Annotated in this window: 114 protein-coding genes (1 of these 114 cut by a window edge); 46 read left to right on the top strand and 68 right to left on the bottom strand. The window is 61.2% G+C overall.

The window, feature by feature from the left end:
- Together FHX15_RS12340 and mgtE are read left to right on the top strand one after the other, a co-directional pair.
- On the top strand, positions 1-467 hold the 3' end of the coding sequence (locus tag FHX15_RS12340; RefSeq protein WP_184397397.1) for a zinc-binding alcohol dehydrogenase family protein. It extends 547 nt beyond the left edge of the window; the window shows 467 of its 1,014 coding nt (coding positions 548-1,014); the start codon falls outside the window, past its left edge; the stop codon is at positions 465-467.
- A gap of 315 nt (positions 468-782) precedes the next feature.
- Positions 783-2,156 carry a magnesium transporter gene (gene mgtE, locus FHX15_RS12335; RefSeq protein WP_184397395.1) on the top strand — a complete coding sequence of 458 codons (1,374 nt, stop codon included), beginning with the start codon at positions 783-785 and terminating at the stop codon, positions 2,154-2,156.
- Positions 2,157-2,267: 111 nt separating this feature from the next.
- Here mgtE and FHX15_RS12330 read toward each other — a convergent pair whose 3' ends face one another.
- Positions 2,268-2,789, bottom strand: coding sequence for an Lrp/AsnC family transcriptional regulator (locus FHX15_RS12330; RefSeq protein ID WP_409527010.1), 522 nt, complete (start codon positions 2,787-2,789; stop codon positions 2,268-2,270).
- Positions 2,790-2,886: 97 nt separating this feature from the next.
- Here FHX15_RS12330 and FHX15_RS12325 point away from each other — a divergent pair, with 97 nt between their 5' ends.
- The gene (locus FHX15_RS12325; RefSeq protein WP_184397393.1) at positions 2,887-3,792 is read left to right on the top strand and encodes a DMT family transporter; all 906 of its coding nucleotides are present in this window, start codon (positions 2,887-2,889) and stop codon (positions 3,790-3,792) included.
- A 76-nt stretch (positions 3,793-3,868) separates the two neighbouring features.
- On the opposite strand, the gene FHX15_RS31550 is transcribed toward FHX15_RS12325, so the two are convergent.
- The 3 genes from FHX15_RS31550 to FHX15_RS12315 all read right to left on the bottom strand — a co-directional run bounded on the left by FHX15_RS31550 (position 3,869) and on the right by FHX15_RS12315 (position 7,328).
- Positions 3,869-4,099 carry a DUF6719 family protein gene (locus FHX15_RS31550; protein ID WP_312861819.1) on the bottom strand — a complete coding sequence of 77 codons (231 nt, stop codon included), beginning with the start codon at positions 4,097-4,099 and terminating at the stop codon, positions 3,869-3,871.
- Positions 4,100-4,305: 206 nt separating this feature from the next.
- Positions 4,306-4,926, bottom strand: coding sequence for a L,D-transpeptidase (locus FHX15_RS12320; protein WP_184397391.1), 621 nt, complete (start codon positions 4,924-4,926; stop codon positions 4,306-4,308).
- A gap of 737 nt (positions 4,927-5,663) precedes the next feature.
- Positions 5,664-7,328, bottom strand: a complete 1,665-nt coding sequence (locus FHX15_RS12315; RefSeq protein ID WP_184397388.1) for an electron transfer flavoprotein-ubiquinone oxidoreductase — start codon at positions 7,326-7,328, stop codon at positions 5,664-5,666.
- 254 nt (positions 7,329-7,582) lie between these two features.
- On the opposite strand from FHX15_RS12315, the gene FHX15_RS12310 reads away from it, so the two are divergent.
- Entirely contained in the window at positions 7,583-8,371 is a 789-nt protein-coding gene (locus FHX15_RS12310) for an SDR family oxidoreductase (RefSeq protein WP_184397386.1), read from the top strand.
- A 6-nt stretch (positions 8,372-8,377) separates the two neighbouring features.
- On the opposite strand, the gene FHX15_RS12305 is transcribed toward FHX15_RS12310, so the two are convergent.
- A complete protein-coding gene (locus tag FHX15_RS12305) occupies positions 8,378-9,259 on the bottom strand; it encodes a phosphotransferase family protein (RefSeq protein WP_184397384.1) in 882 nt (293 codons plus the stop codon).
- 296 nt (positions 9,260-9,555) lie between these two features.
- Here FHX15_RS12305 and FHX15_RS12300 point away from each other — a divergent pair, with 296 nt between their 5' ends.
- From FHX15_RS12300 to FHX15_RS12275, 6 genes are all read left to right on the top strand, one after another.
- Positions 9,556-10,866: an efflux RND transporter periplasmic adaptor subunit gene (locus FHX15_RS12300; RefSeq protein ID WP_184397382.1), complete on the top strand. Its 1,311-nt coding sequence runs from the start codon at positions 9,556-9,558 to the stop codon at positions 10,864-10,866.
- The gene (locus FHX15_RS12295; RefSeq protein WP_184397380.1) at positions 10,863-13,979 is read left to right on the top strand and encodes an efflux RND transporter permease subunit; all 3,117 of its coding nucleotides are present in this window, start codon (positions 10,863-10,865) and stop codon (positions 13,977-13,979) included. The genes FHX15_RS12300 and FHX15_RS12295 overlap by 4 nt, the downstream gene beginning before the upstream one ends.
- 366 nt (positions 13,980-14,345) lie before the next feature.
- Positions 14,346-15,236, top strand: a complete 891-nt coding sequence (locus FHX15_RS12290; protein ID WP_184397378.1) for a LysR family transcriptional regulator — start codon at positions 14,346-14,348, stop codon at positions 15,234-15,236.
- Positions 15,237-15,381: 145 nt separating this feature from the next.
- Positions 15,382-16,677, top strand: a complete 1,296-nt coding sequence (locus FHX15_RS12285) for an Hsp70 family protein (protein WP_184397376.1) — start codon at positions 15,382-15,384, stop codon at positions 16,675-16,677.
- A 68-nt stretch (positions 16,678-16,745) separates the two neighbouring features.
- Positions 16,746-17,642 carry a uracil-DNA glycosylase family protein gene (locus tag FHX15_RS12280; RefSeq protein ID WP_184397374.1) on the top strand — a complete coding sequence of 299 codons (897 nt, stop codon included), beginning with the start codon at positions 16,746-16,748 and terminating at the stop codon, positions 17,640-17,642.
- 134 nt (positions 17,643-17,776) lie between these two features.
- On the top strand, positions 17,777-17,968 hold the full coding sequence (locus tag FHX15_RS12275; protein WP_184397373.1) for a hypothetical protein: 192 nt from the start codon (positions 17,777-17,779) through the stop codon (positions 17,966-17,968).
- A gap of 264 nt (positions 17,969-18,232) precedes the next feature.
- Here FHX15_RS12275 and FHX15_RS12270 read toward each other — a convergent pair whose 3' ends face one another.
- Positions 18,233-19,105 carry a hypothetical protein gene (locus FHX15_RS12270; protein WP_184397371.1) on the bottom strand — a complete coding sequence of 291 codons (873 nt, stop codon included), beginning with the start codon at positions 19,103-19,105 and terminating at the stop codon, positions 18,233-18,235.
- 278 nt (positions 19,106-19,383) lie between these two features.
- The gene (locus tag FHX15_RS12265; RefSeq protein WP_184397369.1) at positions 19,384-20,322 is read right to left on the bottom strand and encodes a DMT family transporter; all 939 of its coding nucleotides are present in this window, start codon (positions 20,320-20,322) and stop codon (positions 19,384-19,386) included.
- A gap of 343 nt (positions 20,323-20,665) precedes the next feature.
- On the opposite strand from FHX15_RS12265, the gene FHX15_RS31455 reads away from it, so the two are divergent.
- From FHX15_RS31455 to FHX15_RS12250, 3 genes are all read left to right on the top strand, one after another.
- Positions 20,666-21,772, top strand: coding sequence for a methyl-accepting chemotaxis protein (locus FHX15_RS31455; protein ID WP_184397367.1), 1,107 nt, complete (start codon positions 20,666-20,668; stop codon positions 21,770-21,772).
- A gap of 184 nt (positions 21,773-21,956) precedes the next feature.
- Positions 21,957-24,605, top strand: a complete 2,649-nt coding sequence (gene pepN / locus FHX15_RS12255) for an aminopeptidase N (RefSeq protein ID WP_184397366.1) — start codon at positions 21,957-21,959, stop codon at positions 24,603-24,605.
- Positions 24,606-24,808: 203 nt separating this feature from the next.
- A complete protein-coding gene (locus FHX15_RS12250; RefSeq protein WP_184397364.1) occupies positions 24,809-27,124 on the top strand; it encodes a PAS domain-containing sensor histidine kinase in 2,316 nt (771 codons plus the stop codon).
- Positions 27,125-27,160: 36 nt separating this feature from the next.
- Here FHX15_RS12250 and FHX15_RS12245 read toward each other — a convergent pair whose 3' ends face one another.
- The 5 genes from FHX15_RS12245 to FHX15_RS12225 form a co-directional block, all read right to left on the bottom strand.
- Positions 27,161-27,541 carry a hypothetical protein gene (locus FHX15_RS12245; protein ID WP_184397362.1) on the bottom strand — a complete coding sequence of 127 codons (381 nt, stop codon included), beginning with the start codon at positions 27,539-27,541 and terminating at the stop codon, positions 27,161-27,163.
- Between the two features lie 80 nt (positions 27,542-27,621).
- Positions 27,622-30,579: a bifunctional [glutamine synthetase] adenylyltransferase/[glutamine synthetase]-adenylyl-L-tyrosine phosphorylase gene (locus tag FHX15_RS12240; protein ID WP_184397360.1), complete on the bottom strand. Its 2,958-nt coding sequence runs from the start codon at positions 30,577-30,579 to the stop codon at positions 27,622-27,624.
- Positions 30,580-30,660: 81 nt separating this feature from the next.
- Positions 30,661-32,067 (bottom strand): HAMP domain-containing sensor histidine kinase, encoded by a 1,407-nt coding sequence (locus tag FHX15_RS12235; protein ID WP_184397358.1) that lies wholly within the window; start codon positions 32,065-32,067, stop codon positions 30,661-30,663.
- The gene (locus tag FHX15_RS12230) at positions 32,064-32,810 is read right to left on the bottom strand and encodes a response regulator transcription factor (RefSeq protein WP_184397356.1); all 747 of its coding nucleotides are present in this window, start codon (positions 32,808-32,810) and stop codon (positions 32,064-32,066) included. The genes FHX15_RS12235 and FHX15_RS12230 overlap by 4 nt, the downstream gene beginning before the upstream one ends.
- 127 nt (positions 32,811-32,937) lie before the next feature.
- Positions 32,938-34,491, bottom strand: a complete 1,554-nt coding sequence (locus FHX15_RS12225) for a Do family serine endopeptidase (RefSeq protein ID WP_184397354.1) — start codon at positions 34,489-34,491, stop codon at positions 32,938-32,940.
- A gap of 240 nt (positions 34,492-34,731) precedes the next feature.
- Between FHX15_RS12225 and FHX15_RS12220 the strand changes: the two genes are divergently transcribed.
- From FHX15_RS12220 to FHX15_RS12205, 4 genes are read left to right on the top strand one after another with little or no spacing between them, the layout of a single operon-like run.
- Positions 34,732-35,079: a helix-turn-helix transcriptional regulator gene (locus tag FHX15_RS12220; RefSeq protein ID WP_184397352.1), complete on the top strand. Its 348-nt coding sequence runs from the start codon at positions 34,732-34,734 to the stop codon at positions 35,077-35,079.
- 39 nt (positions 35,080-35,118) lie between these two features.
- A complete protein-coding gene (locus FHX15_RS12215; RefSeq protein WP_184397350.1) occupies positions 35,119-35,595 on the top strand; it encodes an SRPBCC domain-containing protein in 477 nt (158 codons plus the stop codon).
- Between the two features lie 5 nt (positions 35,596-35,600).
- Complete coding sequence (locus tag FHX15_RS12210; RefSeq protein WP_184397349.1) at positions 35,601-36,017, top strand: VOC family protein; 417 nt, start codon at positions 35,601-35,603, stop codon at positions 36,015-36,017.
- On the top strand, positions 36,014-36,403 hold the full coding sequence (locus tag FHX15_RS12205; protein WP_184397348.1) for a DoxX family protein: 390 nt from the start codon (positions 36,014-36,016) through the stop codon (positions 36,401-36,403). Before FHX15_RS12210 ends, FHX15_RS12205 begins: the two co-directional genes overlap by 4 nt.
- A gap of 38 nt (positions 36,404-36,441) precedes the next feature.
- Here the strand turns inward: FHX15_RS12205 and FHX15_RS12200 are convergent, their stop codons facing one another.
- From FHX15_RS12200 to FHX15_RS12165, 8 genes are all read right to left on the bottom strand, one after another.
- Positions 36,442-36,939 (bottom strand): cytochrome c-type biogenesis protein CcmH, encoded by a 498-nt coding sequence (locus FHX15_RS12200; RefSeq protein ID WP_409527011.1) that lies wholly within the window; start codon positions 36,937-36,939, stop codon positions 36,442-36,444.
- Between the two features lie 149 nt (positions 36,940-37,088).
- A complete protein-coding gene (locus FHX15_RS12195) occupies positions 37,089-39,086 on the bottom strand; it encodes a heme lyase CcmF/NrfE family subunit (protein WP_184397344.1) in 1,998 nt (665 codons plus the stop codon).
- On the bottom strand, positions 39,083-39,595 hold the full coding sequence (gene ccmE, locus FHX15_RS12190) for a cytochrome c maturation protein CcmE (protein ID WP_184397342.1): 513 nt from the start codon (positions 39,593-39,595) through the stop codon (positions 39,083-39,085). Before ccmE ends, FHX15_RS12195 begins: the two co-directional genes overlap by 4 nt.
- Positions 39,592-40,782, bottom strand: coding sequence for a c-type cytochrome biogenesis protein CcmI (ccmI, locus tag FHX15_RS12185; protein ID WP_184397340.1), 1,191 nt, complete (start codon positions 40,780-40,782; stop codon positions 39,592-39,594). The genes ccmE and ccmI overlap by 4 nt, the downstream gene beginning before the upstream one ends.
- Positions 40,783-40,881: 99 nt before the next feature.
- Positions 40,882-41,310, bottom strand: a complete 429-nt coding sequence (locus FHX15_RS12180) for a hypothetical protein (protein WP_184397338.1) — start codon at positions 41,308-41,310, stop codon at positions 40,882-40,884.
- 121 nt (positions 41,311-41,431) lie between these two features.
- Positions 41,432-42,835 (bottom strand): HAMP domain-containing sensor histidine kinase, encoded by a 1,404-nt coding sequence (locus FHX15_RS12175; RefSeq protein ID WP_184397336.1) that lies wholly within the window; start codon positions 42,833-42,835, stop codon positions 41,432-41,434.
- A complete protein-coding gene (locus tag FHX15_RS12170) occupies positions 42,825-43,496 on the bottom strand; it encodes a response regulator transcription factor (protein WP_184397334.1) in 672 nt (223 codons plus the stop codon). Before FHX15_RS12170 ends, FHX15_RS12175 begins: the two co-directional genes overlap by 11 nt.
- A 53-nt stretch (positions 43,497-43,549) precedes the next feature.
- Positions 43,550-43,798 carry a hypothetical protein gene (locus FHX15_RS12165; RefSeq protein ID WP_184397332.1) on the bottom strand — a complete coding sequence of 83 codons (249 nt, stop codon included), beginning with the start codon at positions 43,796-43,798 and terminating at the stop codon, positions 43,550-43,552.
- Positions 43,799-44,069: 271 nt separating this feature from the next.
- On the opposite strand from FHX15_RS12165, the gene FHX15_RS12160 reads away from it, so the two are divergent.
- A complete protein-coding gene (locus tag FHX15_RS12160) occupies positions 44,070-45,284 on the top strand; it encodes an MFS transporter (RefSeq protein ID WP_184397330.1) in 1,215 nt (404 codons plus the stop codon).
- Positions 45,285-45,779: 495 nt separating this feature from the next.
- On the opposite strand, the gene FHX15_RS12155 is transcribed toward FHX15_RS12160, so the two are convergent.
- A complete protein-coding gene (locus tag FHX15_RS12155; protein ID WP_184397328.1) occupies positions 45,780-46,091 on the bottom strand; it encodes a Dabb family protein in 312 nt (103 codons plus the stop codon).
- Between the two features lie 101 nt (positions 46,092-46,192).
- Positions 46,193-46,816 carry a hypothetical protein gene (locus tag FHX15_RS30950; protein WP_246778944.1) on the bottom strand — a complete coding sequence of 208 codons (624 nt, stop codon included), beginning with the start codon at positions 46,814-46,816 and terminating at the stop codon, positions 46,193-46,195.
- A 156-nt stretch (positions 46,817-46,972) separates the two neighbouring features.
- On the opposite strand from FHX15_RS30950, the gene FHX15_RS31450 reads away from it, so the two are divergent.
- Entirely contained in the window at positions 46,973-47,107 is a 135-nt protein-coding gene (locus FHX15_RS31450) for a hypothetical protein (protein WP_281413815.1), read from the top strand.
- A 35-nt stretch (positions 47,108-47,142) separates the two neighbouring features.
- On the opposite strand, the gene FHX15_RS12145 is transcribed toward FHX15_RS31450, so the two are convergent.
- The 5 genes from FHX15_RS12145 to FHX15_RS12125 all read right to left on the bottom strand — a co-directional run bounded on the left by FHX15_RS12145 (position 47,143) and on the right by FHX15_RS12125 (position 52,214).
- On the bottom strand, positions 47,143-47,763 hold the full coding sequence (locus FHX15_RS12145) for a TetR/AcrR family transcriptional regulator (RefSeq protein WP_184397326.1): 621 nt from the start codon (positions 47,761-47,763) through the stop codon (positions 47,143-47,145).
- 41 nt (positions 47,764-47,804) lie between these two features.
- On the bottom strand, positions 47,805-48,266 hold the full coding sequence (locus FHX15_RS12140; protein WP_184397324.1) for a nuclear transport factor 2 family protein: 462 nt from the start codon (positions 48,264-48,266) through the stop codon (positions 47,805-47,807).
- A 267-nt stretch (positions 48,267-48,533) separates the two neighbouring features.
- The gene (locus tag FHX15_RS12135; protein WP_112970624.1) at positions 48,534-48,902 is read right to left on the bottom strand and encodes a DUF983 domain-containing protein; all 369 of its coding nucleotides are present in this window, start codon (positions 48,900-48,902) and stop codon (positions 48,534-48,536) included.
- Between the two features lie 360 nt (positions 48,903-49,262).
- Complete coding sequence (locus tag FHX15_RS12130; RefSeq protein ID WP_184397322.1) at positions 49,263-50,666, bottom strand: PLP-dependent aminotransferase family protein; 1,404 nt, start codon at positions 50,664-50,666, stop codon at positions 49,263-49,265.
- A 117-nt stretch (positions 50,667-50,783) separates the two neighbouring features.
- A complete protein-coding gene (locus FHX15_RS12125; protein ID WP_184397320.1) occupies positions 50,784-52,214 on the bottom strand; it encodes a PLP-dependent aminotransferase family protein in 1,431 nt (476 codons plus the stop codon).
- An 87-nt stretch (positions 52,215-52,301) separates the two neighbouring features.
- Here FHX15_RS12125 and FHX15_RS12120 point away from each other — a divergent pair, with 87 nt between their 5' ends.
- The 4 genes from FHX15_RS12120 to FHX15_RS12105 all read left to right on the top strand — a co-directional run bounded on the left by FHX15_RS12120 (position 52,302) and on the right by FHX15_RS12105 (position 54,801).
- On the top strand, positions 52,302-53,165 hold the full coding sequence (locus FHX15_RS12120) for a DMT family transporter (RefSeq protein ID WP_184397318.1): 864 nt from the start codon (positions 52,302-52,304) through the stop codon (positions 53,163-53,165).
- Positions 53,166-53,290: 125 nt separating this feature from the next.
- Positions 53,291-53,980: a glutathione S-transferase family protein gene (locus FHX15_RS12115; protein ID WP_184397316.1), complete on the top strand. Its 690-nt coding sequence runs from the start codon at positions 53,291-53,293 to the stop codon at positions 53,978-53,980.
- 9 nt (positions 53,981-53,989) lie between these two features.
- Positions 53,990-54,334, top strand: a complete 345-nt coding sequence (locus tag FHX15_RS12110) for a metalloregulator ArsR/SmtB family transcription factor (protein WP_184397314.1) — start codon at positions 53,990-53,992, stop codon at positions 54,332-54,334.
- The gene (locus FHX15_RS12105) at positions 54,334-54,801 is read left to right on the top strand and encodes an SRPBCC domain-containing protein (protein WP_184397312.1); all 468 of its coding nucleotides are present in this window, start codon (positions 54,334-54,336) and stop codon (positions 54,799-54,801) included. The genes FHX15_RS12110 and FHX15_RS12105 overlap by 1 nt, the downstream gene beginning before the upstream one ends.
- Here the strand turns inward: FHX15_RS12105 and FHX15_RS12100 are convergent.
- The 4 genes from FHX15_RS12100 to FHX15_RS12085 form a co-directional block, all read right to left on the bottom strand.
- Complete coding sequence (locus tag FHX15_RS12100; protein ID WP_184397310.1) at positions 54,798-55,172, bottom strand: VOC family protein; 375 nt, start codon at positions 55,170-55,172, stop codon at positions 54,798-54,800. The two genes, FHX15_RS12105 and FHX15_RS12100, sit on opposite strands and share 4 nt — an antisense overlap.
- A gap of 6 nt (positions 55,173-55,178) precedes the next feature.
- The gene (locus FHX15_RS12095; RefSeq protein ID WP_184397308.1) at positions 55,179-55,355 is read right to left on the bottom strand and encodes a hypothetical protein; all 177 of its coding nucleotides are present in this window, start codon (positions 55,353-55,355) and stop codon (positions 55,179-55,181) included.
- A gap of 94 nt (positions 55,356-55,449) precedes the next feature.
- A complete protein-coding gene (locus tag FHX15_RS12090; protein WP_184397305.1) occupies positions 55,450-55,884 on the bottom strand; it encodes a DUF1801 domain-containing protein in 435 nt (144 codons plus the stop codon).
- 9 nt (positions 55,885-55,893) lie between these two features.
- Positions 55,894-56,325, bottom strand: coding sequence for a DUF1801 domain-containing protein (locus tag FHX15_RS12085; RefSeq protein ID WP_184397303.1), 432 nt, complete (start codon positions 56,323-56,325; stop codon positions 55,894-55,896).
- A gap of 163 nt (positions 56,326-56,488) precedes the next feature.
- Here FHX15_RS12085 and FHX15_RS12080 point away from each other — a divergent pair, with 163 nt between their 5' ends.
- Positions 56,489-58,111, top strand: a complete 1,623-nt coding sequence (locus FHX15_RS12080) for an ABC-F family ATP-binding cassette domain-containing protein (RefSeq protein ID WP_184397301.1) — start codon at positions 56,489-56,491, stop codon at positions 58,109-58,111.
- On the opposite strand, the gene FHX15_RS12075 is transcribed toward FHX15_RS12080, so the two are convergent.
- The gene (locus tag FHX15_RS12075; protein ID WP_184397299.1) at positions 58,108-59,061 is read right to left on the bottom strand and encodes an SDR family NAD(P)-dependent oxidoreductase; all 954 of its coding nucleotides are present in this window, start codon (positions 59,059-59,061) and stop codon (positions 58,108-58,110) included. The two genes, FHX15_RS12080 and FHX15_RS12075, sit on opposite strands and share 4 nt — an antisense overlap.
- A gap of 116 nt (positions 59,062-59,177) precedes the next feature.
- Between FHX15_RS12075 and FHX15_RS12070 the strand changes: the two genes are divergently transcribed.
- Positions 59,178-60,095 (top strand): AraC family transcriptional regulator, encoded by a 918-nt coding sequence (locus FHX15_RS12070; protein ID WP_184397901.1) that lies wholly within the window; start codon positions 59,178-59,180, stop codon positions 60,093-60,095.
- 181 nt (positions 60,096-60,276) lie between these two features.
- Here the strand turns inward: FHX15_RS12070 and FHX15_RS12065 are convergent, their stop codons facing one another.
- From FHX15_RS12065 to FHX15_RS12035, 7 genes are all read right to left on the bottom strand, one after another.
- A complete protein-coding gene (locus FHX15_RS12065) occupies positions 60,277-61,116 on the bottom strand; it encodes a hypothetical protein (RefSeq protein WP_184397297.1) in 840 nt (279 codons plus the stop codon).
- 75 nt (positions 61,117-61,191) lie between these two features.
- Positions 61,192-61,581 carry a hypothetical protein gene (locus FHX15_RS12060; protein WP_184397295.1) on the bottom strand — a complete coding sequence of 130 codons (390 nt, stop codon included), beginning with the start codon at positions 61,579-61,581 and terminating at the stop codon, positions 61,192-61,194.
- 240 nt (positions 61,582-61,821) lie between these two features.
- Complete coding sequence (locus tag FHX15_RS12055) at positions 61,822-62,073, bottom strand: DUF1344 domain-containing protein (RefSeq protein ID WP_184397293.1); 252 nt, start codon at positions 62,071-62,073, stop codon at positions 61,822-61,824.
- 64 nt (positions 62,074-62,137) lie between these two features.
- A complete protein-coding gene (locus FHX15_RS12050; protein ID WP_184397291.1) occupies positions 62,138-64,792 on the bottom strand; it encodes an ABC transporter permease in 2,655 nt (884 codons plus the stop codon).
- Positions 64,774-65,457, bottom strand: coding sequence for an ABC transporter ATP-binding protein (locus tag FHX15_RS12045; protein WP_184397289.1), 684 nt, complete (start codon positions 65,455-65,457; stop codon positions 64,774-64,776). Before FHX15_RS12045 ends, FHX15_RS12050 begins: the two co-directional genes overlap by 19 nt.
- Positions 65,450-66,112 (bottom strand): ABC transporter ATP-binding protein, encoded by a 663-nt coding sequence (locus FHX15_RS12040; protein WP_184397287.1) that lies wholly within the window; start codon positions 66,110-66,112, stop codon positions 65,450-65,452. Before FHX15_RS12040 ends, FHX15_RS12045 begins: the two co-directional genes overlap by 8 nt.
- A 4-nt stretch (positions 66,113-66,116) precedes the next feature.
- On the bottom strand, positions 66,117-66,689 hold the full coding sequence (locus FHX15_RS12035) for a hypothetical protein (RefSeq protein WP_184397285.1): 573 nt from the start codon (positions 66,687-66,689) through the stop codon (positions 66,117-66,119).
- 133 nt (positions 66,690-66,822) lie between these two features.
- Here FHX15_RS12035 and FHX15_RS12030 point away from each other — a divergent pair, with 133 nt between their 5' ends.
- The 3 genes from FHX15_RS12030 (at position 66,823) to FHX15_RS12020 (ending at position 69,924) form a co-directional block, all read left to right on the top strand.
- The gene (locus tag FHX15_RS12030) at positions 66,823-67,479 is read left to right on the top strand and encodes a response regulator transcription factor (protein WP_184397283.1); all 657 of its coding nucleotides are present in this window, start codon (positions 66,823-66,825) and stop codon (positions 67,477-67,479) included.
- A gap of 50 nt (positions 67,480-67,529) precedes the next feature.
- On the top strand, positions 67,530-68,807 hold the full coding sequence (locus tag FHX15_RS12025; protein WP_210290686.1) for an ATP-binding protein: 1,278 nt from the start codon (positions 67,530-67,532) through the stop codon (positions 68,805-68,807).
- A gap of 211 nt (positions 68,808-69,018) precedes the next feature.
- Entirely contained in the window at positions 69,019-69,924 is a 906-nt protein-coding gene (locus FHX15_RS12020) for a S1C family serine protease (protein ID WP_184397279.1), read from the top strand.
- 47 nt (positions 69,925-69,971) lie between these two features.
- Here the strand turns inward: FHX15_RS12020 and FHX15_RS12015 are convergent, their stop codons facing one another.
- Entirely contained in the window at positions 69,972-70,700 is a 729-nt protein-coding gene (locus tag FHX15_RS12015) for an esterase family protein (RefSeq protein ID WP_184397277.1), read from the bottom strand.
- Positions 70,697-71,662, bottom strand: a complete 966-nt coding sequence (locus FHX15_RS12010; RefSeq protein WP_184397899.1) for an acetylxylan esterase — start codon at positions 71,660-71,662, stop codon at positions 70,697-70,699. The genes FHX15_RS12015 and FHX15_RS12010 overlap by 4 nt, the downstream gene beginning before the upstream one ends.
- 188 nt (positions 71,663-71,850) lie before the next feature.
- Here FHX15_RS12010 and otnK point away from each other — a divergent pair, with 188 nt between their 5' ends.
- Both otnK and FHX15_RS12000 read left to right on the top strand, forming a co-directional pair.
- A complete protein-coding gene (otnK, locus tag FHX15_RS12005; RefSeq protein WP_184397275.1) occupies positions 71,851-73,113 on the top strand; it encodes a 3-oxo-tetronate kinase in 1,263 nt (420 codons plus the stop codon).
- Positions 73,106-73,741 carry an aldolase gene (locus tag FHX15_RS12000; RefSeq protein ID WP_184397272.1) on the top strand — a complete coding sequence of 212 codons (636 nt, stop codon included), beginning with the start codon at positions 73,106-73,108 and terminating at the stop codon, positions 73,739-73,741. Before otnK ends, FHX15_RS12000 begins: the two co-directional genes overlap by 8 nt.
- Before the next feature lie 40 nt (positions 73,742-73,781).
- On the opposite strand, the gene FHX15_RS11995 is transcribed toward FHX15_RS12000, so the two are convergent.
- Entirely contained in the window at positions 73,782-74,591 is an 810-nt protein-coding gene (locus FHX15_RS11995; protein WP_184397270.1) for an endonuclease/exonuclease/phosphatase family protein, read from the bottom strand.
- 93 nt (positions 74,592-74,684) lie between these two features.
- Between FHX15_RS11995 and FHX15_RS11990 the strand changes: the two genes are divergently transcribed.
- Both FHX15_RS11990 and FHX15_RS11985 read left to right on the top strand, forming a co-directional pair.
- Complete coding sequence (locus FHX15_RS11990) at positions 74,685-74,888, top strand: hypothetical protein (RefSeq protein WP_184397268.1); 204 nt, start codon at positions 74,685-74,687, stop codon at positions 74,886-74,888.
- Between the two features lie 8 nt (positions 74,889-74,896).
- The gene (locus FHX15_RS11985) at positions 74,897-75,073 is read left to right on the top strand and encodes a hypothetical protein (protein ID WP_184397266.1); all 177 of its coding nucleotides are present in this window, start codon (positions 74,897-74,899) and stop codon (positions 75,071-75,073) included.
- Positions 75,074-75,100: 27 nt separating this feature from the next.
- Here the strand turns inward: FHX15_RS11985 and FHX15_RS11980 are convergent, their stop codons facing one another.
- A complete protein-coding gene (locus FHX15_RS11980; RefSeq protein ID WP_184397264.1) occupies positions 75,101-76,015 on the bottom strand; it encodes an SDR family oxidoreductase in 915 nt (304 codons plus the stop codon).
- Between the two features lie 101 nt (positions 76,016-76,116).
- Here FHX15_RS11980 and FHX15_RS11975 point away from each other — a divergent pair, with 101 nt between their 5' ends.
- From FHX15_RS11975 to FHX15_RS11965, 3 genes are all read left to right on the top strand, one after another.
- Complete coding sequence (locus FHX15_RS11975) at positions 76,117-76,689, top strand: TetR family transcriptional regulator (RefSeq protein WP_184397262.1); 573 nt, start codon at positions 76,117-76,119, stop codon at positions 76,687-76,689.
- A gap of 153 nt (positions 76,690-76,842) precedes the next feature.
- On the top strand, positions 76,843-78,000 hold the full coding sequence (ampC, locus tag FHX15_RS11970) for a class C beta-lactamase (RefSeq protein ID WP_184397260.1): 1,158 nt from the start codon (positions 76,843-76,845) through the stop codon (positions 77,998-78,000).
- A 128-nt stretch (positions 78,001-78,128) separates the two neighbouring features.
- Positions 78,129-79,637: a mechanosensitive ion channel family protein gene (locus FHX15_RS11965; RefSeq protein WP_184397258.1), complete on the top strand. Its 1,509-nt coding sequence runs from the start codon at positions 78,129-78,131 to the stop codon at positions 79,635-79,637.
- 3 nt (positions 79,638-79,640) lie between these two features.
- Here the strand turns inward: FHX15_RS11965 and FHX15_RS11960 are convergent, their stop codons facing one another.
- The gene (locus FHX15_RS11960; protein ID WP_184397256.1) at positions 79,641-80,126 is read right to left on the bottom strand and encodes a YcgN family cysteine cluster protein; all 486 of its coding nucleotides are present in this window, start codon (positions 80,124-80,126) and stop codon (positions 79,641-79,643) included.
- Between the two features lie 184 nt (positions 80,127-80,310).
- Here FHX15_RS11960 and FHX15_RS11955 point away from each other — a divergent pair, with 184 nt between their 5' ends.
- From FHX15_RS11955 to FHX15_RS11945, 3 genes are all read left to right on the top strand, one after another.
- Positions 80,311-82,485, top strand: a complete 2,175-nt coding sequence (locus FHX15_RS11955) for a transglycosylase domain-containing protein (RefSeq protein ID WP_184397254.1) — start codon at positions 80,311-80,313, stop codon at positions 82,483-82,485.
- 131 nt (positions 82,486-82,616) lie between these two features.
- Positions 82,617-83,204: a DUF1214 domain-containing protein gene (locus FHX15_RS11950; protein ID WP_184397252.1), complete on the top strand. Its 588-nt coding sequence runs from the start codon at positions 82,617-82,619 to the stop codon at positions 83,202-83,204.
- Positions 83,197-83,745: a DUF1254 domain-containing protein gene (locus FHX15_RS11945; RefSeq protein WP_184397250.1), complete on the top strand. Its 549-nt coding sequence runs from the start codon at positions 83,197-83,199 to the stop codon at positions 83,743-83,745. The genes FHX15_RS11950 and FHX15_RS11945 overlap by 8 nt, the downstream gene beginning before the upstream one ends.
- A 15-nt stretch (positions 83,746-83,760) precedes the next feature.
- Here FHX15_RS11945 and FHX15_RS11940 read toward each other — a convergent pair whose 3' ends face one another.
- On the bottom strand, positions 83,761-83,934 hold the full coding sequence (locus tag FHX15_RS11940; protein ID WP_184397248.1) for a hypothetical protein: 174 nt from the start codon (positions 83,932-83,934) through the stop codon (positions 83,761-83,763).
- Positions 83,935-84,475: 541 nt separating this feature from the next.
- Between FHX15_RS11940 and FHX15_RS11935 the strand changes: the two genes are divergently transcribed.
- Positions 84,476-84,682: a hypothetical protein gene (locus tag FHX15_RS11935; RefSeq protein ID WP_184397246.1), complete on the top strand. Its 207-nt coding sequence runs from the start codon at positions 84,476-84,478 to the stop codon at positions 84,680-84,682.
- A gap of 255 nt (positions 84,683-84,937) precedes the next feature.
- On the top strand, positions 84,938-85,984 hold the full coding sequence (locus FHX15_RS11930) for a DUF2336 domain-containing protein (RefSeq protein ID WP_184397244.1): 1,047 nt from the start codon (positions 84,938-84,940) through the stop codon (positions 85,982-85,984).
- Positions 85,985-86,068: 84 nt separating this feature from the next.
- Here FHX15_RS11930 and FHX15_RS11925 read toward each other — a convergent pair whose 3' ends face one another.
- The 5 genes from FHX15_RS11925 to FHX15_RS11905 all read right to left on the bottom strand — a co-directional run bounded on the left by FHX15_RS11925 (position 86,069) and on the right by FHX15_RS11905 (position 92,305).
- Entirely contained in the window at positions 86,069-87,655 is a 1,587-nt protein-coding gene (locus FHX15_RS11925) for an ABC-F family ATP-binding cassette domain-containing protein (RefSeq protein WP_184397242.1), read from the bottom strand.
- A 124-nt stretch (positions 87,656-87,779) separates the two neighbouring features.
- Positions 87,780-88,118 carry a DUF1491 family protein gene (locus FHX15_RS11920; RefSeq protein ID WP_184397897.1) on the bottom strand — a complete coding sequence of 113 codons (339 nt, stop codon included), beginning with the start codon at positions 88,116-88,118 and terminating at the stop codon, positions 87,780-87,782.
- A 77-nt stretch (positions 88,119-88,195) separates the two neighbouring features.
- Positions 88,196-89,644, bottom strand: a complete 1,449-nt coding sequence (locus FHX15_RS11915) for a methyl-accepting chemotaxis protein (RefSeq protein WP_184397239.1) — start codon at positions 89,642-89,644, stop codon at positions 88,196-88,198.
- A 173-nt stretch (positions 89,645-89,817) separates the two neighbouring features.
- Positions 89,818-90,768 carry a peptidoglycan-binding protein gene (locus FHX15_RS11910; protein WP_184397236.1) on the bottom strand — a complete coding sequence of 317 codons (951 nt, stop codon included), beginning with the start codon at positions 90,766-90,768 and terminating at the stop codon, positions 89,818-89,820.
- A complete protein-coding gene (locus FHX15_RS11905) occupies positions 90,740-92,305 on the bottom strand; it encodes a sensor histidine kinase (RefSeq protein ID WP_184397895.1) in 1,566 nt (521 codons plus the stop codon). The genes FHX15_RS11910 and FHX15_RS11905 overlap by 29 nt, the downstream gene beginning before the upstream one ends.
- A 422-nt stretch (positions 92,306-92,727) precedes the next feature.
- Here FHX15_RS11905 and FHX15_RS11900 point away from each other — a divergent pair, with 422 nt between their 5' ends.
- The gene (locus FHX15_RS11900) at positions 92,728-93,267 is read left to right on the top strand and encodes a DUF5330 domain-containing protein (RefSeq protein WP_184397893.1); all 540 of its coding nucleotides are present in this window, start codon (positions 92,728-92,730) and stop codon (positions 93,265-93,267) included.
- A gap of 211 nt (positions 93,268-93,478) precedes the next feature.
- A complete protein-coding gene (locus FHX15_RS11895; RefSeq protein ID WP_184397234.1) occupies positions 93,479-93,904 on the top strand; it encodes a SufE family protein in 426 nt (141 codons plus the stop codon).
- Between the two features lie 65 nt (positions 93,905-93,969).
- Here FHX15_RS11895 and FHX15_RS11890 read toward each other — a convergent pair whose 3' ends face one another.
- The 11 genes from FHX15_RS11890 to FHX15_RS11840 form a co-directional block, all read right to left on the bottom strand.
- Positions 93,970-94,395, bottom strand: coding sequence for a YciI family protein (locus FHX15_RS11890; RefSeq protein ID WP_184397232.1), 426 nt, complete (start codon positions 94,393-94,395; stop codon positions 93,970-93,972).
- Complete coding sequence (locus tag FHX15_RS11885) at positions 94,364-94,570, bottom strand: hypothetical protein (protein ID WP_184397230.1); 207 nt, start codon at positions 94,568-94,570, stop codon at positions 94,364-94,366. Before FHX15_RS11885 ends, FHX15_RS11890 begins: the two co-directional genes overlap by 32 nt.
- A gap of 64 nt (positions 94,571-94,634) precedes the next feature.
- Complete coding sequence (locus FHX15_RS11880; protein WP_007821525.1) at positions 94,635-95,066, bottom strand: MucR family transcriptional regulator; 432 nt, start codon at positions 95,064-95,066, stop codon at positions 94,635-94,637.
- Positions 95,067-95,477: 411 nt separating this feature from the next.
- Positions 95,478-95,834, bottom strand: coding sequence for a monovalent cation/H(+) antiporter subunit G (gene mnhG, locus FHX15_RS11875; RefSeq protein WP_184397229.1), 357 nt, complete (start codon positions 95,832-95,834; stop codon positions 95,478-95,480).
- Positions 95,831-96,151, bottom strand: a complete 321-nt coding sequence (locus tag FHX15_RS11870) for a cation:proton antiporter (RefSeq protein ID WP_184397227.1) — start codon at positions 96,149-96,151, stop codon at positions 95,831-95,833. Before FHX15_RS11870 ends, mnhG begins: the two co-directional genes overlap by 4 nt.
- Entirely contained in the window at positions 96,148-96,627 is a 480-nt protein-coding gene (locus FHX15_RS11865) for a Na+/H+ antiporter subunit E (protein ID WP_184397226.1), read from the bottom strand. Before FHX15_RS11865 ends, FHX15_RS11870 begins: the two co-directional genes overlap by 4 nt.
- Positions 96,624-98,171, bottom strand: coding sequence for a Na+/H+ antiporter subunit D (locus FHX15_RS11860; RefSeq protein WP_184397225.1), 1,548 nt, complete (start codon positions 98,169-98,171; stop codon positions 96,624-96,626). Before FHX15_RS11860 ends, FHX15_RS11865 begins: the two co-directional genes overlap by 4 nt.
- Before the next feature lie 70 nt (positions 98,172-98,241).
- Positions 98,242-98,619, bottom strand: coding sequence for a Na+/H+ antiporter subunit C (locus tag FHX15_RS11855; protein ID WP_184397224.1), 378 nt, complete (start codon positions 98,617-98,619; stop codon positions 98,242-98,244).
- A complete protein-coding gene (locus FHX15_RS11850) occupies positions 98,619-99,038 on the bottom strand; it encodes a Na+/H+ antiporter subunit B (RefSeq protein ID WP_184397223.1) in 420 nt (139 codons plus the stop codon). The genes FHX15_RS11855 and FHX15_RS11850 overlap by 1 nt, the downstream gene beginning before the upstream one ends.
- Before the next feature lie 235 nt (positions 99,039-99,273).
- Positions 99,274-101,634 (bottom strand): putative monovalent cation/H+ antiporter subunit A, encoded by a 2,361-nt coding sequence (locus tag FHX15_RS11845; RefSeq protein ID WP_184397221.1) that lies wholly within the window; start codon positions 101,632-101,634, stop codon positions 99,274-99,276.
- Between the two features lie 127 nt (positions 101,635-101,761).
- Entirely contained in the window at positions 101,762-101,965 is a 204-nt protein-coding gene (locus FHX15_RS11840) for a hypothetical protein (RefSeq protein ID WP_184397219.1), read from the bottom strand.
- Between the two features lie 212 nt (positions 101,966-102,177).
- Here FHX15_RS11840 and msrB point away from each other — a divergent pair, with 212 nt between their 5' ends.
- The gene (gene msrB / locus FHX15_RS11835; protein ID WP_184397218.1) at positions 102,178-102,591 is read left to right on the top strand and encodes a peptide-methionine (R)-S-oxide reductase MsrB; all 414 of its coding nucleotides are present in this window, start codon (positions 102,178-102,180) and stop codon (positions 102,589-102,591) included.
- 32 nt (positions 102,592-102,623) lie between these two features.
- Here the strand turns inward: msrB and FHX15_RS11830 are convergent, their stop codons facing one another.
- The 6 genes from FHX15_RS11830 to FHX15_RS11805 form a co-directional block, all read right to left on the bottom strand.
- Positions 102,624-103,691: an NAD(P)/FAD-dependent oxidoreductase gene (locus FHX15_RS11830; RefSeq protein WP_210290683.1), complete on the bottom strand. Its 1,068-nt coding sequence runs from the start codon at positions 103,689-103,691 to the stop codon at positions 102,624-102,626.
- Positions 103,692-103,918: 227 nt separating this feature from the next.
- Positions 103,919-104,617, bottom strand: a complete 699-nt coding sequence (locus FHX15_RS11825) for a pentapeptide repeat-containing protein (protein WP_184397214.1) — start codon at positions 104,615-104,617, stop codon at positions 103,919-103,921.
- Between the two features lie 133 nt (positions 104,618-104,750).
- A complete protein-coding gene (locus FHX15_RS11820; protein ID WP_184397212.1) occupies positions 104,751-105,260 on the bottom strand; it encodes a GNAT family N-acetyltransferase in 510 nt (169 codons plus the stop codon).
- A gap of 75 nt (positions 105,261-105,335) precedes the next feature.
- On the bottom strand, positions 105,336-106,004 hold the full coding sequence (gene trhA / locus FHX15_RS11815) for a PAQR family membrane homeostasis protein TrhA (RefSeq protein ID WP_184397210.1): 669 nt from the start codon (positions 106,002-106,004) through the stop codon (positions 105,336-105,338).
- A 120-nt stretch (positions 106,005-106,124) separates the two neighbouring features.
- Positions 106,125-106,445: a TraR/DksA family transcriptional regulator gene (locus FHX15_RS11810; protein WP_184397208.1), complete on the bottom strand. Its 321-nt coding sequence runs from the start codon at positions 106,443-106,445 to the stop codon at positions 106,125-106,127.
- 11 nt (positions 106,446-106,456) lie between these two features.
- Positions 106,457-106,867, bottom strand: a complete 411-nt coding sequence (locus FHX15_RS11805; RefSeq protein ID WP_184397206.1) for a universal stress protein — start codon at positions 106,865-106,867, stop codon at positions 106,457-106,459.
- Between the two features lie 197 nt (positions 106,868-107,064).
- On the opposite strand from FHX15_RS11805, the gene FHX15_RS11800 reads away from it, so the two are divergent.
- Positions 107,065-108,033 carry a VOC family protein gene (locus FHX15_RS11800; protein ID WP_184397204.1) on the top strand — a complete coding sequence of 323 codons (969 nt, stop codon included), beginning with the start codon at positions 107,065-107,067 and terminating at the stop codon, positions 108,031-108,033.
- Between the two features lie 144 nt (positions 108,034-108,177).
- On the opposite strand, the gene FHX15_RS11795 is transcribed toward FHX15_RS11800, so the two are convergent.
- Positions 108,178-109,251 carry an aldo/keto reductase gene (locus FHX15_RS11795; protein ID WP_184397202.1) on the bottom strand — a complete coding sequence of 358 codons (1,074 nt, stop codon included), beginning with the start codon at positions 109,249-109,251 and terminating at the stop codon, positions 108,178-108,180.
- 96 nt (positions 109,252-109,347) lie between these two features.
- Here FHX15_RS11795 and FHX15_RS11790 point away from each other — a divergent pair, with 96 nt between their 5' ends.
- Positions 109,348-110,247 carry a LysR family transcriptional regulator gene (locus FHX15_RS11790; protein WP_184397200.1) on the top strand — a complete coding sequence of 300 codons (900 nt, stop codon included), beginning with the start codon at positions 109,348-109,350 and terminating at the stop codon, positions 110,245-110,247.
- Positions 110,248-110,323: 76 nt separating this feature from the next.
- A complete protein-coding gene (locus tag FHX15_RS11785) occupies positions 110,324-111,490 on the top strand; it encodes an AI-2E family transporter (protein WP_184397198.1) in 1,167 nt (388 codons plus the stop codon).
- The last annotated feature ends 225 nt before the right edge of the window (positions 111,491-111,715 follow it).

The raw sequence follows: 111,715 nt of genomic DNA, 5'->3' as shown, positions 1-111,715 counted from the left end.
CGCGCCCGGAAACGCAAGCCTGGGTGAAAGAACTCGGCGCCCATCACGTCATCGACCACTCGCAGCCGATCGCACCGCAGGTCGAAGCGCTCGGCATCGGCGCACCGGGCTTCATCTTCTCCACGACGAATACTGACAAACACGTCGCCGACATCGTCGAGGCGCTGGCCCCGCAGGGCCGTTTCGCACTGATCGACGATCCCAGGACGTTCGATATCGTGCCCTTCAAACGCAAGGCGGTTTCGGTTCACTGGGAGCTGATGTTTACCCGCCCGCTCTTCGGCACGCCTGACATGATCGAGCAGCACAAGCTCCTGAATCGGATTTCCGAACTGGTCGATGCCGGCAAAATCCGCACGACGCTGTCGGAAACTGTCGGCACGATCAATGCCGCAAACCTGAAAAAGGCGCATGCGATGGTCGAAAGCGGCAAGATGAAGGGCAAGGCGGTTCTCGCCGGTTTCTGAGGTTTTCGAGAGCGAAAACCTGCCTCTTCCGGCCTTCGAAATATTGCGTAAACGATGCTGACTTATAATGCCGCGCCGAGGGTGCGGCATTCTGGCGTTAAACATTTAATCAGCTTGACTTTTTCCGCATTCGGGACCACCTAGTGTGACACGTGCATGACATATGTCGCGCACGGATATCAATGGAGCCATCATCAAGATGCCAAGCGACAGTAGCAGTCGATTGCCTTTGCCGTACGCGGCCGTCGCGCGCTGACCTGATGCTCCAGGCTCGCCCGCTCGGACGCTACGGCGGATCGACGGAAAGGCGAGCCAATGAATATTAACCGCTTCCCTCTGCGGGCCGGCTATGCCGCTCGTGCCTTCATGAATAACAACCGTGTTGCGACCATCGCCGAGCGCGTGGAATCGCTGAACGGGCTTGCCCCGGCAGAAGCCGGCCGCATCCTTTCGCGGATGCCGCAGGACTATGCCGTCAATATTCTCGACCGCCCTGAGCTGCGCAACGCACCAGCCATTCTGGCGCTGATGGACAGCACGGATTCGGCCCGCCTGCTGCATGGCATGTCCAACGACCGTGTCGCCGACGTCCTGTTGGAACTCGATGTCGAGGATCGCGTGCGGCTGTTCTCCAGCCTGGAAGAACCGGTGCGCGTCGCCATTCAGCATCTGATGGGCTATCCGCCGCGCACGGCCGGCAGCATCATGACGACGGAATTCGTCAGCGTGCCCGACGACTGGACCGTCGCCCAGACGCTGGACCATGTGCGGCAGGTCGAACGCTCCCGCGAGACCGTCTATGCCATATATGTGCTGGACCATAATTCCGGCGCGCTGCTGCATGTGGTGACGTTGCGCCGCCTCATCACCGGCGAGCCCGATGCCTCCATCCTATCAGTCGCACAGAAGGGCACTCCGGTTTCGGCCAATGCGCTGATGAAGCAGGAAGATGTCGCACGGCTGATCCGTAAGCACGACTTACTGGCGCTGCCTGTTGTCGACGATCACGGCATGGTGCTCGGCATCGTCACCGTCGATGACGTCATCGACACGATGATTGCGGACACGACTGAGGCCGCCCAGAAATTCGGCGGCATGGAGGCGCTTGGCCGGCCTTATATGAAAATCGGCTTCGGCGGGATGATCCGCAAGCGGGCCGGCTGGCTTTGCGCCCTCTTCCTCGGCGAAATGCTGACGGCCAGCGCCATGCAGCATTTCGAAGGCGAGCTGGAAAAGGCCGTCGTTCTGACGCTCTTCATTCCGCTGATCATGAGCTCCGGCGGCAATTCCGGTTCGCAGGCGACCTCGCTCATCATCCGGGCGCTCGCCGTTGGGGAACTGAAGCTGACCGACTGGTGGCGGGTGCTGCTGCGCGAACTGCCGACGGGCATTGTGCTTGGCGCCATTCTCGGGCTTGTCGGCCTCCTGCGCGTGATCTTCTGGCAGACGGCCGGGCTCTATGACTACGGCCCGCACTGGCAGCTGGTCGGCCTGACGGTGTTTGCGGCCCTGGTCGGTATCGTCACCTTCGGCTCCATGTCGGGTTCGATGCTGCCCTTCCTGTTACAGAAGCTGCGGCTCGATCCGGCAACGGCATCGGCTCCCTTCGTCGCCACGCTGGTCGACGTTACCGGGCTAGTCATCTACTTCTCGGTGGCGCTACTCATCCTCAGCGGGACGCTGCTCTAGATTCGGCTTCAGATTTCAGGCCGCCGGCCTGAGATCATCCGCATTCAGATGCTGTTTCACGCGATTCCCAACCCAAAACCGCTACGCGCGCCCCCTTATGCAGGATGAGCGTCAATTGCGCTCGGGCAGCTTCAGCGGCCCATGTGTCTTGATACTGCGAATGGCGAAATTCGAGCGGATATCGGTGACATTCGGGAGCGTCAGCAACGTCTCCGTCAGCAGACGCTCATAGGCAGAGAGATCTTCAACCACGACTTCGGCCAGGAAGTCTGCTGTGCCTGAAATCAGGAAGCAGGAGACGATTTCGGGGATGGCGAGCAGGGCCGCCTGTTGGGCCTCGGAATTTTCCCGGCTGTGATGGGCGACCTTGAATTCGACGAAGACGGTGAGGCCAAGCCCCACCTCCTTGCGATCAATGTCGGCCGTATAACGGCGGATGACGCCGAGCTTCTCGAGATTGCGGATGCGGCGCAGGCAGGGTGACGGCGAGAGGTTCACCTTCTCGGCGATTTCGACATTGGTGGCGCGCGCATCCTCCTGCAGGCATTTCAGGATGGCAATATCGAATTTATCCAGATTTGGCATAATTGCGAAATCCATCGTCATAAATTGGCAGATCATTGCGCATATCATGTTTTTCGAGCCATAGATAGCAAGGACATGCCTCGACCTCTGGCGCTAATGTTCTTTCCAGCCGGACGACATCCGGAACAGAGGAAAGGACAGAACGATGAGCACGATCGCATTTTCCAATGAGAAGTCGCCTTCGCAGGGATTGGGTTATGCCGCCGGCACCGTGACGGTGCTGATCTGGTCGACATGGTTTCTGGCGACGCGCCACAGTGCGGCAACGCCCCTCGGCCCGATCGATATCGGTCTTATCCGCTTCGGCATCCCGGCCCTCGTTCTCTCACCTATCTGGCTGCGCACCGGGCTGGTGCCGAAGGGGCTGCCGCTGCATCTGCTGGCGATCATGGTCGCCGGCTGCGGTGCGATCTTCTTCCTGGTGACGACGCTTGCCATTCATTCCACACCGGCCGCCTCATCAGGCATACTGCTCGGCGGCTCGATGCCGCTCGCCACCGCCCTGATCGGCGTTTTGCTCTTCGGCGAACGGCCGGATGCCACGCGGATCGCCGGGCTGATGGCGATCGTCGCCGGTGTAGTGATCCTGCTGGTGCGCAGCCTTGCCGATGCTTCCCTGCCCTGGACGAGCTTCGTGATGCTGCCGGCCGGTGCCATGCTCTGGGCGAGCTATACCCACGCCTTCCGCCGCTCGGGCCTGACGGCCATTCAGGCGAGCGCGCTGATTGCCGTCTGGTCCTTCCTGATCATGGCAGTACTGGCGCTGGTCTTTGGCATCTCACTGCCGCAAGCCCCGCTTCCGGAAGTTGGCCTGCAGGTGCTGAGCCAGGGCATTCTTTCCGGCCTCGTCGCCATGGTCGCCTATGGTACGGCTGTCCGCACCCTCGGCGGAACGCAGGCTGCGGCCTTCACAGCCCTGACGCCGGTTCTCGCCACCCTCGGCGGCGGCCTCCTGCTCGGCGAGCCGACGGGTCTTGCCGAAATCAGCGCCGCCATGATCACCGGCATCGGCGTAGCGCTCTCGACCGGCATTGCCGCCAAGCGCCGCTAATCGTTTCGACTAACGGAAGCCGCCGACAGACATCAGCTGCGGCGGCTTTCGCGAGACCAGTGCATCTCCGTTTTGTTCAGTCCAAATGAACGCAGGATTTTTTGAGTTCGTTCGACTTCTGTTTATGCGCGAATTTGGCAATCTGCCCTCCAGGACAGTGACCGTCATTAAACAGCACCGCCTGCCCCGCCGGCAGTGACTGAAGCGTGGGCCTTTGTGTAACGGTCTTGATAGCCGCCAGTGCAGGTAGAGCACCGGCGAGCATAGATACTACCACGACAGACGTTATCAAGCTTATACTACGCATAGCGGTCCTCCCTACATGAATAGACCGCAACAGACTGAGCGCACTTGCGCCACCCGTCAATTCACTTCTGTCGGCGACATTTTTCTTGTTTCGTCACGGCATCTCGTTGCTTTGCTACGCAGCAACAAAAGCACACAACACTGAGGATAGAGGCGGTCCGGATAAGGTGAAGCCCCAGGTGGCTGGATCGAGTCTGGGACGAGGGTTCAAGCTGTCGCCTGGATGACCACGACCTTAGCGCCGACCTCGACACGATTATAGAGGTCGATCACGTCGTGGTTCATCATGCGGATGCAGCCGCTCGACATGGCGAGACCGATCGATTGTGGCTGGTTGGTGCCGTGGATGCGGAAATGCGTGTCGTTGCCGCCGCGATAGAGATACATGGCGCGCGCACCGAGCGGATTGTTCGGGCCGCCCGGCAAGCCGGCGGCGAGCTTGCGATAACGCTCCTCGCGGCGCTGCATGTTTTCCGTCGGCGTCCAGCTCGGCCATTCCGCCTTGCGGCCGATATAGGCGTTGCCGGCAAAGGCGAGGCCTTCGCGGCCGACGCCAACGCCGTAACGCATCGCCCTGCCCTCATCGAGGACGTAGTAAGCGCGCCGCGCCGGCGTATCGATAATGATCGTTCCCGGCGCATGGCCGCCCTCGTAGGCGACTTCGGTGCGGCGAAGCTCCGGCTTGATCTGATCGATCGGCACCTGCCTCAGCGGAAATTTCTCATCCGGAAGTGCGGCGTAATTCGTCTGGCTGTTCAGAGTGGTCGACGAGCAACCGGCAACGAAAAGGGGCAGAGCGATCAGGAAGCCCCGGCGCGAGATCGTCATGAACGTGTCCTTAGTGCGTCAAGAAGATGTCGCAAGCTAAGGAGATTATGGTTAATGAAACGCTAAACACGATAACGCGGCATTAAAGGTGCCAAGGCTTTATTGGCTGCCGCATTGAGAAGCCAATCATTTGATGCCTTCTTTGATACATCAGCAGGCCGCAATGAATCTAGCTGAAAAATCCTATAGTATCAATGGCTTGTAGCAGACTACCGCCGTCACAGAGGCGATCTTCCCGTCAAACCGCTCGCAAAAGGTCATCATCCTGCACAACGAAATTTTGAAGCGCGCCGCACAGGGCGTCTTGCCAAGCGCTCAAAGCTGACGTTCCGAAAGTAGTGCTCCAGTCAAAGGCCGTCTCGCCGCGATCTAATAGCACAGCGTGCGCAACATCCCTTCGAAATTCGGCTTGGACTTGCAGCTCTCCGCCTTCGGCCGATGCGCTTCCGGACGGGTTTGAGCCGGCACCGATTGGGATGCTGGGGGAGATTGTGTCGAACATGCCGAACAGGCAATCGCAATCACCGGCACGAGCAAGAAAAGTCTCATCTCTTATCCTCCGAGAAAAGGCCGGTAGCCCAAAGCAGAGGTACAGGTGCCACGCTTCCCCCGTCCATCCGCCATTCGAGCGGGCCTAACAATTCCGAGACTTCACGCATGGTCAAACCGAGCTTCAGCAGCCCTAACTCTCCTGTCCGAACCCTGTCCAATTTGCGATGGTGAGGGACCATCTCAGGTCACATGTTCGGATAGACCGGCCCCTCGCCACCCTGCGGCGGCACCCAGTTGATGTTCTGGTTGGGGTCCTTGATGTCGCAGGTCTTGCAGTGGACGCAGTTCTGAGCGTTGATGACGAAGGTCTGTTCGCCGTCTTTCTCCACCCATTCATAGACCCCTGCCGGACAGTAGCGCGTCGAGGGACCGGCATAAATGCCGAGTTCGGAGGATTTCTGCAGCGCCATGTCTTTGACCTGCAGATGGACCGGCTGATCTTCCTCGTGGTTGGTGTTGGACAGGAAGACGGAGGACAGGCGGTCGAAGGTCAGCACGCCGTCCGGCTTCGGATAGTCGATCTTCTTGTGCTGTGACGCCGGCTCTAGCGAGGCGGCGTCGGTCTTGCCGTGGCCAAGCGTGCCGAAAAAAGAGAAGCCGAAGAGCTGGTTGGTCCACATGTCGAGACCACCGAGTGCGACGCCGAGGGCCGTGCCGAATTTCGACCAGAGCGGCTTGACGTTGCGCACCCGCTTCAGGTCCTTGCCGATATCGCTCTTGCGCCAGTCGTTTTCGATCTCGACCACCTCGTCATTGGCGCGGCCCGATGCGATCGCCTGGGCGATACGGTCGGCGGCCATCATGCCCGAGAGCACGGCATTGTGGCTGCCCTTGATGCGCGGCACGTTGACGAAGCCCGCGGAACAGCCGATCAGGGCGCCGCCAGGGAAGGAAAGCTTCGGTACCGACTGGTATCCACCTTCAGTGATGGCGCGGGCGCCATAGGAAAGGCGCTTGCCACCCTCGAAAGTGCCACGGATTGCCGGGTGGGTTTTGAAGCGCTGGAATTCCTCGAAAGGATAGAGATAGGGATTCTTATAGTTGAGATGGACGACGAAGCCGACGGCGACGAGATTGTCTTCCAGGTGATAGAGGAAGGAGCCGCCACCGGTCGATAGGCCAAGCGGCCAGCCGAAGGAATGCTGCACCAGCCCCCGCTTGTGGTTCTCCGGCTTCACCTCCCAGAGTTCCTTGATGCCGATGCCGAACTTCTGCGGCTCGCGATCCTTTTGCAGGTCGAACTTGGCGATCAGCTGCTTGGCGAGCGAACCGCGCACGCCCTCTCCAACAAGCACATATTTGCCCATGAGAGCCATGCCGCGCGCATAGTTCGGGCCGGGCTCGCCGTTCTTCTCGATGCCCATATCGCCGGTCCCAACACCGATGACGGCGCCCTCGTCATTGTAGAGGACTTCCGTTGCGGCAAAGCCTGGATAGATCTCGACGCCGAGTTCTTCCGCCTTCGTCGCCAGCCAGCGACAGACGTTTCCGAGCGAGACGATGTAATTGCCGTGATTGTTCATCAGCGGCGGCATCATGATGTTCGGCAGGCGAATGGAGCCGGCGGGGCCGAGCAGCAGGAAGTGATCGTCCGTCACTTCGGTCTTGAAGGGATGGCCCTCCTCTTCGCGCCAACCCGGCAGCAGGCGGTCGATGCCGATGGGATCGACGACGGCGCCGGAGAGGATATGGGCGCCGACTTCGGCCCCCTTCTCCAGGACGACAACCGAAAGTTCCGGATTGATCTGTTTCAGGCGAATGGCGGCCGAGAGGCCGGCAGGACCGGCGCCGACGATCACCACGTCGAATTCCATGCTCTCGCGTTCCGGCAGCTCAGTCATTTCGGTCATCCATTCGTCTCCGCTCGGCCGTTTGAGGGCCGTTCATCCCCAATCAGGCTAACTCTCTTGTCAAAACCGGAAAACATTGTCGAGCCGGGAAGCGACAGGCGATCCTCCAATTCGCGCAATGACAGGTCTCTACACAAAAGATTATATAACGCTTACGTTAACGTCAATTATTGAAGCCAAGCAGGTTCACCTTCATCCTTTTCTTCCGCATGGCTTGCGCCCTATAGAAAGGGCAACAGAAAATGGAGGAAATCATGGATCTCGGCATCAAGGGAAAACGCGCACTCGTGCTGGCGTCCTCGCGCGGCCTCGGGCTCGGCATTGCCAAGGCCCTGGCACAGGAAGGCGCGAATGTTCTTCTCTGCGGACGCAGCGGCGAGCAGCTGGAAGCCAATTGCAAGGCGATCAACGCCGAAGGAAAAGGCAAGGCCGACTGGATCTGGGCCGATCTTTCCGATGATAATTTCGTCCAGACCGTCACGGCTGCCGTTCAGGAGAAGTTCGGCGGGCTCGATATTCTCGTCAACAATACCGGCGGCCCGACGCCGGGCACGACCGAGGACATGACGCCGGAAAAGCTCGAAACCTATTTCCTCTCGATGGTGGCGCGGGTCATCACGCTCACCAACGCGCTTCTGCCCGGCATGAAGGCACAGGGCTGGGGGCGCATCCTGACGGTCGCCTCATCGGGCGTGATCGAGCCGATCGCCAATCTGGCTCTGTCGAACACACTGCGCCCTGCGCTTGCCGGCTGGAGCAAGACGCTGGCATCGGAAGTGGCCGGCCATGGTGTGACCACCAACCTGCTGCTGCCCGGAAGCATTCTGACGGCACGTCTCGACGATCTCGACGGTGCGGCCGCCAAGCGGGCGGGCAAAAGTCTCGATGATATAAGGTCCGAGAAACAGGGGCGCATTCCGGTCGGCCGCTACGGCAGGGTCGAGGAATTCGCCGCAACGGCAGCCTTCCTCTGCAGCCAGCCGGCAAGCTATATCACCGGCTCGTTGATCCGCTGCGACGGAGGCGCGGCACGCTCCGTCTGACCGCCATCATCCAGCATAGGCGGTAGCAACGGCCCATGCCCCGAAACTGTCGATCTTTGCGCCGATAAAGGCGGGATCACCGGCAAGTTCGGCGAGTTCGGACAGGCGGTGAAAGCCCGTAAGGATAGTAATGCGCCTGCGGTCGAGCTTACGGCCGGTCAGCGTTTCATAGGCCGAGACGATACGCGCGGTCAGGTCTGGCGAGATGAAGTTCGAATAGATGAACTCCTGATGCAGCGGCCCGAAGCCTGAATCGGCGAAGTCATAGAGGCCGTTCAACTTGCCCGCGGCTTGGTCGAAAGCCATGTTCCAGCCGTGGCCGTCGAAAAATCCGAAGGTAATGCCGTAGGGATCGGGTGGCAGGGCCTGGTAGTCCCGGATGACGGTTTCGGCATAGCTTGCCAGCTCGGACGGCAGCAGCGGCAAGGCCTTATCCCTGACGGTATCGGGCGACTGCCAGGGCAAGATCGGCCCGGCGCCAAGCGCGCGCATACGGTCGTCGTCGAGATCATGCAGTTCGGCATAGAAGCGGGCGAGATCATCGCCGAGGCGCTGACGGGCATCTTCCGGCAGCGTCTCATAATCTTCCGTCAAGAGATGCTCCCCCTGCAGCTTGGCGTGGCTTGAAAACATCGGCGGGCCGTCGTGGATGCGCATGTCGGGAACCGCCATCGACACGGAGGGCCTGATGAGGCCGAGGAGCGCCGCCTCCCTCACCAGCGCCCTTTCGGCTCCGGGGGTGCGGGGAAACTTGAAGATCAGCCGGTCGTCGACATCGACAGCCAGCGAATCCCAGCCCTTCGTTGCGAGCTTGAAGACGGAGGCCGTCAGTTCGGGAAAAGTGTTTGTGATGAGAGAGCGAAATTCGCTGGCGTTCAACTCGGTCATGACTGCCTGCCTCTGCGTTTTCCGGGTACTACCCTGCGCAAGACCTGCAACGCGGACCAAATACTGTTTCGCCAATACAGCCTGCGCTGGCAGGTCTCCAAAGTGGATGACTCCGCCCACCCAGCTATATATTGGGGCCGTTTGAATATTACAGATTGTTCATTACGAAAATTTAAGCCGCTATAACTGCTTAGTGATCGTACCATGGGGTGACTATGTCTTTTTTGCGCCGCAAAATAGGCGGCTCAATCACCATTGAAATCACGCAATCTGCTCAAGACAAGACCGGCTCGCCCATGAAGAAATTTTGGATCACCGTCAGCATTGTGGCCGTCGCCGCCGTCGGCTTCTGGCAGTTCGGGGACAAGGTTCCCTATGCCTCCGATATCCCTTACCTGTCGCAGTTCATCAAGAAGCCAGACACCGCCCGCAGCGGCGGTCATCAACAGGCGCAGGGCGATCAAGCTCAAGGCAGCGGGCAACAAGGTGGCGGGCAGCAGGGCGGCGGACGCCGGCGCGGCGCAAACGGTCCCACAATGGTCAAGACCGTGGCCGCCGTAAAAGCGACGCTGCCGATGGATGTGACGGCCACCGGCTGGGCAGATGCCGACGACAATACGACGATTGCCGCCCAGGAACAGGGCCTTATCGTCAGCATCGAGGCCAAAGATGGTGCCACGGTCAAGGAGGGCGACCTGATCGCCAAACTAGATGACCGGACGGCCAAGGCTGCCGTCGACAAGGACAATGCGATGATCGTGCGTGACGCGGCAACGCTCGCGGAATCCGAGACGGCGCTGACAAGGGCGCAGGATCTCTTCAATCAGAAGGCAGGCACGCAACAGAGCCTCGATCAGGCGCGAGCCGCCCGCGATACCGCCGCCGCAACCGTCGAAGCCGACAAGGCCATGCTCGCTTCGGATCAGGTTATCCTCGAACATACCGATATTCGTGCGCCTTTCGACGGCAGGCTCGGCGATATCGCCCTTAGCAAGGGTGCCTTCGTCAATGCGGGTACGGCCATCGTCACCATCGCCAAATACGATCCGATCTATGTAAAGTTCCACCTGCAGGAACGTTACCTGCGTGACCTGAAAAAAGCGCTGGCTGTCGGTCCGGTCGAAGTCAGCACGGCGCCCAATTCCACCAAGGGAAGGGTGCGCAAAGGCGAGGTCAGCTTCTACGACAACACGGTGGACACGGCGTCGGGGACGATCCTTGCCAAGGCGAAATTCGAAAACGCCTCGGGTGCGCTGTGGCCAGGCCAGTCGATCAATATCGTCGTGCATTTCGACAACGACGAGCAGCAGGTGGTCGTGCCGACGGTTGCCGTCAGCCCCGGCCCCGACGGCTTCTTCACCTTCGTTGCCAAGGATGGCAAATCGCATCTGACGCCGGTTACCGTCGCCCGCGCCAATGGCGGCTTCACGGCCATCGCATCAGGCCTTTCGGAAGGCGATCATGTGGTCGTCGAAGGCCAGGGCCAGCTCAGCGACCAGCAGGCTATCAGCGAGCAGTTCGATGAGACGGCGCTGAATGTCGCCTCCGCCGATACGCCACACCAACAGCAGCAGGCCGAAACCATCGCTGTGGGGGCCAAGCAATGATCGCGAATTTCTGCATTCAGCGCCCGGTGGCAACGACGCTGCTTGCGATCGGCGTGATCCTGGCCGGCCTTGCAGGCTACAGGCTGGTGCCGGTCGCGGCCCTTCCGCAGGTCGACTTCCCGACCATCAACGTTTCGGCGCAGTTGAGCGGCGCTTCGCCGCAGACGATGGCAACCTCGGTCGCCACCCCGCTGATCAAGCAATTCGAGACGATCCCCGGCATCAGCGAGATCAGCGCGTCGAGTTCGCTCGGAAGCACCAGCATCGTGCTGCAGTTCGACCTGAACCGCGATATCGATGCGGCCGCCGCAGACGTACAGGCGGCCATTTCGCATGCGACGCGCCAGCTGCCCGACAACATGACGACGCCGCCGAGCTACCGCAAGACGAACCCGGCCGATGCGCCGGTCATGCTGCTTTCGGTGCAAAGCAACACCATGCCGCGCAGCAAGCTCGACGAGATCGCCGAAGACATCATCTCGCCGTCGCTGTCGACGCTTCCGGGAGTCGCACAGGTCAGCGTCTTCGGCGCGCAGACTTATGCGGTGCGCGTCGAGGTCGATCCCAACAAGCTTTTGACCCGCGGCATCGGCATCGATACCGTCAACAAGGCGCTGGCGGCTGCCAACAGCCAGCAGCCGGTCGGTACGCTGCAGAACAATTCGCAGGCCATGACCATTACCGCGAACACGCAGCGCACCAACGCCGAGCAGTTCCGGTCGCTCGTCATCGCCAACCCCAATGGTGCGCCGATCCATCTCGGCGACATTGCCGATGTGCAGGACAGCGTCCAGAACCAGTATACGGGCAGCTGGTATGACGGTCAGCGTGGCATCATCCTTGCCATCCAGCGCCAGCCGAATGCCAATACGGTCGACGTCGTCGACGCAATCAACGCCAAGCTGCCGCAGCTTCACGCCGAAATACCGCCCTCGGTCAACACGGTGGTCATGAACGATGCTGCAAAGCCGATCCGCGACGCCATCGCCGACGTGAAATTCACGCTGTTCCTGACGATCGGCCTCGTCGTTCTCGTCATCTATCTCTTCACCGGCCACGCCACGGCGACAATTATTCCCGGTCTTGCCGTGCCGCTGTCGCTGATTTCGACCTTCGGCATGATGTATGTGCTGGGCTACAGTATCGACAACATCTCGCTGCTGGGCCTGACGCTCGCGGTCGGCCTTGTGGTGGACGACGCGATCGTCATGCTGGAAAATATCCTGCGCCATGTCGAGGAAGGCATGCCGGTGCGGGAAGCAGCGATCAAGGGTGCCGGCGAAGTCAGCTACACCATCATCTCCATGTCGGTGTCGCTGATTGCGGTCTTCATCCCGATCCTTTTGATGGGCGGCGTCGTAGGCCGCGTGTTCAACGAATTCGGCATGGTGGTGGCGATCGCGATCATCTCTTCGGCGGTCGTCTCGCTGACGGTGACGCCGATGCTGGGCTCGCGCCTTTCCAACAACCACAGCCGTCCGCCACTTCTCATCCGTATGTTCGATGCGGGCTTCGAGCGGACGCTGCGCGGCTATGACAACGCGGTCGGCTGGTGCCTTCGCCATCGCCCAACAATCCTGGGGGTCTTCCTCGCTTCCGTCGCGCTGACCGTCTATTTCTTCATGACGCTGCCGACGAGCTTTTTCCCGCAAGAAGATATCGGCCGCCTGACGATCAGCACGCAGGCGCGGCAGGATATTTCCTATGCGGCGATGGAGGCCTTGCAGCAGCAGGCAGCAGCCGTCGTTAAGGCGAATCCGGCCGTCAACCACGTCATGTCGACGATCGGCGGCAACCCCAACAAGCCGCAGAACAACGGCTCGATGTTCGTCGAGCTGAAGGACAAGGATCAGCGTCCGCCGCTTGACCAGACGCTGCGCGAGCTGCGCGCGGCGATCAACAAGATCCCCGGCCTGCAGGCCTTCGTGACGCCGAACCAGAGCCTGCGCTTCGGGGGCCGCCAGACCGCCAGCCAGTATCAGCTGGTCATACAGGCGCTGAATGCCGACCAGACCAATCTGTGGGCCGGCAAGATGCAGCAGGCGATGCGTGCCGACCGGCTGTTTACCGACGTGACCTCGGACGCGCAGAACAATGCGCTACAGGCCAATATCGTCATCGACACCGAGCGGGCAGCCGCCTACGGAATCAACAACGACACGCTGCGCACGACACTGCAGGAATCCTTCAGCGGCTATACGGCGGCTGAAATCCAGTCGACCGGCGACAGCTACGACGTCATCGTCGAATACGACACGAGCAAGCCCTGGGACGACCAGAAGCTGTCGGAGATCCGCGTCGCCTCCTCCAACGGCAGCCTCGTGCCGCTGTCGAACTTTGCACATGTCGAGCGCACGGTCGGCCCCGTCACCATCAACCAGACGGGCCAGCTCGTCTCGACCACCGTTTCCTTCAACCTGCCGGAAGGCGTGTCGCTCAGCGACGCGACGGCCAGGATCGATCAGATCAAGACGGATATCGGCATGCCGGCGGATGTCTTCACCTCCTATGGCGGTACGGCGCAGATCTTCCAGCAGTCGCAGGGCAACACGCCTTATCTGATTCTGGCGGCGGTGCTGACCATCTATGTCGTGCTCGGCGTGCTCTACGAAAGCTTCATCCACCCGCTGACCATTCTCTCCGGTCTGCCGGCTGCGGCCTTCGGTGCGCTGGTGGCGCTGAAGATTATGGGCTTCGATCTCTCGATCATCGCCCTCATCGGCCTCTTGATGCTGATCGGCATCGTCAAGAAGAACGCGATCATGATGATCGACGTGGCTGTCGAAACCATGCGCACGACCGGCGAAAAGGCGCCGGCGGCGATCCACGAAGCCTGTGTGAGGCGCTTCCGCCCGATCATGATGACGACCTTCTGCGCCCTGCTCGGCGCGCTGCCGATCGCACTCGGCACGGGTGCCAGCTCCGAACTGCGCCAGCCGCTCGGCATCGCCGTCGTCGGCGGCCTCATCGTGTCGCAGCTTCTGACGCTGTTCATCACGCCCGTCATCTTCGTCGAGATGGACCGCTTCGGGAATTTCCTCCACCGAGTGCTCAGCCGCAAGAAGACGGAAGCACACGTGGCAGAGGAACCGCAGGCGATCGCCGCAGAGTGAAAAGACAGGAGAATGTCGCGGGTGGAGAGAATGATCGGCGTGTTTTGCGCAACGGTGCTTAGTCTCGCCTGCGCTACGCTAGCCTGCTTCGCTGCGTTCTCAGTCCTTGTCCGGCTGCCCGTTTCTAATTCGTTCGTGTGGTGGAGTCTCGACAGCTACACGGGACTTGCTACGGTCTTTGGCTCTCTCTTCCTGTTCACATTTTGCGCCTTGATGAGCTTACATCGACGTGCTTTGCGACGTGTAAGGTAGCCTTACCTGGACCAAAAACGGCTTTTCGCCTTCAGTTACAAGCTGCCCGCCAGCACCATTAATGGTATGCACCTGCGCGAACGGGATAAGCCATAGATCAGATCAGGCCATTGCATGGTTCGACCATATTTGCCGCTGAATTCGCTGCGCGCTTTTGAAGCCGCGGCGCGCCATCTTTCCTTCACGAGGGCGGCGATCGAGCTTTGCGTGACGCAGGCTGCCGTCAGCCATCAGGTCAAGCTCCTGGAGCAGCGGCTTGGGGTCAGCCTGTTCCGCCGCCTGCCGCGCGGGCTGATGATTACGGAGGAAGGGCTGGCGCTCTTGCCGGCGCTGCAGGATTCCTTCGACCGCATGGCTAACATGCTGGAGCGCTTCGAAGGCGGCCATGTGCGCGAAGTGCTGAAACTCGGCGCCGTCGGCACGCTTGCCGTCGGCTGGCTCCTGCCGCGGCTTGCCGATTTTCGCGAGCAGCATCCCTTCATCGATCTCAGGCTTTCGACCAATAACAACCGCGTCGATATCGCCGCCGAAGGGCTCGACTATACGATCAAATTCGGCAATGGCGCCTGGCACGACATCGAGGCCGAGGCCCTGTTCGAAGCGCCGCTTTCGGTGCTTGCTGTCCCCGCAATCGCCCGTCAGCTCTCCTCTCCAGAGGATGTCGCCCATCAGACGCTGCTTCGCTCCTATCGCGCCGACGAATGGCCCGGCTGGTTCGAAAAGGCCGGCGTCACTTCGCCGCCGATCCGCGGAATAGTGTTCGATTCCTCGGTGCTGATGATCGAGGCAGCGCTGCAGGGGGCCGGCGTGGCGCTGGCGCCGCCCCTGATGTTTTCTCGCCAGCTTGCGGCGGGTGAACTGGAACAGCCTTTCCCGATCTGGATTTCCAAGGGCAGCTACTGGCTCACACGCCTCAAATCCCGCTCGGTTACACCTGCCATGGAGATGTTCCGCAGGTGGATCGGCAGGATGGCCGAAGAGACGCGCGTGCAACTCGGAAACTGACTGGCATGGGTTGCTTTCCGCCTGCTCCTATGCGATCACCCGCCTCTCACACGATATCAGGGGCGCACACCAAGGCGCCCTTTCGCATTTCGGGGCATCCGCCCCGGCTCAGAGATTTTCGACATATTTGACAGGGAGCACGGCCATGGCACGGGCGCTCGGGCTTGACTTCGGCACGACCAATACTGTTCTGGCGCTGGCAGATGGCGGCGCCGATACTCATTCCATATCGCTGACCAGCAGCGCCGGCACGGCCGACAGCATGCGCACCGCGCTCTCCTTCATGAAGGACGCGCAGCTCGGCGCTTCGGCGCTGAAGGTGGAGGCGGGACACGCGGCGATCCGGCAGTTCATCGACAATCCCGGCGATTGCCGCTTCCTGCAGTCGATCAAGACCTTTGCGGCAAGCGCGGTCTTCCAGGGCACGATCATCTTCGGCAAGCGGCAGAGCTTCGAAGATCTGATGGAAATCTTCATCCGGCGCCTGCGCCACTATGCGGGCGGGAACTGGCCCGCGGATATCACCCGCATCATTGCCGGCCGCCCGGTGCATTTTGCCGGCGCCAATCCGGACCCGGTGCTGGCCGTGCAGCGCTACAACGAAGCGCTGGCGCGCTTCGGCTTTCCGGAAATTCACTATGTCTATGAGCCGGTTGCCGCCGCCTTCTACTTCGCGCAGAACCTGAAGGCCGATGCGACCGTGCTCGTCGCCGACTTCGGCGGCGGGACGACCGACTATTCGCTGATCCGCTTCGAGACCAAAGCCGGCAAGCTGACGGCAACGCCAATCGGCCATTCGGGTGTCGGTGTCGCCGGCGACCATTTCGACGCGCGCATGATCGACAACATCGTCGCGCCGCAGATCGGCAAAGGGAGTCATTTCAAGAGCTTCGACAAGATCCTTGAGGTTCCCTCGAATTATTATGGGAGCTTCAGCCGCTGGAACCAGCTGTCTATTTTCAAGACATCGAGGGAATTCGAGGATCTGAAGAAGCTGGTACGCACGGCGCTCGAGCCGGAGAAGCTGGAAATCTTCGTCGATCTCATCGACCATGACGAGGGCTACCCGCTTTATCAGGCGGTGTCGGCAACGAAGATGGCGCTCTCTTCGGCAGAAGAAGCGCCCTTCGATTTCGCCCCGCTCGGGCGCGGCGGCCACCGCACGATCAAACGCAGCGATTTCGAAAGCTGGATCGTCGACGACCTCGCCCGCATCGAAGGCGCCCTCGACGAGGTGCTGGAAAAGACCAATACGGATGCATCCGGCATCGACAAGGTGTTCCTGACCGGCGGCACGTCCTTCGTGCCGGCCGTGCGGCGCATCTTCACCGAGCGCTTCGACAGGGGCAAGATCGAGACCGGCGGCGAATTGCTGTCGATCGCCCACGGTCTGGCGCTGATCGGCGAACGCGATGATATCGACCAATGGACTGTGCAATAAGGGCCGAAAGGGCGCTGGCGCCTCTGCGCGCCCTTTCATTGCCGTTTTCGCTCCGCTAAAGTCTGCCCATGATCTCCGCCAGCGACCTGACACCGGCCGAACTTGCCGCACTTCTGCATTTCCATGCGGAAGCGGGCGTGGACTGGCTGCTGGAAGACGAGCCGGTCGATCGTTTCGCCGAGTTCGAGGCGATGAAGTCGGCGCGCCGTTCCGCGGCACCGGCCGCACAGCCGCAGCAGGAGAGGCAAGAGCCCTCCCGCCCTGCCCGGGCCGCGCCGGAGCAACGCGCTGCCCCCCCGGCGCCGATCGAGCGAAGCCCATCCCGCCCGCAGCCGGCAATCCCGGATGGCGAGGCAGTGCAGCAGGCGCGGTTTGCAGCCGAAAGCGCCGGTTCGCTTGCAGAACTCAAGACGGCGCTCGAAGCCTTCAACGGCTGCAATCTGAAACACAGCGTCCGCTCGACCATTTTCGCAAGCGGCGATCCGGCCAGCGGCATCATGGTGATAGGCCCGGCGCCGGGTGCCGATGACGAGCGCGAGGGTATAGCGTTCGCCGGCCGGCAAGGCCAGTTGCTGGACCGGATGCTGGCCTCGATCGGGCTCGAGCGGTCAGCCATTCTCCTGACGCAGATCATTCCCTGGCGTCCGCCCGGCAACCGCATGCCTTCGGCGGCCGAAACGGAAATCTGCCGTCCCTTCATCGAGCGCCAGATCGCGCTCGCCGAACCGCGGGCCATTCTTCTGCTCGGCAATTATACGGCGCGATTCTTCTTCGGTGAAAATGACACGATCCATGGGCTTCGCGGCCGATGGAAGGAGATCGCTGTTGCAGAACGGGTCATTCCGGCCATTGCCAGCCTGCATCCGCAAGACCTGTTAACTGCGCCCATCAACAAGCGGCTGGCATGGAGCGATCTTCTGGCCTTCCAGGCTAGACTTAGGTCGCTTTCCCTGCTTACAAATTAGCCAAGTTTAAAAATATTATGAAAATGTCCATGCGTTAAACGCATAGCTGCATCCTGCTAGGGTGCATTGAAGAATCAATGCTGCACTGCAATATAGAAGGCGTGTCTTGGGAGGAATGAACAGGAACCAAGGCCATGAGCAAGCGTTTTCGTCCTATACATTGCGGGTTTGAAACCCTGCGCAAAGCAAGCGATCAGGTTCGCAGCACCCAGGGCTACAGCCGTTTCGGCTTTGCCACGAACGAACAGATGATCGCCCGCGGTACTGGCATCAGCAACCGCACCTCGCGTCCGGCGATGATTTTCGCGGATTTCCAGGACTATTGAAGATTCCCGAATGATGATCCGGCAGGCGGTTCGCCTGCCTTTTCGCATTTCAAAAAGTAACGACCGATGTCAACAATTCTGATTTCGCTGCTGCGTCACCTCGAGTCTTTCGAGCACATCCGTGCTGCCGTCTGCGCCGCGCACGAATATCGCCGCGAGCTTTGCGACGCCTCGACCGAGTCTCCGGCTTCCGCCATCGCACTCTGAGGGCATTTCGCGCAATTCCGGACGCAAGAACCGCTGCACACTTTTGCTGGAATTGCGTTAGCCGCCTGCGCTTTCGAGCCTCGCCTTTGCCCATTCGAAGGCTTCGTCTACATAGGCGAACTTAACCGCCTGCCAGCCGACATATTGCTTCAGGAAATCCCGCGACAGCCACAGCTGCGACTTCTTAGGCTCGTCGTACCAGCCGAGACAGCCGCGCTGCGCGCCCTTGGCAAGCAGCCGCTGGAGATGGGTGCGCGACATCATGAAATCGCCGGCAAGAGTGCGGGTTTCCACTTTGCCGATCATCAGCCGCAGCGGATCGGCTCCTTCAAGATCAAGCCGGGACATGAAATGATCGACAACCATGCCGCCCGCTTCCGTCCAGAGGAACAGCGCCACCTGCTCAGGGGGTTCGCGCCAGTTGCCATCCTCGAGGCAATTATAGGCGACACGCGGCTGGATCTGGCGAAAGAGCAGTGGATTTTGCTGCAGGAACGTCGCCCGGTTTCCGCCGTCGATCAGATCAAGCGCGCCGAGGTTGGCGTGCAGCCACCCGAACATTGCCTGATGGCTGACCTCGGCCGGCTCGAAATGGCGGGGGCGACGGCGTTCGTCGCCGGGCGTGTGGGTGATGAAGCGGTAGGTGAAGAGCTCTTCTATGAAGGCGAGCACGGTGTTGCGGCTGGCGACCTTATGCGCCGTGATCTTGCCGGTCAGCCGGACGGCGGTGAAACCCGAGGTCGCGTCCTGCGGATCATATTCCAGGTGCAGTGCATAGGCCGTCTGCGTCAGCAGCCAGCGTTGATGCGAGGCCAGCAGGCGCGCCAGCCGCGGCCCCGCATCAAATAAGCCGCGCATCTGCCCGGCCAAAAAACGAATGCTCACTACAAAGGAGGGGTTCTGCGCCAGTTGCTCGGCCGTGAACGCCATAATCGCTTTTCCTCAACCCTTGCTCGCAAGCCAACGGTCGGAGCAGCGATACCGAACTCCCCGGCATCTATGGCCATCGATTATGCACAGCTTTGAATAAATGAAACTAATTCACTTTTATAACCATATTTTTGCGAAAAGCGATATCCCAAAATTTCACCACCCCGCCCCCTCTGAGGGGCTAGGAATGATTTTCAATTTCTGCGCTAGTAAAACCCGCCTGCAACGCGATATGACGGCTTGTTGGCGGATTGAACGCTTGAATCCGCCAGAAAATTTCAGGCCTGCGGCGCGCCGGCTTTTCGCGCTTCGCGGCGCTCGAGGCCAAGCTGATGCTCGCGGTAGATGATGAAGATGCCGGCGGCGATGACGATGACAGTGCCGAGCAACATGGTGCTGCTCGGAACGTCATCGAAGACATAATAGGCAACGATGCCGCCAAGCAGGATCGAGCTATATTCGAAGGGTGCGATGGTGGAAACGTCTGCGTGCCGGTAGCTTTCGGTCAGGAGGATCTGCGCGACACCGCCGCAGAAACCCGCGGCGATCAGGAAGAGAGCTGAGGACCAATCGAGCAGCAGCCAACCGAACGGCACCGTCAGCAAAGAGAAGACCGAAGCCGTGATCGAGAAATAGAGCACGATCGTCGCCGTCTTTTCTCCCTCGACGAGCCGGCGCACCTGGATCATCGCCATGCCGCCGAGCACTGCCGAGAGCAGCACGCAAAACGCGCCGACCGCCTGCTCGGCCGCCATGCCGCCTTCCCGGAACAGCGTGAGCTTCGGCCATGAGATGATGGCGACACCGATGATGCCGAAGCAGACGGCAGTCCAGCGGTAGATGCGTACCGTCTCGCCTAAGAAAACCGCTGCAAAAATAACGGCGACGAGCGGTGTGGCGTAACCGAGCGCGATCGCCTCCGGCAGCGGCAGATGCAGAAGCCCGTAAAAGCCGAGGCCCATCGAAATGATGCCGAGCGTGCCCCGTTTCAGATGGCCGATCGGATTGGCGGTGTAAAAGGCGGACTGCAACTGATGCCGGTAGCCCAGATAGGCCATGATCGGAAAGAGCGCGAAGAAGGAGCGGCAGAAGGTTACCTGCCCCGGCGGGATATTCGACCCTGCCAGCTTGATGAATGTCTGCATGGCCAGGAAGACCACGACCGACGAGACTTTCAGCGCAATGCCTCTCATCGGGTTTCTGAGAACCGATTCCATGATCCAGGCTCTTATGCGGGCATGCCGAGCGGGGAGACGCGTTCGACTCGGAACGCAAGGTGATTTTTTAATCGTAACTGAAGAAATGCGCCCGTGGGGAAAAATCTGCGCCCAGCAAGCGGCAAGTATTTACCCCGCATTTTATCTGCCGCTTTTCTGTGCAGTTCCATTTTCTGATGAAAAAACTTCGCTTTCTACGCTGACTCCCCCGAAAATGTTCACATCTGGCCTTATTGCGTTAACCGATTGCAAACCATGCAACCGCATCGTTCCCGTTAATTATCATAGAAAGACTCGCATTCGCTCCGTAGCCAGTCGCGTCAGATTTTTTCAGGATCTTCTTATGAAGCCGCTCAGCGCAGAGATCATATCCCAGTCGCAGAACGCAACGCCGCGCTCGATGCGAGTCGTGACCGACGGCATCAGCACGGATCTCGAGCGTTTCAGTACGGACAACACCAGCATCGTCAAGCAGATCAAGCTGCTTGCCATCAATGCGCTCATCGAGGCGGCGCGTGCCGGCGAAACCGGCAAGGGCTTTGCCGTCGTCGCCAACGAAGTGCAGCGTCTGGCGCAGATTGCTACGGAGATCACCGGCAAATTCGAAAGCAACGTGCTCGGGCGCATCGGCCTCAGCCGCGCCATGGCGGACTCGCTCGTCACCGAGATGGAGGGCGTGCGGCTGACCGATCTCGCGCAGACGCTGGTTCAACTCATCGTGCGCAATCTCTTTGAACGCACCGCCGACGTGCGCTGGTGGGCGACGGATACGGCGCTGTGGCAGGCATTGCAGGAGCCGGACAAGGATCGCATCGCCTTCGCTGCCGAACGGCTCGGCACCATCAACCGATTCTATACAGTTTATCTCGACCTTGTCATGACCGATCTCTCCGGCCGGGTGATCGCCTCGGCCAACCCGACATTCCAACGCAAGATTGCAGGTTCATCGCTTGCCGGCGATCCCTGGTTCCGGGCTGCAGCAGGCTGCACGTCCGGCGACGACTATATCGTCGATGAGGTAAAACCGAGCCTTCTCCACGACCAGCGGCATGCGCTCGTTTACGCCACCGGCATCCGCGAAGGCGGCAAGGTCGACGGCAAGCTCTTGGGCACGCTCGGCGTCTATTTCGACTGGCAGAACCAGGGTCAGGCAATTGTCGAGAAGGAGGCGAACCTGCCGCCGCAGCTTGCGGAAAAGACCACCGTCATGCTGCTCGATGGCGCAAGCCGGGTGATCGCCAGCACCAACCCGGCCCTGCTCTTCACCCATTTCGCGCTCGCCAACCAGACCGGCCAGCCGAAGGGCAGCTATTATGACAATAGTGGCTCGATCGTCGCTTTTGCCCGCACACTCGGCTACGAGGATTATGACGGGCTCGGCTGGTACGGCGTTGTCATCCAGCGGACGGAAAGCGACGCCGAGATCAAAATTGCGCTCAATCTCAAATAGCAGGCCTTCGCGTTTCAGCTGCATACACAGCAAATTGAGTACAATAATTTGGCTGCGAACTTGGTGCTCACGGTCTATTTGCTTTAACTTTAGTTCAGACTTTAATGTAATCATGGCGGCCAATTTCAGCAGAGTGCGCCCGCCTCTACATTCGGCCATTGTCTCATAAAGGTCTTCAGGGAACATGCGAACAGATACCGGCCAGGTCATCAATCTGGCAGATTACCGCCCAACCGATTTCGTGCTGGAACGCGTCGACCTGACTTTCGAACTGGATCCGACAGAAACAAAGGTGGAAGCACGGCTGATCTTTCACCGCCGCGAAGGGGCTGACGCTTCCGCCCCTCTCGTCCTCGACGGCGACGACCTCACTCTTACCAGCCTGCTCTTCGACCAGAACGAACTGGCGCCGGAACGCTACACGGTCACGCCCGAAAGCCTTGTTATCCGCGACCTGCCGGAAACGGCGCCTTTCGAAGTGACCGTCACCACAATCATCAATCCGGAAGCCAATACGCAGCTGATGGGCCTTTACCGCACCAGCGGCATCTATTGCACGCAATGCGAGGCCGAGGGCTTCCGCCGCATTACCTATTTCCCCGACCGGCCGGATGTGCTGGCGCCCTATACGGTCAACATCATCGCCGACAAGGATGCCAATCCGCTGCTGCTCTCCAACGGCAATTTCCTTGGCGGCGCCGGCTACGGCCCGGGCAAGCATTTCGCCGCCTGGTTCGACCCGCATCCGAAGCCGAGCTATCTCTTCGCGCTGGTCGCGGGCGATCTTGGCGTCGTCGAAGACACGTTCACCACGATGTCCGGCCGCGAGGTCGTGCTGAAGATCTATGTCGAGCATGGCAAGGAGCCGCGTGCGGCCTATGCGATGGACGCGCTGAAGCGCTCGATGAAGTGGGACGAAGAGGTGTTCGGCCGCGAATACGATCTCGATATCTTCATGATCGTCGCCGTCTCCGACTTCAACATGGGGGCCATGGAGAACAAGGGCCTCAACGTCTTCAACGACAAATACGTGCTCGCCGATCCCGAGACGGCGACCGATGCCGATTACGCCAATATCGAGGCGATCATCGCGCATGAGTATTTCCACAACTGGACCGGCAACCGCATAACCTGCCGCGACTGGTTCCAGCTCTGCCTCAAGGAAGGCCTGACGGTTTACCGCGACCACGAATTCTCGTCGGACCAGCGCTCGCGCCCGGTCAAGCGCATCGCCGAAGTGCGTCATCTGAAATCCGAGCAGTTCCCGGAAGACGGCGGCCCCCTCGCCCATCCGGTGCGCCCGACCAAATATCGCGAGATCAACAACTTCTATACGACGACGGTCTATGAGAAGGGCAGCGAAGTCACGCGCATGATCGCGACCCTGCTCGGCCGCGAGACCTTCAAGAAGGGCATGGACCTCTATTTCGACCGCCATGACGGCCAGGCCGTCACGATCGAGGATTTCGTCAAATGCTTCGAGGATGCGAGCGGCCGCGACCTCGCGCAGTTCTCACTCTGGTACCATCAAGCCGGTACGCCGCTGGTGACCGCTTCCGGCGCCTATGACGCGGCTGCCAAGACGTTCAGCCTCGCGCTGGAACAGATGATCCCCGCCACCCCCGGCCAGCCGACCAAGGAGCCGATGCATATCCCGCTGAGCCTGGCACTCTTTGCCGAAGACGGTTCGAAGATCGAGCCCGCTACCGTCGATGGCGCCGAATATGCCGGCGAGGTGCTGCACCTGACCGCCCGCACGCAGACGGCCGTCTTCCACGGCATCGGCTCGCGTCCTGTCGTTTCGATCAACCGCAGCTTCTCCGCACCGATCAACCTGCATTTCGACCAGAGCCCGGCCGATCTCGCTCTGCTCGCCCGCTACGAGACGGATCATTTCGCCCGCTGGCAGGCGCTGACGGATCTGGCGCTACCTAACCTCTTGAAGGCTGCGCGCGATGCCCGCGAGGGCGCCGCAATCGTCTGCGAACAGACCTTCGTCGATACGCTGATTGCAGCGGCCGCGGATGAAAGCCTCGAACCCGCCTTCCGCGCCCAGGCGCTGGCCTTGCCGAGCGAATCCGACATTGCCCGCGAGCTCGGCAGCAACATCGATCCCGACGCCGTGCATGCGGGCCGTCAGGCGATCATGAAACAGATCGCCGAAGCCGGCAAAGCCACCTTCGCAGCCCTTTACGACGCAATGACCACGCCGGGCCAATTCAGCCCGGATGCCAAAAGCGCCGGCCGCCGCGCACTGCGCAACGCTGCGCTAACCTATCTCTCCTATGCCGAAGGCAGCGCCGATCGCGCCAAGGCTGCCTTCGACGGGGCCAACAACATGACGGATCTCAGCCATGCGCTGACCATCCTCGCTCATCGCTTCCCCGACAGCGCAGAGGCCAAGGCGGCGCTTGAAACCTTCCGCAGCCGTTTCCAGGAAAATGCGCTCGTCGTCGACAAGTGGTTCGCGATCCAGGCCGGCATTCCCGGCCAGGCCGCGCTCGATCGCGTCAAGGCACTGATGGAAAACCCGCTCTTCAAGCGCACCAACCCGAACCGCATGCGATCGCTGGTCGGCACTTTCGCCTTCGGTAATCCGACCGGCTTCGGCTGCGCCGACGGCGAAGGCTACCGGTTCCTGGCAGCCCAGATCCTCGATATCGACCAGCGCAACCCGCAGCTTGCCGCCCGCCTCCTGACCTCGATGCGTTCCTGGCGTTCTTTGGAACCAGTCCGCGCCGATCACGCGCGTTCGGCCCTTATCGAAATCGAAAACTCCGACAGCCTTTCGACCGATGTCCGCGATATCGTCGAGCGGACTCTTAAGGGATGATTTTCGCAAGTGATTTGCGGCCTGGCTGTCTCCATCTTGAAAACAGCCAGGCGCTCGATTTGCGAATCTTCCTGGAAATCCAGCAATCACAAATGGTTAACAAATTTTTACCACCGGCTCTGGACAAGGCGAATCACGCATGATTCCATACGTGTAGTTCGAGCGAGCGGCGCGCGAATCACACGAGGGGACAAGGTTCAGAGATGGTGGACGTGCGACGGGCAACCGTGGCCGAAGGACGGCTGCGTGTCGATTTTGCCGGGGTCAAGGCCTGGCGCGACAGCCTGTCCGGGCAGGCCGCAAGCGCTCCCGAACCTCTGCTGCGCCACCTGCCGAAGGCTGAGCTTCTACTGAAGCGCACGATCCCGGTTCTGATCGTCGCCTTCCTTGCGGTCGTGGCCGCCTCGCACTTCTTCGGCATGGTCAGCGAATACAGCCGCATGGAGGCTTCCGCGCGCCATGCGACGGCGCTTTCCGCCGTGACGGCGGCCGCCATCTTTGCCGATGCGGCCGATCTGTTCGACAGCGGCGATGCGGTGGAAGCGCAGACGCGGCTTGCGAAATTCCTGCCGCAGGACCGGCTGGAAAACGGCGGCTTCGTGCTTCTCGTGCAGGCTGGCGGGAAGGTCTTTGCAGCAACGGCGGCAGGGGCCGCCTATGTCGGTGCCGATGTCTCGACCCTCTTTCCGGAGATCTCTGCTATCCGCCGGTTCGGCGACCGCACCGATGTCATCGAGACGAGCATCGGCGGCGAGCTGCACTATGCCGAAATCGCCCTGGTGGGCACCGCCGGCGGCTATATCATTTCCGCCACGTCGCTCAACGAGATCAACCGACTCTGGCGCGAGGAGCTGACGCTCAACGTCACGCTGTTTGCCGGCATCTCCTCCATCCTGCTGGTCATCCTCTACGCCTACTATATGCAGGTGAAGCGGGCGCGCGATGCCGACAATATCTTCCTGGAATCGAATATCAGGGTCGAAACCGCGCTGTCGCGCGGCCGCTGCGGCCTCTGGGATTTCGATTTCCACAACCGCGAATTCTTCTGGTCGCGCTCGATGTACGACATGCTCGGGCTTGCCGGCTCGGATAAGACGATGGGCTTTGCCGATGCGGCCCGCCTGATGCATCCCGAAGATAACGGATTGCATGAGATCGCCCGGGCCATCGCCAAGGGCAGCTCCGGCCAGGTCGATCAGATCTTCCGCATGCGCCATGCGAGCGGCCATTACGTCTGGATGCGCGCCCGAGCCCAGGTCATCCGCAGCCATTCCGGCCGCATGCACATGATCGGCATCGCCATGGACGTGACCGAGCAGCATCGGCTGGCGCAACGTTATGCCGAGGCCGACCAACGCCTGGCCGATGCCATCGAGTGCACGTCGGAAGCCTTCGTGCTGTGGGACAAGAACGACCGGCTCGTCATGTGCAACACGCATTTCCAGCAGGCCTATGGCCTTCCCGACAGCGTGCTGGTGCCGGGCACCGAGCGCACTGTCGTCCATGCCGCCGCAGCCCGTCCCGTCATCGAGCGGCGTATCGCCGATGCCGACGGATCCGGCTATTCGCGCACGACGGAGGTGCAGCTTGCCGACGAGCGCTGGCTGCAGATCAACGAGCGGCGCACCCGCGACGGGGGCCGCGTTTCCGTCGGCACCGACATCACGCTCTTGAAGCGCCACCAGGAGCGCCTGCGCGAATCCGAGCGCCGGCTGATGGCGACGATCAACGATCTCTCCGCCTCCCGCCAGACGCTGGAAACGCAGAAGGCAGAGCTTTCGACCGCCAACTCCAACTATCTGGCGGAGAAGGAGCGCGCGGAAGCGGCCAACAAGGCGAAATCGGAATTCCTCGCCAACATGTCGCATGAGCTGCGCACACCGCTCAACGCCATCCTCGGCTTCTCCGAAATCCTGCAGAACCAGATGTTCGGGCCGCTCGGCTCAGCCAAGTACAATGAATATGCCCGCGATATCCATGACAGCGGCAAGCATCTGCTCAACGTCATCAACGACATTCTCGACATGTCGAAGATCGAGGCAGGCCACATGCTGCTGTCGCGCGAGCCCACCGACCTTGCGCCGCTGATCGAGGAAAGCCTGCGCTTCACCGCCATTCCGGCAGCAGAGAAGAACATCGTCATCGAGCAGCGCATATCCTCAGGCATGACGCTGATGGCCGATCGCCGGGCGATGAAGCAGGTGCTGCTGAACCTGCTCTCCAATGCCGTGAAGTTTACGAATGAAGGCGGACGCATTGCCGTTCGCACCCGGCGCGTCACCGATGGTGTCATGGTCACCATCGCCGATACCGGCATCGGCATTCCCCGGACAGCGCTGATCAAGATCGGCCAGCCCTTCGAGCAGGTGCAGAGCCAGTATGCCAAGAGCAAGGGCGGCTCCGGTCTCGGCCTCGCCATTTCCCGCTCGCTGACCCAGCTTCATGGCGGCAGCATGAAGATCCGCTCGCGCGAAGCGGTGGGCACGGTGATCTCGCTGCGCATTCCGGATGCGGTTTAGTAGTCAAACAGGACAAAGGCCCCAGCTGGGAGCTTTTCAGGCACCTTTTCCAATGACGGCCAAATCACTTGCGCGTCGAACTGAGTGATCGTGGGACTGTTTTCGACCCTGTCTTTCCTTTATCCGTCTGATTTCGGCAAGCTGACCTTTGAGAACGGACAGGGCGTCCTGTTCGTCTTGCGAAAGGTTGTCCAACGAAACATGTTTCAGCAGCACCTCCAGCGCATCGCCGATACGGCCGATCTGCCGACCATAGCTCCCGACCTCGTCCAGAATCGCCTGTTCCGTTTCGGGCGCCGGCGTCGAGCCAAGGTCGATGTTGACGAAACCGATCTGCGATCCCTGCTGGTAAAATTTCCATGGGTTGATCGCCTGCCAGAGTTGCTGTGGCGCCAGTGCCAAGTTGAAGCTCTTCATCTTCCGTCTCCCGATAGTTGAGGCGGCAGTCTGTCAGGCAATTGCCACATCGACAATCCCGCAGATTTCCCGCGACGCTATCAGGCCTTCACGACACCAAGGAATATCTTCCTGACCGCTTTCGAAAGGCGCTTCACCTCGCCTTCGAGCGACTTGATATCGGGGCAATCGCCGGCGCGGCAGACGAGCTCGATGAGGCCGGCGGGCGCCTCCTTCGGTTCGAAGTGCGCATCGATGCAGAGCCGGATGAGCTGCGAAAGCTCGGTATAGAGCGCGAAAGCCTCAAGGCAGGTGTCGAGGTCGGCTGAGGCAATCAGCTTGTCACCAAGTACTTTCAGGGCTGCCCCCGTGGTAAGGCCATTCACGCTGATACCGACGCCCTTTGCCGGGGCGATCAGCGCCAGATATTGAGCGATGAACTCGATATCGACGACGCCGCCTGGGATGAGCTTGAGGTCCCAGGCGTTATCAGGCGCCTTCTCTTTTTCGATCAGTTCGCGCATCTCGGCGACATCATGTGCGACCTTGGCGATGTCGCGCTTCTTCGACAGGACGTCTGCGATGATGCTTTCGGCCTCGCCGATCAGGCTTTGATCGCCGCAGATCAGCCGGGCGCGGGAGAGCGCCATGTGCTCCCAGGTCCAGGCCTCTTCGCGCTGGTACTTGCCGAAGGCATTGATGCGGGTGGCGACCGGCCCCTTGTTGCCGGAGGGGCGAAGACGCATGTCGACTTCATAGAGCACGCCTTCGGCCGTCGGGGCGGAGAAAGCGGCGATCAGGCGCTGGGTGATGCGGGTGAAGTAGCGCGTCGCATCGAGCGGCTTTGCGCCGTCGGACTCGGCTGACGCATCGTCGTAATCATAGAGCAGGATGAGGTCGATATCGGAGCCTGCCGTCAGCTCGAAACTGCCGAGCTTGCCCATGCCGGCAATGGCGATCCGCCCGCCCGGATAGTCGCCGTGGGCTGCGCGTATCTCGTTCATGACCGCACCCAGCGCGGCTTCGATGATAAGGTCGGCCAGATGGGTGAAGGCGCGCGCGGCCATGTCGCCATTGATTGCCCCGGTCAGCAGACGGATGCCGATCAGGAAGCGCTGTTCCGACGCGAAGATGCGCAGCCGGTCCAGCACTTCTTCGTAATGCCGGGCCTGCACCAGCGAAGCCTTCAGGCGCTCGCCGAGGTAGTCACGCGTCGGCAGCTCGGCCATCAGGCCGGGATCGAGCATGCCGTCGAAGACATGCGGGCGGGCGGCGATGACCTCCGCCAGCTTCGGTGCCGAGGACATGATGTTGACGATGAGGGAAAGCAGTGCCGGATTGCTGCCGAGCAGCGAGAAGAGCTGGATGCCTGACGGCAGGCCGGAAATGAAGCTGTCGAAGCGTAACAGCGCCTCGTCGGCCCGCTTGCTTTCGCCGAAGACGCGCAGGAGTTCGGGCGCCAGCTCCGTCAGACGTTCGCGCGCCTCGACCGATTGCGTGGCGCGATAGCGACCGTAATGCCAGGTGCGGATGATGCGCGAAATATCCGAGGGGCGTTCGAAGCCGAGTTTCTTCAACGTCTCCAGCGTATCGGGATCGTCCCCCTGGCCGGTGAAGACGAGATTGCCTGTTCCAACGGAGAGCTTTGTTTCCTGTTCGAAGAGGTCGGCATAACGCCGCTCGACCGTTTTCAAGACCTCGACCAGCCGCTCGGAAAAACTGGGCGTATCGGTAAAGCCCATCATGAAGGCGATGCGCTTCAGTTCGCTGTCGGTTTCCGGCAGAAGGTGGGTCTGCTCGTCGCGCACCATCTGGATGCGGTGCTCGACATCCCTCAGGAACCAATAGGCCTTGGTCAGCTCGTCGCGCGTCTCCGCGTCGATCCACTTTGCCCTTGTGAGTTCGGCGAGCGTCTCCTCGGTCACGCGGGAGCGCAGCGCAGGCATGCGCCCGCCGGCAATCAATTGCTGGGTCTGAACGAAGAATTCGATTTCGCGGATGCCGCCGCGACCGAGCTTGACGTTGTGACCCTTGACCGCGATCGCGCCATGGCCCTTGTGGGCATGGATCTGCCGCTTGATGGAGTGGATGTCTGATATCGCCGCATAATCGAGATATTTGCGGAAGACGAAGGGGATGAGGCCGCGCAGGAACTGCTCGCCGGCCGCAATATCGCCGGCGACCGGGCGGGCCTTGATGAAAGCCGCCCGCTCCCAGTTCTGCCCCCTGCCTTCGTAATAGATCATGGCAGCATCGACGGGGATGGCGAGCGGTGTCGAGCCGGGGTCCGGCCGCAGCCTCAAATCGGTGCGGAAGACATAACCATCCGCCGTGCGCTCCTGCAGGATACGCACCAGGCGCCGCATCATGCGTGGGAAAATCTCGATCGCATCGTCAGGATCCGGCACGATGCCGGCTTCTTCATCGAAGAACACGACAAGGTCGATATCGGAGGAATAGTTGAGCTCGCAGGCACCGAGTTTGCCCATGCCGAGAACGATCAGGCCAGAGCCTTCGCTGGGGGCTGCGACATTGTTCAGTATTAGCTTGCCGCTTTCATGCGTCGACAACAGCAAGTGATTGATGGCGGCCTCCACAGAGGCCTCGGCCAGTTCGCTGAGCCAGCCGGTCGTCGCCCGACCGTCGACGATGCGGGCGAGATCGGCAAGGGCCACGAGGAAGGCCACCCTGCGCTTGACGATTCGCAGCTTCGTCATCACCTGACTTTCACCGGGCGTAGTTCCCCCGCCATCCGGCTTCCAGCAATCGCGCGCCTCTGAAATCAGCACCTCGATCTGCGGTTCCAGCGGATCGGTAATGGCTGAGGCGAGAATGGACGGATCGAGGTTGGCGATCTCACGCAAGTAGGGAGAAAGCGTCATGGCGGCGGCGATGAAATCGCGCAGCGCCCCCCCGGCCTCCAGCATGTTGGCGACAACAGGCTCGCTCTTGCCGATATCCTGCAGGTCAACCAGCGCCGCTTTCAGTTCCGCCTGGCTTAGTGGCCGCAGAAGTCCTTCGGCCACATCCTTCAGCCCGTGCTTCGATTTCGTCAGCATTCGCTCTCCCTGCCATGCCGCAATGCGACATTAAACTAGGGCCTCGAGACGAAAGCGCCAATATGAAAATAACAAGGAAAATCAGGCAGCCTTAGCAGGGAAAAGCATGCTGACGGTGAGGCCCGGACGCTCCGCATGGCCGGGCTCGGTGTCGGATAGTTCCAGTGTGCCGCCATGCAGCTCCATGATCGCCTCCACCAGCGAAAGGCCGAGGCCGGTGCCGGGTTTCGAGCGGCTTTCATCCAGTCGCACGAAGCGCTTCAGCACATCCTCGCGGCGGTCGGCCGGGACGCCAGGGCCGTGATCGGCGACGGAAAGGCAGATACCGTCGGGGCGGCGGGCGAGCTTCACGGAGACGGAGCCTGCCCCTTCGGCATCGGCAGAATATTTGATCGCGTTGTCGAGCAGATTGAAGATCGCCTGTCCGATCAGTTCGCGGTTGCCCTGAATCTCGATATCAGGCTCGATCTCCGAGGTCAGCGCCATGCCGGCCTCGTCGGCGACGGGCTCATAAAGTTCGGCGCTATCGGCAACGATGGCAGACAACTCGATCGGCGACATCTCGGCGGCGACGGAACCTGCCTCGACGCGGGAGATCATCAGAAGAGCGTTGAAGGTGCGGATGAGCTGGTCGGATTCGGAGATGATGCCTTCCAGCGCGCCGCGGCGCACTTCGCCGTCCTCGATGTCAAGCGCATCGGCGGCCTTGTTGCGCAGTCGCGTCAGAGGCGTCTTCAAGTCGTGGGCGATATTATCGGAGACCTGCCGAAGCCCCTCGTTCAGCTTCTCGATGCGTTCCAGCATGGTATTGAGCGAGATGGAAAGGCGGTCGAATTCGTCGCCCGAGCCACCGACCGGCAGGCGCTGCGAGAGATCGCCGGCCATGATCTTCTTGCCGGCGTCGGACATGCGGTCGATACGCTTCAAGGCATTACGGCCAATGCCGAACCAGATGATGATGGCGCCGAGGCCCATGATCGCAAGCGCGATCATCAGCGCCTGGCGCACCAGGACGCGGAAGCGTTCGGGCTCGCCCAGGTCACGGCCGATCAGCACCCGCAAGCCGTTATCGAGAACGAAGATATTGGCGATCGCCGTATGCCGGACCAAACCGTTGTCGGTATAGCGCTGATACGTGAAGGGTATCGAGGTCCAGCCCTGTTCCTCGAAAACTCCCGGCTGCACGGAGGCGACGTTGCCGGCGAGGATATCGCCCGAGGGGCCGGCGATGAGATAGAGATTGGCGCCCGGCTGGCGGGCGCGGCGCTCCATCGTGCGCAGCAGCAGGTTCATGCCGCCGGCATCATAGGCACGCTGGACCTGCGTCACTTCCTGAGCGACCGCCTCGCGGATCTGGCCGGTCAACAGCCGCTGGGACATCGCCGTCACATAGAAGACGAGCGTTGCGGCGCAGATCGAAAAGAGCAGGATATAAAGAGCCGAAAGACGGACTGCTGTGGACTTGAAGAGAACCCAGAAACGGCTCATCCCTCGTCCTTGATCATGTAACCCGCGCCGCGGATCGTCTTCAGCAGGGGCTGGCTGAAGTCTTTCTCGATCTTGGAGCGCAGGCGCGAGACATGCACGTCAATGACATTGGTCTGCGGATCGAAATGGTAATCCCAGACATTTTCGAGCAGCATGGTGCGAGTCACCACCTGGCCGGCATTCTTCATGAGATATTCCAGCAGGCGGAATTCGCGCGGCTGCAGCGGGATTTCCTTGCCGCCGCGGCGGACCTCATGCGAGAGGCGGTCGAGCTCGAGATCGCCGACACGGTAGACGACCTCCTGATCCGGCGTGCCCTTGCGGCGGCCGAGCACTTCGACACGGGCGAGCAGCTCACTGAAAGCGTAAGGCTTCGGGAGGTAATCGTCGCCGCCGGCGCGCAAACCGGTCACGCGGTCGTCGACCTGGCCCAAGGCAGAAAGAATGAGAACGGGGGTGTGGATACCCTTGCGGCGCAGTTCGCTGATGACGGAGAGACCATCGCGGCGCGGCAGCATGCGATCGATGACGATGACGTCGTAGGTATTTTCCGACCCCATGAAGAGACCGCTTTCGCCGTCGCTCGCATGGTCGGCAACAATGCCCGCCTCACGAAAGGCTTTCGTGAGATAGACCGCCGCCTCCAGATCGTCTTCGATGATGAGAATCTTCATTCGGCCGACATTACCCTCCGGCTGCTTTTCGGCAAGGCTGAAAGCGTTTTCCTGTGGTGCAGAGGTCATTGCGGGCGTCCTTCATAATTGAAGAATTTGGCAGCTGTGAAGAATTCGGCAGACTTAAATAATTTGACAGAAGCGGAAATCCGGAGCCGCGCAGCATCTGCGCGGCTCCATCGTCTGGGGCAGAAGATCAGCCCTGGCCGTTGATCGGAAGAGCGACGAAGCGGCTGCCTTCCTTCGACTGGATCTGGAACAGCGCGCGGGTGCGGCCGTCCTTCTTGGCCTGGTTGATGACGCGGACGACATCGTCAGCGCTGGAGACCTGCTGGTTGTTGACCGAGGTGATGGTCTCGCCTTCCTTGATGCCCTTGTCGGCAGCATCCGAATTCGGATCGATGCCGGTGATGGCGAGGCCCTTGCCGTCATCCGACGGGCCGACCGTCAGGCCGAGATCGGCAAGCGCCTTCTCGGAAGCCGGCGGCTGGGCCGGCTGCTGCTGGTCGCTGTTATCGTCGGCGGAAGCCTGCTGGTCAGCCGGCAGCGTGCCGAGCTCGACGGTCACGGACTGGGCCTTGCCGGAACGCCATACCGAAAGCTCGACCTTGCTGCCCGGCGTCATCGCGCCGATGCGACGGCTGAGATCACGGGCATCCTTGACCGGTTCGCCGTTGACGGCGGTGACGACGTCACCGGTCTTCATGCCGGCCTTCTGGCCCGGCGTGCCATCCTGTGCGGAAACGACCAGAGCGCCGCTCGCTTCGGAGAGGCCGAGGGAGTCGGCGATATCCTTGGTGACCGGCTGGATCTGTACGCCGAGGTAACCGCGCGAAACCGTACCGTCCTTCATCAGGTCGGCGACGACATCCTTGGCGGTGGAGGCCGGGATTGCGAAGGCGATACCGACGCTGCCGCCCGACGGCGAAAAGATCGCGGTGTTGATGCCGACGACTTGACCGTTGAGGTTGAAGGTCGGGCCACCGGAGTTACCGCGATTCACGGCTGCGTCGACCTGCAGGTAATCGTCATAGGGACCGGAGCCGATATCGCGGCCGCGGGCCGAAATGATGCCGGCCGTCACCGTGCCGCCGAGGCCGAAGGGATTACCGACGGCGACGACCCAGTCACCGACGCGGACCTTGTTGTCATCGGCCCAATTGACATAGGTGAACTTGCGACCTTTGCCGTCGACCTTCAGCACTGCGAGGTCGGTGCGGGGGTCCTTGCCGATCAGCTTGGCGTCGAGCTCGGTACCGTCATTCATGACGGCGACGAATGCCGAGCCGTCGGACACGACGTGATTGTTGGTAACGATGTAGCCATCTTCGCTGATGAAGAAGCCCGAACCCTGAGCGACCGGGCGCAGACGGCCCTCACCCTGATGGCCGAAACGGCGCTGCTGGTTCTGGCCCTTCTGCTGCTCGCCGAACTGGCGGAAGAACGGCTTCAGCGCGTCCGGCAGATCATCAAAGCCACGGCCATTGAAATCGAAGGAAAAACCGTCGCCATCATCGGAAGCCGGCTTGACGCGGCTTTCGACGCGAACGGAAACGACGGCGGGGGAGACGGCGTCAACGACATTGGCGAAGCTTGGAACCGAGGGAGACTGGACATTGACAGCCTCTGCGTAGGAACGGGAAACCTCGACCGGGATACCGGTTGCAAGCACGGCGGCTGCCAGACCTGCAACGGTGGATGCCTGAAGCACCGTTTTGAGGGACGGACGTCCGCGGAAATTTTTGAGCATGAGAGCACCTTCTCTTCTTGTTCAGATCTCGTTCCGGGCGATGCCGGATCCGTGAATGATCGAGATATAGGACGCCAGACCTTACTGCGAACTGTCCGGCCCATGAAAAATTCGTAATGTCCTGACATTCTTTGGCTGCACGCCGGGGCGAAGCCAATTCGCAGATGCGCATTTAACCGATCGGTTGACAGTAGAAGCTACAACGTGTATTTAACCATAGGGTTATATACGAGGCACATCATGCAGACCGATACTCTCAGCGCCGCTTTCGCAGCCCTTGCAGACCCCACGCGCCGGGCGATCATCGCGCGGCTGGCCGAGGGCGAGGCTTCGGTCAACGAGCTCGCAGCCCCCTTCGACATGAGCCTTCCGGCCGTCTCGAAGCATCTGAAGGTGCTGGAAAAGGCTGGCCTCATCAGCCGGGGCAAGGAGGCCCAATGGCGGCCGGCCAAGCTTGAGCCGATGGCCATGAAGAGCATTGCCGACTGGCTGGAGCAATTCCGGCGCTTCTGGGAATCGAGCTTCGACCGGTTGGACGGCTACCTGCAAAAAATCCAGAGAACGGACGACAGCGACCCTCGCAACTGACCGTCGACCCGCATTTTCAATCACGACAAGGGGAATATCATGGCCGATCAGCTATCGCGCCCCACATTGCATATGCAGCGGATATTCAATGCACCACGTGCTCTCCTATGGGCCGCCTGGACACGGCCGGAGATGGTCGTCGCCTGGCTCGGTCCCGTCGAATGGCCGGCCGTCAGCGTCGTGCAGGATCTGCGCATCGGTGGCACCTACAGGGCATGCCTGAAGAATGCGGAAGATGGCCGCCTGCTGTGGCAGAGCGGCGTCTACAGGGAGATCGAAGAGCCATCGCGCCTCTCCTTCACCTTTCAGTGGGAGAACTCGCATGAGGATGGCGAGCCGGTCGGGACACTGGTGACCGTCGTCTTCGAGGAATTGGCCGACGGCCGCACGCGGATGGATTTCACTCATGCGGACCTGAAATCCGAAGAGAGCCTTTTCGGACACAGATATGGCTGGGAAAGCACCTTCGGCAGACTGGAAAGCTGGATTGCAACGCAGGGACATCAAAGGGAGTGAGGACCATGAAACTCGTAACGAATCTCGTGTTCAAAGGCGAATGCCGTCAGGCCTTCGAATTCTACGCCAAGGTGCTGGGTGGCAAGCTGAACGGCATGTTTACCTTCGCCGAGGCGCCCGGCGACATGCCGATCGATCCGTCTTTCAAGGACAAGATCATGCATGCCTGGCTCGATGTCGGCGACCAGTCCCTGATGGGCTGTGACGCGCCTCCCGGATATCAGGAGGATATGGGAGGCTTCAGCGCCACCTATCACAGCGAGGATGCGGCAGAGACCAGGCGGGTCTTCGACGCGCTCTCGGAAGGCGGCAAGGTGACCATGCCCTTCAACGCGACGTTCTGGTCGCCGGGCTTCGGCATGTTCACCGATCGCTTTGGCACACCCTGGATGGTCAATACGATCCCGGCAGGTCAGCCATGAGCGAAAGGGCCATGATCTGGACCGGTCGCGTGCTGACCGCGCTTTTCGCGCTCTTCATGCTCGGCGCGTCGATCGCGCCCAAACTTCTGGGCCTGCCGGTCGCCGAGGAAACGATGACCCAGCTCGGATGGCCGAACGGCTATGTATTGATGATCGGCCTGATCGAGCTCACCTGTCTCGTGCTCTATCTCATCCCGCAGACGAGCGTCTTCGGGGCGATGCTGATGATGGGGCTGCTCGGTGGAGCCATGGCGACACAGATCCGCGCCGGGAGCCCGCTCTTCAGCCATATCCTGTTCAGCATCTATCTCGGCCTGTTCATGTGGGGCGGATTGTGGCTGCGCGATCCCGCCGTGCGGGCGCTGTTTCCCTATCGGAAGTCTTGAAGATCAGCAATTCCGCGGCCTCTGCGGCGGAATGGCTTTTACTTTTCCAGCAGTTCGTCGAGCTTTGCCTGTTCTTCGGCGGTCAGCTTGCTGCCGGTGGGTTTGCCGGCTCGCCTGCGGGCAAAGGCGATGAGGGAGACGCCGCCTGCGAGGATCAGCAGCACGGGAGCACCCCAGAGCAACAGCGTGCGCAGGCTGAAGCGCGGCTTCAGCAGCACGAATTCGCCGTAGCGCGAGACGATATAGTTCAGCACCTGCTCATCGCTGTCGCCATCGGTGATGCGCTCGCGCACAAGAAGGCGCAGATCCTTGGCGAGATCGGCATTGGAATCGTCGATCGACTGGTTCTGGCAGACCATGCAGCGCAGTTCCGCCGACAGGGTCCGGGCGCGGCCTTCCAGGGCCGGGTCGGAGAGCATCTCGTCCGGGTTGACGGCGAAAGCCGAGAGGGGCGTGAAGAGGACGAACAGGACGACAAGCAAGCGTGAGAGACACCGCGACATTTGCGAGATGCGCCGAGCCTCTCCTCCCCTCATTCCTGTGCTTGTCACAGGAATCCAGCCACGGCGCGTCCGCGCCGTGAATGAATCACTTCCAAAATTGAATGAGTCTCCCGTGCCCAAGGACTTGGGCACGCTGGATTCCTGCGACAAGCACAGGAATGAGGGAGGTTGGGGATGGCGCCTCATTCCGCCGGCTCCATCGCAGGTGCTGCCGGCTTGGCTGGTTTCCCCTTCCTGCTCGGCGCGCCGACACGCAGGCGCCGGTCGGTCAGCGACACGAAGCCGCCTGTCGCCATGACCAGCGCCCCGCCCCAGATGCAGAGAATGAACGGCTTCCACCAGATGCGCACGACGATGCCGCCATCCTTCGTGGCATCACCGAGCGAGACATAGAGCTGACTGAGCCCGAAGGTCAGGATGCCGGCCTCCGTCGTCGGCATCTGCCTTGCGCTATAGAGCCGCTTGGCCGACCAGACATCGGCGACCTCGGCACCGGCCCGGCGGATCGAGAAGTGGCCGCGCTCCTCGGTATAGTTCGGGCCGGTCGCCGGCTGCATGCCGTCGAAGACGATGCTGTAGCCGCCGGCCTCCGTCGACTGGCCCTGCTTCATCTCGACCACGTGCTCGGTCTCAAAGGTCGTGACCGCCACGATACCCAGCACGGTGATGCCAAGCCCGGCATGGGCCAATGCCGTGCCGAAGGCCGAGCGTGGCAGACCGGTCAAGCGTCGCCAGGCGATATCCGCCTTCACCTTGCCGATACCGGCGCGATACCAGAGATCGGCAACAGCGCCCAGGATCAGGAACAGGCCGGCAGCAAGGCCAAGCACGGCCATGACCGGCCCGCCATGTTCGATATAGAAGAAGACCAGCGCTGCGACGAAAGCGAGACCGGCGACGACGTAGAGCCGCTGAAGGGCGCCGAGCAGGTCGCCGCGCTTCCAGGAAAGCAGCGGTCCGAAGGGCACGATGACCAGAAGCGGCGCCATCAGCAGGCCGAAGGTCAGGTTGAAGAAGGGCGGGCCGACCGAAATCTTGTCGCCGGTCAGCGTCTCCAGGACCAGCGGATAGAGCGTGCCGGTCAGGACCGTGCCGCAAGCAACCGTCAGGATCAGGTTGTTGACGACGAGCGCCCCCTCGCGCGAGATCGGCGCAAACAGCCCACCGGCCGACAGGAGGGGCGCGCGGAAGGCAAAGACCGACAGCGCCCCGCCGATGAAGATCAGGAGGATGCAAAGGATGAAGACGCCGCGGCTCGGGTCGCTGGCGAAAGCATGGACGGAAGTCAGCACGCCGGAGCGCACCAGGAAGGTGCCCATCAGCGACAGCGAGAAGGTGAGGATGGCAAGAAGCACCGTCCAGATCTTCAAGGCCTCGCGCTTTTCCATGACGAGCGCCGAGTGCAGAAGTGCGGTGCCGGCAAGCCACGGCATGAAGGAGGCGTTTTCCACCGGATCCCAGAACCACCAGCCGCCCCAGCCGAGCTCGTAATAGGCCCAATAGGAGCCCATGGCGATGCCAAGCGTCAGGAAGGTCCAGGCAGCCAGCGTCCAGGGCCGCACCCAGCGCGCCCAGGCGGCATCGATGCGGCCATCAAGGAGGGCGGCGACGGCAAAGGAGAAGCAGACCGAGAAGCCGACATAACCGAGATAGAGGAGCGGCGGATGGATGGCGAGGCCCACATCCTGCAGCACCGGGTTCAGGTCCTTGCCCTCGGCCGGGGCCGGATCGAGGCGGGCGAACGGATTGGAGGTCAGCAGGATGAAGAGGATGAAGGCGACCGAGATCCAGGCCTGCACCGAGAGAACATTAGCCCTCAGCCTATCGGGCAGATTGCGGCCGAAGAGCGCCACCAGCGCACTGAACAGCGACAGGATCAGGAGCCAGAGCATCATCGATCCCTCATGATTGCCCCAGACGCCGGAATATTTATAGATCAGCGGCACCAGCGAATGCGAGTTCTCCCAGACGTTGCGGACCGAGAAGTCGGAGACGACGTGCGCATAGGTGAGCACGCCGAATGAGAAGGCGACGAGGGCAAAGAGCAGGATGGAGCCCAAGGGCGCCACATCCATCATCGCCTGATCGCCGCGCCTTGCGCCGATGACGGGCACGAGCGACAAGACGATCGCGGTAGCGAGCGCCAGAACCAGCGCATAGTGGCCGATCTCGATGATCATCGTGTCGCTTTTACCTCTTGCCCCTGGGCTTCCTGGCCTTTTGCTGCCTGACCTTGCTGTGCGGCTCCCTTGCCCTCCTGCCACAGGCCCTCGGCCTTCAACTTGTCGGCTACTTCCTTCGGCATATAGGTCTCGTCATGCTTGGCAAGGACGGTATCGGCGGTAAAGACGTTGCTGCCGGTCTCGAACGTTCCCTCAGTCACCACCCCCTGCCCCTCGCGAAACAGGTCCGGCAAGATGCCCTGGTAGCGGACATTGACGATCTCACCGCTCGGATCGGTGACGGCAAAGCGCACTACCGAACCCTCGCCGCGCATGACGCTGCCTGCTCCGACCAGCCCCCCGAGGCGGATGCGGGTGCCGGGCGCCACCGGATTGTTGGCAAGATCGCCCGGCATGTAGAAATAGGCGACCGACTGGCTGAAGGCGAACATGACGAGCAGCACGGCAGCGGCAATGAAGCTCATGCCGCCGGCAATCACCGCCAGACGTTTCTGCTTGCGCGTCATTTACTCTTTCCTTCCGTCGCTACCGATCCTTCGGTGGCGCCTGATTCTTCAGTGGCAATGCCGAGTTCTCTCGCCAGCGCCAGAAGCTGCCTGCCCTGATCGCCCGAAGCCGGGAAGGCAGCAATTCCGCGCTTCACGGCAGTTGCGGCGCGATCCTTGTCGTCTAAAACGGCGTAGGAGCGGATAAGACGCATCCAGCCCTCGAAATTGTTGGGATCGGCAGACAGTTTGGCATCCAGGCCCTCCACCATGCTACGGATCATCTGCTGGCGATCGCCGGTGCTCATAGTATCAGCCGCCGCCACATCCTGCTCCGTCGGCCCGCCCAGAGCGGGCGGCTGTGCGGCAGGTTGAGCAGGAGGCGTAACCGCCATGCCCCCGTTCCTGGCGATATGCTCGTTGACCAGCGGCAGCCACGGCGCATCGGCGGGTGACTGCTTCGCCAGCGCCTCGAAGGCCTCCCGCGCCTCATCCGGCTTGCCCGCCTGTTCCAGGCTCAAGGCAATATAGAAACGTGCACGCGGGTTGTTCGGCTCGAGCGTCAGCGACTGTTCCAGCGCCCTGCGCGCATCATCCGTCACCACACCTTCGGAGATTGCCATCAGCGTTTCGGCAAGACCGTCGAGACGGGCGGGGCTCGGCCCCAGCAGGCGAATGGCGTTGCGATAAGCGGTCTCGGCATCGGAGAGCCGCATGGTGCCGAAATAAATCGGCGCCAGCACATCCCAGCCCTTTCCGTCATCGGGGTTCTGCGCCAGATGACGCTCCGCCTTGGCGACGAGCACGGCCATGTCATTGCCGGGATTGGCAAGCCGCGCCTCTAGCGGCTGCGACGGCAGGTCGGGCCTGCCGGTATTGATATAAAGACAGAGCCCGATGACCGGCAGGAGCAGAACGATAAAGGCTTCGGTCAGGTGATGATGCCGTGCAGACCCCCGCTTTTCTGCCGGGGCAGCACCGGAAACCGCGATCAGGCGCCGGCCAATCTCGGCTCGGGCGTAATCGGCCTCGTCGGCGCTGATCAAGCCACCTGAGAGATCCCGGTCGAGCTCACGCAATTGATCGCGATAGACGGCGGCCTCTCCGGCACGCGTATCCTCGACCGCCTTTCCCCCATGCAAAAGGGGGTAAAGCAGAATGGCGGCGACGGCCGCCGTCAGAAAGGCCACGAGAATCCAGAACAGCATATCGGCCCAATTACTTGAAGCGCGCCTTCATTCCAACTGACAATGCCTCGTTGACGAAGATTTGAGGCTTTTGGCCGCAAGGATAACGGGCAAGAATGCTCAGCCGAGCGGCGACCAGGTACCGTCTTCGTTGCGGCAGGCCGCACCGCGCGCCAGCGTGTCCTTGCCATCGGCAGTCACTGTGTGAGTGTACTGGCGGCAGTTCTGCGAGCCGACCTGATACGGTGCGGCTGCCACGACGCTGCCCTTCGCATCACGGCCGGTCCAGGTGACCGGCTGTCCGACGGCAGCACCTTCGAGCGCACGATATTCGGCTTCCAGCGCCCGCTGCTTGTCGCTGTCACTAAGCTCCACGCCGGTGCGGGCGACGATACCGCCCTGCAATGCCGCGATGAACGCGGCCGAAGCCGGGGGCTTACCGCCGCCAAAAAGACCGCGCGTAGCGGCGCCCTTCGTCGTCGTGCAGCCAGAGAGCGCAACGGCGACGGCCAGCGAAGAAAGGATCATGCCTTGCCAACGTAAAGTCATTGCAATCGAACCACGATCAGGGGTGTCAAAATCAGCCGATCGAAGTGCAGAGTCCCCGTGTCAGCATTAAGGCAAAGCATGCTATACATTTGCCAGTATCTTTGTGACATCAAGCAGTTGCTCATGCAACATCCTTTGTCACACCCGGCAGAATAAGCTTGGCTTTCAACCCGCCCCACTCCCCGCGAAAGAGCTCCAGCCGGCCCTGATATTCGTTGGAAATCTCGGTGACGATGGAAAGGCCGAGACCGGTTCCGGGCTTGCTCTCATCCAGTCTTCGGCCGCGCTTTAGAGCCTCGCGGATCTGGTCAGGCTCCAGACCCGGACCGTCGTCCTCGACGGAAAGCTCCACCCAGTGCTTTCTGGCGCTGGCTTCTATTCCCTTCACGTCCTCGCCGGCTTCGACGGCCGAGAGACGCACCTTGCTCTTGGCGAAACGCGCGGCGTTTTCCAGGAGATTGCCGACAGTTTCCTCCAGATCCTGCTGCTCCATGGCGACGGCCAGATGCGGCGGCTGGACGATCAGTTCGAATTCGGTTTCGACGTTCAGGCGGCGCATGACCCGCACCAGCCGCTCCAGCGCCGGTTCGGCCTCGGTGCGCGCCAAGACGGATTCGCGCTGGGCGGCGATGCGGGCGCGGTTGAGATAGGACTGCACCTGGCCCTGCATGGCCTCGGCCTGGTTGCGCACGAGATCGCCATGCGAGCGCTCAAGCACCCGGGCTTCATTAAGCAGCACGGCGATCGGCGTCTTCAGCGAATGGGCGAGATTGCCGACCTGCATGCGCGCCCGCTCGACGATGCGGCGGTTGCTGTCGATCAGCGCATTGACCTCATTGGCAAGCGGCAGAATCTCGCGCGGGAAATCGCCCTTCAGCTGCTCGCTTTCGCCGGCGCGGATGCGCTCCAGGGCGGCCCGCGCCTTGTCCAGCGGCTTGAGGCCATAGAGAATGGCGAGCGCATTGACGATGAGACTGCCCACACCGAAGCCGGCAAGCGCCAGATAGAGGCGGTGAGAGAAATTGCGGACATCATCTTCCACGACATCGACATTGCCGGTCACGCGGAAGCGGGCCGCACGGCCGTCAGTGTCGAGCACCACTTCGGTTTCTGCCACCTGCACGCGGTTCCCGGCTGCGTCCGTTACCTGATAATAGCGCTCGTAATTCTTATCGAACGGCGCTTCGACGACCGACAGCACGGGGATGGTTGCCGAGCCCAGTGAAGGCGAGACGAGCGGCGCAGTCGTATAGGTGCCGAGGGGTTCCACCACCCAATACCAGCCGGTCTTCGGCTGGGCGAAGCGCAGGTCACCGAGCTGCGGACTGCCCGAAAGAGCGCCCTGATCGCCGATCGTCACGGAATTGATGACGTTGTAGAGCTGCGCACGCAGCAGATCCTGAAAGCCGCGCTCCGCGCTACGTCTATAGAGCGTCGAGATCAACAGGCCGATCACCACCAGCGCCACCGTCGACCAGACCGTGGTCAGAAGCAGGACGCGTGCGGTGAGTGACTTAATTCGCATTGGTCGGCGCTTGGATGCGGTAACCAAGACCGCGCACCGTTTCGATCAGATCGACGCCCATCTTCTTGCGCAGGCGTCCGACGAAAACCTCGATCGTGTTGGAATCGCGGTCGAAATCCTGATCGTACATATGCTCGACCAGTTCCGTGCGGGAGACCACCTCGCCCATGTGATGCATGAGATAGGCAAGCAGCCGGTATTCATGCGAGGTGAGCTTCAATGTCACGCCGTTGACGATCGCCTTCGAAGTCTTGGTGTCGAGCCGCACCGGGCCACAGATGATTTCCGAGGAGGCATGGCCTGCCGCACGGCGGATCAGTGCGCGGATGCGGGCAAGCACCTCCTCGACATGGAAAGGCTTGGTCACATAGTCGTCGGCGCCGGCATCGATGCCGGCGACCTTGTCGCTCCAGCGGTCACGGGCAGTCAGGATCAGGACCGGCATGGTGCGGCCGGCGCCGCGCCACTTTTCGAGCACGGTCACGCCGTCCATCTCAGGCAGGCCGATATCGAGGATGATCGCGTCATAGGGCTCGGTATCACCGAGGAAATGCCCTTCCTCGCCATCGAAAGCCTGATCGACGACATAACCCGCCTCTTTGAGCGTGTCGCTGAGCTGCCGGTTCAGATTGACGTCGTCTTCCACTACCAGAATGCGCATCGCTTCGCCTTCTTCCGCTGCAAATCACTGGAACCTTGATAAGCCGATTCCGCCTACATCGGAACCTTTACCGTCACTTTGCGCGGACGCTGGCCGTTACCCTGGACGAGAACGGTTATGATGCAACTATTGCCCACCGGCTGCACGGAAAGAAGCTGGCCGCCCGTCTCCTCCACGACCTGCTGGGCCGCGGCGCTGCAATCGCCCGACACGCGCAGGACAAGCGTGTGCGTATCGTCCGGCGAGGGCGCCGAAACCGCCAGGCCGGCGGCCAGTGCTGCGACGCTCAGAAGAGAGGCCATGTCCGTGCTTTCAATGTAATACCAACTTGTTCCGAATATGTACTCAAGCGACCTGAATGGCAAATGAATGCACGGTAACGCAGGTTTTTTAGAACAATTCTCGACTATAGCGCGAAATATGCGTGATTCCTGAATGATGGGCGCATGTCCTTCAGCCGCAACCGAAATCTCGGTGCCAGTCAAATTCGCATGACATCCGTCGATCAAACCTTTCGCCGTCTGGTTGAAACTGCTATCGCTTTACAGCCATTCTTCATTTCATTTCAGAATCATGCAAACATCATTTTCTCTCCGTACGGCGCAGACAGTTGGCGTGCTGGCAGTCACCCAGCTGATCGGCTGGGGCACGACCTTCGACATGCTCGGCGTCATGGGCCGTGTCATTGCGCCTTCACTTGGGCTTCCCAACGAAGCGATTTTTGCCGGACTGACCATCATGATGGTGATCAGCGCCTTTGCCGGCCCGTTGACCGGGCGCTGGCTCGGCCGCTACGGCGCGGCGAAAGTGCTGGCCGCCTCCTCGATCACCTTCGCGATCGGCCTGGTGCTGCTTGCCGCCACGACAAATATCGTTGCCTATGCCATCGCCTGGGTCGTGATCGGATTTGGCGGCGCGCTCGGCCTTTCCGCGCCGTGCTATACCGCGGTCGTGGAGCGCGAAGGGGTAAACGGCAAACGGGTCATCTCCATCCTCATGCTGTTTACCGGTCTGTCGGCGACCATCTTCTGGCCGATCCTGACGCTGCTCAACGAGACTTTCGGCTGGCGCATCACTTTTCTCGTCTCCGCCGGCCTGCAATTCTTCGTCTGCCTGCCGCTGCATCTCTTCGGCCTGCCGAAGCCGGTCGCCAGCCATATGCAGGGGGCAGCGGCCGAAACAGCGCCGGTGGCGCTTTCGCCGGCCGACCGCCGCAAGGCCTTTCTGCTGATTGCCGTCTGCACCACGCTCACCACCTTCATCACCTTCGGCGTTTCGCCATCGCTGCTCGAAATCTTCCGTCAGACCGGCGCATCGCCAGCCCTCGCCCTACAGCTCGGTTCGGCCCGCGGCGTGATCGGCATTTCGGCGCGCGCGCTCGACATGCTGCTCGGCAAGCGCGGCAATCCGATCCTGACATCGGTCACGGGCCTCAGCCTGATGCTCTTCAGCTTTCTGATGCTATTTCTCGTTTCGCCGTCGACGCCGCTGCTCGTTACCTTCGTGCTGCTTTACGGTTTCGGTTCCGGCGTTCTTGCGGTTGCCCGCGCGCTGCTGCCGCTCGCCCTCTTCTCGGCCAGGGAATACGGGCTGCAGGCCGCGCGCCTGTCGATGCCGCAGAACCTTGCCAACGCCATCGCACCCGTCATCTTCACCGCCATCCTCGACCGGATCGGCGCCGGCCCGACGATCGTTACCGGCGCAGTCCTTGCGGCCATCGCCCTGGTTTTCGTGCTGGTGCTGATGGCCCTGGTGCTCCGCGCCAAGCCGAGCGAGCAGCCGGCCTGACCGGCAACGGGTAAAGTGCCCCGCCGGCCGGAGGCCGAAAATCCACTCTGCCATCAGCCGCCAAAAGCCGCTCATGCTGCGTCGAGAGCGGCCGATCCGCTAGGTTTTTGAATCATTTACAGCTTTCCCCTCAAGAGGCGCTTCCGGTCCTTCACAGATCGATTCATCCGCAGCCGACATCGATTCCGGATTCCCTCTATCTATTTGAATCTGAATAAGAATTTTCAAAATGAGCCCATTAAAGCCATGTTTTTCGAGCTAAGTCGTTGATTCTGAATAAGTGATCCACTTACCCCCCAACTTACGCGTAAAGAATTTCAGAATCGGAGGCCGCGTTTGCTGAACGAAATTATTATAGAAAAGATCGATGTTTGGTGCGTCACTTATTCAGAATCAATGACTTACGCCGAAAGCACGGCAAAATGAACCGCCGCCGCAGAATACTTATTCATTTTCAATGTATTAGATAATTTCCGGGCGGCCCGACCGTTGCCGTCAATTCTGCAGGGGCCGGGTGACTGCCTTGCCGCTGTCGAAATCGGCCGCAATCCTGGTATCGCGGAGCGGCTTTACGGTGCGTGTGGAGCGATCATAGTCGGGATGCGCTTTATAGGCGGCGAGCGCTTCCTCGCTCTCGAATTCGCCGTAGACGACGAAATCGATCGCGTTGCCCCACTGGTCCGTCTTGACGTTTTCGCCGATCTCCAGCTTCAGAGCATGCGGAATGCCTGTCAGGATGGAAAGCCCCTTGCGCACCGCCTCGCGGTTTTCCTCCGGCACGGTGAAGAAGACAATATGGCGGATCACGCGCGGCACTCCTGTGGCAGTTCTCTGGGCTTGAATTCTCTGGGCCTGGGCCGGGCGATAACACGCGCCGCGTGGCCCTTCAACCGGGCCACAATGCCGCGTCAGGCCCTGGGGCGGATCGCTGCGAGGAAGGTTCGGCCATATTCGGCAAGCTTTTCCGCCCTGTCGGTGCCGTTGACGATGCGGCGCGCGTTCACCCAGTCCTCCTTCTCGTCATTGAGATGGTCGCAGAGCCGGTGGCTGGTGAAGCTGCCACGCAGCATGCCCTCGATCAGGATCGTTACGGCGGGCGCCATTTCCATGGCACGCTCGGGCTGAGCAACGAGATCGATACCGGTTATCTCGCTCATTGCCTCATAATTGCGCCTGTGGGTGAGTTGCACCAGCCCGCGGCCAAGCCAGCATTTGCCGTCCTCATCCGCACGCCAGTAAGGCGACTTCACCCAGGAGAGCCGGCCGGTCGCAAAGGCGGTCTCGAGTATCTCGACGGCGCGGGAATCGCTTGTCGCCAATGTCTCGCGCACAGGCTGCATCGTGTAGGCCGTCTCATGAAAGGCGGTGGCCAATATATAGGCCAGCCATCGCCGATCTGCGGTAGCCAAGTTCGCGTCCCAGTAGTCGATGATAGCATTCATGCCTTCGACCTGGCCCGGCGAGAGGCTGCCCTTGAACAGCGAAAGCTGCACGGTATCGAAGAAGAATTGCCGGTCGAAGGCGACGGTCATTATACGCTTCTCGCAGGCCTGTTGTGGTTAACGTCCGCTTAATCGATTGAAATTAATTTAATCGTTTCAAGTGTGACGCCGGTTTATTTACACGCAGTTTTTATTGTGCGATGCATCAATCGTAAGCACATCCTTGCTGAGGAAAAGAGGTATAAGATGCAAACCAGCACAGAAACTCCGACCAAGATCCCCCAGCACATCGTCGACCAAATGGAAAACGAGTGGCGCCAGGTGCGCACGCAGCGCGAGCATCCGCGCCCGGTCCGCCTGCCCTCTCAGAACGACGCCTAAACACAATCGTGACGGGTGAGGCCGTCTTTGATCCCTCACCCGTAGTCCGATCTGCCGTATCGTCGCTTCTGCCGAGCCAGCGGCCATTGCCTATCCCCACGTTTCATTGCAGCCAGCCTTCCGGCCAGCCGGCTGATCGTTCTGGCAAATATATCCCTGTCTTCCAGCGCCCGCGAGAGCACCAGCGCGCCTTGAATGCCGGACACTGCCTCTTCGGCGGCGGCAAGCGCGGCGTCGTCATCGCAGCCGGCGCGGATCAGCGCCCGGCGCAGCGCTTCGATCCAGCGGGCAAAATAGTCCCGGATGGCAGAGGAAAAACGCTCTCGCGTTTCGTCCAGCGCAAAGGCGCCGACGAGGCAGATGCGGCTGCCGGAACGGAAATAATCCATTACGTTCGCCCACATTGCATCGATCGCCGCGCTCGCGTCATCGCGGCGCAGAGGTTCATAGATGGCGCGTTCGAACCAGCCGTCGACATCGGCAAGAACGGCGGCCGCCATCTCCTCCTTGCCCCCGGGGAAGAAGTGATAAAGGCTGCCCTTGCCAAGGCCGGTACGCTCGGTGATGCGGCTGAGCGTCGTGCCCTCGTAACCGAGCTCGCGGAAGACCTCGGCAAGCAGCGGCACGACATCGGCACGTTCATAAACGGTCTTCACACTTCACCTTTGGATCACTTCCGGGCCACTTTGGGGCCGCCTCAAAGACCGAGGTCGGAAAGGCCCGGATGGTCATCTGGCCGCCGGCCGAGCGGCCAGTGGAACTTGCGATCCGATTCCTTGATCGGCAGGTCGTTGATGCAGGCGAAACGGCGCTGCATCAAGCCTTCCGCATCAAATTCCCAATTCTCATTGCCATAGGAGCGGAACCAATTGCCGCTGTCGTCATGCCACTCATAGGCAAAACGCACGGCGATACGGTTATCAGTGAAAGCCCAGAGCTCCTTGATCAGCCGGTAGTCCAGCTCCTTTGCCCATTTGCGGGTGAGGAAAGCGACGATCTCGGCGCGGCCGGTGGCGAATTCGGCGCGGTTCCGCCACTGGCTATCAGGCGTATAGGCGAGCGAAACGCGCTGCGGATCGCGGCTGTTCCAGCCATCCTCGGCAAGGCGAACCTTCTGGGTTGCGGTTTCCTGGGTGAAGGGGGGAAGTGGTGCGGGCATCTTGGTCTCCTTGCTCGACTGTACCTTTCGTTAATCATTGTACTGATCGGTACAAAAGCGCAAGAGGTTCCCATAGATGCCATCTGCGACATTTTGGCTAGAATTCGGGCGCATACCAAGCGCGTCTTTCGCGGATGTTTGTCAGGGCTTGCCAGCGTCGATGCGATGGTTCGCATATGCGCGGCAAAGAGGCCGATCGAGGAGCTCGAACGGCCTTTGCATTCCCAACCACGCGCTCTTTGCGCGTGACGCCTCGCATTGGGGGCGTCAGGCGAGCTTGCCCTCTTCCGCCTTATAGAAATACTGGCTTGCGACTAGCCATCCCTTCAGCGGTCTCAATGGCGGAATACAGGTGGCGAACATGAAGGGACCGGTCACCAGAAGCTGGACCCAGAGCGGCGCGGAGAAGGCGACTTCCAGCCACACGCCCAGCAGCACGCTCGGCACGCAGGCGAAGCAGATCACGAAGAAGGCGGGGCCATCAGCCGGATCGGCGAAGGAATAGTCCAGCCCGCAGACTTCGCATTCCTTCTGCAGCGTAAGGAAACCCTTGAACATATGTCCCTGTCCGCAGCGCGGGCAGCGGCCCCGGATGCCGGTCTGCATCGGAGGGAGAGGAGGATATTCGGCGTCCATGACGATCTCGCTTTCAGCGGTTCTAGGCATCGGCAAAATACATTCAATGCCTGATAATGTATGCATACAATATAATTACATTGAAAGCAAATTGCGAGTCTATTCGTCAGAATGACGCAGGGATTTTGTGGGTCGGGTTTATGAGGCGTGAGGAAGGCAAGATTTTGCGCCGGAGAAAAAGACCCCTCCCCAACCCCTCCCCACAGGGGGGAGGGACTAACCCGGCCGCACTGCCTCGCTTCATCCGAAACGTCGAAAATTTGGAAAGCGAGTGCGGCAGTTTAAGCCCCTCCCCCTTGTGGGGAGGGGTTGGGGAGGGGTCTTTTTTATTGAATCGATAACGAAAGACGGACCAGCAGCTCAGAAAAACGAAGCCGACATTTCCGGCGGTCCCTCGAGTGCATGCGCCATGAAATCCAGCGCGCCTTTCAGCCTCTCGCGGGTGATCGGGCCGCCGAGGCAGACGCGCACGGCCTCCGGGGCCGCCCCCTCCACCGTGAAGACGTCGCTTGCCACCACGCCGATGCCGGAGGAGCGCATATGGCTGCCGAAGGTGGAACGGGTCCAGCCGTTGATGAGCGGCAGCCAGATGTTGAAGCTGATCGGATCGGCTTTGTAGCTGCCTTCGGGCAGGATATTCGCCACCATCTGCTGGCGGGCACCCGCCTCCGCGCGGATGAACCGCAGGATCGTGTCTGCCGTGCCATCCTCGATCCAGCGCGTCGCGAGCGCCACCGTCATCGGCGAGGCCATGACATTGTTAGTGCGCATGGCGCTGACAAAGGGCCAGATCGCCTTGGTGTCCGGGGCGACCACATAGGCAAGGCGCAGACCGGCGCCGATGCATTTGGCGAGACCGCCAATATGCCAGGTCAGATCGGGCGCGATTGCCGCCAGCGGCGGCGGGCCGTGCAGCGGGATGAAGCCGTAGGCGTCGTCCTCGACAATGGGCACATGATATTTGCGGGCGACGGCGGCAATTTCCTCGCGGCGCTTTTCGGGAACGGTCAGCGTCAGCGGGTTCTGCAGGGTTGGGTTGAGGTAGAGAGCCTTGGGCTGCAAGCGCTCGCAGGCTTCCGCGAAGGCATCGGGCAAGATGCCCTCCTTATCCATCGACAGGCCGCAAAGACCGAGCCGTAACTGGGCGGCGATCGAGCGTATGCCGGGATAGGTGATCGCTTCCGAAAGCACGGTCTCGCCGGGCTTTGCGAGCAGGCTAAAGATCGCCAGCAGCGCCGGATGGGCACCGGGTGTCACGAAGATGCGCTCCTGCGAGGGCACGAGCCCGCGGCGGCTGAGCCAAAGGGCCGCTGCCTCCTTGTCCATGTCTGAGCCGCCGAATGCCTGATAGCGCAGCAGCGGAATGAGATTGGCCGACACTACCGCCATGCCCTCGCGCATACGGGCGAGCAACTCGGGATCGTCAGGTTCCGGCGGCAGGTTCATCGAAAAATCGACCACCGATGTCCGGCGCGGATCGGGCGCGGCTTCGGCAATCAGATCGCGCCGTTCCCTGCCCTTCCCGCCGGTCACGAAAGTACCCCGGCCGACATGGGAATCCACCAGCCCGCGTTTCTGCGCTTCTACATAACCGCGCGCCACTGTGGTGAAATCGATGTTCAGGCGTTTGGCGAGCTCCCGCTGCGGCGGCAATCGGTCGCCGACCGACAGTGCGCCACTGCGCAGATCCATCTCGATGAGATCGGCAATTGCCATGTAGCGGGGGCTCGAGGAGCGGCTGAGATCGGGATGCCAGTCTTTCATGTCGTGATCCGCAAGGTGTGGTCGGGGCAAGATCGGTTCGGCGGGAACCTGTTAGAATTGACTGTATATTGTTGCGTATCGATCCTGTCATCCGAAATATCGGTCTGCGACAGCGTATCACCCGGCCGACCGTTCCGCCTGCGTGAGTGCATCCCGAAGCACCTCGAAGACCCTGCTGTCCAGCGTCTGGGAAACATTGAAGCGCATGAAGCCGGTGGCCGATTGCGATAGGCTGAAGGCGTTGCCGGGTGCCAGCACGACATTCCGGGCAAGTGCTGCACGCGCGACCGCCGCAGCATCCAGACCATCCGGCAGGTGACACCAGAGGAACATGCCGGCCTGCGGCTGCAGCCAGGGGCGGATGCCCAAGCTCTTCAGCCGAGTCGTGACATCGAACATCGCCTTGGAAAGGCGGCTGCGCAGGCTCTCAGTGTGCTTGCGATAGCTGCCGTCGCTGAGCACGCCGAGCACCAGTTCGGCATTCAGCCGGGCACCGCCGAAAGAGGTGGCGATCTTGAGGTCGATCAGGCCTTCGATCCATTCCGGCCGAGCCGCGATGAAGCCGCAACGGGCAGCAGCCGAGAGCGTTTTCGAAAAGCTGCCGATATGGATGACGCGATCCAGCCCATCGAAGGCGGCAAGGCGCGGTGCCGGCGTCAATTCGAAATCGGCGAAAATATCGTCCTCGATGATGGTGAGGCCGTGTTGTTCGGCAAGCTTCAGGAGCCGGTGCGCCGTAACCGGTGAGAGCGTGGCGCCGGTCGGATTGTGGATTGCGGAATTGGTGATGTAGAGGCGCGGCCGATGCTCAGTCAGCGCTTCGGCGAAGAGCTCGATATCAGGGCCGGAGGGCGTATAGGGAACGCTGACGACCTTGGCGCGGTGGGCGCGGAGCAGCGCATGGAAATTGAAATAACAGGGATCGTCCACCAGCACGGTATCGCCGGGCTCGATCAGGAAACGGCAGAGGAAATCGATCGCCTGCGTGCCGGATTCGGTGAGCATGACTTGGTCCGGCGATGCCTCGATACCACGTTCGGCCATGCGGCGTGCAATCAGCTGGCGCAGCGGCTTGAGGCCGAGGGGGGAGCCATAATCGGAAAGGCTTGCCGCATCGGCGCGCGACAGGGATCGAAGGGTTCGACGAATGGCCTCCTCCGGAAGCCATGCGGGCGGCAGCCAGCCGCAGCCGGGCTTGAGGTCGCTTTCCTGCGCCTCCAGCGATTGCCGCGATACCCAGAAGGGATCGACGGCGCGGTCGAGCTTCGGGCCGATATCGGCGAGCGAGAGTGGCGCCGTTTGGCTCGCGACATAGAAGCCGGAACCGGGACGCGAGAGGATCGCGCCTTCGGCGACCAGCCGCTCATAGGCATCGACCACGGTCGAGGCGGAGACTTTCAAGCTTCCCGAGAGGCTGCGGATCGAGGGCAGCTTGGCGCCGGGCGTGAGGCTGCGGCCGGCAATGCGCTGGCGGATCGTCGCCATGACCATGCCGACCCGGCTGCCTGCCTGTATCTGCTCGTCCATCCGTACTGCTTCCTTCACCATAACAGTTTGAGCAAACTGTATCGAACTGTAGCTGGCAGCGCCAGTGCCGAAGGCGGATAAGCATGGGGCAAACAGAGGAGTGCCACCATGGATCGCACAGCGACCGGATGGATCAACGGTTTTATCGGCGTGCTCATCTTTAGCGGGTCGCTGCCGGCCACACGTGTCGCCGTTATGCAGCTCGATCCGGTGTTTCTCACGGTGGCGCGAGCGGCGATTGCCGGCATCCTGGCGCTCTGCCTGCTGATAGCCTTCCGGGAAAAGCGGCCCTCGCGGCAGGATCTCATCTCGCTCGTCGTCATCGCGCTCGGCGTGGTCGTCGGCTTTCCCTTACTGACGGCGCTGGCGCTGCAGCACGTGACCTCTGCGCATTCCATCGTCTTCATCGGCCTGTTGCCGCTCGCGACCGCAATCTTCGGCGTCATCAGGGGCGGTGAGCGGCCGAAGCCGGCTTTCTGGCTGTTCTCGCTGCTCGGCAGCGCGCTGGTCGCGGGCTTTGCGCTGACGCAGGGATTGACCGCCTCGCCTATCGGCGATGCGCTGATGCTCGGCGCCGTCATCGTCTGCGGGCTCGGTTATGCCGAGGGGGCAAGACTGTCGCGCCGGCTTGGCGGCTGGCAGGTGATCTCCTGGGCGCTCGTCGTATCCTTGCCGGTCATGCTGGTGGCTGCCATCGCCTACCGGCCGCCCTCGTTCACCGTTATCCAGACGCCGGCCATGCTGGGTCTCGCCTACGTCTCGCTCTTCAGCATGCTGATCGGCTTCATCTTCTGGTATCGCGGCCTTGCGCAGGGCGGCATCGCTGCCGTCGGTCAGCTGCAGCTGCTGCAGCCGTTCTTCGGCCTGGCGCTTGCCGCAACGCTGCTGCGCGAAACCGTCAGCTGGTCGATGCTTGCCGTGACGGTTGCCGTCATTCTCTGCGTGGCAGGAGCACGCAAGTTCGCGAAATAGGATCGAGCCTTGGAAAATTGATATCTTCGGACGGCTGCGCGTAAAACTTTCCGCAATTGGAAAGTGTCTTGCCGAATGGCACTAGCGACGCTATAGTTTCCAAATCCGGAAACTATAGGTGTTTCATGACGCTCACGCTTTACCTTCATCCCCTCGCCTCCTTCTGCCACAAGGTGCTGATTGCGCTTTATGAAAACGGGATCGCGTTCGACAGCGAGATCGTCGACTTCGGCAACCCAAACTCGGCGGCAGCGCTGCTCGACAAGTGGCCGGTCGGCAAGATCCCGGTGCTGCATGATCAGGCGGCCGGCCGGACGATACCGGAGACGAGCATCATCATAGAGTATCTGCAGACTCACTATCCGGGGCCGGCGCGGCTGCTGCCCGACGATCCGGGACAACTGCTCCAGGTGCGGCTCTGGGACCGTTTCTACGATCTCTACGTGAGCGTGCCTGTGCAGAAGATCGTCACGGACCGAATCCGCCCGGCGGATGCCCACGATCCCCACGGCGTTGCACAGGCGCGTGCGACGCTCGATCAGGCCTATACGATGATCGAAGCTCATATGCGGGACAAGCTCTGGGCGACGGCGGACGATTTTACCATGGCCGATTGCGCGGCGGCGCCGGGCCTGTTCTTCGCCTCCATCGTCCATCCATTCACCGGGGAGCAGCAGGCGCTTTCCTCCTATCTGGAGCGTCTCTTACAACGTCCTTCCGTCAAACGCGTGCTCTCGGAAGCACAACCCTATTTTTCGATGTTCCCCTATCGGGAGGCGATGCCAGCGCGTTATCTTGAAGCCTTGGTATCTTGAGGCAATGTCATGGCAGAACTGGCGCCAGCCGAATTCGACCGGATGTTTCAGGCGCTCGCCGATCCCTATCGGCGCGGCTTCGTGGAGCAGCTTTCGAAGGGGCCGGCCTCCGTCACGGAACTCGCGGAGCCCGCCGATGTCGGCCTGCCGGCCGTGCTGAAACACCTGCGCATTCTCGAAGAAAGCGGCATCGTCATTTCCGAAAAGGTCGGGCGCGTGCGCACCTATCGCATGCAGCAGCAGGCCTTCGGCGCCATCAACCAGTGGATCGAGCAGCGACAGGCAGAGATGCATGCCGCCTTCGACCGCCTTGCCGTGCTGATGGCAGAAACCCCTGAGGAAAGGGATCACTGATGGGTGTCACCGTCAATCATCGAACCTTCGTCATCGAGCGCGACCTGCCCGGCAGCGTCGCGCATGCTTTCCGTTTCTGGTCGGACCATCAGCTGAAGCGGCGCTGGACGGCCTGCCATCCCGACTGGCAGGTGACGGAAGATCATTTCGACTTCGATGTCGGCGGAGCCGAGCGCATGACATGGCGCATGCCCGACGGGACCGAGCAGGCGATGCGCGCCCACTACCTCGAAATCCACCCGCGCGAGCGCATCGTCTATGCCTATACGATGCTGACGGCGGGCAGGAGCATCTCGTCGTCGCTGGTGACGGTCGAGTTTACCGGGCGCGGCGCCACGACGTTGATGACCTTTACCGAACAGGCCGTCTTTGGCGACCCTAGGGATGGCGACATCAGGGAAAGCGGCACCGGCACAGGCTTCGATCGGCTCTCAGAAGAAATGGTGGCTACGCCTGACGGGCTCTAGTCTGAGGTCACGCAGAAATTATTGCCTTCCGGATCGTTCAGCACGGTGTAGTCAGCCGTCTCACGCACGAAGGTTGCGCCGAGCGATATCAGGCGCGCAACCTCCTTTTCGCGGTCATCGGCGGCGATATCGAGATGGACGCGGTTGCGGACCGGCCGCTCCCCGCGGCGAAGGTGGAAGCAGAGGCGCGTGCCGGGCCCCTCTACCATCACCACCGGGTCGGTCTCCGGTGTCAGGCCGAGCGCTGCGAGGCGGGCGATCTCCTGATCGTCATAGGGCAAGATCTCATAACCATCGAGTGCAGCGGCCCAGAAGCGGGCGACGCGGGAGGGATGATCGCAGTCGATGACGATTTCCTTCAGCCGCCCCATTTGTTCTCACGAATCTCCGGAGCGGCGCTGGACGAGGCGTTCAATCACCGCCCCGCCAGCGGCCGGCAGCAGGGCAAAAAGGACGAGCTGCGGCGTTCCCGTCAGCGTCAACAGGCTGGAGCGGAGGATGGCGACCAGCATTCCTGCCAGTCCGCCGGCCAGATAGGGAAGGTAATCCTTCAACAGAGCCTCCGTCTTATCGGGTTTCGGTCGACCTGATCGAACAAGAATAGGACGTCTTGTGACCGGTTGCGGCACGAAACGCCTTTAGGCCGATCTAGCCGCCTGCTTTCTTCGATGCGGATTTGCGCGTGGTATTCAGCGCCACCGCTGCCTGCACCAGCGCCTTCAGCGCCGGCTCATCGATCACCTCCCCTTCACGGATATCGACCGCACGGCGCGTATTGCCTTCCAGGCTGGAGTTGAAAAGGCCGGCGGGGTCTTCCACGGAAGCGCCCTTGGCGAAGGTCAGCTTCACCACCGCCTTATAGGTTTCGCCGGTGCAGATGATGCCGGCATGTTCCCAGACCGGGACGCCACGCCATTTCCACGTTTCCTCCACCTCCGGATCGGCCTCGCGGATGATGGCGCGCACGCGGGCAAGCGTTTCGCCGCGCCAATCGCCCAATTCCTCGATCTTGGCATCAATGCGTTCGGACGGAGAGGCTTCCTTGGGTTCCGCTTCCTTCTTCGTCGTCGACACCTTCTTCATGGGCTCTCCTTACATTTTCTCGCCGGGCAGCACGCTTGCCTGTTTCACCCAAGATGTAAACTGCGCCTCGTCGATCTCATCCCGTTCGTGGATGTGGAAATAGCGTGTTTCCGCGGTTTTGGATTCTCCCGGCGGAACGGGTCGCAAGGCAGCGCCGCGGAAGAAGGCGACCTTGATGTATTTGTTGAAACAATGGATGCCGAGGAACCAGCCGTCGCCTTTCTTGCCGTAAAGCGGCGAGTTCCATTTGACGGCTTTGTGTGCATCGGGAACAGCGCGCATGATCAGTGCGTCGAGGCGGCGCCCAACCTCGCTCTTCCAGCCGGGCATGGCGGCGATATAGGCCTGCACCGGGCCGTCACCCTCGCCCTTGGCGATCTGCGGATTGCCGCCGGAAAGCAACTTCGGTTCTGCCGCTTTGGCGGATGTTCTGTCGGCCATGAATTCCTCCACGGGTCGGGATAATAAGGGAGGCTGCCTCGATTTCCAGTCATACCGGCGCACCATCTCCAACATCACAGCTTCATGACGCTGAAAAACTAAGACAGGAGCGAAAACCCGTGGCATAAGGGCGCCAAATTCTCTTGAAGCCCCCGCGTCAGACATGATCCGTATCGAAAATATCAGCAAGCAGAACAGCCACCGCATTCTCTTCATCGAAGCCACAGCCGCCCTCAATCGCGGCGAAAAGATCGGTCTCGTCGGCCCGAACGGCGCCGGCAAGACGACGCTTTTCCGCATGATCAACGGCGAAGAGCTGCCGGATGAGGGCCAGGTCTCGGTCGAGAAGCACGTCACTATCGGCTATTTCAACCAGGATGTCGGCGAAATGGCCGGCCGCAGTGCGGTTGCCGAGGTGATGGAGGGCGCCGGTCCCGTCAGCATCGTCGCCGCCGAGCTGCGCGAGCTGGAAGCGGCCATGTCCGATCCTGACCGCATGGACGAGATGGAAGAGATCATCGAGCGCTATGGCGAAGTGCAGGCGCGCTATGAGGAACTGGACGGCTATGCGCTGGAAGGCCGGGCGCGCGAGGTTCTGGCGGGTCTCAGCTTCAGCCAGGAAATGATGGACGGCGATGTCGGCGCGCTTTCGGGCGGCTGGAAGATGCGCGTCGCGCTCGGTCGTATTCTGCTGATGCGTCCGGACGTGATGCTGCTCGACGAACCGAGCAACCATCTGGATCTCGAAAGCCTGATCTGGCTCGAGGAATTCCTCAGGACATATGAAGGCGCGCTGCTGATGACCTCGCACGATCGCGAGTTCATGAACCGCATCGTCACCAAGATCATCGAGATCGATGCCGGTTCGCTGAACAGCTATTCGGGCGATTACGGTTTCTACGAGCAGCAGCGGGCACAGAACGAAAAGCAGCAGCAGGCGCAGTTCGAGCGCCGGCAGGCGATGCTTGCCAAGGAAATCAAGTTCATCGAGCGCTTCAAGGCGCGCGCCAGCCATGCCTCGCAGGTGCAGAGCCGTGTGAAGAAACTGGAAAAGATCGAGCGCGTGGAGCCGCCGAAGCGCCGGCAGACGGTGGCTTTCGAATTCCAGCCGGCGCCGCGTTCTGGCGAAGATGTCGTCAATCTCAAGAACGTGCACAAGAAATATGGCAGCCGCACCATCTATGAAGGGCTGGATTTCATGGTCCGCCGCAAGGAGCGCTGGTGCATCATGGGCGTCAACGGCGCCGGCAAATCGACGCTCCTGAAGCTGGTCACCGGCACCGCCGATCCCGACGCCGGCAGCGTGACGCTGGGCGCCAGCGTCAAGCTCGGCTATTTCGCCCAGCACGCCATGGACCTGCTCGATGGCGAGCGCACCGTGCTGGAATGGCTGGAGGATTCCTTCCCGCTTGCCGGCCAGGCGCCGCTGCGCGCACTCGCCGGCTGCTTCGGCTTTTCAGGCGACGATGTCGACAAGCGCTGCCGCGTGCTTTCGGGCGGCGAGAAGGCCCGTCTCGTCATGGCCAAGATGCTGTTCGACCCGCCGAACTTCCTCGTGCTCGACGAACCGACCAACCACCTCGACCTCGACACCAAGGAAATGCTGATCAAGGCGCTCGCCGATTTCGAAGGCACGATGCTCTTCGTCTCGCACGACCGCCATTTCCTGGCCGCCCTTTCCAACCGCGTGCTGGAGCTGACGCCCGAGGGCATCCATCAGTATGGCGGCGGCTATAGCGAATATGTCGAGCGCACCGGCTATGAGGCGCCCGGCATTCACGCTTAGCTGCTGAACGCATCTACACCGGTCAATTCCGCCGAGAGCGTCCACAAACGGGCCGCCTCGTCGGGATCGACGGCGTAGGCGCGCACGCTGGTTTCTGCACCGTCATCGGAGATGGTGGCGACATCGCAGTCTGCACAATAGAGGCCGCCGAGCCCTTCGAGCCGCGGCGAGGTTGCAGCCCAGACCTGCGTCGTGGCACCCTGTGCGGGCGTCTTGAAACTCGGGTCGGCGGCATTGCCCTCGGCATCGATCCAGCCGGCCGCCACCATGTCTTCCTTCTCCAGATGCCGCTGCAGCGGCGTCAGGATCTTGCCGGGATGCAGCGAGAAAGCGCGTATCCCGGCATCCTTGCCCCGCCTGTCGAGATGCACTGCAAAGAGCGCGTTTGCGGTCTTCGACTGTCCATAGGCCTGCCACCGGTCATAACCCTCTAAGAACTGGACGTCACTCCAGCGGATGGGCGTGATGCCGTGGGCACCGGAGGAGACGGCAATCACGCGGGCTCCGCTTCCAATCGCCGGCCGGAGATGATTGACGAGCGCGAAATGGCCGAGATGGTTGGTGGCGAACTGCGCCTCCCAGCCCGGCCCTACCCTTGTCTCAGGGCAGGCCATGATACCGGCGCTATTGATGACCATATCGGCCTTGTGGCCCGAAGCGACGAAGCGCTCGGCAAACCGCCGCACGCTTTCGAGATCGGAGAGATCGAGCCTTTCTACCTCCACATTGGCGATGCCGACGAGCGCCTTGGCTGCCTCTTCCAGCCGGCGGGCGCCGACCAGCACATGCGCGCCTGCCCGCGACAGCGCCTTGGTCGTTTCCAGCCCAAGGCCGGAATGGCCGCCGGTGACGATCGCGAGCTTGCCCGAGAGATCGATGCCGGCGAGCACCTCGTCAGCCGTCGAGCGAGCGCCAAAACCGGAGCCGATGGGGTGTTGTGCATTTTCCATTGATGTCTCCTTACTGCGTTCGGCCGTAGACTAATGCGGTGGCGCGCATACGATCTATGCGCTAAAGTCCGCGATACGTTTGCGATCGTCCGGATTTTGGCATGAGTTCTGTTTCCGTGGATCCCCTTTCCGACGTCCTGGCGCTCTTGAAGCCGAAGAGCTACGTCTCGGTCGGCCTCGATGCCGGATGCGGCTGGGCGATCGATTTCCCGCCGCCGCAGGGCATCAAATTCAATGCCGTGCTGTCAGGCAGCTGCTGGCTCGAGGTGGAGGGCGTCGACCCCATACGGCTCGAAGAAGGCGATTGTTTCCTGCTGACGCAGAGCCGGCCTTTCCGCATGATGAGCGATCGCAGCCTGCCGACGATCCCGGCCCATGATATCTATGAGCATGCAAAGGACGGGATTGCCACCTGCAACGGCGGCGGCGCCTTCTTCCTGGTCGGCAGCCGCTTCGGTTTTTCCGGCGCCGGCGCGGACCTGCTTGTCGGCATATTGCCGCCAGTCGTCCATATCAGCCAGCATTCGGATCAGGCCTCCGTCCTGCGTTTTGCCATCGATCAGATGGCGCGCGAGTTGCGCGGCCGGCATCCGGGCGGCTTCCTGATGACCGAGCATCTGGCGCATATCATGCTGATGCAGATCCTGCGGCTCTATCTTGCCGCACCCAATACCGAAGGCATCGGCTGGCTCTTTGCGCTTGCCGACCGGCAGATCGGCCTGGTGATCGGCGCCATGCACGCCGAGCCCGCCCGCCGCTGGACGCTGCAGCAGCTTGCAGCGATGGCCGGCATGTCGCGCTCCTCCTTTGCCGAGCGCTTCCGGCAAAAGGTCGGAGCCGCGCCGATGGATTACCTCACCCGCTGGCGCATGATGCTGGCAAGCGAGCGGCTGACGAATAGTAGCGAGCCGATCGGCACGATCGCTCTTTCGCTCGGCTACGAATCCGAGAGCGCCTTCAGCACCGCCTTCAAGCGGGTGATGGCGCGCTCGCCCCGGCAATATGGCCGGGAGGCGGCCGCTCAAGCAAGATAAGGTCAAGTAAATAACGCCAACGAGCAAAAGACCGAAGGCGGCGGGTCTTGCAGCGGAGCCTTCCGCGTCCGGCCCTTGCCGGCCCAACTCCTCGGCCTAAGCTAAGCTTCCATTGGAAATCCATCAGAGCCCTAAACCGATACTGGCGTAGCTCTCGGTGACAATAAAACGCCAGGCCGTTTCAGAGATCTTCTTCGGCAACCGCGAACGTTTCGCCTCGGCTGGCCTTTGCCAATTTGCCGTCCTCGTCGATCTCGGCCAATTCCTCGCCTTCGTGCCGCATGCTCATAAAGGCTACGATGGTGACGATCGCGGCGAGGAAGATTGCACTCGTTATGATCGTGCCAAGGCCGAGGCCGCCATATTGTGCGGGCTGAGACATCAGATCGCCGAACGAAGCACCCAGAGGCCTTGTCAGAATGTAGACCAGCCAGAAGCCAAGTATCGGATCCAGACCCAAGAAAAAGTAGCCGATGGCGAGCGAGATGATGATCATGCCGAACAGGACGCCAGTCGCCAGATATCCCAGCGCGAATTTCTCGGCCACCAGATCGCCCGCCGCGGTGCCGAGTGCAAAGGTGAATAGGATTGCGAGCCAGTAGAAGGCCTCGCGCCGCCCGGTGGATATGGAGTGGATTGAAAGTGTCCGCTCCGTCTGGAACCACAGCAGGAAAGTCAGCGCCAAGGCTACAGAGAATGCAATGGTCGTATCCAACAGTGGCACACGGAAGTTGTCGACCAAATTGTCGGTAATCAACGTACCAACGATGCTGATCAGCACCACGGAAAGCCAATAGGCGGCGGGAACATATTTCTTCTGCGCAAACTGCCATACCAATGCGACGGCCAGAATGGCGGACATAATCAGTGATGTCGCCGTCAGCCCCAAACCCATTTGCACGTTAAGATAGTCGGCCGCGGTTTCACCCATGGTAACGGCCATCAGCTTGATGAGCCAGAAATCGGCCGTGACGCGAGGAACACGATTGTAAACGGCAGCTTTGGCAATCGGTGCAGACATAACGGGTCTCCTTGAACGGACGTTGAACGTCTCGCGGGCAATTCAGGCATGAGGGTAACGCGGTCCGCCGACCGCCTATTGAGCAGGCTGGGCCGGATTGTTGAGAACCGTCACGAGAGCGGCGAGCGTTTTATTGACTTTGTCAGCGGACGGAGCGGATTGACGCAACGCCTTCAGCGCCGCGTCGGAGGCGGCGTCGATGTTGTTCCAGTCGTTCGGGTTCAGCGGACGGATCGCGGTCTCGGCCTCGTCCCAGGCCGTCTCATAGTCGGTGATGCGCTTTGCGGCGGCCGACAGATCCCCCTTGGAAGCGAGGCTCTGGACGTCGGCGATGATGGCTTTGAACGATGAAAGATCGCCTAAATCCCCCGTTTTGGCGGGCGCGTTGTTGGCGTAGAGTTCAAAACTCGTGAAGGCCGCCACCGGAGCGGCAATGAGCGCGATGACAAGAAAGATCTGTCTCATCAGTGGATTCCCCGAATTTGGCAGTGCAAGGAAGGCGTCACTTCAGTGTCGCCCCTCGCCGGTTGAATGGTGCGCCCGCGGTGGGAGCGCCATACGTTCGCTCCTTTGCCGGCAGCGTTCGGCTGGCCCGCTTTGACTACGCGGGTACAATTAGCTGAGAATTAGAGCGGATGTCGGGGTAGTACCCGATAGTAATCAACCGGGTGCGGCGGCCGGTAATGCCATCGGCCGCCGCAATCTTTATTTTTGCGGAACCAGATGAGAGACAACCGCCTTACCGCCCTTGTCCGCATAGGTTAGCTGGACCTTCTCGCCGACACGAAGTTTGGTATCTTCGATCCCTTCGGGCAGGACGTAAGTCTTGCCGTCCGACAGCCTGATCGTATCGGCATTCTTGCTGATCGCGGTGATCGTGCCGGACGTCTGGGCAGCGAATACGGTACTGATCGGCGCCAGCACCAGCACCGCGGCCATAAGCATTTGCGTTTTCATTCTCGTTCTCCTTTCATGGCGTCAGCCCCATCTCTGCAAACTTTCACAACGGCAGCGCCCGTTCTCATTCACCTCTGAGCTTCTCGGTCACGTGTGTCCGGCTACGCATCGCTTCGCCGGTCGCGGCCAGCAAAGCGGCGCCGGCCGCCGTGACAATGAGGGCAGCGAGATAGAGCCAGGGCACGGAAAGGACATCGGGCGGCGGATCGAACACGCCGGTCAGCAGCTTGACGAGCACATAGGCAATCAGGGCGCCAGCCAGGAGACCGAGGACCATGCCGCTACCGATGACCAGGGCGGCTTCGCTCCAAACGAACGCGCCGAGTTGTCTTGATGTGGCCCCGAGCGCGACGAGAACGGCGAAGGAGCGCTCGCGGTCGGCAAAGCCCAGGCCAAGCACCAGTCCGCCCGAGGCAGCCAGCACGACCAGCGCGAAGATCAGCTCAAGCCGCGTCAAACCGGCGAGATCGACGGCGGTGAGGCTCGACCCGATCAGGGCGACCGCATCGCCGATCTGACTGACCTTGAGCCCAGGAAGACCCGCAGCCGCGCTCTGGGCGGCCCGCGCGATGCGGGCCGGATCGCCATTCGACCGGATGAGAACGATCTCGCTTTCCGCAGAACCTGTCTGCTGCGCAATGTAAGCGGCGTTGGCCACCAGAAACGAATCCTTGGGTGCAGTCGGGAATTCGCGGACCACGCCCACTATGTGGAAGGGCACGAGATGGTATTGGTGATCGGTCGCGTTTTGCAGGCGAAGATTGATGCTGTCGCCGCGACTGAGTTGGTAGTCGTTGACCGTTTCCTGCGATACGAGCACGCCATCGGGCGTTTGTGCGAGGTCGGAGAGTGTCGCCCTGGCGTCGCCATTGGCGAAATAGGCATCGGACATCGCCGTGGCTGTCCCGATGCGCACCGGATCGATGCCGTATAGGTCCTGAAGGTCGGTTCCGACGTAAGCGTATCGATGTTGCATCGGCTCGGAAGCCACTATGCCCGGCAACTTGGAAAGACGCTCGAGCGCCTGGGACGCAGGCACGGCGGATGTGCCTGTGACGGTGATGTCGGCCCCGTTGGTGAGTTCAGCGTCGACCCGTGCCTGAGCCTGATAGGTCGCGTTGAAAATCGCGGTCGATGCGGCGAAGGCAAAGGAAAGCGCAGCCAGGCCGATGCCCGCAGTCAGCCGCGGACTTTGCCGTCCCAATGTTGCGGCCACCACATCCGCGAGACGACCGGCGACGGGTCGTAAGCCTCTGGCGATCACCGACCGGCCTTGTTGCAACCCGGCCCCGACGAACCGCATGGCCGATAGCGCCATGCCAGTCCAGAGCAACAAGGGGGCGAGGAAGGCGGTGTAGTCGATCGCCGCCGCTGCCACGCCTTCCGGCGCAAGAACGACCTGGTATCCGCTCGCTGCCGAACGCCAGTAGAGCGCTGCAGCGAGCGCCAGCAGCACGAGGTCGAGATGGAAGCGGGCCCAAAGCGGTGTCCGGTCATTGCCGATTGGCCGCCGCGCGACCGCAACGGTCGAGCCGCGTGCATCGCGCCAGGCGGGGATTAAGATCGCTGCGAGCGAAAGCGCGATCCCAGCCACCGCCACAGCGCTGAGTAAAGGAACAGCTGCGCCCCGCAGGAGCACCACCCCGAGAATAAAATGTGCAGCAGGAGCAGCAAGGAGAATACCGAGGATCGCACCGCCGACGCCCGCAACTGCCGCTTCAGCGGCAGCCAAGCGAAGAACCGTATCGACCGTTGCCCCCCGCAAGCGCAGCAACGCCTGATCGCGGCGACGTTTGTCCCGTCCTGCTCCGGCTACGGCAAGGGTCAGCAGGATGGCAAAGATGGCGCCGGGGGCGCCAAGGAACAGGAAAACCAGCCGCGCATAGAGGGCATCCTCGCGCGCCGCTCCCAATCGGGCCGCCAGGTTGTTTGCAAGCAGCGCGGTTCCAGCGACGCGAGCCTCGAAATTGTGGCCGCGCTCAGCTGCCCAGGTGCTCGCAGCGACCGGGTCGGACGGAAGATCATGATGATCGAGCTTGACGTGAAACTCGGTCCGAATGGTATCGGGCCGGCTGGCGCTTTGCTGCTCGAACACCCGCTGCCACTGAGATATCGGCAACAGCAGAACGTTGTCCGGTGGCGCTTGCGGTGCGGCGCCAGCCGGGACGCCGATCGCCTGAAACATTGCATCGGCGTTCGGCAAATCGACGATGCCGGCGATCGTCGCGCTGACATCAGGCGCTTGGTGGCGGTGGATGATGACCTGATCCCCCACTGTGACATGCAAGTTGGCGGCAGTCTGCTGCGCTACCAGGACGCCGTCGACCGATCCTACGAGCCGTCGAACCTGTGCCGGGAATTGGTCGAAATAGCCCGGTCCGATGCCAAGCACCGTGCCGCCGCCCGTGGTCTGCACGGTATCTCCCGTGTTCGCCTCAAAGCCTGGTACGTCGGCATAGTTGATCAGCTGCAAGCCGGTAACCGGCGCGGCGGAGCGGGTCGCATCCTCGACTGCACTGTGGTCCGCCCCCGGCAGCGACTGGACCTGCCAGTCGACGGGCACTTGGGAAACCGACCTTACCGTCATCTCCGCCGCGCTGGATTGCAAAAAGGCGCCCAGGCACGCGATGAAGGCGACCGTGAGCGCCACACCGCCGATGGTGCCGACGAGGCGGCCGGAACGGGTTCGCACAAGTCCGATCAACCAGTGCCTGTACATTTGAGCCTCTCGTCCATGCTTTCAAATTTGCCATGACGCATGCGCCAGATACGGTTCATTTTCGCCGCTACGCGCTCATCATGGGTGGCGATGATGATGGCGCTCCCAGTCTGCTGTCCCCAGGCAAGGAGCCGGTCGACCAGCAACGCAGCGCCAGCCTGATCGAGTTGGCCTGTCGGCTCGTCAGCGACGATCAATTCCGGATTGGTGACAATGGCACGGGCTACGGCGATCCGCTCAGCCTGGCCGCCGGAGAGCTGCTCTGGCAACTTTCCCGCGAGCGCTTCGACGCTGAAAGTGGCAAGCGCTGCCAGGGCGCGCGCCTCGGCTTCGGAGCCGTTAGCGAGAAGGATCGGTAGCTCGACATTCTCGAGGGCGGTGAGCCCGGGTATCAGGTTCGCAGATTGAAAGACGACGCCGATTCGCTCGGGGCGCAATGTGTCGGGCGAGCCAAGCCCAGGCCATTCCACTCGTCCTGAACTCGGGACGCCCAATCCTGCGATCAGGTTTAAAAGGGTCGTCTTGCCGCAGCCCGACGGTCCCACGATTGCGATGGTTTCTCCCGCTTTAATCTTGAAGGAGCACCCTTGAACGGCTGCCAGGACGCCACGTTCGCGCTGGAAACTGCGCCAAACATCGGCGGCCACAACTAGGGTTCTAGCCATGCACGATGCCTCCATCCCGAATGTCGATCATGCGATCGGCTCGTGCGGCGAGCCCGCCGCTGTGCGTGACGACCAGGACGGCAGTGCCGCTGCGACAAATTTCGATGAGGCGATCGATGACGAGCTGTTCCGTTGCTGCGTCGACTTCGGCAGTGGGCTCATCGCAGAGCAGGATCTGTGGTTTCGCTGCGAGCGCGACGGCCAGGCCAGCGCGTGCTGCCTCCCCGCCTGAAAGGTGGGCAGGTAATATGTCGGCGAGGCCGTCGAGGCCCAGGCTGCCGACAAGATCGTCAATTTCGCCCGATCGGCCGCGGCCGGAAATCTCCATCTGGAGACGGATGTTGGCTCGCACCGTCAGATGCTCGAACAGATTGCCGGATTGCATGAGCATGCCAAAATGGCGCGCCCTAAGCCGAGCCCGCTCCGCCTCGGAGCGTCGGGTCATGCGCTCGCCCAGGACAGACACCATGCCCCCGTCCGGCTCGTCGAGCCCGGCAAGACAGGCAAGCAGCGTCGATTTCCCGCTGCCCGACGGGCCCCTCAAAGCGGTAAACTCCCCGGTATCGAGCGTGAGGGCAACCCCGCGCAAAGCCACGACTTCGTCGTCGCCTGCATGATAGAAGCGATAAAGCTCGGTCGCCTCCAGTACACGCATGTGGTCATCTCCACTGCAATGAGTTGGAGATCAACTGCCACTGGTCGACATTGTCCGCACCGGCCGGTGCGGCAAGATCGAGTGTGACCGTCCTGCCATCCTTGAACAGAATGAAGCGCTCGTGCTCGAGCCTGATCTGCTTGTTCGTCACCGGATTTGGCGCGGAGTTCGACACATAACTGATGCGAACGGCCGGCCCGGCTGCAAGCTTTACATCCTTAACTGCGGTGACTTTGACGGCGTGTCCGGCCGTTTTGAGGTCCGGGATCTCGTGGGCCTTTGCTGAGGAGACCGTTGGAGCAGCACTCGCGGCGCCAACGGTAGCATCGATTTCATCGTATTTATCGAAGAACCGAACGCCATGGTCGATCTCGGTGCGTGACCATCCTTCCGGCACCTTCAGATCAAATCCCTCAGGAGAGGTGTAGGTGACGAAGACCTGATTGTCCGGAATGTCGCCCGGCGGGTTCGTCTCAGGCGCAACGAGTTTCTCCTGCGCCTCAGCGGGTGGGACCGCGCCGGATGACACCATGAGAAGCAAGGCTAATGCGGCGGATATTCGATAGCGGACAGTCATGATTAGCGCTCCTCTTCGGACTCAAGCAGGCATGTGACGCCGGTAGAATTAGGAGGGGCTTAGAAGATCAGCCGTAGTGGAGTCGGCTTACACCAAATCTGTCCAGGTGGACGCGTTTAGGCTAGTTTGAAGCATGCGTATTCTCGTGATCGAAGATGATGTCATGCTTGGCCGGGCGCTCGTACAAGCCCTCGACGATGCCGGCATGTCGGTAGACTGGGTGCAGGACGGGCGCCTCGGGGACGAAGCCGCCGCCGTTGGCGGGCATGGTCTTGTGTTGCTCGACCTCGGCTTGCCTGGCCGTTCCGGCCTTGAAATTCTAAGCTCGCTGCGGGCAGCCGGCGACAAGAGACCAATCCTGGTGATCACCGCCCGTGACGAACTCGACGATCGCGTCACGGGGCTCGACCTCGGGGCAGACGACTATCTGGTGAAGCCGTTCGAGGTCAAAGAACTGCTCGCACGCATGCGTGCGGTCCTGCGCCGGCATGGAGGTCAGGCGGTTTCCATCCTCTACACGAGCGAAATCGAGCTCGACCTATCTAGCCATGAAGTGAAATATCGTGGGTGCGGCGAGGTGCTGCCGGCGCGCGAATTCGCGCTGCTTCAGGCACTCTTGGAGCGTCCCGGAACCATTCTCTCGCGCACCCAGCTTGAGGAAAGGCTCTATGGCTGGGGTGAGGAGGTGGAAAGCAACGCTATCGACGTCCTCATCCATTATGTGCGACGCAAGTTCGACAAGGACATCATACGCAACGTCCGAGGGGCCGGCTGGATGGTCCCGAAGTGACAAACACCATATCGATCCGACGCACGGCTTTCTTATGGCTCGCCGGTTTGATGGCGACCATCGGCGTCTGCGCGGCGACAACGTCATATTTGCTGGTTCAGAACGAGGCATCCGACTTCCTCGACAATCAGCTTCGGCAGATCGCACTTTATGTCGGGGATGCGCGTTCATCACCAGCGACAGGCCCAGATAGCAGTGCGCCGCACGATCCCGAAGACGACTTCGTGATCCAGGTCTGGGATGCGGCCGGGCGGACTTTGCGACAATCGCATCCCGCCGTTGGCATTCCCCGCCAGACCGCGACCGGGTTTGCCGACGTTCCGACCGGCAGTGACAATTGGCGCGTCTACACGCTGGCCGCGCCCGATCGAACCGTGCAGGTTTCCCAGGACATGAGCGTCCGCCAGGAATTGGCGGCCAATGCAGCGCTCCAGGCGGCACTTCCCATCATCGTTCTCATTCCATTGTCATTGCTGACACTGAGCTGGATCATCGACCGGATCATGGCTCGACTGAATCGCTTGGCCGTCGCAGTCGCCTCCCGAGACACGACGGTTGACAGCCCAGTTCCCACCGACGACGTGCCCGCCGAAGTCATTCCCTTCGTAAATTCGATCAATCTGTTGCTCGCCAGGCTCCGCGCATTGCTGGAGAGACAGCGGCGGTTTATTTCTGACGCGGCCCACGAATTGCGCACACCGCTCTCGGCGTTGCAAATTCAAATCGACAACCTCCGCCATGACGATCGGGATGGCCGTTTTTCCCAGCGTTTGACCGAACTCGAAGCTGGAATCGGCAGGGCCACCAGTCTTGTCAGCAAGCTCTTGCGTCTCGCGCGATACGACGCACATGAGACCGCGCCCGCGCCGCAGCCGATCGACCTCGTCCAGCTTGCACTCGACACGGTTGCGCGCCTGACCCCGCTCGCCGAGAGCCGGGGGATTGACCTTGGCATCACGCGCCGGGACAAGGCTATTGCGATCGGTGCGTTGGCCGATTTCGAGATCATCCTCGACAATTTGGTCGAGAACGCCGTACGCTACACGCCACCGAGCGGAACCGTCGATGTCGCAGTGGAGGTCGCCGGGCAAGAAATACGAATCGAAATCCGCGACACCGGCCCCGGCATCGCGGTGGAAGAAATGCCACGCGTCTTTGAACGATTCTTCAGGGCAAGGCCTCAGGAGAGCGAGGGGAGCGGCTTGGGGCTGGCGATCGCGAAAGCCGCAGCCGAAAGGCAAGGAGCGCGGCTGACCCTCGCCATGCGCGAGGACGGCCCCGGCCTCGTCGCAAGCCTCATTGTGAGAACGGCCTTACTGAAGGCTTAGCTTTTGTCTCCGCCTAACAACGTCAAGGGAGGCGGCCGCTCAAGCAAGATAAGGTCAAGTAAAATAACGCCAACGAGCAAAAGACCGAAGGCGGCGGGTCTTGCAGCGGAGCCTTCCGTTACATAGTTATCAAGGGAATGGTATGCGTCCGGCCCTTGCCGGCCCTCGCAACATTCCGAGCCTTTGTGCCGCGCCGTACGAGGATGAAACCATGAATATCGACAGGATCCTGCGGTCAGTTGTGGCCGTTCGCGCCTCCATCCCCGAAGATGCCTTCACCGCGAATACGCTGGGCACCCGCCGGGAAGGAAGCGGCGTCGTCATCAGGGATAACGGGCTGGTGTTGACCATCGGCTATCTGATTACCGAAGCCGACGATATCTGGCTGACGCGTCAGGACGGCAAGGTCGTGCCCGGACATGCGCTGGCTTACGATCAGGAAACCGGCTTCGGCCTTATTCAGGCGCTGGCGCCGCTGGATTTGCCAGCCATCGAAATCGGCGACAAGGTCAAGACGACGGTCGGCGACGCCGTGATCTTTGCCGATGGGCTTGGCGAATTCGTGGAGGCCCATATCGTCGCCAAGCAGGAATTTGCCGGCTACTGGGAGTATCTGCTCGACGAAGCGATCTTCATTGCGCCCGCTCATCCTTCCTGGGGCGGCGCGGCGCTCATCAGCGACGAGGGCAAGCTGCTCGGCATCGGTTCACTGCGCCTGCAGATGGTGCAGGGCGACGAGGTGGCCGACATCAACATGGTCGTGCCGATCAACCTTCTGCCGCCGATCCTCGAGGACGTGCTGAATCACGGACATATAGACAAACCGCCACGCCCCTGGCTCGGTGCCTATTCGGCCGAAAACAACGGCGAAGTCGTGGTCATGAGCGTTGCCAACGGCAGCCCGGCCGCCAAGGCAGGCCTGCAGCAGGGCGATGTGATCTCGGAAATCCGCGACGGCGAAGTCGACGGGCTTGCCGATTTCTACCGCAAGGTCTGGACGAGCGGCCCGGCAGGGGCCGAAATCCCGATGCGCGTGCTGCGCAATGGCCGCGAAGCCTGGCTGCGCATCAAGTCGGCCGACCGCAACAGCTTCCTCAAGAAGCCGCTGATGCAATAGGACGGGAGCTGTCCCCGGCGGCTTTCAGATACGCCATCCGACAGTTTTTAGATGTAAAGTGGCGCCATTCGGCGCCAGGCTCCGGCGCGGTGCGCCCTGCCATCCCAAAAATGCAATTGGTGGCCGACGCCCTTTTCGGCGAGCAGGCGGCTGAGATGACGGTTGTTGTCGAGGAAGGGATCCTCGTTGCCGATCGTCAGCACGATATCCACCCGCCGCAGCTTCTCCAGCCGCCAGTCGCTGCCGAGGCCGGGGAGGAAATGCGTCGGCATGTGGAAATAGACGGTCTCATCATAATAGCCGTCGAAGAGATCGAGGAAGGATTCGACCCTCATGGTCAGGTCGTAGCGGCCGGAAAAGGCCACGAGCTTGCGAAAGAGATGCGGGTGGCGGAAGACGAGGCTGGCGGCCTGAAAGGCGCCGAGGCTGCAGCCGTGGACAATGGTGCATTCGTGGCCGTTGCGGCTTTCCATCAGCGGCAGAACCTCGTTCAGCACATATTCCTCGAAAGCAACGTGGCGACGGATGCGATCGGCGGGATGGCGGCCGAAATCGTAAAAGGTTTCGTTCGCAAGCCCCTCGATGCAGAAGAGTTGCAGATATCCGGCCTCGAGCGTGTCAGCGAGGCTCGCGACGATACCGAGATGTTCATATTCCCAGAAACGCCCTTCCCGCGTCGGGAACATCAGGACTTTGGCGCCGGCATGGCCGAACACCAGAAGCTCCATGTCACGATGGAGCCGATCGCTGTACCAGCGCAGATACTCTCGGCTCATAGACCCCTGAAAAACCGCCCGACTCGCTCGCGCAGCGCAGTTTGCTGCATCGCACTGTCAGGATAATCGAAATGCCCGGCATCGAGGATGAAGATTTCATTAAATTTTGACTTCGGCAGAGCGTTCGCCACCGCGAACTGACAAGGGGGCGCAACGGCCGGGTCGAAGAGCGCGACAGCCGCCAACATCGGCACGGTGATGCGCGCCGCAGCCGTTGCGGCATCGAAAAGGCGCAGGTTTTCAAAGACCTCGGCGTGGCTCTTCGCATATTCCTGCACCGAATGGGCGCTACCAACAGTCGGCAGTGTCAGCCATTGCTTTCGATCGCCGAAAGTGGGGACGATGAGATGGCCGCGGGCGATCCTGCTGTCGAAGGGAATGCCGAGCGCGCCGATGCCACCGCCGAAACTGATACCGCTATAGCCGATATGGCCTGCGAGAGCGGGATAAAGCGACAGGAGCGCCGAGACGGCAACCCAGAGATCCTCGACGCAGCCGCCGATCACATAGCGATCGGGATCATCGATATCGTGCAGCACATGCCAGGGGGCGTCCGGCGAAATCGGCGGATGGGGGCTGCGCGACAGGCCGCGGAAACAGGGAAAGAGGATCGCGGTCTCCTCGACCAGAATATCGAATTCCGGCTGGTCGCGACCGCCATAGCCATGGCCGACGACGAGGCCGCGGTTGACTTCGCCCTTGCGGGGCGTGAGCAGCCACCCGCCGATCAAGAAATTGTCGGTGGAAGTGAAGACGATATCCTGCACCTGCCAGTCCGGGTGAGTATCCTTGCCAGGGCTCAGGCACGGCTCGGGCTTAACTGCCAGAGCCCTGGCATAGCGCTTCTGCCAGAAGGCCTCGAATCCCGGGGGCGCTTCCGGCGGCCGGATTGCCTGCAGGTCGACAAGCGTCATGCCGTAGGTCGGATCGAAGTCGAAGGGATATTCTGCCGGGATGCTCATGTCATGCTTGTTGCCGTGAAACCAGCCGGGGAGCAAGGCCTGCAGCCGGTGCCAACCGGTGATCAAACCGGCCTTTCCGCCTGAAATTGCGTGACAGCCCTGCCGGGCTGGTCTTAATTGCAAATATGGTCCCCCGACCGATGAAGTGAACGCCATCAGAAACAACAGACTGCCGGAGCGCACCTGACATGCTGCTTGGAGCCATTGCCGACGATTTCACCGGCGCGAGCGATCTTGCCAACACCCTTGCCCGCGGCGGCATGTCGACGATGCAGTTCGTCGGTCCTGGCCGCGGCAAGGTGAATTGCGAAGCGGGCGTCGTGGCGCTGAAGACACGCTCGATACCTGTCGAGCAGGCGGTTTTGCAATCGATGAATGCCGCGCGATGGCTGGTGGATCAGGGCTGCGAGCAGATCTTCTTCAAATATTGCTCGACCTTCGATTCCACACCCGAGGGTAATATCGGTCCGGTGGCCGAAGCCCTGCAGCGGCTGACCGGCGCCAATGTCACCGTCGTCTGCCCCGCCTTCCCGGCGACCGGCCGGCGGGTCTTCATGGGCCACCTCTTCGTCAAGGACAAGCTGCTCAGCGAATCCGGCATGGAAAAGCACCCGCTGACGCCGATGACCGATCCTGACATCCGCCGCTGGCTGCGGCACCAGACGCGCGGCGGTGTGGGCAGCATCACGCTCGATACGGTGCGCGAAGGTTCTGGCGCCATCCGCAGCCGACTGCGCGACGAGCTGACCGAGGGCAACCGCCTCGTCGTCGTCGATGCCATCGAGGACGCCGATCTGCTGACGATCGGCGAGGCTGTGGCCGACCACGCCCTGGTGACTGGCGGATCGGGCCTCGCACAGGGACTGGTGCGCAATTTCGCCAGAGATGGCAAACTGTCCGGCATTCCGGCCGAAGCGCCTGCGGTCAGTGGGCCGGGCGTCGTTCTCTGCGGTTCCTGCTCGCTTGCCTCGCAGAACCAGGTCGCCTGCCATCTGCAGAACCATCCGGGCCTTTCGATCGATCCGGCCGCCATTGTGCGCGGCACCATGTCGATCGACCATGCCGCTCGCTGGGTGACCTCCAACGCGGACGACAATCCGATCGTCTATTCCACGAGTTCACCCGATGTCGTCAGCTTCGTGCAGCAGCGCTTCGGCCGCGAGGAATCGGCAAAGATCCTGGAGGATTTCTTCGGCGGCCTTGCCAGGCGGCTTGCCGATTCCGGCACATGCCAGATCGTCGTCGGCGGCGGGGAGACGTCCGGCGCCGTCGTCGAAGCGCTTGGCCTCCAGCATATGACCATCGGGGCAGAGATCGACCCCGGTGTGCCGGTTCTGGTCTCCGATTACGGCCGGCCGACGCATCCGATCGGGCTGGCGCTGAAGAGCGGCAATTTCGGCTCGCCCGACTTTTTCGCCAAGGCTCTCGACAGGATTGCCGGCCATGAATGAGACAGCACTGCGCGAAGCCATCGTCCGTTGGGGAAAATCGCTTTTCGAGCGAGGCCTTACGGCCGGCTCCTCGGGAAATATCTCGGTGAAGACTGCAGACTTCTATCTTGCAACACCGACCAATTCCTGCCTCGGCTTCCTCGATGCCGACAGGCTTTCGAAGCTGGACAGCAACGGCAACCATCTTTCCGGTGACGCACCGACCAAGGAACTGCCGCTGCATTTCTCCTTTTACGAGAAGCGGCCGCAGACAGGCGCCGTGGTGCATCTACATTCCACCTATGCCACCGCGCTTTCCTGCCTTGCCGATACCGATCCCAAGGATGCCATTCCGCCGCTGACGCCCTATGTGGTGATGCGCGTCGGCAAGGTGCCTGTCGTGCCCTATACGCGACCGGGCTCGGTCGATGTAAAGCCGCTGATTGCTGAAATCGCCAGTGAGCACAGCGCGGTGCTTCTGGAAAATCATGGGCCGATCGTCTCCGCGGCCACGCTTGATTCAGCCGTCTTTGCTATCGAGGAGTTGGAAGAGGCGGCAAGGCTTTCCATCATCACCCGCGGCATGAAGGTTCGCCAGCTGAATGGCGAGCAGATTGCCGATCTCGAGCGGCATTTTAAGCTGCGTTAATTCTCGTGCAATTCCGGGCGCGAAACCTTGCTGAAATTGCTCATGCGAGATCGATCAGCAGCGCCCGATGATCCGAAACCTCGGGCTGTTCGACAATTTCGAAGCGCTCCACCACGACCTCCGGCGTCACCAGCATATAATCGGCAAAGCGCCCTTCCTTCGGATAGAGCGAGGTGCGGGTATCGGTGAAACCTTTGCCCGTGACGAGATCGTTGAGGCCGAGCCGGCCGAGTTTGTCGAAGGTGACGCTCTCAGGCAGGACGTTGAAATCGCCGCAGACGACGAGGCGTTCATTGCCGGGCCAGACGCGTTCGATCAGCTCGACCAGCGCATCGGCCTGGGCGTGGCGCGCCGGAATATCACCTTTGCCGGCCGGATCGCGCAGGCCGTGGAGCTGGGCGATGGTGATGGGAAAGCCGCCGGCATAATCGAACAGGCGGATGCAATGGGCATTGCGGGCGCGCGGATGCTCGCCCCAGCCATCGGCCGAAAAGCGGCCATGGATGAAATCCACCGCCTGGCCGATCACGGGGTATGATTTGCGCACGAAGGTGGCGATACCGAATTCGGTCGTAAAGACCGTCTCGCCATGAAAGAGATCGCCCCGCGCAAAGGGGCAGAAGAAGCCGTCATGGTCAGGCAGAATGGCGGCGATCTCATCGTAGAGATGGGCACGCTGCGGCAGCACGGTGTTGCCGTCGCGATATTCCAGCCAGTCAGGCGCATCGGCGGCCGACCGCACCACCTCCTGCAGGCAGAAGACATCGGCCTCAGCGCCCGCGAGATAGTCGATCAGCGGCGCGTGGATGCTGCCGCCCCAGACATTCAGTGAAATGATCCGCAAAGCCATGGGCACTCCCTTTTCGGCGAAACTAGCAGATTCGCGCAGGGAACAATGCCGGTCCTCCCCTGTTGTTCTCTCCGACAGGAAAGGAGAGATACCATGGGAATGAACAGCCCCAAGGATGGTGCGCCCGGCACCACGGATCAGTCGCCGCGCTGGGAAGGGCCGCAGGGCTCAAAGCCCGCGGGCTATCTGCATGCGAAGGATGATCCGGAGAAGGCCCGCGACGCCCACGGCGAAAACCTCAACCACCCCAAGGTGAAGAAGGTCTCCGACGCCATGAAGACCAAGGAAGATGATTAGGAAGACCAATGGCCAACCGGCAACCTTTAAAACCGGAAGCGGGCTCGCCCGCCGACGTCAGCAACCAAGATTCACGCGGGAAAGAGACCGGCAAGCCGCCGATCCTCAAGCCGGAAGCCGGCAGTGACGGCAAACAGCCTATTCCGGTCATCAACCCCTCGGGCGGTGGCGCGGTGACGCGCTAGATGCGGAGCCTCAACAGCTAGATCCCGTCAGCGATAGCCGGTGTCATCGGCCGGCTTGCCCGGCTCCTGCACTTCGGCGAGGTAGCGCCAGCAATCCGGCCGCGTGCCGTCGAGATCGGTGAAACCGTAGGCGTCGGCCAGCTGGAAGCTTGAGAGCGACTGACCGTTCCATCTGCTGCGGTCGGGATCGGCAGCGAGGGCAGCGACCGCCCGGCCGGTGAAACGCGGCGTTTCCGATATCACGAAATGCGGCTGGACTTTTGTGCCATCCCGCCAGTTCTCTTCCGTCACGCCGTAGATTTCCAGCATCATTTCAGAGCGCATCCAGCCAGGCGACAGCGACACTGATGTCGCGCCATGCGGCGCAAGATCCCTGGCATGCGCCCAGGCCATGCGGTTCGTGCCCGTCTTGACGAGATCGTAATAGGGGCAGAGCCGGTAATGGGTCGCGTTATATTCCGCCGTACCGTCAGTCATCTCCACCAGCAGACCGCCCGGCTTTTCGATCATCAGCGCCAGAGCATAGTGAGCGGTGATGAAATGGGTATCGATCGCAAGTCGCAGCATGCGCAGGCCCTTGTCGAGAGAATGTTCCCAGACCGGCTTGTCCCATTCCGTCAGATGCTCGCCGCCCCAGATATCGTTGACCAGGATATCGAGCTTGCCCTGTTCAGCGCGGATGCGGGCGACCAGCGCTTCGACCTCGCCCGGAACCAGATGATCCACCTGTACCGCGATGCCGTTCCCACCCGAAGCGCTCACCAGCTCGGCGGTTTCCTCAATGGTTTCCGGGCGGCCATATTCGGATTGTTGCGCGCGTGTCGTGCGTCCAGTCACGTAGACGGTCGCCCCTGCTGCACCCAGTTCCACGGCAATGCCCCGTCCGGCGCCGCGCGTTCCGCCGGCCACAAGCGCTACCTTGCCCTTCAAGTCCGCTGTCATTTCGCTGTCCTCCCCGCTAGAAACAATCGATGGCCTGACCACCTTGCTTGAATATAAACGAACGTTCGTTCATAAATATGGCGAATGCAAGAGGAAATTTTATGCCGCGTCCGCGCACACTTTCCGACGAGCAACTGCTTTCAATGGTTCTCGATGTCATCAAGTCCGAAGGCCCGGATGCGGCTACCTTTGCGGCGGTTTCGAAGGCGAGCGGCCTCTCCGGTTCGACGCTCGTACAACGTTTCGCCACGAAGGCGGGCATGCTGCGCGCCGCCCTGCTCTACGCCTGGGCCCGGTTGGATGCGGAAACGGCGCGGCTTGCCGATACGCTGCCGAAGACTGTGGATGGCGCGATTGCGCTGCTGACCGGCCTTTCCCTCGATTACGGCGACAATCCCGCCTCCTATGCGGAAGGCTTGCTCCTGCTGCGGGAGGATTTTCGCGATCCCGTGCTGCGCGCCCGGGGCGCCGCTTGGGGTGCCATGCTGACAAGGGCGCTTGCCGAACGCTTCGAGCAGGAGAAGGAGCCGCAGATCATCGCCAGGCTTATGCTGTCGCAATGGCAGGGCTCACTTCTCTGGTGGGGCTTTTCGTCGGACGGCGCGGTTGCCGATTACGTGGAGAAGGAACTGCGGCTTTTCCTGACCGCACTTGGGCCTAGATTCTCCGGCTGACCATCAGCGCTGAGCCCCAATTTATCTAAGGTCTCCTGCGAGTTCTTATCGTTTGCGGCCGGGCAAAGTGGCGCGTTATCGACCGTGCACCGGCCATGTCGCCGATACAGATGCCGGATACAGATGCCCCGGATACAGATGAAGGAAACGCTCATGAATATCAGACACTGCCTCATCGCCCTTGCCTTGTCGGCAAGCCCGCTTCATGCCGCGGAAATGACCGATCATGCGTTCCGTGAGATTGCCGACCGCGTCTTTCAGCCGGTGATCAAGGAATATGACATTCCGGGGCTTGCCGTCGGGGCTTCGGTCAACGGCTCCGAATTCTACTACACCTATGGCGAAGCTTCGCGTGAAACGAAAGCGCCCGTCACCAGCGACACGATCTTCGAAGTCGGCTCCGTCAGCAAGATATTCAATGTTACGCTTGCCGCGCTCGCTGAACAGCGTGGTCTGCTTTCTCTGGATCAGCCCGTTTCAACCTATGTGCCGGAGCTCAAAGGCAGCGCCTTCGACAAGATCGCGCTCGTCAATCTTGCCACGCATACTTCGGGCGGCCTGCCGCTGCAGGTGCCAGACAGCGTGAAGGAGGATGCCGGATTGATGCGCTACCTGAAGGAGTGGAAGCCGCCCTACAAAGCAGGGACAATGCGCTCTTATTCCAATGTCAGCATCGGCCTTCTCGGGCGAATCGCTGGACAGCGTCTGGGCGGCAGCTACAGGCAGGCCGCTGAGGGCCAACTGTTTCCTGCCCTTGGCCTCAAGAGCACGTTTATCGAAGTTCCCGCCGCGGCCATGGATCGTTATGCCTTCGGTTATGCCAAGGCCGACAAGCCGGTCCGCGTCGGCCCCGGCATCCTCGACGACGAGGCCTATGGCATCAAGACCACGGCCCGCGACATGGTCCATCTGGTGGGACTCAATTTGAAGCCGGATGCACTGGCCCCGGAATTCAAAGCAGCGATCGAAAAGACCCATACCGGCTATTTCGATACCGCCACTTACACGCAGGATATGGTCTGGGAACAATATGCCTGGCCCGTTGCCCTCAATACACTTCTCGACGGCAACTCCGCCAAGATGAGCCTGGAAAGCCAGCCAGTGAAAGAGCGAGCAAAGCCGCTTGCGCCGCAGACGGCAGTGCTGATGAATAAGACCGGCTCGACGAACGGCTTTGGCGCCTATGTCGTGCTGGTGCCGAAGGCGCAGATCGGGCTGGTCGTATTGGCGAACAGGAACTATCCGAATACGGCACGCGCCGAAGCAGGCCTGAAGCTCATTCAGGCACTGGAGGATTATGCGGCGAAATAGCTGTGATTGGCCGGCCGGTCATAAACTCCAGCCGGCTTGCCACTGGCTGCCCCTATCCGTTCGTGTCGGAGGACAGGCCTTCTTCATCCGTGATATAGGGTCAAACGCCCCTAATCAGGATGTAATGCATGTCATGGCAGATGCTGGAAGATCCGCTGCTTCAGTTCGTTGCGCTCGTTCTCTTGAGCGCTGCGGCACGGCTCATCTACGGACGCGACCCGACCTTCCGGCTGGCCGCCAACCTCGTCTTCTTCGCGTTGCTGACGACGCTGCTCGTTGAGCACGATATTGCGCCCTACACGTCAGACATGGGCGATGCCGACGATCTCCTCCGGCGCATCTTCGTCGGGATCGCCAAATCCGTCTGGTGGATCGGCGGGGCGATGGTACTGGCAAGTACGGTGCGGCTCTTCCTAATCTTCGAGCGCAAGCCGCGCGAGGCTCGCCTCCTGCAGGATCTCGTCGTCGGCATCATCTATCTTGGCGCAGCACTTTCAGTCGTGGCCTATGTCTTCAGCGTGCCGGTCGGTACGCTGATCGCCACTTCCGGCGTCTTTGCCATCGTGCTCGGGCTTGCGCTGCAAAGCACGCTGAACGATGTATTCTCGGGCGTCGCGCTCAATCTCGGCCGGCATTACAGCGTCGGCGACTGGATCGTGCTCGAAGACGGCGTGCAGGGCCGCGTCGTGGAGACAAATTGGCGCTCCACCCATCTGCTGAACGGCACCAACGACCTCATCATCGTTCCCAACAGCGCGCTCGCCAAGGCGCGGCTGACGAACCTTACCAGCCCCGAAGAAGCCCATGGCATCTCGCTCAAGATCCGGGTCGTGCCCTCGATTGCGCCGGCGGCTATCGAGGAGACGATGCGCACCGTGCTCTTGAGCAGCAACGCGATCCTGAAATCCCCTGCCCCCGTTGTCAGCGTCACCGGGCTCGACAGCACCGCCATCGAATTCGAGCTCTCCTTCCGCGTCTCCGGACTTGGCGAGGCAACTGCCGCCAGGAACGAGATCTACGATCTCGTCTATCGTCACGCCAAAGCGGCGGGGCTACAGCTAGCGTCACCCGCGGGTTCGCCGGCCGTCCCGGTCGCCGATCCGCTGGAAGAAGCCGGAAAACATCCGAACTCGGCCTGGCGGCTGCTCAATGCCATTCCGCTCTTCTCAACGCTGACGGAAGACGAGAAAGAGTCCCTTGCGGCCGACATGAAACGGCTGACCTTCCGCAAAGATGCGCTGATCGCGACGCAGGATACTTCGCTGACCTCGCTGATGATCGTGCGGCGCGGCGTTGCCGTCGTCGAGCGGAAGGAAGGCAACGAGATCATCGAGCTCGCAAGGATTGCGCCCGGCGATCTCTTCGGGGAGCGGGGCGTGCTGATGGGTGCGCTCGAGCCGGCCAACATCCGCGCGCTCACGTCGGTCGTGGTCTATGAGATCTCCAAGAACCACCTTGCCACGATCATGCAGGAGCGCCCGGCGCTTGCCGAAGAACTGGGTCTGCTTCTGTCGCGGCGGATCGAAGCCGAGAAACATCATTTCAGTGCGGGCGTGTCGGCCGAAGCCAGCCATCCGACGACCCTGACGACGCGCATAAGGCATCTCTTCCAGATCCCTCACGGGACCTGGCAGTAACGATCAGCCGGCCGTTTCCTCGGCTTCCTCAGTTTCTTCACCAACGGTCAGCGGCCAGTCGACGACATAATCCTCGAAATCGTCGAGATCGACATCGTTTTCGCTGACCGTGCGGCCGCGGGCGGAAATGCCGGCGGCATGAACGGTCTCGGGATCGCCCGAGACCAGCGGATGCCACCAGTAGAGATCGCGGCCTTCATTGACGAGGCGATAACCGCAGGTCGGCGGCAGCCATTCAATCTCGGGGACATTCTCCTTGGTGAGCTGAACGCAATCGGGCACGAAGTCCCAGCGGTTCGGATAGCTGGAGCAGCGGCAGCTTTCGCTATCGAGGAGCCTGCAGCGGATCGAGGTGAAATAGACGTCGCCGGTATCCCATTCCTCGATCTTGTTGAGGCAACAGAGGCCACAGCCGTCGCAGAGGCTTTCCCACTCCTCTTGGTTCATTTCGGCAAGCGTCTTTCGCTTCCAGAAGGGCAGATCGTTCATCGTTCGTTTCTTGCAACAGACGCCCGCAAATTCACGTGACGACCGTCAACTCTCTTGTTCTTGCGCGCAAAATCAACCAATTATTCAACATGCTCCGGCTATCCGGAGAGTTGCGGCCCTTTCAGGCCCCGCTCCGGCGTTTGGTTCCATAGCCGCCGAGCGCGATTAGGCGGGAATATAGGACGTGCAGGATCCGGACAACCCACATAATGGGCCAGAAGAGCCTGAAAACGGGCAAGGCAAGAAGCAGCCGTCGAAAAACCGGCACCTGCTACTGCGTGTCGATTCATGGATCGACTCGACCGTCTGGAACGCCGGCTTCCGCGCCGCCGAGATCTGGGAAGACACCACGATTTTCTTCCGCCGCTTCCGCGTTCGCGGCTGGAAGCGCGCGGTGTTCGAACTCGCCGGCGAAGGGCTGACGCTCGGCGCAGCCGGCATGGTGCTGATGCTTGCGCTGGCGCAGCCGGCCTTCGAGGCCACCAAGGAAGACTGGCGCAACCGCGGCGATTTTGCCGTCACCTTCCTCGACCGCTACGGCAATGTCATCGGCCATCGCGGCGTCATCCATCAGAATTCGGTGCCGATCGACGAATTGCCGGATTCGCTGATCAAGTCCGTCATCGCCACCGAAGACCGGCGCTTCTTCGACCATTTCGGCATCGACGTCGTGGGTCTCTTCCGCGCCATGGTCACCAATGCTCAGGCCGGCGAGGTCGTGCAAGGCGGCTCGACGCTGACGCAGCAGCTCGCCAAGAACCTGTTCCTCTCCAACGAGCGCTCGATCGACCGCAAGATCACCGAGGCCTTCCTGGCCTTCTGGCTGGAAGCAAATCTCTCCAAGAAGGAAATCCTCGCCACCTATCTGGACCGTGCCTATATGGGCGGCGGCACGTTTGGAGCTGCCGCAGCGGCGCAATTCTATTTCGGCAAGAACATCACCGATGTGAACCTTGCCGAATCCGCGATGCTCGCCGGCCTCTTCAAAGCGCCGGCCAAATATGCCCCGCATGTGAACCTGCCGGCTGCGCGCGGCCGCGCCAACGAGGTCTTGACCAATCTCGTGCAGAGCGGGCTGATGACCGAGGGTCAGGTCATCGCCGCGCGGCGCAATCCGGCCAATGTCGTGGACCGCAACGAGGTCGAATCGCCGGACTTCTTCCTCGATTGGGCTTTCGACGAGGTACAGCGCCTGTCGCCGCGCTTCCATCAGCGCTCGCTGGTTGTGCGCACCACGATCGACCTAGGGATCCAGCAGGCCGCGGACGATTCGATCGAGACGTCGCTGCGCGATTATGGCGATGCCTATCACGCCAAACAGGGCGCTATGGTGATAATCGAGAATGGCGGCGCCGTGCGCGCCATGGTCGGCGGCCGCGACTATGGTGAAAGCCAGTTCAACCGCGCCACCAAGGCCCTGCGCCAACCGGGCTCCTCCTTCAAGGTCTATACCTATTCGGTGGCTATGGAGAGCGGGATGACGCCGAAGACGACGATCATCGACGCGCCGATCTCGTGGGGCAACTGGAGCCCGCACAATTACGCAAACCGCTATGCGGGCCGCATCACGCTGGAAACCGCCATCGCGCAGTCGATCAACACCATTCCAGTGCGCCTTGCCAAGGAAAAGCTGGGCATCCAGCCGATCCGGGCGATGGCCAAGGCGATGGGCGTCGAGACGCCGATCCGTGACGATGTAACGATCCCGATCGGCACATCCGAGGTGACCGTGCTGGACCAGGCGACCGCGTATGCGGTGTTCCCGGCCGGCGGCTACCAGTCGCGCCGCCACGGCATCACCCAGATTCTCGATTATAAGGGCGACGTTCTCTACGACTTCGACCGTGATGAACCGCCCGCCAAGCGCGTGCTTTCCGAACAGGCCGACAGTTACATGAACCAGATGCTGTCGCGCGTGCCCTATGTAGGAACGGCGCGCAAGGCAGCGCTCGACAACGGCGTCGTCACCGCCGGCAAGACGGGTACGACGCAGGCCTATCGCGATGCATGGTTCGTGGGTTTTACCGGCAACTACACCTGCGCCGTCTGGTTCGGTAATGACGACTATACGTCGACGAACAACATGACAGGCGGCTCACTGCCGGCCATGACCTTCAAGCGCGCGATGGACTATGCCCACCAGGGCGTTACGCTGCGCCCGATCCCCGGCATCGAAAACCCGTTGCCCTCCGAGAAGGACGTCGCCAAAGCGCAGGCCGACAAGCCGAAGGATGGTACGCCGACCCTGGTCCGCCCCCGCATGCTCTCGGTGCAATCCACCAACATTCTCAAGGGCATCGGGGAGAAGCTGAAAGATGCCACGCCGCTCGCGGTCCAGAAGATGGCGAGCGCGGAGTAACTCTTCCACTGTTTCAGTCAAATTAACATATCTTGCCTGCCAAGACATGGGGGACACATCGCCCCATGGCATTCCACCCTGCCGGAATCAGTGGTAACCCTTTCAACTGATTTGATCTTCAAGGGCGCAAGGTGTTTCGGTTTCCCCTTTTCATCCTGATCATGCTGACCGTTGCCTTTGGCGGCGGCATCATGATTTCGCTTTATGCGCTGGATGCGACGCAGGGCTTTGGAGCGATCAAGCTCGGTGCCTGGGAGGCTTTTCCGGAACTGCAGACCGTCGAAGCCGACCCTTATGCGAAGTCGCACCGGGCACGTGCCGGCAAGCTGCTCTATGGCAGCGCCGAAGGTCTGACCTTTACGGCTAGCGTGGATGATAGCGGCGAGCGGCTGAACGCCTCCTGCCATTACCGCATCGCCGGGCAGACGCCGCCGGCGCGGCTGTGGACGCTGTTTACCGCCGACAATGCCGGCAACCCGATCTCTCTGCAGCAAACGCTGCCCGCGGCGCTGAATTCCTGGACGGTGCTGCGCCAGCCGGACAGCAGCTTTGCCATCGACATCTCGTCACGCGCCCAGCCCGGCAACTGGCTGGCGCTGCCGCAGGCCGGCACATTCCGGCTGGTGCTGACGCTGTTCGACACGCCGACGGCCGGCAGTTCCGGGGTGATCGACCTTTCCATGCCGAAGCTCGCCAAGATCGGATGCGGCAATGCTTAGGGTGTTCTTCGCTGTCATAACGGGGCTTTTCGGCGCCGCGCTTCTGCACCTCGTCATCATCCTAGCGCTACCGCATTTTACCGGCCGCGATGCGGCGACGCGCGTAGAGGCGGAGGGCGACCCGAACAATTTCTATCTGCTGTCCAGCCGCTATGACGAGGCGGGGCTTGCCAATGGCGATCCCTTTGTCCGCACCGCGGTCTGTTCCTTCGATGTGAGCGAGGCGCCGGTGCACTTCACCGCGGAGGGCAATGTGCCTTTCTGGTCAATCGCGATCTATGACAGCGCCTCGAACGAGGTCTTCAGCATGAACGACCGCACCTCCGTAGGCGGGACGCTCGACGTTCTCTCGGCAAGCCCGATCCAGCTGACGGACCTGCGCAAAAACCTGCCGGAGGAACTGCAGCAGACGATCCTGGTAGAGATGGCGCACCCCGAGGGCTACGCGGTGCTGCGCACGCTGGCGCCGCAGGCAAGCTTCGATGAAGCTGCACGCGCCTTCCTGAGCCAAGCGGGTTGCGACGAATACACCACCCGCTAAAGTTGTTTTTTTCATTTACTTGTTCTTGACGCGCGGCGCAGGATGCGCCGGAGTCTTGTCGGGGGTATCGGCGATCCGCTCGTAACGAACGCCGGTGAACCAGAGGATTTTTGCTTCGCGGGGATCTTTGCCCGCGCGGCGGCGGGGCTCCTCACGCAGCCGGTCCGCCAATGCGACTACAATTGCCATTCTCGTCTCCATGCACTGCCCGAGACGGATGAACTTGCGATGGATTTCACCCTGCCCGCCATGTTGCGGGCCAGCGCGTCCTCAGACGCCGGATGAACCGGATCGAGGGCATTCGCGCCTTTCTCACGGCACCTGACTAAAATACCGTGATGCTGCGGAGCTTCCACGATCCAGACCTCCAAACCGCGTCGTTCCTGTCCGAATTGAGACACACGACCGTTAACAGATTACTAATATTCAGCCACTGCTTCAGGCAGCCTGCTAGGCATGAGTTAACGCGCAGAATGGTTGTTTGGTTTCAGTCGCCGAAAAGAAAAGACAGATGGAAGGCCGACCGATAAAATTAGAACTAATTCATACGGTTAACGGACCACACCTATTGAAGCGGCAGTTGGGCCTCGAGTGTTGCAAATATACGTCATGAAAATATTAATTGCGGCAGAGGTCGATGAGTGTATTTTGATCTTATCGGCCGAGAGTTTTAAGGCGCTGGCCGCTTGGGAGATTACACGTGCTCTTGCCGTCATTCGGAGAGCGGACCATGCCATTTCTGTATAATGCCTCATTCACCTCGGAAGACTTGGACGTGTTGCGCAGCGCACTGGATGCTTGGTGCGAGGAGAAGCATATCGACGTTGGAAGTGTCGAAGCACAGTCTGCTGCTTCGACCGCACTCGATCTTTACCAGTCTGGCCATTACGATCATGACAGATTGCTGTCGGCACTCAGAGGCCGCGTAGGCCTCTAGATTAGTCCACGGGTTTTATCGAAATGTTTAAAATGGGAAATCGTCATGCGTCCGGTATGACGTATTTTATTTTGCCGGCTCATGAACGGCTGCACGCAAAACGTGTATAATTCTGTTACATTTCAACAAAATCTTCAGCATGCATTAACCCTGCCGGTGTAGGATTTGTTCATAACCGTATGGTCTGACGCGCGTCCCGCCAGCGCTTGTCGGTCCCACGGTCTCCCACTTGTTCTGCGTTTTCAGGGTGTTCTTGTGCGTGACCGGTTTCGAGACCTAGAGGGCCCCATGGCCATCAGGAAGAAGGACGTGGTGTTAATGGCGACTGTCAGCAGTTTCGAGAACCTGTCTCATCCGACACGCTCCGAACTGCGCCAGTTCGCCGAACTGTTCATGCCGCTTTTCCAGGCCTCCTCCGAAGAAGCAAAGCGCCAAGCCGTCGCCGCCCTTTCCCAATGCGAGAACATGCCGGCCGCCGTCGCGCTCTTCATCGGCAATCAACCGATCGGGTTCGCCGCACCTTTCCTGACCTCGTCCAAGGCGATCAATGACGACACGCTGATCACGATTGCCCGCACACAGGGCGCTTCGCACGTCAGGGCGATCGTCAGCCGCGATTCCCTGTCGCCAAAAGTTATCGATGCCCTGGTGGCGCTGCGTCAGGCCGAACCGCGCCCGGCTGCAACTGAATCTGGCGAACCGCACGCCATGCCGCTTTCGCCCTTGCCTGTCGCGCCCGAGACGGATCAGCAGGAAGCGCGGCAACTTACCAATGAAGAGGCGCTGCGCGAACGCATTCGCGGTCTTGCCAGCCATCTCGGCCGCAACGACCAGGACCGGCTCGGCCTGCGCTCCCTGTCCGATATTCAGGAGGCGCTGCTGGTGCGTTTTGCGCGCTCGCGGGACGCCACGCATTTCGCTACGGCGCTCGCCGATGCCTTATCGGCCAGCCGCTGGCTCGCCGAGCGCATCATGCTCGACCTCTCCGGCCAACAGCTCGCCACGACGCTGACGAGCCTTGGCATGGGCTTCCTCGATGCCGTCTTCGTGCTGGAAAAGCTCTATCCGCATCTTGCCGAAGTGCAGCACAACGTCAGTCGTGCCTTCCTTGTGCTCGATGCACTGGATCCGGAAGAGTGCCACGCCCGCGTGGAGGCGTGGCGCCGCGCCGACAGGTATACCTACAATCCACAAGCCCCGGCGGCAGTCCAGCCGGCTCCCGCCGCACAGGCCGCCGCCGCTCCCCGCTACATCCGGCAGGCGCCGGTGCGTGATCTCAACAGCGTCAGGCGGGCGCGGTAGCAATGGCTCCGGAGGGTGCCGAGGTCACGGTCCTCATCTTCATGTCGTAACGGCAAAAACGCGGCATCGTTTTTGCAACGTGCTTTAGCGCGCCGGCAGCTCCAGCCGACGCGTAATGCCGACCATTTCCAGAAACACTTCATCGTGGCTGACAATCAGCAGCGCGCCATCATAGGCTCTCAGGCCGGCTTCGACGGCGGCGATGGAATCGATGTCCAGATGGTTGGTCGGTTCATCGAGGATCAGCAGCGCCGGCGGTGCCGCTCCGCCAAGAACGCAGGCGAGGCCTGCACGCAAGAGCTGGCCGCCTGACAGCGTCGAAACGGTCTGCAGCGCAGCATCGGCTCGGAACATGAAGCGGGCAAGCGCGGAACGGCAGGCATTTTCATCCGATTGCGGGTTGAGCCGCCGAAAATTATCACGGATCGACGTCATGGGATCGATGAGGCCGACGCGCTGGTCGAGCATGGAGAACGAGGTCAGCACGCGCACCGTTCCTTCCCATGGGTGGAGATCACCCGCAATCAGCGCCAGCAGCGTCGTCTTGCCCGAACCGTTCGGACCGGTGACGGCGATACGTTCAGGGCCGGTAATTTCGAAGGACAGCTTGTGGATGATCGGTTCGCCGGCCTCATAGCCGGCCGTGACGGCATCGATCTTCAGCACCGACCTGCTTGGCGGCAGATTGGTCATGGGTAGTTTGACGGAGAGCGGCTGCAGGATTTCGATACGCTTGCGCGCCTCCTCGGCATCCTCAAGCGCCTGCGCGTGACGCCGTTCGGCAAGGCGCGCATTCTCGCCGCTGGTATTCTCCGCCTGGCGTTTCAGACCGCCGGCGACGATGCGCGGCATGTCGCCCCTGGCGGCCTTCTTCTTGCCGGCGCTGTCCTTGCGCGCCTTGCGCTCGGCCGTTTCCTGCGCACTGCGGGCAACCTCCGCCACACGTTTCTTGGCATCGGCCAGATCGTGTTCGGCGGCGGCGAGTTCCAGCGCTTTGCGGGCACGGTAGTCGCTCCAGTTGCCGCCGTAGCGGGTGGCGCGCAAGGTCGTCAGCTCGACGATGACGTCCATCGTCTCCAGCAATTCGCGGTCATGGCTGACGACGAGGGCGCCGTGGCGCCATCCGTCAAGCAGTGAAACCACGGCTTCACGGCCGTCACGATCCAGATGGTTGGTCGGCTCGTCGAGGATGAGGAAGTCCGGCTCCTCGAAGATCAAGGCGGCGAGTGCTGCGCGGGTGCGCTGGCCGCCGGAGAGCGCGGCAAGCAGGGTCTGCGGTCCGACGGTCAAGCCGGCGCGTTCCAGTGCGGCTTCGATGCGGGCTTCGAGCGTCCAGTCGGCAACAGCAAGTTCATCGGCGCTCGCTTCGCCGCCCTCGGCACGCCGGAGAACGGCAAGCGCCTCCGTTGCGCCGAAGAGATCGGCGACCGTTTCATCCGGCCCGACCTGAACGCTCTGGCGCAAAATGCCGGTCGTGCCGGAAAGCGAGATGGAGCCGGTCTGCGGCTGCAATTCGCCGGCGATCAGCTTCAAAAGGGTGGTCTTACCCACACCGTTGCGGCCGACGAGGCCGGTGCGCTCGGCGCCGAAGCCCAGATCTATATTGGAGAAAAGCGGCCGGCCGTCAGGCGTGGACCACGAAAGATTGGAAAGGGTGATGGATGCAGGCATGGAAACCCCCGATAGCAAAGCGAGTTGGCGTTGCGATCAGGTTCAGCTCCATTGTGCACCATCCTGTTGGTATTGCGGACGGCGGTAAGGTAGGCAGGTATTGGCATGAATTCAAGGCAGCCGGTCAGCCGGCAAGTGGCACGAGCGTCGAAATCTCGTCTGCTTCCAATTCGACGATCCAGAGATCGGGGTCGAATTTGCGTTCCCGGTCCAGCATCTCGCGCACCTTGTCCGGCTCGGTACGTTCGAGCCGAATCTCGAACAGGCGGTCGCCGCTGCTCTCCTCGTCGAAGAAGGTTTGTGGGGCAGGCGCGTAGAGGGTTTCGAGACCGTCGCGGAAGCGCTGGCGGATGAAGATCGCCCCAGCCTCCTCCGCGCCCTTCTTCTCCACGGCAGCGAAATCGCCCGCGGAAAAAACCCTGCGGACAAGAGCCGAAACATAGATATCGGTGCGCAATCTCATGAGCGCGGTATAGAGCGCGTGGCGGGCCGCGGCAACGTTAGAACCAGCAGAATCCTGCAATCCAGCCAGGAGTTGCTTTAGACCTTGACTGCGAGCCGCAGACCGCCCCAATGTCTGCCGCGGACGGTGATCGGAGCGGAAATATCTTTCATCATGACGAAATTGCCTCCGCCCATATCCCGTCGGTACGTCTGGACGAGGAAGGGCGCGGTGCTCCTGCCGGCGGCAAGGCCGACGCGATCGTTGAAGATGCGGCGGTTGCGGCAGTTGGCGGTATTCCAAACGATATCGCCCGGCCGCTGCGGCGAAGAGAACTTGCTGTTGTGGGTCGGCAGATAGCCGTTTTCGTCGACGGCGGCGCAGAAGGCAATCCGCTCGTCCGAGCTGGCTACCGGCTCCTGGATCGGCGGCAGCAGGCGATCGGTCAGATTGGTGAAAGGGGCCATCATCTGCACCGGATCGGTACCCGGAATCGGCTGGTATTGCCGATTGAACAGGCGTTCGATACCGATTGCGCCTTCGGCGACGGCACGCTCCAGAGCTTTAGATATCTGGCCGGCGACAGATTGCGCCTGTTCGATCCAGCGGCGGTCGGCAGTTTCCACGCCGGCGCTCGCGGTCAACTGGATCAGCGTTTCCGAGAGCCCGACAACGCTATCGACGCGTTTGGCTGCCTGCTGCAGCCGGCCATTGGAATCCAGCACCTCGGCGGACATTTCGCCGAGCTTGGCGACGAAGCCGGCGCAATCGCGATCCACGGCCTCGGTCGTGTTGGCCATGACCGACGATGAATCGAGGATGCGGGTAATGACGTGTTCCATGTTTTCAAACGCGCCGCGCATCGCCTCGGATTTTTCGCTGACGCCAGCAGCACTGCTGCGCGCACCGCCGCCGACAATCGAGAGGCGGTCGATCTTGACGCGAAGCTGCTCCAGCGTTTCCTGAATGGAGCCCGTCGCCTTGGAGGTCTGCAGCGACAAAGCACGGATCTCTGAGGCGACGACGGCAAAGCCCTTGCCTGCTTCACCGGCGCGAGCGGCTTCGATCGCTGCATTGAGCGCCAGAAGATTGGTCTGGCGGGCGATGGTGCCGATTTCGGCGGCCACCTTGTCGACATCGGTCAGCGAGCGGGAGAAGCCGGAGATTTCCGTGCTGATTTCTTCCGAGGACCGGACCATGTGGCCGATTTCCTCGACCGAACCGGACAGTCGATCGGCCGATTCCTTCAGCATGTGGCGCGCCTGTGTGGCGATGCTGTCCGTCTCGCGCAGCGAAATGGCGACGGAGCGGTTGGTCTCGGCGATGGAAAGAGCGGTGCGGGTAACGTCGTCGAATGCGGCGGCATGGCGGGCAGACATCGCCGCCATGTCCTGGATAGCGCCGGCTATGTCGACGAGGTCGACGCCGAGCGTGGAGGCCTCTTCGGCAAGCCGCGAGAGGATATGGCGCAAGGCGTCGCGATCCGGTCCATCCGGCTCACAGGCTGGAGCTACTGCATTCTCCTCCACCGCCTTCAACGCCTGCACGATCGAGCCCCCCAAGCTACATTAGCGAAGCTTCAAACAACATGGTTAACAATCGGCTAAGAATATCAGGGCTTATACTTAGGTCGTACTCAGCCTTCGGCTCGGCGGCGCGGCAGGGATGACGCGGTTCCGCCTTTCGCTTTCCGCCGGTCCTGCTTTACCGGAACTGCCGATCAGATCGCGCCGATTTCCTTGAGCTTCTTCAGCACGGCTTCGCTGGGCTCGCCATTTTCCGGCAAGTTGTAGTGCTTCTGGAAGTGGCGGATGGCGGCACGGGTCTGCTCGCCGGCGACACCGTCGACGCCGACATTGGCGTAGGCCATGTTGGCGAGGCCCTTTTGGATCTTCAGCACCAGGTCCACATTGGCTATCGCCGATAGCGGAACCTGTTTGGGCGAGGACGGTGCCGTCTTGACGGTCTTTTCGGCGCTGCGGATGGCGGCGGCGACTGGGTCTTCCTCCGTCGCCTTCGATGTCACATCCTCCCGCGGTTTCTCGACGGGGACGGTCGAGGGGCCTGCAGCGTCGGTCTTCAGCGCGGCAAGCACCTCCGGTGTCGCGTCGCCGCTTTGAGGCATGCCGACGGTTTCCTCGAAGAAGAGAATGGCAGCACTTGTGCGTGGGCCGATGACGCCATCGGCATTGCCGTTATAGAGGCCGCGGCGGATCAGTTCCTTCTGGATATCCATGACGAGCGGGTTCGGCTGCTGGCCGGGAGCAGCCGGAGGCGTGGATTCGGTCGTCGCGGCCGCATCGCCCGGTCGCTCGATGCGGAAGGTAGTGACGTCCCCCTGCGGCTCGGTCTGCGGACGGAAGCCGATGGCGTAAGGCGCATCCGGATCGCGCGTGCGGAAGATCGGATGCGGGTGCGCTCCCGGCTGATACCAGAGCGCATTGGCGGCGACGAAAGAGAAGATGACGACGAAGGCGATCGTGCCGCCGGCAATGGAGGGATTGCGGCCAATGACGCCGCCGAGCACGCCGGCACCCTGAAGGCCGAGGCCGCCCAACGCCGTTGCGCCCTGCAGACCGATACCGCCGAGCGCCGCCGCACCGGTCATCAAAAAACCCTGCTGATGCCGGCCTCTTTTGCCCTTAGGCGATTTTCGCTTGCGCGCGGCCATCGAACAGCCCCTCCTCCACTTCTGCGGCATTTGCCGCACCCTTCAGCCGCGGCGGAAATTCGACCGCCCCCTTCTGTCCGGTGTCCTCGCCAGTGCAGGCGCCGGAACCGTCAGCCGCGATCTCGATGGTGATGATCGTGCCCTCGCCCGGCTGGCTGGCAATGCCGAAATGGCCACCATGCAAGGCCACAAGCCCTTTGACCAGTGAGAGGCCAAGACCCGTGCCTTCGAATCGGCGGGTATAATCATTCTGGATCTGGACGAAAGGTTGGCCGAGTGTCGCCAGCCTGTCGGCAGGAATGCCGATGCCGGTGTCGCTGACCGTCAGTTGCAGGATGCCGTCGCGCATGGCCGCATCGACAGTCACCACGCCGCCGGCTTCGGTGAATTTTACCGCGTTGCCGACGAGATTGATGAGGATCTGTTGTAGCGCGCGTTGATCGGCGACGACCTCGGCGATGCCGCGCTGCACGCGGCTCGTCAGCGTCACGCCTTTGCTTTTCGCCTGCAGGGCGAGCATCGATTCGCAGGAGCGGATCGAAGCACCGATATCGAAAGGCTCGAGCATCAGTTCGTAGCGGCCGGCTTCTATCTTGCTCATATCCAGCATCGTGTTGACGACGGAGAGCAGATGCGCGCCGGATTCACGGATGAGGCCGGCATATTCGCGCTGGCGTTCATTCTCAAACTTGCCAAAATATTCGCCGATCAGAATATCCGAGAAGCCAAGGATGGCGTTCAGCGGCGTGCGCAGTTCATGGCTGACGGCGGCGAGGAAGCGTGATTTTGCATCATTGGCCGATTCAGCATCGGCCAGACGCGTCTGCGCCTCGGCGCGAAGCCGCTGCTCGACCGATACGTCACGCAGCTGAGCAATAACGCCAGAAAGCATGCCGTCCAGATCCCGCCGCGCAGTCATATCCATGCGCAGATAAGCGAACTGCCTGTTATCCCGCGAGACGGAGGGACGCTCCAATCTCACATCGACGGTCGCCTTTTCCTCGCCTTGGCGCAGGGCATCCAGCGCCTGCAGGAAATGGATGCGATCGGAGACATGAACCTGTTCGAAAAAGCCCCTGCCTTTCGGATCACGCATCCAGGCGAGATAGTCGTGGCTGTCGCGGCCACCTGCCGTCGTCACGTTGCCGTGCGGATCGAGGAACAGCACGAGGCCCGGGCTCATTTCAAGGAAGAGATCGTCGGCGCTGGTCGCAACAGCATTCCGGGGTGCAGCCTGGCGGGCCAGCGCAATGCTGCCGACGGCGGAAAACAGGAAGGCGGCACAGACCGTGGCAACGCCGGCCGGCAGCGCAACAGCCGGGCTGGTGACGAGGGAGAGTCCGACAGGAGCGGCGACAAGGGCGGCGGAAGAGAGAAAGACGAGGCGGCGCAGAATGGCGAGCTCGCTTTGGCGCACAGCTTCGCCGCCGCTCGTCCGGGAGAGCCAGCCTGACGCTGCCCGGTCCACGAGGGCTGTCGCCCGACCGCCAATGTCACTCAATACACGCACGCAATACCTGCCCAAAAGGCCTTTCATTGACCTGGACAATAGGCCCCCGCGGCTTAAGGAAAGGATAAGGCAAAGTCGCCCTCCACAGTCCAAAAACGCTAAAAGTCCCGTTTTGGGCCATCTGCGCGGGCCTTTGAATTTTGTGGTTAATAGCCGGTAAGCAACGGATTTTCCTCATATTTCAGTATCATGTTAACTCTTGTGGCAAAGCGGCGGGCCAAAAGCCCAGCAATTGCAGGCGGCGGCTGCCACCATGCTTAACGGCACCAGGTAGAATTCGACTGAAATGTTCCGAAAATTGCGATCATTAAAATTTGAGACAAATTTGCCGCAAATGCCGACGAGTTTCGAAAAGCGGCATTCGCAACTTCACGGTAGGGTGCAAACACACCGGACAACCGGCCCGATTCGGCAGCAAGACCGGACGGGAAAACAGGATGGGCAAGACAATGTGGTTTCTGATCAAAGGATCATTCTGGTTTGGCCTTGTGCTCGTAGCACTCTCCGTTTTCTCTTCGGAGAGTTCCGACAATGCCGGCCACACGCAACTGCAGTTTTCCGACGCCTTCACGGCGGTCAGCGGCGCCTATGACTACATGACCGGCATGTGCGCCGAAAGACCCGAGGTCTGCACCAAGGGTGGTGAGACCTTGACCGCTCTCGGCTACCGGGCTCGTGAGGGCGCCCGCGTCGCCTACGAACTGCTCGACAGCCAGTTCAAGGACGACACATCCAAATCGGCTCCCGCGAAGTCGGCTATCCCGCCGGCGCCTGTGGCGCTCGCCGCTCCTTCCCTGCCGGATGCCGTAACCACCACCGTGCGCGAAGCACAGGCGGCATTGAACCAGCCGATGCCGCACATGCCGCAGCCCTACCGCCCACCCGTCGATGACGGCGCTTCGGCGGAACAGGTCGTAACCAGTACCATTCCGGCTGCCACCATTCCGGCCGGCGCGATCCCGCGGCCGACGCCAAAGCCGGCGATCTGACGAATTCTGCGGGCGCACCCGCCCGCATCCAAGCTTGCATCGGTGGTCCGCATGACGCGGAGATGCCCCATGCCTGACGTGCCTGCCCTGTTTATTTCAGCACTATGCTGCGTCGTGAGGATGCCCATCCCTCACGGCGTTTCTTTTTAGCGGTTCAATTCTGCGGTCGCTTCGCCTATATGATCAGGTAACAGTGAAAGGCCTGACAAGTATGGCAACCCTCGACCAGATCATCGACGACTTCTCCTTCCTGGACGATTGGGAAGACCGCTATCGCTATGTCATCGAACTCGGCAAGGCGCTGCCGGAACTGGCCGAGGAGAAGAAGACCTCCGAGAACAAGGTGATGGGCTGCGCCAGCCAAGTATGGCTGGTGACGCATACATCCGGCAACCCGGACAATCCGCTCATGACGTTCGAGGGCGATTCCGATGCGCATATCGTGCGCGGCCTCGTCGCCATCGTGCTCGCCACCTATTCCGGCAAAACGGCATCCGAAATCGCCTCGCTCGACGCTTTCGAGATCTTCTCCAGGATCGGCCTCACCGAAAACCTCTCCTCGCAGCGCTCCAACGGGCTGCGTTCGATGGTCAATCGCATTCGCGAGGAAGCGCGGGTTCGGGCTGCTGCCGCCTGAAGCAACCGAGCGCCCGGAGAAATAGCCTCCGGACGCCTCGCGATTTAGAGCCTTTCCTGGTTAGATTATTTGTCGCCAGCCATCTTTTCGCGCAGGCGCTCTTCCTGCTCGACGAGCTCCGGCGTAAAGGCTTCGCCGAAATCGGCGGCCTCGAAGACCTGACGGATTTCGATCTCACTCGGGCCGGGCATCGGATTGGGGCAACGCTTGACCCATTCGAGCGCCTCATCCATGTCCTTGACCTGCCACAACCAATAACCGGCGATGAGTTCCTTGGTCTCGGCGAAGGGGCCGTCGATTACCATGCGCTTGGCACCATCGAAGGCGACGCGCTTGCCCCTGGAAGACGGATGCAGCCCCTCGCCTGCCAGCATGATGCCGGCGTTGACGAGATCCTCATTATACTTGCCCATAGCGGCAAGCAGCTCGGTCGAGGGCATGATGCCCGCTTCGCTGTCCTCAGTCGCCTTGACGATGACCATTACGCGCATTGTCTCTTCTCCTCTTATGCGGCAGCATCAGCGCCTGCCTATCTTCCATCTCTTCATACAATTCCGAGCGCAAAACCCGGAATTGCTTTAGAGACGGATGGGCTATTGCCAGGCCGACATCTTTGTCGTGCTTTTTTGAAGATAGATAACAATGGCCGACGATGAGGGCCTTCATCGAAACGCAAATATGAAAAAGCCGGGCAAAAGGCCCGGCTTTTTATCGTCCAGCGGTATAATACTCAGCCGCGGCCGCGCTTGCGGCGCTGTCCCAGGCCCATTTCCTTTGCGAGGCGCGAACGCGCTTCGGCATAGGCCGGGGCTACCATCGGGTAATCGGCAGGCAGGTCCCACTTCTCACGATATTCTTCCGGCGCGAGATTGTGATGCGTCATCAGGTGGCGCTTCAAGGACTTGAAGTTGCCGCCGCATTCCAGGCACGTAATCTGCTCGTCCTGTACGGACTTGCGGACAGAGACTGCAGGCTTCTGCTTTTCGACGACCGCTGCCACCGGCTGCGGTACGGACGTGTTGCTCAATGCCGAGTGTACGTCGGAAATCAGATTGGCCAGGTCGCTGACCGGCACAACGTGGTTGCTGACATAGGCCGCGACGATATCGGCCGTCAGTTCCACAAGCAGCTCCGGCGCATTGCCGGTCGCCATATCCGTCATATTCTTTCTCCTGTTAGCATGCTCAAACGGTCCTTCTCCCAAGAGACGAAGAACCCTCGTCGCAGAGCCAAACAGCAAAAGAGCAGGTTGCAGCCTTTGTTTCGAAAAACCGGAAATCCACCCCTAGATTCCGAAGACCGTATTCTGCACCAATACTGCCTGAAGGTGAGCTATTACGTATTCTTCCAGGCCGCCACCCAGTTAGACATTGGCAATCAAGGCTAAGGGGCTTGGAAGCAGTACGATTCTAATTCACAATCAGAACTCTACTTGATTTTCAAATACCATCGTTTTCCCAAAAGGCCAATTATTAATTGTGATTTTGCTAGAAAAAAAATCCTTCACAAAGAATTGGTCAGCAGTTTGGAAAGCTTTACTCGCAATTCCAGTGCGTAAGTTTGCGTAAATTGCTTAAAATTCTGAATAGCCCTCACCTCGGCGCATTCGCATATCGTCACGTATTGACATAGGAGCCGGGAAATGACCAGTTTTATGCGAAGCTTTCGCAAGAAGGTGTGCAGAAACAGGCGCAGTTAGAATGAAAAACAAGAAACCGGCGAACGCTCTGGCAAACACGGCAAGTTCGCCCGAGTAAAACCCGGCCGCAAGCAGCAACAGGCCGGAACCAACCGTGCCGGCCTTCGAGGCGGCGTGCATGCGTGTGTAGAGATCCGGCAAACGCACGACCCCGATCGCGGCCACCAGCGCGAAGAAGGCGCCTGCCAGCAGTAGCGCAGCGGTGATTATAGCAAGCGCATAATCCATCATTCACTCCTCCTTCGCGTCTCAGGCTCAGCCTCTCCCACCGCTCCGCGCGAGAGCACGAAACGGGCGAAGGCGACGGTTGCGAGGAAGCCGACGAGACCGAGTGAAATGGCGATGTCGATATAAAGCGAGAAGCCGGTGCGCACCGCGACGACGGCAATGAAACCGATGGCGATGCCCGTCAGCATGTCGAGCGCCAGGATACGATCCGGCAGGCTAGGACCCATTACGACGCGCCAGACAGTAGCACAGAGCGCAACGCTGAGGATGCCAAGAGCCGCGGTGGCGGCGCCGGACACAATGGCGGCAGGCGTTATCATCCGAAGGCCTCCATGATGCGACGCTCGAGCCCACCGGCGATATCGCGCCTGACCGCCAGCGGATCGGCACAGTCCAGCGCGTGCACATAGAGCGTGCGCCGATCCTCCGATACATCGACGGAGAGTGTGCCGGGCGTGAGCGTGATCAGATTGGCAAGCAGAGTGATCTGGAAATCACTCGTCACCGTCAACGGGAATGCAAGAATGCCGGGAGCAAGCTGCAGGCGCGGCGACAGCACCGTCAGCGCCACCCGCCAGGCCGAAAGCGCCAACTCCGTCAGGAAAAGACCCGCTAGTAGGAGGACGTGCAGCGGACGGACACGGCGTGGCGGCAAGCGGCCGGCGAATGCCCCGCGCACGACGGCGAGCGACAGCAGCGACAGTGCCAGGCCGAAAACGAAATTATGCGGCGAGGCGCTGCCTGTCACGGCGACCCAAGCGAGGGCAAGCGGCAGGCTCAGGAACAGGACGATCATTGCATGGCGCCTTCTGGAAAGACGGAGAAGATATAGGCGGAGGGATCCGCAAGCCCATCGGCCGCCGATCGGGCAAATTCCAGCAATTGTTCCGGCAGGATGCCGAAGCCCACGACGAGGATCGTCAATGCCACAAGCGGCAAGCCGACTGTCCAGCCGGTCCGCACCGGCGGCAGGGACAGTGGGGACGGACGCCAATAGGCAAACAAGAAGAGGCGGCCGAAAGCGATGGTGAGCAGGAAACCGCCAAGCAGAATGGCGCCGGCCAGCCACCACGCACCGAGATCGAGCGAAGCCTTGAGCAGCAGCACCTTCGGCCAGAAACCGGAAAAGGGCGGCAGGCCGCAGGCGGCGAAGAACAGCATGAGCGATATCGCAGCGAACCGCCCGTTCTGGCGATAGAGGCCGCCCAGGGCGGCAATCGAGAAGGAGCCGCCCCGCCTGCCCGCTTCGCCGGCCAGAAGATAAAGCGCCGTCATCAACACGATCGAATGCAGCGCATAGAAGACAGCGCCCCCGAGGCCATCGGCCGTACCGAGTGCTGCGCCGACCAGCATGTTGCCGATGCCCGAGATCACCACATAGCCGAGCATCCGGCGCAGGTCGGTTTCGGCAAGCGCACCCAATGCGCCGACAAGAATGGTCAGTGCACCGACGACTGATAGCAGTAGACTGAGTTCGTCTCGCTCGGTGGGCAACAGCATGACGAGGACGCGCAGCAACGCGTAGACGCCGACCTTGGTCAGCAAGCCCGCGAAGAGCGCGGAAACGGCGATCCGTGGCGTGTGATAGGAGGCTGGCAGCCAGAAATTGACGGGAAAGGCCGCGGCCTTCATGGCGAAAGCGAGCAGGAACAGACAGGCGAGTGTCATGAGCGGTGCCGTGCCGCTCAGGCCCGCTGCCCGCTCGGCGATATCGGCCATGTTGAGCGTGCCGAAGCTCGCATAGAGGACGCCGACAGCGATAAGGAAGAGCGTTGTGGCGATGAGGTTCAGCACTGCATATTTCAGCGCGCCATCGATCTGCGCCCGTTCGGAGCCAAGGACGAGCAGACCGAAGGAGGAGATGAGCAGCACCTCGAACCAGACATAGAGATTGAAGATGTCCCCGGTCAGGAAGGCGCCAGTGACGCCGGCCACCAACAGCAGCAAAAGCGGGAAGAAACCGTATCTCCGGCCGCTGTCGGTCGTATCCGAGAGCGCATAGATGCCAGCCGAGAGGGCGGCGACAGCCGCGGCAAGTGCCATCAGCGCGCCGAAGATATCGACGGTGAAGGCGATGCCGAAGGGCGGCAGCCAGCGTCCCATGACCATGGTAAGCGGGCCGTTCTGGGCGACCTGCCGCAGGAGAGCGACGTCGAGAAGCACAAGAAGAACGAGGCCGGCAATGGCGATCCAGGCCTGCAGGCGGTGAAACCTGCGCAGCATCAGGAGCAGCGCGCCAAAGCTGATGCAGAGCACGACCGGCAGGATGGCCAGCCAATGGGCCGGCGGGACCGGCGTAATGACCATGGCGGCCGAAAGGTCGGAGACGGAGGCGGCCATCAGGCGGTGCCTCCCATGATAGTCGATGGGTAGGCAGGCCAGAGGGGCGAAAGCATCCGCACAACCATCCCTAATACCCCACGGGCGGCAACTGCCGGTCTTCCGGTTCGGCATCGTGCATGCGGGTCGTATCGTCCGTGCCGAGTTCCTGATAGGCGCGATAGGTCAGCACCAGCAGGAAGGCGAGGAAAGAAAACGAGATGACGATGGCTGTCAGGATCAGTGCCTGCGGCAGCGGATTGGCCGCACCTGATGGCAGTATGTCGGCCCTCGCCGGGATGATCGGCGGAATTTCGCGCGTCAGACGTCCTGCGGTGAAGATCAGCAGGTTGACGGCATTACCAAGGATCGCGATGCCGAGCATGATGCGGATCGAGAAGCGCGACAGGATCAGATAGATGGCGGCAGAAAAAAACAGGCCGACGAGGATGGAAAACAGCGCCTCCATCAGTCCACCTCCCTTTCTTCCAGCGCCAGCGCGATCGAGGCAACAGCGCCGAGCACGACGAAATAGACGCCGAGATCGAAGAGCATGACACTGGAGAGCCCCACTTCGACCCCGACGACGGTGGGATAGATCCAGAGGCCGGTCATGAAAGGCACGGCAAAGAAGATCGAGAGCAAGCCGGCGATGCAGGAAAGCAGCAAACCGAAACCGGCAATCGCCAACGGGTGGAAGCGAATAGCCCGGCGCACCGCCTCCACGCCGAAGGCAATGCCATAAATCGCCAGAGCCGAAGCGGCGATCAGCCCTCCGATGAAACCGCCACCCGGTTCATTGTGGCCGCGCAGCAGGATGAAAACGGAAAAGAGCAGCATCAGCGCGGTGATGAAGGGCGCGATCGTGCGGAAAATGAGGGTGTTCATGCGGCGGCTCCGCGAAGATGCAAGGCCGACCGCTTGAACATCGAAGCCGAATCTGGAGGCGTCCGCAACCGGAGCCCCCTCACCCTAGCCCTCTTCCCGCTCGGTAGCGGGGACGTGCCACACAAAGCCCTTAAGAGTGCATAGACGGCGCGGCAACACACTTTCCCCCCTCGGGGAGAAGGTGGCCCGAAAGGTCGGATGAGGGGGCCGAACCGCAATGCGCAAGTTGCTGTCCTCATGCCTCCTCCGCATCCGGATCGTTCGTCGCCAGCCGGCGCTCCGTATTGCCGCGGATACGGATGAGGGCGAGGATGGAAAGGCCCGTCACCGCCACGACGGCGATTTCGCCGAGCGTGTCCGTGCCGCGGAAATCGACGATGATGACGTTTACGACGTTAGTGCCGTGGGCGATCAGCTTCGAATGGGCGTTGAAGAAGTCGCTGAGCGCGGTGTTGAACGGCGCTTCGGTGGCACGCATCAAAAGCAGCGTGAAGCCGAAGCCGCAAGCAAGCGAGAGGACGATATCGAAGAGACGGCGGCCGCCGTGGCGCGGATCGGTCGGCGACAGGCGCAGGCGGGTCATGACGAGAGCGAGGATGACGACCGCAAGCGTCTCGACCATGAACTGGGTGAAGGCGAGGTCCGGCGCGCCGAAGAGCAGGAAGATCAGCGCAACAGCAAAACCCTGAATCCCAAGCGAGACGATCGCCGTCAGTCGGTCGCGGGCGATCAGGACGGCAAGAAGGCCGGAGACGGCGATGAGCATGATGCCTGCCTCGTGCGGCCGCAGGCCGGCGGGCAAGGCGAAGGCCAGCGGCAGCTCGCCATGGAGGATCAGCGGCACGAGCAGGATCGCTGCGACGCAGACGAAGGTGGAGGCGACATAGATATCCAGCCGCCTTGGCTGGACGATGCCTATAGTACGGTGCGCGAAACGGACAAGCCAGGTGATGGCATAGTCGAAGCCGCGATCGGGACCTCGGGCTGAATGCAGGAGAAACGCCGCCAGAGTACGAGCGCGGTCGAGCTGCCAGTAGACGGCGATGCCGAGCACCATCGTCAGCAGCGACAGGGCAAGCGGCACGCCGACATGCGGTGCGAGCGTGATGGATATGATGGTGGTCGCTTGACCAGAGACAGCAGAGGCCATAGGCGAGGATATCGTGCCATGCGTGAAGCCTGAGAAGAGCGCCGCAAGCAGGCCTGCTGCTGCGAGGATTGCCGGGCCGAGCCAGAGCAGGACCGGCGCCTCATGCGGATGGCTCGGCGTTTCCACCGGCTGGCCGGCAAAGGGCCTCAGCGCCACTGCAAAAGCGATTGCAAACATCAGGGCATTGCCGAATACGGCGACGATTGTGAATAGGATGGAACGGGGATCGCCGGCAGCCAGAGCCGTATAGATTTCCTCCTTGGCAAGGAAGCCGAAGAAGGGCGGCAGGCCAGCCATGGAAAGGGCAGCGGCCATGGCGATCGTAAAAGTCAGCGGCATGGCCCTGCGCAGGCCGCGAAGCCGTGTGATATTCCGCGTGCCGGTCTCATGGTCGATGATGCCGGCCACCATGAAGAGCGCGCCTTTGAAAATCGAATGCGCCACCAGATAGAGCACTGCCGCTTCGATGGCATAATCCGAGCCAAGACCGATCAGCAGCACCAGCAGCCCGAGGGATGAGACGGTCGTATAGGCAAGCTTCAGCTTCAGATCCGTCTGGCGGATGGCAAGCACCGAGCCCGTGACCAGCGTCAGGCTGCCGAAGACAGGCAGCAGGACTTCCCATGCAGGTGTCGCGCCCATGACCGGGTTCAGCCGCATCAGCAGATAGACGCCGGCCTTCACCATGGTGGCGGAATGCAGGTAGGCGGAAACCGGTGTGGGCGCTTCCATGGCATTCGGCAGCCAGAAGTGGAAGGGAAACTGCGCCGATTTGGTGCAGGCGCCGCCAAGCACCAGCAGCAGCGTGGCGAAATAGAGGGGGCTACCCCTGACGACATCGCCAGACTGCATGAGCTCGGAGAACTGCGCGACACCTGTCAGGCCCCAGAGCACGAGCAGGCCGGCAAGCAGTATCAATCCTCCGCCGCCGGTGACGACAAGCGCCTGAAGGGCGGCTCGTCGTGATGCCTCCCGCTGATGGTCGAAGCCGATCAGCAGGAAGGAGGTAATCGAGGTGAGCTCCCAAAAGACGAAGAACATCAGGAAGCTGTCGGAAACCACGACGCCGAGCATCGCGCCCATGAAGAGAAAGATGAAGGAGAAGAACCGGCCATGATCCGCATGGCCCTTGAGATATCCGCCGGCATAGAGCACGATCAGAGTGCCGATCCCGGTAATGAGCAGCGCGAAGGTGAGCGACAGCCCGTCCAGGAACCAGGAAAAGCGAACGCCCAGGCCCGGCACCCAGTCGTAACCGCCCGTTACGATTTCGCCGCGAGCGATATCAGGCACGAGCCGCAGAAAATACAGGAAGGTGAGCAAGGGGGCGACCGCGAGCAGCCAGGCGCCGTTTGCGCCGGCAATGCGGGTGACAAAGGGAGCGGCGAGAGCACCGATCAGCGGCAGACACAAGGCCAGAAATGTCAGAGCCGTGACATCGGCCATGTCCCCTCCCGCACTACGGATGAATGCCAGCAAAACAGCCTTCCAAGGCTTAGGTGAATCGGCTGACAGCCTCAAGCAATTTTCGGCCACCCGCGATGGATGCCGAAAGCCATTTCAGGCCTGACGTTCACGAAAAGCGTGTGACCAGGCGGGAAAAGGAACCGTGCAGGATGAAGAAAGCGAGCGGCAGCGGCCAGAAAAGGCAGGCAATCATCCCAGCAATGCGGTGTATGGTCCAGCGATCATGATTGACCCAGCCTTCCAGCAGGGTCACAGCCAGGGCGATCCCGGCAATTGCACCGTATAGAACCAGAATCAAAGAATGAAACACCTGATGTTCCCGAAACGCACACTATTAAGCTTAATGGCACACTAAAGATAAAGCACGGGTGATTCGTCGTCTTCCCCCAAATTGACTAGGCGACGAATGGGGCGAGGAGACGGCAGGCTTTGATCCAGGCCGGATCTCGGACTTGATCAATCATGCTCCGCGCCCCACATTTGCGCACGAAAAGAGATTGCCCCCGGCGAAAGGAACACTCCATGGCCGAAACGACCGCTAACCCGAAAGTTCACAAGACCGACGCCGAATGGAAGGAACTGCTAACTCCGGAGCAGTATCGCATCACCCGCCAACACGGCACGGAACGCGCCTTTACCGGTCCCTACTGGGATTCCTTCGAGACCGGTCTCTACCGCTGTGTCGGCTGCAATGCGCCGCTCTTCCGCTCAGACACCAAGTTCGATGCCGGATGCGGCTGGCCGAGCTATTTCGAGCCGGTTTCACCTGATGCGGTGACGGAGCACCGGGACACCACCTATGGCATGGTGCGCACGGAAATTCGTTGCGGCACCTGCGAGGCCCATCTCGGCCACGTCTTCCCCGACGGGCCGCCACCGACCGGCCTGCGCTATTGCATCAACGGGCACGCGATGGTTTTCGAGCCCGGCAAATAAAGGAAAGCGGACCCCAGAAGGTCCGCTTTTTTTCATATCAGGCCAGCGGGCGGGATGAGCGTCGAGCGCCTGCCTTCCAGCACATGGTCCGCAGCGAGCCGGCCAAGCACCGGTGCGAGAATGACACCGGGATGGCCTACCGCGGCATAGGCTCCCTCGACACCGGGCAGGAAACCCAGCCGCGGCATTCCGTCGGAGAAGAAAGGCCGGTAACCGGCAGCAGCCTCGACCAGTGAAACGCCTTCGGGCAAGCGCAGGCGCTCATGCATGATCTTCAGTATCCGCTGACCTACTCTTTCCGGCATGTTTTCCTCGTGATCATCGATATAACCCTTGGCGACATGCAGCCGGTTGTCCGCGGACTGGCGGATTTCCAGGCCGGGGCCTCGGAGGATGCGGTTTAGCACGGGTTCGGCGCAATTGTAGCGCAGGATGATCGACGGTGAGGCTTCGACGCCGGTGCGGAAGCCGAGGTTTTCCGTCAGATGGTCAACGGCGGTCCCGGCGGCCAGGATCACGAGATCGGCTTCGATCACGCCGTCATCGGCGAGGCGCACGCCGCTTATCGTGTTACCCGAAAGGATAAGGCTTTCGACCTTGCGGCCGAAGGTGGCGGTTACGCCGGCGGCATCGATCAAATCCCGTGCCAGCTTTGCAGGATCGAGCGCGAGATCGCGGGGCGAAAAGATGGCGCAGGCGGGAGGCTCCCGCAGATTGGGCTCCCATGCGGCGATCGTCGCGGCATCGACCAGTTCGACATCCGTCCCCGCCATGCGATGGGCCGCGGCGAAGGCCTCGGTTTCGGCGGCGCTTGCGAGCCAGAAGAGCGAACCGGGGCGTGCGGCGGCGAAGACGGCCGGCAGGTCTGTCTGCAGGCGGGCATATTCGGCGAGCGCCTCCTGCACGAGGCGGTAATTGGCAGGTCCCGGCACGATATTGATGATATTTACCCAGCCGAAAGCGCGTGACGTCACGCCGCTGCCTGCGGCCGAGCCCTCCACCATATGGACGGCGGCTCCACGCCGGGCAAAATGGAAAGCGAGCGAGGCGCCGACAATGCCGGCGCCTACAATGATCACGCGTATCTTCGCAGGCGCCATGGGCGGAAGTCCTCATATAGAAACGAAGCGGAAGCCGGTGCGGCTTAGGCGTAGTCCATGTCAGAAGGATGAAACAATGACTGCGATGCAGGAAGTTCTAAGCAGCGACCCGCTGGTGTTGCGAAACCACCGTCGCGGACGTCCTGGAGCTTGAGCGCATGCGCACCCGCGCGAGGCCATTGGGTAGTCGCTTTGCCTGAGCCAAAAGGCTCCGCTTTCGATTCCGCTCAGTCCTGCTCCTGCGGGCAGGGCCAGTTCGATGGGACGGAAAGCCCCGAGGGTAGCTTCGTGGAGGAATCGCCGCAGGCAAGGTCGATCTGCGGCTGCTGCAGGCCGGTGGCGGCGGACAGATCCAGCCCCTCGATGCGGGTCAGAAACATGAAGGCGCGGTCGAAGTTGATCGGGCCATCATAACTTATGCCAGTCAGGTCGGCGCGGGAGAGATTGGCGAGCGCGAAGCTGACGCCGGTCAGCACTGCCTTGTCGAAGTTAGCGCGGCCAAGCTCCGCCTTCTCGAAATTTGCCTTCGTGAGCTGTGCGCCGGTGAAATCGGCCCGCTGCAGCTCTGCACCGGCAAAGTTTGCACCATCGCCGATGGCACCGGCGAAAGTCGACCGATAGGCTTCGATTTTTGCGAAGTTGGCACCTTGAAGGGTAGCGCCTTGAAGCGAGGCCCGCACGAAGGTCGCCTTTTCTGCATTCGCAGATTTCAGGTTCGCGCCGCCGAGATCGGTCAAGGCGAAGTCCGTACCGGCGAGATTGGCGCCCTGGAGATCGCTGCCCTGAAGCATCAGGTTTTTCTTGTTGCACTCCTGCCAGTCAAGTTTCGGCTCAGCCGTGCTGCCGCAATTGGCGGCCATTGCCGGCAACGAGTAGGCCGCTACAGCCAGGAAAGCCGAAAGACCGAGCACCGGGCGTCCAAACATCAACCTCTCCTCTACGAGTCGCGCCTTCAGAGATTTCTACAAGGCCAGACTACGATAAAAATATGGTTAGTGCTCCGCCGGCAATCAATCTGGATATGAGCAATCTGGCTATGGGCAACCGAAGACGGCCCTGTCAGTCTTTCGGTACGCGCAGTTCCATGCAGGTCAGATCCAGCCAGCGGCCGAACTTGATGCCGACCTCGGAAAATGTGCCGGCGACGCGGAAGCCGAGCTTTTGGTGGAGCTTGATGGAGGCCGTGTTTTCAGCCTCGATGCCGGCGATCATGACGTGGACATTGCCGGCACTCGCGCGCTCGATCAATGCCCGCATCAGTCTTTCACCGATGCCTGAACCGCGGCAATCCTTGTCGACGTAGACCGAATGTTCGACCGTGTGGCGATAGCCGTCAAAGGCGCGCCAGTCGCCATACGAGGCGTAGCCGGCAACCTTGCCGTTCATTTCGGCGACGATGATCGGAAAGCCCCTGCCCTTGCGCGCCTTGAACCATTCCAGCCGGTTGTCGAGATCGACGAGCGTCTCGTTCCAGATCGCCGTCGTATGCTCGACCGCGTGGTTGTAGATGTCTCTGATGGCAGGAAGATCGGCTTGGGCGGCGTCCCGGATGAGAACGGTATCGGTCATGTGGGCAGGCCTGGTTGCGAATGGTCTCGATTTTTGGGGCATACGCCGGGCGCTGCGCGAAGTAAACGACAGATATCAGAAGGCGGGGACCGACAGGCTGAAGCAAGTCAGCACAGCCGAATAATGCACGGCGGCAGCGGCCACCACAAAGCCGTGCCAGATGGCATTCTGGAAACGCAGCCTCTCCCACACATGGAAGATGACGCCCAGCGAATAGATGACGCCGCCGATGACGATCAGCAGCATGGAAGTATAGGGGATGCGCGAGGCCACGGGTTCGGCCACCACCAATCCGCTCCAGCCCATGGCGAGATAGAGCAGGATCGCCAGCCGATCGCATTTGCCCGGAAAAACACATTTGACGAAGATACCGAAGGCGGCGATCAGCCAGATGAAGATCAGCATGCCCAGCAACAGCGGATCGTCGGCGCCGCGCTGCAGGAAGGGTGTGTAGGTGGCGGCGATCAGGATGAATATCGCCGAATGGTCGAAGCGGCGCAGATACCATTTGGTGCGCGAAACCGGCCAGATATTGTAGGAAAAGGAAATGCCGAGCGTCAGCACCAGCCCTACGCCGTAAACCCAGGCGGCAACCAGTGCGCCGGCCGGGCTCCAGAGAGTGGCGTAAAAGATCAGTACGGTCGCGCCGATCAGGGCAAAGAATAGTCCGACGCCGTGGACGATGCCGTCCGCGATCAGCTCATACTTGTCGTAAGCCCAGCGAATGCCGTTGAACTCGCCCATGCACGCACCCTTACTCAGAGTAAGAGGATCGTCGCACCGAATTCGCAAAGGCGCAACCGGACGCCTGGCGGTGTCAGGTTAAATCTTTGTGACACGCCATGTCCGTTTTTGATGGCGCCCTTACCTCCCCGCGGCGCAATCCTCGCAGAGCGGCGTCTGCGGCAGCACCGCAAGGCGGGCCTCGGATATCTCGGCGCCGCAGCGGGCACAGGTACCGTAGGTGCCCTTAGCGATGCGTTCGAGGGCGGCATCGATGGCGCGAAGCTCCTCCTCGCCTGCCTGGCCGAGGCCTTCCAGCACTTCGTCATTCTCGTTTTCGATGGCGCGGTCGTCATCATCGGCCGCCTTGGTGCGGCCGAGGTCCGTATCGATCCTGCGCAGGCGGGCTGTCAGTTCGTGCCAGCGGTCGCGCAGGATCTTTTCCTGAAGTTTCGTGTCCATGGCTTCACGTCCTACCGATCCACCAGCACCGAGCATTTGGCGTGGCGCACCACGCGGTCGGCGGTGGCGCCGATAAAGTAATTGTAGATATCGGGAATGTGCGAGGCAATCATGATGAGATCGGCACCGTGGTCTTTCGCCGCGGCAAGAATGCTGTCGGCGGGCGGGCCGTTGCGGACTTCGACAGTGGCCGAAATACCGGTCTTGGCGACGAGATCGTGCAACCGGTCGCGGCCTTCCTTCATGGCATCCTCGACGATGTTTCCTGGAAGCTCGATGGCGACATAGGTCGGAATATCCTCGACGACGTTTAGGAGGATGATCTCGCCGCCATTGTCGAGCAGCCCTGCTGCCTTGCGGAAAATCTTCTCGCCTTTTGCGATGCTGCCGATTTCAATGGGAACAATGATCTTCTTGTACATCTGATCCTCCTCAAGGTGTTGCTCTTCGTCATCAACCTCCTCCCTGAATAGATAAAGCGCATTGATTGATATCAAGTGGGGCGCGAGCGATCGTCAACACTTACAGAACGCTTCATCGTCAAAAACCGGCCTTCTGTGAACAATGGAAATGGGCCATATAGACATCAAGTACAGCAGCCGAGGGAGCTTACAGGCGAATGGACCGGCGAAAATTCTTCGCGCTCGCTACGGGCGGCACATTTGCCGCCACCGCCGGTACGCCTTTCAATTCATTGGCCAGTTCCATGGCAGGAGATCACCCCATGACGTCAACTGAAACCTCCTATGCGCTGACGCGCCCTGCCTATATCGACCAGTCGCATCTGGTTGTGAGAGACTTGGCCGCGGTGTCCGGTTTCTATCAGAAGATGCTTGGTCTCTCGGTGCTCGAAAAGACCGCAAGCGGTGAGGTTCTCGGTGTTGCCGGTCTGCCGCTGCTGACGCTGACGACGGACAGCAACGCCCGCGAAGCGCCCCGCAACGCCGCCGGCCTGTTTCACACCGCTTTCCTCGTCCCCAATCGTAACGAGCTCGCGCGCTGGCTTCGTCATGCTGCGCAGAACAATGTGACGCTCGAAGGCGCGTCCGACCATGTGGTCAGCGAGGCGATCTATCTTTCCGATCCGGAGGGCAACGGCATCGAAATCTATGCCGACCGGCCACATGAAGGCTGGAAATTCCATCCAGACGGCATGGTGGAGATGGCGACGCTGCGGCTCGATCTGCAGGCGCTCTACAACAGCGCCCCCGATGACACCTGGACCGGCATGGCCGACGGTACCGCGATCGGTCACATCCATCTGCAGGTCGGCGACATTCCGCAGGCGGACGCCTTCTACCGCGACGTACTGGGCCTGAAGGTGATGGCACGTTATCCGAGCGCGAGCTTCTTTGCGACCGGTGGCTACCACCACCATCTCGCAGCTAATATCTGGAACAGCCGCGGCGCCGGCACGCGCGCCGACAATATGACCGGCCTTTCCGATTACAAGATCCGCTTCAACGATAAGGAAACGCTCGATAAGGCCGTCTCCAAGCTGGATGAGCTGGAGATCAAGAGCGAGAAGCGCGACGGCGGTGTCTTTCTGAGAGATCCTTGGGGCATCGGGCTCACGCTTTCGGCCTGAAGAATATCTTCCGAGGTTTTGGAAAGGACCGTTCTGGCTTCACGAGACGATCCTTTGCTTACGCTTTCGAAGCGAGGCATCTGGACGACAAATGGCGCCGTTTCCGGCGCCATTTCATTTGCAGATCTTAGCGCCTGCCATGGGTCAGCGACGTGGCTCGATCGTCACTTCGCCGAACATGACGCCACGCGTCAGCGGCTTGGCGAGGAAATCATGCGGAAAGCCGAGGACGATGGCGCTTGCCTCGGCGAGGCGGGCACGATGTTCATTCGACAGCACGACATCGAGCGCGCCGAGATTGTCTTCGAACTGGGCCATCGTCTTCACGCCCATGATCGGCGAGGTGATAGCCGGATTGGTCAGCGTCCAGGCGATCGCCACCTGTGCCGGCGTCCTGCCGATTTCGGCGGCAATTTCCTTGACCACATCGGCAATGCCGAGATTGCGCTCCGTCAACGAACCATTGCCGGCAGCGACATTCTTGCGGGTGCCGACCGCACTTGCGGTGCCACCGCCGATATCCAGGTCGGCGCGGCTATATTTGCCCGTCAGGACGCCCATGCCGAGCGGCGACCAGGGGATGACGCCGAGGCCGAGCTCATGCGCCATCGGGATCAGATCGCGTTCCACCGTCCGCTCGATCAGGCTATATTCGATCTGCAAAGCCACCAGCGGCGCCCAGCCACGCAGGTCGGCGAGCGTTTGCATCCGCGCAACCTGCCAGGCGGGTGTATCGGAAATCCCAGCATAGACGATTTTACCGGCACGCACGAGGTCGTCCAAGCCGCGCATCACTTCCTCGACCGAGGTCGTGAAGTCCCAGGCGTGCAGATAGAAGAGATCGATGTAATCGGTGTTCAGCCGCTTCAGGCTGTCTTCAACCGAGCGGACCATGCTGCGGCGGTGGTTGCCGCCGGAATTAGGGTCCTTCGGGCGCGAGGTGATCGTATATTTGGTGGCGATGACGAGCTCGTCGCGACGGCCTTCGGCAAAGCGGCCGACGAGTTTTTCGGATGTGCCGCCGGTATATTGGTTGGCGGTATCGATGAAGTTGCCGCCGCGGTCGACATAAGCGTCGAACATGCGCCGTGATTCCTGCTCATCCGCGCCCCAGCCCCAGTCGGTTCCGAAAGTCATGGCGCCGAGAGACAGCGGCGAAACACGCAGGCCGGAGCGGCCGAGCAGACGGTAGCGGTCAAGGGACAATGTATCGGTCATAGGACATCTCCTGTCGTTGCAGACAGAAGATGCGCCTTGCCGATACTAACAACAATGCTACATTATCGATATGGCTTATTTAGAAAAGACAGCATAATGCGCGGCAGTGACTATGCGGAATTGAAGGCCTTTGCGGCGGTAGCCGAGCAGGGCAGTTTTGCGCGTGCCGCGGCACGCCTCGGCATATCGCCCTCGGCACTCAGCCAGACGATCCGCGCGCTCGAGGAGCGGATGGGGATCCGGCTGCTCAATCGCACGACGCGCAGCGTGGCGCCGAGCGAGGCGGGCCAGCGGTTGCTTACGCGGCTTCTGCCGGCGCTTGCGGATCTCGATCGGGCAGTGGCCGATGTCGCGGCATTGCGCGACACCCCAGCCGGGCTGTTGCGCATCAACGCGCCGCGGGTCGCGATCGTCCACAGGCTGGCGCCGCTGATCGCGCCCTTTCACGCGGCCTATCCCGACATCGTCATCGATGTCGTGGTCGAGGACAAACTCACCGATATCGTCGCCGGTCGCTTCGATGCCGGTATCCGGCTGGGCGAGATGGTGGAAAAGGACATGGTAAGCGTCAAGCTCGGCGGCGAAATGCGGCTGATCGTCGTTGCCTCACCCGATTACATCGCGCGCCACGGCGTGCCGAAGACACCGCGCGACCTGCGCGATCACTCCTGCGTCACCTCTCGCTGGCCGACGGATGGCAGCCTCTATCACTGGGAATTCGAACGTGGCGATGAAAAACTGGAAGTGGCGGTCTCGGGGCCGCTCAGCACCACAGACAACGATCTGATACTGCGGGCGGTGCTCGACGGGATCGGCATCGGCTATCTCTTCGATTACCACGCGGCCGACAATCTCGCCGCCGGCCGGCTCGTCAGCATGCTCGACGACTGGACGCCGCCCTTCGCCGGCTTTCACCTTTATTATCCAAGCCGGCGCCAGATGCCGCCGCCGCTGCGCGCTTTCGTGGATTTCATCGGGCGCCAGCGATCTGTCTAAATCCTTCACGCGGAACCGGCAGCGACCCTTCCGCGTTGATTGCCGAAGCAATCGGGCTTCGGGGGACGGATCGGACATGGACACCGCCAACGGCATCAAGAAACAGTCTGGCAAGGTCCGTCCTGGCGAGAGCCATATAAGCGCGTGGGCACGAACGTTTCAGGAGGCGGCTGAGGAACTTCCGTCGGCTCCGGTGCGCCGCGTCGAGAAGGATGGACTCGATGTCAGCATGGCATGGGCCATCATCGGGATCTTCGGCATTCTGGGCCTTGCCGCCGTCTACCTGATGTCGCTGATCCTGATCCCGATTACCCTTGCCGTCGTCGTCGGCATGATCCTCGGCATGGCCGCGGAAAAGCTCTCGAAGATGGGCGTGCCGAGATTTGCCAATGCGGCGATCCTTTCCATCGGCGTCGCGCTCATTGTCTTCCTGCTCGTCAACTCGCTTGCCAACCCTCTGGCGATGCTCGCCAACGAGGCGCCCGGCTTCATCGACCGCACCACCCAGCGCATGATGCCCTATCTGGAGCGGATCGAATGGCTGCACATCACACCCGCCACCTTCCAGAGCGGACCGATGTCCATCGACGCGCTGCTCGCAAACACCGGCAACGTGCTGCATGTGGTAACAACAAACCTGACGCCTGCGCTCGTGCAGGGGCTGATCTTCTTTGCTGCGCTGCTGCTCTTTCTTGCGAGCCGGGTGAACCTGCGCAAGACGATCATTATGACCTTCCGCACGCGCGCGCAGCGGCTGGCGGCCATCCGTATCATCAATGCCGTGGAACAGGTGCTTGGCTTCTATTTCGCCACCGCCTCGCTGATTTATGTGGCGCTCGGCTTCATGATGACTGTTATCGCCTATGCGGGCGGGCTGTCCATGCCCGTCCTATGGGGATTCTTCGCCTTTCTTTCGAGCTTCATCCCCTATCTCGGCATCACGATGATGACCGTCGCGGTGGGCATTGGAGGCGTCATAACCCATGACAGCATCATCATCGGTCTTATCCCCGCTGCGGCCTTCTTCACGGTACATCTGGTGATGGAAAACCTGATCTTTCCCGCGGTCATGGGAAGGCGTCTGGAGATCAATCCGTTCGTCGTCTTCCTGGCGATCATCTTCTGGACATGGATGTGGGGCGCGGTCGGTGCGATGCTGGCACTGCCGCTCTCGCTCGTCGTCATGACCATCGTCGACGAGTTGCTGATCGAGGAAAGACCACAGCCGCAACTGCCGAAGTGAGCGCCATCCGGCGGCACAGGCTCGTTTCCCTAGAGCATTTCCGTTTTCTTCGAATGACCAGAATGCTCCAACTCTTTGTTTTCAGGCAATTCCGGACGCAAAACCGCTGCGCACTTTTGCTGGATTGCTTTAGGGTCGAAACCCAATCAACATATTGATTAAAATATCTCCGTATGATTCACTTTGGTAATAACAGGAGTTTGAATCATGGCAGGAGAATTCTGG

Origin of the sequence: Rhizobium sp. BK650, assembly GCF_014195325.1 — a bacterium.
Lineage (GTDB): Bacteria > Pseudomonadota > Alphaproteobacteria > Rhizobiales > Rhizobiaceae > Rhizobium.
The sequence above is the reverse complement of the archived record's forward strand: the minus strand, read 5'-3'. Positions and strand labels throughout refer to the sequence as shown.

Bases quoted from the DNA above. Each gene is read 5' to 3' on its own strand.
- ampC (WP_184397260.1), top strand. From the start codon at position 76,843: ATGAATATCAGACACTGCCTCATCGCCCTTGCCTTGTCGGCAAGCCCG.
- FHX15_RS11920 (WP_184397897.1), bottom strand. From the start codon at position 88,118: ATGAGATTGCGCACCGATATCTATGTTTCGGCTCTTGTCCGCAGGGTT.
- FHX15_RS11965 (WP_184397258.1), top strand. From the start codon at position 78,129: ATGTCATGGCAGATGCTGGAAGATCCGCTGCTTCAGTTCGTTGCGCTC.
- FHX15_RS12210 (WP_184397349.1), top strand. From the start codon at position 35,601: ATGAAACTCGTAACGAATCTCGTGTTCAAAGGCGAATGCCGTCAGGCC.
- msrB (WP_184397218.1), top strand. From the start codon at position 102,178: ATGGCCGAAACGACCGCTAACCCGAAAGTTCACAAGACCGACGCCGAA.
- FHX15_RS12030 (WP_184397283.1), top strand. From the start codon at position 66,823: ATGCGTATTCTCGTGATCGAAGATGATGTCATGCTTGGCCGGGCGCTC.
- FHX15_RS11880 (WP_007821525.1), bottom strand. From the start codon at position 95,066: ATGACGGATATGGCGACCGGCAATGCGCCGGAGCTGCTTGTGGAACTG.
- trhA (WP_184397210.1), bottom strand. From the start codon at position 106,004: ATGGGCGAGTTCAACGGCATTCGCTGGGCTTACGACAAGTATGAGCTG.
- FHX15_RS11975 (WP_184397262.1), top strand. From the start codon at position 76,117: ATGCCGCGTCCGCGCACACTTTCCGACGAGCAACTGCTTTCAATGGTT.
- FHX15_RS12000 (WP_184397272.1), top strand. From the start codon at position 73,106: ATGAATGAGACAGCACTGCGCGAAGCCATCGTCCGTTGGGGAAAATCG.
- FHX15_RS12225 (WP_184397354.1), bottom strand. From the start codon at position 34,491: ATGCTCAAAAATTTCCGCGGACGTCCGTCCCTCAAAACGGTGCTTCAG.
- FHX15_RS12090 (WP_184397305.1), bottom strand. From the start codon at position 55,884: ATGAAGAAGGTGTCGACGACGAAGAAGGAAGCGGAACCCAAGGAAGCC.
- FHX15_RS12170 (WP_184397334.1), bottom strand. From the start codon at position 43,496: ATGCGCATTCTGGTAGTGGAAGACGACGTCAATCTGAACCGGCAGCTC.
- FHX15_RS12135 (WP_112970624.1), bottom strand. From the start codon at position 48,902: ATGGACGCCGAATATCCTCCTCTCCCTCCGATGCAGACCGGCATCCGG.
- FHX15_RS12265 (WP_184397369.1), bottom strand. From the start codon at position 20,322: ATGGAATCGGTTCTCAGAAACCCGATGAGAGGCATTGCGCTGAAAGTC.
- FHX15_RS12045 (WP_184397289.1), bottom strand. From the start codon at position 65,457: ATGGCTAGAACCCTAGTTGTGGCCGCCGATGTTTGGCGCAGTTTCCAG.
- FHX15_RS30950 (WP_246778944.1), bottom strand. From the start codon at position 46,816: ATGACCGTCGCCTTCGACCGGCAATTCTTCTTCGATACCGTGCAGCTT.
- FHX15_RS12065 (WP_184397297.1), bottom strand. From the start codon at position 61,116: ATGTCTGCACCGATTGCCAAAGCTGCCGTTTACAATCGTGTTCCTCGC.
- FHX15_RS12120 (WP_184397318.1), top strand. From the start codon at position 52,302: ATGGATCGCACAGCGACCGGATGGATCAACGGTTTTATCGGCGTGCTC.
- FHX15_RS11890 (WP_184397232.1), bottom strand. From the start codon at position 94,395: ATGCGCGTAATGGTCATCGTCAAGGCGACTGAGGACAGCGAAGCGGGC.
- FHX15_RS12165 (WP_184397332.1), bottom strand. From the start codon at position 43,798: ATGGCCTCTCTTCTGAGCGTCGCAGCACTGGCCGCCGGCCTGGCGGTT.
- FHX15_RS11980 (WP_184397264.1), bottom strand. From the start codon at position 76,015: ATGACAGCGGACTTGAAGGGCAAGGTAGCGCTTGTGGCCGGCGGAACG.
- FHX15_RS12315 (WP_184397388.1), bottom strand. From the start codon at position 7,328: ATGACCGAAATGACTGAGCTGCCGGAACGCGAGAGCATGGAATTCGAC.
- FHX15_RS12285 (WP_184397376.1), top strand. From the start codon at position 15,382: ATGGCACGGGCGCTCGGGCTTGACTTCGGCACGACCAATACTGTTCTG.
- FHX15_RS11860 (WP_184397225.1), bottom strand. From the start codon at position 98,171: ATGGCCGCCTCCGTCTCCGACCTTTCGGCCGCCATGGTCATTACGCCG.
- FHX15_RS12050 (WP_184397291.1), bottom strand. From the start codon at position 64,792: ATGTACAGGCACTGGTTGATCGGACTTGTGCGAACCCGTTCCGGCCGC.
- FHX15_RS11960 (WP_184397256.1), bottom strand. From the start codon at position 80,126: ATGAACGATCTGCCCTTCTGGAAGCGAAAGACGCTTGCCGAAATGAAC.
- FHX15_RS11845 (WP_184397221.1), bottom strand. From the start codon at position 101,634: ATGGCCGATGTCACGGCTCTGACATTTCTGGCCTTGTGTCTGCCGCTG.
- FHX15_RS12115 (WP_184397316.1), top strand. From the start codon at position 53,291: ATGACGCTCACGCTTTACCTTCATCCCCTCGCCTCCTTCTGCCACAAG.
- FHX15_RS12015 (WP_184397277.1), bottom strand. From the start codon at position 70,700: ATGAGCCGAGAGTATCTGCGCTGGTACAGCGATCGGCTCCATCGTGAC.
- FHX15_RS12310 (WP_184397386.1), top strand. From the start codon at position 7,583: ATGGATCTCGGCATCAAGGGAAAACGCGCACTCGTGCTGGCGTCCTCG.
- FHX15_RS12140 (WP_184397324.1), bottom strand. From the start codon at position 48,266: ATGCCCGCACCACTTCCCCCCTTCACCCAGGAAACCGCAACCCAGAAG.
- FHX15_RS12055 (WP_184397293.1), bottom strand. From the start codon at position 62,073: ATGAAAACGCAAATGCTTATGGCCGCGGTGCTGGTGCTGGCGCCGATC.
- FHX15_RS12040 (WP_184397287.1), bottom strand. From the start codon at position 66,112: ATGCGTGTACTGGAGGCGACCGAGCTTTATCGCTTCTATCATGCAGGC.
- FHX15_RS11825 (WP_184397214.1), bottom strand. From the start codon at position 104,617: ATGTTTGGACGCCCGGTGCTCGGTCTTTCGGCTTTCCTGGCTGTAGCG.
- FHX15_RS12175 (WP_184397336.1), bottom strand. From the start codon at position 42,835: ATGCGAATTAAGTCACTCACCGCACGCGTCCTGCTTCTGACCACGGTC.
- FHX15_RS31550 (WP_312861819.1), bottom strand. From the start codon at position 4,099: ATGCGTAGTATAAGCTTGATAACGTCTGTCGTGGTAGTATCTATGCTC.
- FHX15_RS12195 (WP_184397344.1), bottom strand. From the start codon at position 39,086: ATGATCATCGAGATCGGCCACTATGCGCTGGTTCTGGCGCTCGCTACC.
- FHX15_RS12215 (WP_184397350.1), top strand. From the start codon at position 35,119: ATGGCCGATCAGCTATCGCGCCCCACATTGCATATGCAGCGGATATTC.
- FHX15_RS12330 (WP_409527010.1), bottom strand. From the start codon at position 2,789: ATGATATGCGCAATGATCTGCCAATTTATGACGATGGATTTCGCAATT.
- FHX15_RS11800 (WP_184397204.1), top strand. From the start codon at position 107,065: ATGGACCGGCGAAAATTCTTCGCGCTCGCTACGGGCGGCACATTTGCC.
- ccmI (WP_184397340.1), bottom strand. From the start codon at position 40,782: ATGCTGTTCTGGATTCTCGTGGCCTTTCTGACGGCGGCCGTCGCCGCC.
- FHX15_RS12275 (WP_184397373.1), top strand. From the start codon at position 17,777: ATGAGCAAGCGTTTTCGTCCTATACATTGCGGGTTTGAAACCCTGCGC.
- FHX15_RS12060 (WP_184397295.1), bottom strand. From the start codon at position 61,581: ATGAGACAGATCTTTCTTGTCATCGCGCTCATTGCCGCTCCGGTGGCG.
- FHX15_RS12020 (WP_184397279.1), top strand. From the start codon at position 69,019: ATGAATATCGACAGGATCCTGCGGTCAGTTGTGGCCGTTCGCGCCTCC.
- FHX15_RS31455 (WP_184397367.1), top strand. From the start codon at position 20,666: ATGAAGCCGCTCAGCGCAGAGATCATATCCCAGTCGCAGAACGCAACG.
- FHX15_RS11855 (WP_184397224.1), bottom strand. From the start codon at position 98,619: ATGGAGGCGCTGTTTTCCATCCTCGTCGGCCTGTTTTTTTCTGCCGCC.
- FHX15_RS11940 (WP_184397248.1), bottom strand. From the start codon at position 83,934: ATGGCAATTGTAGTCGCATTGGCGGACCGGCTGCGTGAGGAGCCCCGC.
- FHX15_RS12035 (WP_184397285.1), bottom strand. From the start codon at position 66,689: ATGACTGTCCGCTATCGAATATCCGCCGCATTAGCCTTGCTTCTCATG.
- FHX15_RS12085 (WP_184397303.1), bottom strand. From the start codon at position 56,325: ATGGCCGACAGAACATCCGCCAAAGCGGCAGAACCGAAGTTGCTTTCC.
- FHX15_RS11935 (WP_184397246.1), top strand. From the start codon at position 84,476: ATGCCATTTCTGTATAATGCCTCATTCACCTCGGAAGACTTGGACGTG.
- FHX15_RS12240 (WP_184397360.1), bottom strand. From the start codon at position 30,579: ATGCTGACGAAATCGAAGCACGGGCTGAAGGATGTGGCCGAAGGACTT.
- FHX15_RS11900 (WP_184397893.1), top strand. From the start codon at position 92,728: ATGTGGTTTCTGATCAAAGGATCATTCTGGTTTGGCCTTGTGCTCGTA.
- FHX15_RS12025 (WP_210290686.1), top strand. From the start codon at position 67,530: ATGGCGACCATCGGCGTCTGCGCGGCGACAACGTCATATTTGCTGGTT.
- FHX15_RS11785 (WP_184397198.1), top strand. From the start codon at position 110,324: ATGGACACCGCCAACGGCATCAAGAAACAGTCTGGCAAGGTCCGTCCT.
- FHX15_RS12200 (WP_409527011.1), bottom strand. From the start codon at position 36,939: ATGAGGGGAGGAGAGGCTCGGCGCATCTCGCAAATGTCGCGGTGTCTC.
- FHX15_RS12110 (WP_184397314.1), top strand. From the start codon at position 53,990: ATGGCAGAACTGGCGCCAGCCGAATTCGACCGGATGTTTCAGGCGCTC.
- pepN (WP_184397366.1), top strand. From the start codon at position 21,957: ATGCGAACAGATACCGGCCAGGTCATCAATCTGGCAGATTACCGCCCA.
- FHX15_RS11865 (WP_184397226.1), bottom strand. From the start codon at position 96,627: ATGATCGTCCTGTTCCTGAGCCTGCCGCTTGCCCTCGCTTGGGTCGCC.
- FHX15_RS12250 (WP_184397364.1), top strand. From the start codon at position 24,809: ATGGTGGACGTGCGACGGGCAACCGTGGCCGAAGGACGGCTGCGTGTC.
- FHX15_RS12130 (WP_184397322.1), bottom strand. From the start codon at position 50,666: ATGAAAGACTGGCATCCCGATCTCAGCCGCTCCTCGAGCCCCCGCTAC.
- FHX15_RS11820 (WP_184397212.1), bottom strand. From the start codon at position 105,260: ATGACCGATACCGTTCTCATCCGGGACGCCGCCCAAGCCGATCTTCCT.
- FHX15_RS12125 (WP_184397320.1), bottom strand. From the start codon at position 52,214: ATGGTGAAGGAAGCAGTACGGATGGACGAGCAGATACAGGCAGGCAGC.
- FHX15_RS12230 (WP_184397356.1), bottom strand. From the start codon at position 32,810: ATGACCTCTGCACCACAGGAAAACGCTTTCAGCCTTGCCGAAAAGCAG.
- FHX15_RS12300 (WP_184397382.1), top strand. From the start codon at position 9,556: ATGAAGAAATTTTGGATCACCGTCAGCATTGTGGCCGTCGCCGCCGTC.
- FHX15_RS12320 (WP_184397391.1), bottom strand. From the start codon at position 4,926: ATGACGATCTCGCGCCGGGGCTTCCTGATCGCTCTGCCCCTTTTCGTT.
- FHX15_RS12180 (WP_184397338.1), bottom strand. From the start codon at position 41,310: ATGACTTTACGTTGGCAAGGCATGATCCTTTCTTCGCTGGCCGTCGCC.
- FHX15_RS12105 (WP_184397312.1), top strand. From the start codon at position 54,334: ATGGGTGTCACCGTCAATCATCGAACCTTCGTCATCGAGCGCGACCTG.
- FHX15_RS12220 (WP_184397352.1), top strand. From the start codon at position 34,732: ATGCAGACCGATACTCTCAGCGCCGCTTTCGCAGCCCTTGCAGACCCC.
- FHX15_RS11895 (WP_184397234.1), top strand. From the start codon at position 93,479: ATGGCAACCCTCGACCAGATCATCGACGACTTCTCCTTCCTGGACGAT.
- FHX15_RS11995 (WP_184397270.1), bottom strand. From the start codon at position 74,591: ATGGCTTTGCGGATCATTTCACTGAATGTCTGGGGCGGCAGCATCCAC.
- otnK (WP_184397275.1), top strand. From the start codon at position 71,851: ATGCTGCTTGGAGCCATTGCCGACGATTTCACCGGCGCGAGCGATCTT.
- FHX15_RS11870 (WP_184397227.1), bottom strand. From the start codon at position 96,151: ATGATAACGCCTGCCGCCATTGTGTCCGGCGCCGCCACCGCGGCTCTT.
- FHX15_RS12235 (WP_184397358.1), bottom strand. From the start codon at position 32,067: ATGAGCCGTTTCTGGGTTCTCTTCAAGTCCACAGCAGTCCGTCTTTCG.
- FHX15_RS12080 (WP_184397301.1), top strand. From the start codon at position 56,489: ATGATCCGTATCGAAAATATCAGCAAGCAGAACAGCCACCGCATTCTC.
- FHX15_RS12270 (WP_184397371.1), bottom strand. From the start codon at position 19,105: ATGGCGTTCACGGCCGAGCAACTGGCGCAGAACCCCTCCTTTGTAGTG.
- FHX15_RS31450 (WP_281413815.1), top strand. From the start codon at position 46,973: ATGCAAACCAGCACAGAAACTCCGACCAAGATCCCCCAGCACATCGTC.
- FHX15_RS12010 (WP_184397899.1), bottom strand. From the start codon at position 71,662: ATGAGCATCCCGGCAGAATATCCCTTCGACTTCGATCCGACCTACGGC.
- FHX15_RS12075 (WP_184397299.1), bottom strand. From the start codon at position 59,061: ATGGAAAATGCACAACACCCCATCGGCTCCGGTTTTGGCGCTCGCTCG.
- FHX15_RS12290 (WP_184397378.1), top strand. From the start codon at position 14,346: ATGGTTCGACCATATTTGCCGCTGAATTCGCTGCGCGCTTTTGAAGCC.
- FHX15_RS12280 (WP_184397374.1), top strand. From the start codon at position 16,746: ATGATCTCCGCCAGCGACCTGACACCGGCCGAACTTGCCGCACTTCTG.
- FHX15_RS11905 (WP_184397895.1), bottom strand. From the start codon at position 92,305: ATGAAAGGCCTTTTGGGCAGGTATTGCGTGCGTGTATTGAGTGACATT.
- FHX15_RS11945 (WP_184397250.1), top strand. From the start codon at position 83,197: ATGCTTAGGGTGTTCTTCGCTGTCATAACGGGGCTTTTCGGCGCCGCG.
- FHX15_RS12100 (WP_184397310.1), bottom strand. From the start codon at position 55,172: ATGGGGCGGCTGAAGGAAATCGTCATCGACTGCGATCATCCCTCCCGC.
- FHX15_RS11885 (WP_184397230.1), bottom strand. From the start codon at position 94,570: ATGAAGGCCCTCATCGTCGGCCATTGTTATCTATCTTCAAAAAAGCAC.
- FHX15_RS12245 (WP_184397362.1), bottom strand. From the start codon at position 27,541: ATGAAGAGCTTCAACTTGGCACTGGCGCCACAGCAACTCTGGCAGGCG.
- FHX15_RS11850 (WP_184397223.1), bottom strand. From the start codon at position 99,038: ATGAACACCCTCATTTTCCGCACGATCGCGCCCTTCATCACCGCGCTG.
- FHX15_RS11805 (WP_184397206.1), bottom strand. From the start codon at position 106,867: ATGTACAAGAAGATCATTGTTCCCATTGAAATCGGCAGCATCGCAAAA.
- FHX15_RS11925 (WP_184397242.1), bottom strand. From the start codon at position 87,655: ATGCCTGCATCCATCACCCTTTCCAATCTTTCGTGGTCCACGCCTGAC.
- FHX15_RS11795 (WP_184397202.1), bottom strand. From the start codon at position 109,251: ATGACCGATACATTGTCCCTTGACCGCTACCGTCTGCTCGGCCGCTCC.
- FHX15_RS12295 (WP_184397380.1), top strand. From the start codon at position 10,863: ATGATCGCGAATTTCTGCATTCAGCGCCCGGTGGCAACGACGCTGCTT.
- ccmE (WP_184397342.1), bottom strand. From the start codon at position 39,595: ATGACGCGCAAGCAGAAACGTCTGGCGGTGATTGCCGGCGGCATGAGC.
- FHX15_RS12325 (WP_184397393.1), top strand. From the start codon at position 2,887: ATGAGCACGATCGCATTTTCCAATGAGAAGTCGCCTTCGCAGGGATTG.
- mnhG (WP_184397229.1), bottom strand. From the start codon at position 95,834: ATGATGGATTATGCGCTTGCTATAATCACCGCTGCGCTACTGCTGGCA.
- FHX15_RS11985 (WP_184397266.1), top strand. From the start codon at position 74,897: ATGGCCAACCGGCAACCTTTAAAACCGGAAGCGGGCTCGCCCGCCGAC.
- FHX15_RS11810 (WP_184397208.1), bottom strand. From the start codon at position 106,445: ATGGACACGAAACTTCAGGAAAAGATCCTGCGCGACCGCTGGCACGAA.
- FHX15_RS12205 (WP_184397348.1), top strand. From the start codon at position 36,014: ATGAGCGAAAGGGCCATGATCTGGACCGGTCGCGTGCTGACCGCGCTT.
- FHX15_RS11990 (WP_184397268.1), top strand. From the start codon at position 74,685: ATGGGAATGAACAGCCCCAAGGATGGTGCGCCCGGCACCACGGATCAG.
- mgtE (WP_184397395.1), top strand. From the start codon at position 783: ATGAATATTAACCGCTTCCCTCTGCGGGCCGGCTATGCCGCTCGTGCC.
- FHX15_RS11910 (WP_184397236.1), bottom strand. From the start codon at position 90,768: ATGGCCGCGCGCAAGCGAAAATCGCCTAAGGGCAAAAGAGGCCGGCAT.
- FHX15_RS12160 (WP_184397330.1), top strand. From the start codon at position 44,070: ATGCAAACATCATTTTCTCTCCGTACGGCGCAGACAGTTGGCGTGCTG.
- FHX15_RS11830 (WP_210290683.1), bottom strand. From the start codon at position 103,691: ATGGCGCCTGCGAAGATACGCGTGATCATTGTAGGCGCCGGCATTGTC.
- FHX15_RS11790 (WP_184397200.1), top strand. From the start codon at position 109,348: ATGCGCGGCAGTGACTATGCGGAATTGAAGGCCTTTGCGGCGGTAGCC.
- FHX15_RS12305 (WP_184397384.1), bottom strand. From the start codon at position 9,259: ATGACCGAGTTGAACGCCAGCGAATTTCGCTCTCTCATCACAAACACT.